Annotated in this window: 104 protein-coding genes, 3 tRNA genes and 3 pseudogenes (1 of these 110 running past the window's edge); 17 read left to right on the plus strand and 93 right to left on the minus strand. The window is 68.0% G+C overall.

All coding sequences use genetic code 11. The features are described 5' to 3' along the window. Positions 1 to 377: 377 nt before the first annotated feature. The 7 genes from rseP to LGR54_RS15440 all read right to left on the minus strand — a co-directional run bounded on the left by rseP (position 378) and on the right by LGR54_RS15440 (position 6952). Positions 378 to 1523 (minus strand): RIP metalloprotease RseP, encoded by a 1146-nt coding sequence (rseP, locus tag LGR54_RS15410; RefSeq protein ID WP_230362890.1) that lies wholly within the window; start codon positions 1521 to 1523, stop codon positions 378 to 380. A 130-nt stretch (positions 1524 to 1653) separates the two neighbouring features. Further along, positions 1654 to 2472: a phosphatidate cytidylyltransferase gene (locus tag LGR54_RS15415; protein WP_230362891.1), complete on the minus strand. Its 819-nt coding sequence runs from the start codon at positions 2470 to 2472 to the stop codon at positions 1654 to 1656. 1 nt (position 2473) lies between these two features. Further along, positions 2474 to 3184, minus strand: a complete 711-nt coding sequence (locus tag LGR54_RS15420) for an isoprenyl transferase (RefSeq protein ID WP_230363196.1) — start codon at positions 3182 to 3184, stop codon at positions 2474 to 2476. Between the two features lie 112 nt (positions 3185 to 3296). After that, a complete protein-coding gene (gene frr, locus LGR54_RS15425; protein ID WP_230362892.1) occupies positions 3297 to 3860 on the minus strand; it encodes a ribosome recycling factor in 564 nt (187 codons plus the stop codon). Between the two features lie 160 nt (positions 3861 to 4020). Beyond that, entirely contained in the window at positions 4021 to 4755 is a 735-nt protein-coding gene (pyrH, locus tag LGR54_RS15430; protein WP_230362893.1) for a UMP kinase, read from the minus strand. 112 nt (positions 4756 to 4867) lie between these two features. Continuing rightward, complete coding sequence (tsf, locus tag LGR54_RS15435; protein ID WP_230362894.1) at positions 4868 to 5791, minus strand: translation elongation factor Ts; 924 nt, start codon at positions 5789 to 5791, stop codon at positions 4868 to 4870. Positions 5792 to 5953: 162 nt separating this feature from the next. Beyond that, positions 5954 to 6952 (minus strand): 30S ribosomal protein S2, encoded by a 999-nt coding sequence (locus tag LGR54_RS15440; RefSeq protein ID WP_230362895.1) that lies wholly within the window; start codon positions 6950 to 6952, stop codon positions 5954 to 5956. Positions 6953 to 7229: 277 nt separating this feature from the next. On the opposite strand from LGR54_RS15440, the gene LGR54_RS25780 reads away from it, so the two are divergent. Further along, positions 7230 to 7361, plus strand: coding sequence for a hypothetical protein (locus tag LGR54_RS25780; RefSeq protein ID WP_255607655.1), 132 nt, complete (start codon positions 7230 to 7232; stop codon positions 7359 to 7361). Between the two features lie 199 nt (positions 7362 to 7560). Here LGR54_RS25780 and dnaE read toward each other — a convergent pair whose 3' ends face one another. The 24 genes from dnaE to LGR54_RS15560 all read right to left on the minus strand — a co-directional run bounded on the left by dnaE (position 7561) and on the right by LGR54_RS15560 (position 33969). After that, positions 7561 to 10995 carry a DNA polymerase III subunit alpha gene (dnaE, locus tag LGR54_RS15445; protein ID WP_230362896.1) on the minus strand — a complete coding sequence of 1145 codons (3435 nt, stop codon included), beginning with the start codon at positions 10993 to 10995 and terminating at the stop codon, positions 7561 to 7563. A gap of 344 nt (positions 10996 to 11339) precedes the next feature. After that, entirely contained in the window at positions 11340 to 11795 is a 456-nt protein-coding gene (locus tag LGR54_RS15450; protein WP_230362897.1) for a hypothetical protein, read from the minus strand. Between the two features lie 86 nt (positions 11796 to 11881). Then, positions 11882 to 12562, minus strand: coding sequence for an ABC transporter ATP-binding protein (locus LGR54_RS15455; protein WP_230362898.1), 681 nt, complete (start codon positions 12560 to 12562; stop codon positions 11882 to 11884). Positions 12563 to 12569: 7 nt separating this feature from the next. Further along, a complete protein-coding gene (locus LGR54_RS15460) occupies positions 12570 to 13793 on the minus strand; it encodes a lipoprotein-releasing ABC transporter permease subunit (RefSeq protein ID WP_230363197.1) in 1224 nt (407 codons plus the stop codon). A gap of 133 nt (positions 13794 to 13926) precedes the next feature. Continuing rightward, a complete protein-coding gene (gene proS / locus LGR54_RS15465; protein WP_230362899.1) occupies positions 13927 to 15249 on the minus strand; it encodes a proline--tRNA ligase in 1323 nt (440 codons plus the stop codon). Between the two features lie 630 nt (positions 15250 to 15879). After that, positions 15880 to 16149, minus strand: coding sequence for a DUF1467 family protein (locus tag LGR54_RS15470; protein ID WP_230362900.1), 270 nt, complete (start codon positions 16147 to 16149; stop codon positions 15880 to 15882). A 3-nt stretch (positions 16150 to 16152) separates the two neighbouring features. Beyond that, complete coding sequence (mce, locus tag LGR54_RS15475) at positions 16153 to 16557, minus strand: methylmalonyl-CoA epimerase (protein WP_230362901.1); 405 nt, start codon at positions 16555 to 16557, stop codon at positions 16153 to 16155. Between the two features lie 40 nt (positions 16558 to 16597). Continuing rightward, a complete protein-coding gene (locus tag LGR54_RS15480) occupies positions 16598 to 18277 on the minus strand; it encodes a ribonuclease J (RefSeq protein WP_230363198.1) in 1680 nt (559 codons plus the stop codon). 29 nt (positions 18278 to 18306) lie between these two features. Further along, complete coding sequence (locus LGR54_RS15485; protein ID WP_230362902.1) at positions 18307 to 19083, minus strand: biotin--[acetyl-CoA-carboxylase] ligase; 777 nt, start codon at positions 19081 to 19083, stop codon at positions 18307 to 18309. 2 nt (positions 19084 to 19085) lie between these two features. Beyond that, positions 19086 to 20516: an NADH-quinone oxidoreductase subunit NuoN gene (gene nuoN, locus LGR54_RS15490; protein ID WP_230362903.1), complete on the minus strand. Its 1431-nt coding sequence runs from the start codon at positions 20514 to 20516 to the stop codon at positions 19086 to 19088. Between the two features lie 45 nt (positions 20517 to 20561). Further along, positions 20562 to 22076, minus strand: a complete 1515-nt coding sequence (locus LGR54_RS15495) for an NADH-quinone oxidoreductase subunit M (protein WP_230362904.1) — start codon at positions 22074 to 22076, stop codon at positions 20562 to 20564. Then, positions 22076 to 24004, minus strand: a complete 1929-nt coding sequence (gene nuoL, locus LGR54_RS15500; protein ID WP_230362905.1) for an NADH-quinone oxidoreductase subunit L — start codon at positions 24002 to 24004, stop codon at positions 22076 to 22078. Before nuoL ends, LGR54_RS15495 begins: the two co-directional genes overlap by 1 nt. 13 nt (positions 24005 to 24017) lie before the next feature. Continuing rightward, a complete protein-coding gene (gene nuoK / locus LGR54_RS15505; RefSeq protein WP_214006477.1) occupies positions 24018 to 24326 on the minus strand; it encodes an NADH-quinone oxidoreductase subunit NuoK in 309 nt (102 codons plus the stop codon). A gap of 3 nt (positions 24327 to 24329) precedes the next feature. After that, positions 24330 to 24935 (minus strand): NADH-quinone oxidoreductase subunit J, encoded by a 606-nt coding sequence (locus tag LGR54_RS15510; RefSeq protein ID WP_214006476.1) that lies wholly within the window; start codon positions 24933 to 24935, stop codon positions 24330 to 24332. 92 nt (positions 24936 to 25027) lie between these two features. After that, the gene (gene nuoI, locus LGR54_RS15515; protein WP_013166662.1) at positions 25028 to 25516 is read right to left on the minus strand and encodes an NADH-quinone oxidoreductase subunit NuoI; all 489 of its coding nucleotides are present in this window, start codon (positions 25514 to 25516) and stop codon (positions 25028 to 25030) included. A 10-nt stretch (positions 25517 to 25526) separates the two neighbouring features. Beyond that, complete coding sequence (locus tag LGR54_RS15520) at positions 25527 to 25790, minus strand: hypothetical protein (protein WP_230362906.1); 264 nt, start codon at positions 25788 to 25790, stop codon at positions 25527 to 25529. A gap of 1 nt (position 25791) precedes the next feature. After that, on the minus strand, positions 25792 to 26838 hold the full coding sequence (gene nuoH / locus LGR54_RS15525; protein WP_214006474.1) for an NADH-quinone oxidoreductase subunit NuoH: 1047 nt from the start codon (positions 26836 to 26838) through the stop codon (positions 25792 to 25794). A 13-nt stretch (positions 26839 to 26851) separates the two neighbouring features. Next, positions 26852 to 28930 carry an NADH-quinone oxidoreductase subunit NuoG gene (gene nuoG, locus LGR54_RS15530; protein WP_230362907.1) on the minus strand — a complete coding sequence of 693 codons (2079 nt, stop codon included), beginning with the start codon at positions 28928 to 28930 and terminating at the stop codon, positions 26852 to 26854. Positions 28931 to 28939: 9 nt separating this feature from the next. Further along, positions 28940 to 30241 (minus strand): NADH-quinone oxidoreductase subunit NuoF, encoded by a 1302-nt coding sequence (gene nuoF / locus LGR54_RS15535; RefSeq protein WP_230362908.1) that lies wholly within the window; start codon positions 30239 to 30241, stop codon positions 28940 to 28942. Between the two features lie 10 nt (positions 30242 to 30251). Beyond that, positions 30252 to 31103, minus strand: a complete 852-nt coding sequence (nuoE, locus tag LGR54_RS15540; RefSeq protein ID WP_230362909.1) for an NADH-quinone oxidoreductase subunit NuoE — start codon at positions 31101 to 31103, stop codon at positions 30252 to 30254. Between the two features lie 36 nt (positions 31104 to 31139). Next, on the minus strand, positions 31140 to 32339 hold the full coding sequence (locus LGR54_RS15545; RefSeq protein WP_230362910.1) for an NADH-quinone oxidoreductase subunit D: 1200 nt from the start codon (positions 32337 to 32339) through the stop codon (positions 31140 to 31142). A gap of 17 nt (positions 32340 to 32356) precedes the next feature. Beyond that, the gene (locus LGR54_RS15550) at positions 32357 to 32971 is read right to left on the minus strand and encodes an NADH-quinone oxidoreductase subunit C (RefSeq protein WP_214006468.1); all 615 of its coding nucleotides are present in this window, start codon (positions 32969 to 32971) and stop codon (positions 32357 to 32359) included. A gap of 60 nt (positions 32972 to 33031) precedes the next feature. Then, positions 33032 to 33613, minus strand: a complete 582-nt coding sequence (locus tag LGR54_RS15555) for an NADH-quinone oxidoreductase subunit B family protein (RefSeq protein WP_214006467.1) — start codon at positions 33611 to 33613, stop codon at positions 33032 to 33034. Next, entirely contained in the window at positions 33604 to 33969 is a 366-nt protein-coding gene (locus tag LGR54_RS15560; protein WP_214006466.1) for an NADH-quinone oxidoreductase subunit A, read from the minus strand. The genes LGR54_RS15555 and LGR54_RS15560 overlap by 10 nt, the downstream gene beginning before the upstream one ends. Positions 33970 to 34376: 407 nt before the next feature. Between LGR54_RS15560 and LGR54_RS15565 the strand changes: the two genes are divergently transcribed. Further along, positions 34377 to 36002: a GMC family oxidoreductase gene (locus tag LGR54_RS15565; protein ID WP_230362911.1), complete on the plus strand. Its 1626-nt coding sequence runs from the start codon at positions 34377 to 34379 to the stop codon at positions 36000 to 36002. Between the two features lie 91 nt (positions 36003 to 36093). Here LGR54_RS15565 and mepA read toward each other — a convergent pair whose 3' ends face one another. Both mepA and LGR54_RS15575 read right to left on the minus strand, forming a co-directional pair. Next, entirely contained in the window at positions 36094 to 37008 is a 915-nt protein-coding gene (mepA, locus tag LGR54_RS15570; protein WP_230362912.1) for a penicillin-insensitive murein endopeptidase, read from the minus strand. A gap of 14 nt (positions 37009 to 37022) precedes the next feature. Next, the gene (locus tag LGR54_RS15575) at positions 37023 to 38060 is read right to left on the minus strand and encodes a L,D-transpeptidase (RefSeq protein ID WP_230362913.1); all 1038 of its coding nucleotides are present in this window, start codon (positions 38058 to 38060) and stop codon (positions 37023 to 37025) included. A gap of 282 nt (positions 38061 to 38342) precedes the next feature. Here LGR54_RS15575 and LGR54_RS15580 point away from each other — a divergent pair, with 282 nt between their 5' ends. Further along, positions 38343 to 39851: an acetyl-CoA hydrolase/transferase family protein gene (locus LGR54_RS15580; RefSeq protein WP_230362914.1), complete on the plus strand. Its 1509-nt coding sequence runs from the start codon at positions 38343 to 38345 to the stop codon at positions 39849 to 39851. A gap of 61 nt (positions 39852 to 39912) precedes the next feature. On the opposite strand, the gene rhmD is transcribed toward LGR54_RS15580, so the two are convergent. The 4 genes from rhmD to LGR54_RS15600 form a co-directional block, all read right to left on the minus strand. Next, positions 39913 to 41100, minus strand: coding sequence for an L-rhamnonate dehydratase (gene rhmD, locus LGR54_RS15585; RefSeq protein WP_214006461.1), 1188 nt, complete (start codon positions 41098 to 41100; stop codon positions 39913 to 39915). Between the two features lie 63 nt (positions 41101 to 41163). Then, the gene (locus LGR54_RS15590; RefSeq protein ID WP_230362915.1) at positions 41164 to 42486 is read right to left on the minus strand and encodes an MFS transporter; all 1323 of its coding nucleotides are present in this window, start codon (positions 42484 to 42486) and stop codon (positions 41164 to 41166) included. A 108-nt stretch (positions 42487 to 42594) separates the two neighbouring features. Beyond that, entirely contained in the window at positions 42595 to 43347 is a 753-nt protein-coding gene (locus LGR54_RS15595) for an SDR family NAD(P)-dependent oxidoreductase (RefSeq protein ID WP_230362916.1), read from the minus strand. Positions 43348 to 43360: 13 nt separating this feature from the next. Then, positions 43361 to 44206, minus strand: coding sequence for a fumarylacetoacetate hydrolase family protein (locus tag LGR54_RS15600; protein ID WP_230362917.1), 846 nt, complete (start codon positions 44204 to 44206; stop codon positions 43361 to 43363). 132 nt (positions 44207 to 44338) lie between these two features. On the opposite strand from LGR54_RS15600, the gene LGR54_RS15605 reads away from it, so the two are divergent. Next, on the plus strand, positions 44339 to 45298 hold the full coding sequence (locus LGR54_RS15605; protein WP_230362918.1) for a LysR family transcriptional regulator: 960 nt from the start codon (positions 44339 to 44341) through the stop codon (positions 45296 to 45298). A 68-nt stretch (positions 45299 to 45366) separates the two neighbouring features. On the opposite strand, the gene LGR54_RS15610 is transcribed toward LGR54_RS15605, so the two are convergent. The 3 genes from LGR54_RS15610 to LGR54_RS15620 form a co-directional block, all read right to left on the minus strand. Beyond that, entirely contained in the window at positions 45367 to 45576 is a 210-nt protein-coding gene (locus LGR54_RS15610; RefSeq protein ID WP_230362919.1) for a hypothetical protein, read from the minus strand. A gap of 176 nt (positions 45577 to 45752) precedes the next feature. After that, positions 45753 to 45829, minus strand: a tRNA-Asp gene (locus LGR54_RS15615). Positions 45830 to 45955: 126 nt separating this feature from the next. Then, positions 45956 to 47089, minus strand: a complete 1134-nt coding sequence (locus LGR54_RS15620; protein ID WP_230362920.1) for an AI-2E family transporter — start codon at positions 47087 to 47089, stop codon at positions 45956 to 45958. Positions 47090 to 47282: 193 nt separating this feature from the next. On the opposite strand from LGR54_RS15620, the gene LGR54_RS15625 reads away from it, so the two are divergent. Further along, on the plus strand, positions 47283 to 48719 hold the full coding sequence (locus LGR54_RS15625) for a mannose-1-phosphate guanylyltransferase/mannose-6-phosphate isomerase (RefSeq protein WP_230362921.1): 1437 nt from the start codon (positions 47283 to 47285) through the stop codon (positions 48717 to 48719). Positions 48720 to 48752: 33 nt separating this feature from the next. Here the strand turns inward: LGR54_RS15625 and LGR54_RS15630 are convergent, their stop codons facing one another. The 5 genes from LGR54_RS15630 to yajC all read right to left on the minus strand — a co-directional run bounded on the left by LGR54_RS15630 (position 48753) and on the right by yajC (position 53220). Further along, positions 48753 to 49628, minus strand: a complete 876-nt coding sequence (locus LGR54_RS15630) for a phytoene/squalene synthase family protein (RefSeq protein WP_230362922.1) — start codon at positions 49626 to 49628, stop codon at positions 48753 to 48755. 11 nt (positions 49629 to 49639) lie between these two features. Further along, a complete protein-coding gene (locus LGR54_RS15635; RefSeq protein ID WP_230362923.1) occupies positions 49640 to 50017 on the minus strand; it encodes an Mth938-like domain-containing protein in 378 nt (125 codons plus the stop codon). A 107-nt stretch (positions 50018 to 50124) separates the two neighbouring features. Continuing rightward, the gene (secF, locus tag LGR54_RS15640) at positions 50125 to 51111 is read right to left on the minus strand and encodes a protein translocase subunit SecF (RefSeq protein ID WP_230362924.1); all 987 of its coding nucleotides are present in this window, start codon (positions 51109 to 51111) and stop codon (positions 50125 to 50127) included. A gap of 17 nt (positions 51112 to 51128) precedes the next feature. Then, complete coding sequence (secD, locus tag LGR54_RS15645) at positions 51129 to 52727, minus strand: protein translocase subunit SecD (protein WP_230362925.1); 1599 nt, start codon at positions 52725 to 52727, stop codon at positions 51129 to 51131. Positions 52728 to 52878: 151 nt separating this feature from the next. Next, positions 52879 to 53220 carry a preprotein translocase subunit YajC gene (gene yajC / locus LGR54_RS15650; protein WP_230362926.1) on the minus strand — a complete coding sequence of 114 codons (342 nt, stop codon included), beginning with the start codon at positions 53218 to 53220 and terminating at the stop codon, positions 52879 to 52881. Positions 53221 to 53417: 197 nt separating this feature from the next. Here yajC and LGR54_RS15655 point away from each other — a divergent pair, with 197 nt between their 5' ends. Then, positions 53418 to 54299 (plus strand): ATP-binding protein, encoded by an 882-nt coding sequence (locus LGR54_RS15655; RefSeq protein ID WP_230362927.1) that lies wholly within the window; start codon positions 53418 to 53420, stop codon positions 54297 to 54299. A 110-nt stretch (positions 54300 to 54409) separates the two neighbouring features. Here the strand turns inward: LGR54_RS15655 and LGR54_RS15660 are convergent, their stop codons facing one another. The 14 genes and pseudogenes from LGR54_RS15660 to LGR54_RS15720 all read right to left on the minus strand — a co-directional run bounded on the left by LGR54_RS15660 (position 54410) and on the right by LGR54_RS15720 (position 69256). Further along, complete coding sequence (locus tag LGR54_RS15660) at positions 54410 to 55687, minus strand: M23 family metallopeptidase (protein WP_230362928.1); 1278 nt, start codon at positions 55685 to 55687, stop codon at positions 54410 to 54412. Between the two features lie 181 nt (positions 55688 to 55868). Further along, positions 55869 to 56534 (minus strand): protein-L-isoaspartate(D-aspartate) O-methyltransferase, encoded by a 666-nt coding sequence (locus LGR54_RS15665; RefSeq protein WP_230362929.1) that lies wholly within the window; start codon positions 56532 to 56534, stop codon positions 55869 to 55871. A 14-nt stretch (positions 56535 to 56548) separates the two neighbouring features. Beyond that, positions 56549 to 57313, minus strand: coding sequence for a 5'/3'-nucleotidase SurE (gene surE / locus LGR54_RS15670; protein ID WP_230362930.1), 765 nt, complete (start codon positions 57311 to 57313; stop codon positions 56549 to 56551). A gap of 117 nt (positions 57314 to 57430) precedes the next feature. Continuing rightward, positions 57431 to 58432 (minus strand): annotated as a pseudogene (gene serS, locus LGR54_RS15675) (serine--tRNA ligase); the annotation flags it as partial. 126 nt (positions 58433 to 58558) lie between these two features. Beyond that, positions 58559 to 58891, minus strand: a pseudogene (locus LGR54_RS26055) (serine--tRNA ligase); the annotation flags it as partial. A 126-nt stretch (positions 58892 to 59017) separates the two neighbouring features. Further along, positions 59018 to 59809: a twin-arginine translocase subunit TatC gene (gene tatC, locus LGR54_RS15680; RefSeq protein ID WP_230362932.1), complete on the minus strand. Its 792-nt coding sequence runs from the start codon at positions 59807 to 59809 to the stop codon at positions 59018 to 59020. A 2-nt stretch (positions 59810 to 59811) separates the two neighbouring features. Beyond that, positions 59812 to 60594, minus strand: a complete 783-nt coding sequence (gene tatB / locus LGR54_RS15685) for a Sec-independent protein translocase protein TatB (protein WP_230362933.1) — start codon at positions 60592 to 60594, stop codon at positions 59812 to 59814. 215 nt (positions 60595 to 60809) lie between these two features. Next, the gene (locus tag LGR54_RS15690) at positions 60810 to 61034 is read right to left on the minus strand and encodes a twin-arginine translocase TatA/TatE family subunit (RefSeq protein WP_230362934.1); all 225 of its coding nucleotides are present in this window, start codon (positions 61032 to 61034) and stop codon (positions 60810 to 60812) included. Between the two features lie 295 nt (positions 61035 to 61329). Further along, positions 61330 to 62031, minus strand: coding sequence for an SMC-Scp complex subunit ScpB (gene scpB / locus LGR54_RS15695; RefSeq protein ID WP_370638211.1), 702 nt, complete (start codon positions 62029 to 62031; stop codon positions 61330 to 61332). After that, complete coding sequence (locus LGR54_RS15700) at positions 62028 to 62834, minus strand: ScpA family protein (RefSeq protein ID WP_230362935.1); 807 nt, start codon at positions 62832 to 62834, stop codon at positions 62028 to 62030. The genes scpB and LGR54_RS15700 overlap by 4 nt, the downstream gene beginning before the upstream one ends. Before the next feature lie 32 nt (positions 62835 to 62866). Continuing rightward, a complete protein-coding gene (gene nagZ / locus LGR54_RS15705; protein ID WP_230362936.1) occupies positions 62867 to 63880 on the minus strand; it encodes a beta-N-acetylhexosaminidase in 1014 nt (337 codons plus the stop codon). A 14-nt stretch (positions 63881 to 63894) separates the two neighbouring features. After that, positions 63895 to 65787, minus strand: a complete 1893-nt coding sequence (locus LGR54_RS15710; RefSeq protein WP_230362937.1) for an SPOR domain-containing protein — start codon at positions 65785 to 65787, stop codon at positions 63895 to 63897. Positions 65788 to 65879: 92 nt separating this feature from the next. After that, the gene (gene argS, locus LGR54_RS15715; protein WP_230362938.1) at positions 65880 to 67646 is read right to left on the minus strand and encodes an arginine--tRNA ligase; all 1767 of its coding nucleotides are present in this window, start codon (positions 67644 to 67646) and stop codon (positions 65880 to 65882) included. A 431-nt stretch (positions 67647 to 68077) separates the two neighbouring features. Further along, positions 68078 to 69256 (minus strand): deoxyguanosinetriphosphate triphosphohydrolase, encoded by a 1179-nt coding sequence (locus tag LGR54_RS15720; RefSeq protein WP_230362939.1) that lies wholly within the window; start codon positions 69254 to 69256, stop codon positions 68078 to 68080. A gap of 94 nt (positions 69257 to 69350) precedes the next feature. Here LGR54_RS15720 and erpA point away from each other — a divergent pair, with 94 nt between their 5' ends. Continuing rightward, positions 69351 to 69716: an iron-sulfur cluster insertion protein ErpA gene (gene erpA / locus LGR54_RS15725; protein WP_230362940.1), complete on the plus strand. Its 366-nt coding sequence runs from the start codon at positions 69351 to 69353 to the stop codon at positions 69714 to 69716. After that, positions 69716 to 70477, plus strand: a complete 762-nt coding sequence (locus tag LGR54_RS15730; protein WP_230362941.1) for a 5'-methylthioadenosine/adenosylhomocysteine nucleosidase — start codon at positions 69716 to 69718, stop codon at positions 70475 to 70477. The genes erpA and LGR54_RS15730 overlap by 1 nt, the downstream gene beginning before the upstream one ends. Positions 70478 to 70552: 75 nt before the next feature. On the opposite strand, the gene LGR54_RS15735 is transcribed toward LGR54_RS15730, so the two are convergent. Both LGR54_RS15735 and LGR54_RS15740 read right to left on the minus strand, forming a co-directional pair. After that, positions 70553 to 70720 (minus strand): hypothetical protein, encoded by a 168-nt coding sequence (locus tag LGR54_RS15735; protein WP_230362942.1) that lies wholly within the window; start codon positions 70718 to 70720, stop codon positions 70553 to 70555. A gap of 88 nt (positions 70721 to 70808) precedes the next feature. Next, positions 70809 to 70994, minus strand: coding sequence for a hypothetical protein (locus LGR54_RS15740; protein WP_230362943.1), 186 nt, complete (start codon positions 70992 to 70994; stop codon positions 70809 to 70811). A gap of 389 nt (positions 70995 to 71383) precedes the next feature. Between LGR54_RS15740 and xth the strand changes: the two genes are divergently transcribed. Beyond that, a complete protein-coding gene (xth, locus tag LGR54_RS15745) occupies positions 71384 to 72178 on the plus strand; it encodes an exodeoxyribonuclease III (protein ID WP_230362944.1) in 795 nt (264 codons plus the stop codon). Positions 72179 to 72210: 32 nt separating this feature from the next. Here the strand turns inward: xth and LGR54_RS15750 are convergent, their stop codons facing one another. Then, positions 72211 to 73035 (minus strand): AraC family transcriptional regulator, encoded by an 825-nt coding sequence (locus LGR54_RS15750; protein ID WP_230362945.1) that lies wholly within the window; start codon positions 73033 to 73035, stop codon positions 72211 to 72213. Positions 73036 to 73129: 94 nt separating this feature from the next. Between LGR54_RS15750 and LGR54_RS15755 the strand changes: the two genes are divergently transcribed. Next, positions 73130 to 73537 carry a DUF2000 family protein gene (locus tag LGR54_RS15755; RefSeq protein WP_230362946.1) on the plus strand — a complete coding sequence of 136 codons (408 nt, stop codon included), beginning with the start codon at positions 73130 to 73132 and terminating at the stop codon, positions 73535 to 73537. A gap of 397 nt (positions 73538 to 73934) precedes the next feature. On the opposite strand, the gene LGR54_RS15760 is transcribed toward LGR54_RS15755, so the two are convergent. Further along, a complete protein-coding gene (locus LGR54_RS15760) occupies positions 73935 to 74768 on the minus strand; it encodes a tetratricopeptide repeat protein (protein WP_230362947.1) in 834 nt (277 codons plus the stop codon). Beyond that, positions 74755 to 76482, minus strand: a complete 1728-nt coding sequence (ilvD, locus tag LGR54_RS15765) for a dihydroxy-acid dehydratase (protein ID WP_230362948.1) — start codon at positions 76480 to 76482, stop codon at positions 74755 to 74757. Before ilvD ends, LGR54_RS15760 begins: the two co-directional genes overlap by 14 nt. 393 nt (positions 76483 to 76875) lie before the next feature. Between ilvD and LGR54_RS15770 the strand changes: the two genes are divergently transcribed. Next, entirely contained in the window at positions 76876 to 77073 is a 198-nt protein-coding gene (locus tag LGR54_RS15770; RefSeq protein ID WP_230362949.1) for a hypothetical protein, read from the plus strand. Between the two features lie 39 nt (positions 77074 to 77112). Here LGR54_RS15770 and LGR54_RS15775 read toward each other — a convergent pair whose 3' ends face one another. From LGR54_RS15775 to LGR54_RS15800, 6 genes are all read right to left on the minus strand, one after another. Continuing rightward, on the minus strand, positions 77113 to 77826 hold the full coding sequence (locus LGR54_RS15775; protein WP_230362950.1) for an MgtC/SapB family protein: 714 nt from the start codon (positions 77824 to 77826) through the stop codon (positions 77113 to 77115). Positions 77827 to 78513: 687 nt separating this feature from the next. Next, the gene (locus tag LGR54_RS15780) at positions 78514 to 81351 is read right to left on the minus strand and encodes a valine--tRNA ligase (RefSeq protein WP_230362951.1); all 2838 of its coding nucleotides are present in this window, start codon (positions 81349 to 81351) and stop codon (positions 78514 to 78516) included. Positions 81352 to 81650: 299 nt separating this feature from the next. Beyond that, positions 81651 to 82451, minus strand: coding sequence for a PopZ family protein (locus tag LGR54_RS15785; RefSeq protein ID WP_230362952.1), 801 nt, complete (start codon positions 82449 to 82451; stop codon positions 81651 to 81653). 268 nt (positions 82452 to 82719) lie between these two features. After that, entirely contained in the window at positions 82720 to 83730 is a 1011-nt protein-coding gene (locus LGR54_RS15790; RefSeq protein WP_230362953.1) for a hypothetical protein, read from the minus strand. A gap of 1223 nt (positions 83731 to 84953) precedes the next feature. After that, a complete protein-coding gene (locus LGR54_RS15795) occupies positions 84954 to 86369 on the minus strand; it encodes a TolC family outer membrane protein (RefSeq protein ID WP_230362954.1) in 1416 nt (471 codons plus the stop codon). A gap of 178 nt (positions 86370 to 86547) precedes the next feature. Then, positions 86548 to 87210 carry a protein-L-isoaspartate O-methyltransferase gene (locus LGR54_RS15800; RefSeq protein ID WP_230362955.1) on the minus strand — a complete coding sequence of 221 codons (663 nt, stop codon included), beginning with the start codon at positions 87208 to 87210 and terminating at the stop codon, positions 86548 to 86550. A 449-nt stretch (positions 87211 to 87659) separates the two neighbouring features. Between LGR54_RS15800 and LGR54_RS15805 the strand changes: the two genes are divergently transcribed. The 4 genes from LGR54_RS15805 (at position 87660) to LGR54_RS15820 (ending at position 90491) form a co-directional block, all read left to right on the plus strand. Beyond that, a tRNA-Cys gene (locus LGR54_RS15805) sits at positions 87660 to 87733 on the plus strand. A gap of 213 nt (positions 87734 to 87946) precedes the next feature. Further along, the gene (locus LGR54_RS15810) at positions 87947 to 89752 is read left to right on the plus strand and encodes an ABC transporter ATP-binding protein (RefSeq protein WP_230362956.1); all 1806 of its coding nucleotides are present in this window, start codon (positions 87947 to 87949) and stop codon (positions 89750 to 89752) included. Between the two features lie 94 nt (positions 89753 to 89846). Continuing rightward, positions 89847 to 89922 (plus strand) — tRNA-Asn (locus tag LGR54_RS15815). Between the two features lie 143 nt (positions 89923 to 90065). Next, positions 90066 to 90491, plus strand: a complete 426-nt coding sequence (locus LGR54_RS15820; RefSeq protein ID WP_230363200.1) for an Arm DNA-binding domain-containing protein — start codon at positions 90066 to 90068, stop codon at positions 90489 to 90491. Between the two features lie 216 nt (positions 90492 to 90707). Here LGR54_RS15820 and LGR54_RS15825 read toward each other — a convergent pair whose 3' ends face one another. From LGR54_RS15825 to LGR54_RS15860, 8 genes are all read right to left on the minus strand, one after another. Further along, the gene (locus LGR54_RS15825; RefSeq protein WP_230362957.1) at positions 90708 to 91376 is read right to left on the minus strand and encodes an NrsF family protein; all 669 of its coding nucleotides are present in this window, start codon (positions 91374 to 91376) and stop codon (positions 90708 to 90710) included. Next, complete coding sequence (locus LGR54_RS15830) at positions 91376 to 92026, minus strand: sigma-70 family RNA polymerase sigma factor (RefSeq protein WP_230362958.1); 651 nt, start codon at positions 92024 to 92026, stop codon at positions 91376 to 91378. Before LGR54_RS15830 ends, LGR54_RS15825 begins: the two co-directional genes overlap by 1 nt. Before the next feature lie 72 nt (positions 92027 to 92098). Further along, complete coding sequence (locus LGR54_RS15835; RefSeq protein ID WP_230362959.1) at positions 92099 to 92611, minus strand: DoxX family protein; 513 nt, start codon at positions 92609 to 92611, stop codon at positions 92099 to 92101. After that, the gene (locus tag LGR54_RS15840) at positions 92608 to 93462 is read right to left on the minus strand and encodes a DUF2063 domain-containing protein (protein ID WP_230362960.1); all 855 of its coding nucleotides are present in this window, start codon (positions 93460 to 93462) and stop codon (positions 92608 to 92610) included. Before LGR54_RS15840 ends, LGR54_RS15835 begins: the two co-directional genes overlap by 4 nt. Beyond that, a complete protein-coding gene (locus LGR54_RS15845; RefSeq protein WP_230362961.1) occupies positions 93459 to 94391 on the minus strand; it encodes a hypothetical protein in 933 nt (310 codons plus the stop codon). Before LGR54_RS15845 ends, LGR54_RS15840 begins: the two co-directional genes overlap by 4 nt. A gap of 74 nt (positions 94392 to 94465) precedes the next feature. Continuing rightward, complete coding sequence (locus LGR54_RS15850) at positions 94466 to 95365, minus strand: DUF692 domain-containing protein (RefSeq protein ID WP_230362962.1); 900 nt, start codon at positions 95363 to 95365, stop codon at positions 94466 to 94468. Between the two features lie 65 nt (positions 95366 to 95430). Next, on the minus strand, positions 95431 to 95763 hold the full coding sequence (locus tag LGR54_RS15855) for a DUF2282 domain-containing protein (protein ID WP_230362963.1): 333 nt from the start codon (positions 95761 to 95763) through the stop codon (positions 95431 to 95433). Between the two features lie 158 nt (positions 95764 to 95921). Then, a complete protein-coding gene (locus tag LGR54_RS15860) occupies positions 95922 to 96206 on the minus strand; it encodes a putative quinol monooxygenase (protein WP_230362964.1) in 285 nt (94 codons plus the stop codon). A 325-nt stretch (positions 96207 to 96531) separates the two neighbouring features. Here LGR54_RS15860 and LGR54_RS15865 point away from each other — a divergent pair, with 325 nt between their 5' ends. Both LGR54_RS15865 and LGR54_RS26060 read left to right on the plus strand, forming a co-directional pair. Next, positions 96532 to 97497 (plus strand): GlxA family transcriptional regulator, encoded by a 966-nt coding sequence (locus LGR54_RS15865; protein ID WP_230362965.1) that lies wholly within the window; start codon positions 96532 to 96534, stop codon positions 97495 to 97497. A 4-nt stretch (positions 97498 to 97501) separates the two neighbouring features. After that, positions 97502 to 97612, plus strand: a pseudogene (locus LGR54_RS26060) (Hint domain-containing protein); the annotation flags it as partial. 150 nt (positions 97613 to 97762) lie between these two features. Here the strand turns inward: LGR54_RS26060 and LGR54_RS15870 are convergent. The 15 genes from LGR54_RS15870 to LGR54_RS15940 all read right to left on the minus strand — a co-directional run. After that, positions 97763 to 98665, minus strand: coding sequence for a CehA/McbA family metallohydrolase (locus LGR54_RS15870; protein WP_230362966.1), 903 nt, complete (start codon positions 98663 to 98665; stop codon positions 97763 to 97765). Positions 98666 to 98698: 33 nt separating this feature from the next. Next, positions 98699 to 99391: an HAD family phosphatase gene (locus LGR54_RS15875; protein ID WP_230362967.1), complete on the minus strand. Its 693-nt coding sequence runs from the start codon at positions 99389 to 99391 to the stop codon at positions 98699 to 98701. Between the two features lie 66 nt (positions 99392 to 99457). Further along, positions 99458 to 100738 (minus strand): ABC transporter substrate-binding protein, encoded by a 1281-nt coding sequence (locus LGR54_RS15880; RefSeq protein ID WP_230362968.1) that lies wholly within the window; start codon positions 100736 to 100738, stop codon positions 99458 to 99460. A 125-nt stretch (positions 100739 to 100863) separates the two neighbouring features. After that, positions 100864 to 101718 carry a carbohydrate ABC transporter permease gene (locus tag LGR54_RS15885; RefSeq protein WP_370638212.1) on the minus strand — a complete coding sequence of 285 codons (855 nt, stop codon included), beginning with the start codon at positions 101716 to 101718 and terminating at the stop codon, positions 100864 to 100866. Then, positions 101718 to 102638, minus strand: a complete 921-nt coding sequence (locus LGR54_RS15890) for a carbohydrate ABC transporter permease (RefSeq protein ID WP_230362969.1) — start codon at positions 102636 to 102638, stop codon at positions 101718 to 101720. Before LGR54_RS15890 ends, LGR54_RS15885 begins: the two co-directional genes overlap by 1 nt. Positions 102639 to 102646: 8 nt before the next feature. After that, positions 102647 to 103849: an ABC transporter ATP-binding protein gene (locus tag LGR54_RS15895; RefSeq protein ID WP_230362970.1), complete on the minus strand. Its 1203-nt coding sequence runs from the start codon at positions 103847 to 103849 to the stop codon at positions 102647 to 102649. Positions 103850 to 103954: 105 nt separating this feature from the next. Beyond that, positions 103955 to 104701, minus strand: a complete 747-nt coding sequence (locus LGR54_RS15900) for a MurR/RpiR family transcriptional regulator (protein WP_230362971.1) — start codon at positions 104699 to 104701, stop codon at positions 103955 to 103957. A 234-nt stretch (positions 104702 to 104935) separates the two neighbouring features. Further along, positions 104936 to 105733: an alpha/beta fold hydrolase gene (locus tag LGR54_RS15905; protein WP_230362972.1), complete on the minus strand. Its 798-nt coding sequence runs from the start codon at positions 105731 to 105733 to the stop codon at positions 104936 to 104938. Positions 105734 to 105742: 9 nt separating this feature from the next. Continuing rightward, the gene (locus tag LGR54_RS15910; protein WP_230362973.1) at positions 105743 to 106792 is read right to left on the minus strand and encodes a proline racemase family protein; all 1050 of its coding nucleotides are present in this window, start codon (positions 106790 to 106792) and stop codon (positions 105743 to 105745) included. Positions 106793 to 106802: 10 nt separating this feature from the next. Next, positions 106803 to 107711 (minus strand): dihydrodipicolinate synthase family protein, encoded by a 909-nt coding sequence (locus LGR54_RS15915; RefSeq protein WP_230362974.1) that lies wholly within the window; start codon positions 107709 to 107711, stop codon positions 106803 to 106805. Between the two features lie 8 nt (positions 107712 to 107719). Further along, positions 107720 to 109495 (minus strand): cobalamin-dependent protein, encoded by a 1776-nt coding sequence (locus LGR54_RS15920; protein ID WP_230362975.1) that lies wholly within the window; start codon positions 109493 to 109495, stop codon positions 107720 to 107722. Between the two features lie 11 nt (positions 109496 to 109506). Beyond that, positions 109507 to 109821 carry an NIPSNAP family protein gene (locus LGR54_RS15925; RefSeq protein ID WP_230362976.1) on the minus strand — a complete coding sequence of 105 codons (315 nt, stop codon included), beginning with the start codon at positions 109819 to 109821 and terminating at the stop codon, positions 109507 to 109509. Positions 109822 to 109839: 18 nt separating this feature from the next. After that, the gene (locus LGR54_RS15930) at positions 109840 to 110841 is read right to left on the minus strand and encodes a 4-hydroxyproline epimerase (protein ID WP_230362977.1); all 1002 of its coding nucleotides are present in this window, start codon (positions 110839 to 110841) and stop codon (positions 109840 to 109842) included. Positions 110842 to 110858: 17 nt separating this feature from the next. Beyond that, positions 110859 to 112085 (minus strand): FAD-binding oxidoreductase, encoded by a 1227-nt coding sequence (locus LGR54_RS15935; protein ID WP_230362978.1) that lies wholly within the window; start codon positions 112083 to 112085, stop codon positions 110859 to 110861. Positions 112086 to 112100: 15 nt separating this feature from the next. Beyond that, positions 112101 to 112115, minus strand: partial view of an aspartate dehydrogenase gene (locus LGR54_RS15940; RefSeq protein ID WP_230362979.1) — the final stretch only. It continues 804 nt past the right edge of the window; the window shows 15 of its 819 coding nt (coding positions 805–819); its start codon lies off the right edge, out of view; it ends in the stop codon at positions 112101 to 112103.

Genomic DNA, 112115 nt, shown 5'->3' on the forward strand with positions numbered 1-112115 from the left:
CGGCGGCGTCCCGAAATACGAACGCACCGTCTCCGCATCTACGCGGCGGTTGCCCTCGACAATGATCGAATTCGCTGTCTGCGCAACGGCGCTAACAGGCGCGACAATGGATCCGGCGACCCCCGCCACGGCCATGAGGGCGACGACGCCCAGGACCGAAGCCATCTTACTAACGAACCGGACACTTACAGCCATTTGGTGCGCAACCTTACCGTTATTCTGAAGTGGCACTGCCCACGCAAGCGCAGACAAGCGCGGTCTTTCACCCAGCGCTCCGCTTGTACAGGCTTTTGCCAAGCCTGCAAACCGAAGCCCCCGCCGCCCAACCGCCTTTTCCCGCCGCCGTGGCACACCGGCAACGCTTGGGCAGAGGGGCGTCAAGATTTTGATATATTGAGAATATCGTTCCACGTCGCAAACAGCATGAGCATCAGCACCAGGGCAAGTCCGATGCGGAAACCGACCTCCTGCGCCCGGTCGCTGAGCGGACGGCCGCGCAACGCTTCGATGGCGTAGAACATCAGATGTCCACCATCGAGCAAGGGTACGGGGAAGAGGTTAAGAAGACCAATCGAAACCGACAGAACCGCCGCCAGCTGCAGAAGCGCGCCGATTCCGAAGGTCGCCACCTGCCCCGACACCTGGGCGATACGAATCGGCCCCCCCAGTTGGTCGGCGGATTCGCGCCCGGTGACCACCCCGCCGAGATAGGAGAAGGTGCGGTCGACGATGAACCACACCTCCTTGCCGGCGAGGCCCACCGCTTCCACCGGACCGAATCGCTGGGTCGTCACATCCCCAGCCCCGGTGGAGCGGGAGATGCCGAGCACGCCGATCCGGTGCACATTGCCGAACGTATCGGTGATCTCGCGGCGATCCGGCGTCGCGGTCAGCACACGGTGTTCGCCGCCGCGGTCGATCTGGACGCTGAGCGGCACGTCGGCGCTGGCGCTGACGATGCGCTGCATGTCGCTGAACGATTCGATGGGCGCGCCGTCGATCGACAGGATCAGATCATGCGGCTGGAAGCCGGCCTTCTCGGCGGCACTGCCGGCCTGGATGGCGTCGACGCGCGGCGTCGCCACCTGCCGCCCCACCGTCATGAACAGGCCGGCGAAGATGACGATGGCGAGGATGAAATTGGCGATCGGGCCGGCGGCGACGATGGCGGCGCGCGCGCCGACCGACTTGTGGAAGAAGCTGACCTTCTTCTCCGCCTCGGTCATATGCGAGAGGCCGTCGCGGTCGGGCGCGGAGGCGGCGTTGTCGTCGCCGAGGAATTTCACATAGCCGCCGAGGGGTATCGCCGACAACTTCCAGCGCGTGCCGTGCCGGTCGTTGAAGCCGACGATCTCCGGCCCGAAGCCGATGGAGAAGGCCACCACCTTCACCCCGGCCCGCCGCGCCACCCAGAAATGGCCGAGCTCATGGAAGAACACCACGATCGTCAGCACGAAGAGGAACGGGACGAGATAGCCCAGCAGCCATTCGGCGCCGCCTCCCATCGACGAGAGCATGTTCATTTCGCTTTCCTCATCTGCACGTCGACCGCGGGCCGGGGCCGGACCGCATGAGACCTTGCTACCATGATGTCGCCGCCAAGTTTGGCAGAGAAACGGCAGCCCGCCACATTTACCGCGCCCCGTCCGGCGCTCACCACACCAGCAGACCGGCGGCCGGCGCCATCGGATGACGCAAGAGGCCGATGCAGCAGGCGAGCACGGCCGCGGCGACCAGCCCGTCCAGTCGATCCATCAACCCGCCATGGCCGGGGATGAGATGGCCGGAATCCTTCACCCCGAACCGGCGCTTCATCGCCGATTCGAACAGATCGCCGGCCTGGCTGCAGACGCTGGCCGCCAGTGCCGCCGGGGCAGCAAGCAGCGCGGAGTCGATGCCGGCGAGCCACACGGTCAGCATGCCCGCGGCTACCGCGAACACCACGCCGCCGATCGAGCCCGACCAGGTCTTGTTGGGACTGATCCGCCGCCACAGCTTAGGCCCGCCGATCAGCCGGCCGCAGAAATAGGCGGCGATGTCGGTGGTCCACACCACGGCCAGCAGCCAGATGATGGCAACGAGCCCATAGCCGGGATCGAGACGCAGCAGCGTCAGCGAGAAGCCCATGACGCCGGCATAGAGCACGCCCGCCAGCGCCCACAGGCGCAGTGCCATCGTCCCCCGCATGACCAGCGCCGACGCCAGCGCCCCGATGGGAAGCGCCAGCGCCAGGACCGAAGGCCCGGCCACCGCGGCGAACAGCGAGACGGCGATGCCGCCGCCGCCCAGCGCGATCAGAACCGGCAGGCGCGGCAGCCGCGCCATCTTGGCCCATTCCCACAGCAGCATCAGGCTGGCGAGGAAACACAAGAGCACGAAGGGGCGCCCGCCCCATGCCGCAGCGGCAATGACCAGCGGCGCCAGCACCAGCGCCGAACCCAGCCGCGGCAGGAAATCCGCACCGATCTTCAATTCAGGAGCGCCCCGGCGCGTCGAGGCCGCCGAACCGGCGTTCGCGGCCGGCGAATTCCTTGAGCGCCTGCTCGAACCAGGCGCGGTCGAAATCCGGCCACAGCACCGGCAAAAACACCAGCTCGGCATAGGCCGCCTGCCAGAGCAGGAAGTTCGACAGCCGCTGCTCGCCGCTGGTCCGGATGAGAAGATCGAGCGGCGGCAGACCCTGCGTATCGAGCGAACCGGCCAGCCGTTCCGGGGTGATCTCCTCCGGCGACAGCCGTCCCGCCGCCACTTCCCGCGCCAGGGCGCGGGCGGCGCGGGCGATCTCGTTCTGCGAGCCGTAATTGAAGGCGACGGCCAGCGTCAGGCCGGTATTGCCGGCGGTCAGGATTTCCGCCTCGCGCAGCATCGCCTGGATCTCGCCATCGCGCGGATGCCCCTCGCCGAGGATGCGCACCCGCACATTGCGGGTGTGGAGATCCTGAAGGTCCCGGCGGATGAACAGCTTCAACAGCCCCATGAGCTCGTCGACCTCGCCCTCGGGGCGGGTCCAGTTCTCGCTGGAGAAGCTGAACACGGTCAGCGCTTCGATGCCGAACTCGATGGCGGCGGCGATGGTACGTCGCACCGCCTCGACACCACGGCGATGGCCCTCAAAGCGCGGTAGGCCGTGCGACGTCGCCCAGCGGCCGTTGCCATCCATGATGATGGCGACGTGCCGCGGCATCGGACCGCCGGGTGCGGCCGCCGGCCGCCCCGCCTCGATCTGTGCATCGTCTGACACGTCGAACTTCGCGATCTTCAAGGAGGCCAACTCCGCGCCGTCGTCCGGCCCGCGCTCAAACCGCCAGGATTTCCTTTTCCTTGGTCGCCAGCACCTGATCGACCTCGGCGATCGACTGGTCGGTGGCCTTCTGCACCTGATCGGACAGACGGGTCTGCTCGTCGGCGCTGATGTCCCCGTCCTTCTCCGCCTTCTTCAGGCTGTCCATGCCGTCGCGGCGCACATGGCGCACCGAGACGCGGCACGCCTCAGCGTATTTGTGCGCGACCTTCACCAGCTCCTGGCGACGGTCCTGGGTGAGCTCGGGAATGCGCACCCGGATCACCTGGCCTTCGGTCTGCGGGTTGAGGCCGAGATTCGAATCGCGGATCGCCTTCTCCACCGCCGACACCATGCCACGGTCCCAGACCTGCACGGAGAGCAGGCGCGGCTCCGGCACGTTCACCGAGGCACACTGGTTCAGCGGCATGTGGGCGCCGTAGGCATCTACCTGGATCGGCTCCAGGAGGCTCGCCGAGGCGCGGCCGGTGCGCAGGCCGCTCAGCTCCTGCTTCAGGACACCGATGGCGCCCTGCATACGGCGCTTGAGATCGGCGATATCGGACGGACCAGTGCTCATAGCGGACCCTCTTCTTGCTAGGCCGGGCCTGCGTGGCGCGGTCCGCTCGACGCGGCACCAGCACCGCGAGCGGCCGGACCCGGCTATATCAAATGGTTTGCCGCGCGAGGCAAGCGCGCAGACGCCTTATTCCATGCCGCAGCGCGGCATCGACGCCCGGTCAGGGCGCCACGGTGGTGGAGCGCCCCCTCCCCCGCACGGCATCCTCGATGGCACCGGGCTGGCGGATGGAGAACACGATGATCGGCAGCTTCGCCTCGCGCGCCAGCGCGAAGGCGGCGGCGTCCATCACCTTCAGATCCTTGGCGAGCGCCTCGTCATGGGTGAGACGCTCATAGCGCACCGCGTCGGGATCGCGCTTGGGATCGGCGGTGTAGACGCCATCGACATTGGTCGCCTTCATCACCGCGTCGCATTCGAGCTCGGCGGCGCGCAGCACGGCGCCGGTGTCGGTGGTGAAATACGGATTGCCGGTGCCACCGGCCAGCACGACGATGCGCCCGCGCGACAAATGGCGCGAGGCGGTCTGGCGGGCATAGGGCTCGCAGATGGTCGGCATCGGGATGGCGGAAAGCGTGCGGGCCGGCGAGCCGGCCTCCTCGATCGCCTTCTCCAGCGCCAGCGCGTTCATCACCGTCGCCAGCATGCCCATATGATCGGCGGTGGCGCGGTCGAGGCCGCGGCCGGCGACGCTGGCGCCGCGCAATATGTTGCCGCCGCCCACCACCACGGCCACCTCGGCACCCGCCTTGTGGGCGTCGGCGAGATCGCGGGCGATGCCCTCGATGGTCGGCCAGTGCAGGCCGAACGCCTCGCTGCCCATCAGGGCTTCACCGGACACCTTCACCAGCACGCGCCGGTAGGACACTTCCTGCGGTTCGCCCGTTTCGGACATGAGGCACCTTTTCATGCTGTGCGCGGCGCCGACACGCCCCGCCTCATACTAAAACACGCCGGGCGCCTCGTGGCGGCCCGGCGTGGTCTTATCAACAAACGCGTGCTGCGTCTCAGGCGCCGGCAGCAGCGGCGACCTCGGCGGCGAAGTCGCTCTCCTGCTTCTCCACGCCCTCGCCAAGAGCGAAGCGCACGAAGCCGGCAACCTTGATCGGCGCGCCTACCTTGCCCTCGCTCTCCTTCACCGCCTGGGCGACGGTCTTGGAGGGCTCGTGGATGAAGGGCTGCTCGACCAGCGTGACTTCCTTGTAGAAGGTCTTCAGGCCGCTCTCGACGATCTTCTCGACGACGTTGTCCGGCTTGCCGGAGGCCTTGGCCTTCTCGGCCAGCACGCCGCGCTCACGGGCAACCACGTCGGCGTCGATGCCGGCCGCGTCGAGCGCCTGCGGGTTGGCGGCGGCGACATGCATGGCGATCTGGCGGCCGAGGGCCGCGAGCTCATCGGCCTTGCCGGTCGATTCGAGCGCGACCAGCACGCCGATCTTGCCGAGGCCTTCGCCCACCGAGCCGTGGATGTAGCTGGCGACAACGCCGGAGCTGACCGACAGCTCCTTGGCGCGGCGCAGATTCATGTGCTCGCCGATGGTGGCCACGGCGCTGGAGATCGCCTCGCTGACGGTGCCGCCGGCCGGATAGGCCGCCGCGCCGATGGCCGCGACGTCGTCGCCGGCGACAAGCGCCACCTGGGCGATGTTGCGCACCAGCGCCTGGAACTGCTCGTTGCGGGCGACGAAGTCGGTCTCGGAGTTCACCTCGACCACCACGCCCTTGGTGCCGGCGAGCGCGAGGCCGATCAGACCTTCGGCGGCGACGCGGCCAGCCTTTTTGGCAGCCTTGGCAAGGCCCTTCTTGCGCAGCCAGTCGATAGCGGCCTCGATGTCGCCCTCGACCTCGCCCAGCGCGTTCTTGCAATCCATCATGCCGGCGCCGGTCTTCTCGCGCAGCTCCTTCACCATGCCCGCGGTGATGTTGGCCATATCCCGTTCCTCATTCCAATCGACACGATTCGCAGGTGTCATCTGCGACGTATCATTCGTGCATGTGTCATTTGACGACACGGCCGGCCGGAGGGTTCCGGGCCGGCCGCGACTTCACGATCCGAGCGACAGCCTATGGCCGCCGCGAGCCTTCCGCGTCGGTCACTCGACCTCGGCGGTCAGCTCCTTGGCCTGGGCGACCCAGCCATCCACGCGACCCGGCAGGCCGACTTCCTCGCCGATGCGGTGGGCGTCGGCAGCGTCGAGACCGGCGATCTGCGAGAAGTGGAAGATGCCGAGATCGGTCAGCTTCTTCTCGATGGCCGGGGAAACGCCGGTCAGCTTCTTCAGGTCGTCGGCCGGGCCGCGCGGGCCGGACAGCGGCTCGAAGGACGACCAGGTGGTCTCGGCCGGCAGATCCTCGATCAGCGGAACCTCGGCGGCGCCGATGTCGACACCGAAATCGCCCTGGGCGCGGCCGATGCCGTCGATGGCGGCGCGGGCGATCAGGTCGCAATACAGGTTGATGGCGCGGCCGGCGTCGTCATTGCCCGGAACCGGATAGGAAATGCCGTCCGGATCGCAGTTGGTGTCGAGAATCGCCGCGACCGGGATACCCAGGCGACGCGCCTCGGCGACCGCGAGGTCTTCCTTGTTGGTGTCGATCACGAAGAGCAGGTCCGGCAGGCCGCCCATGTCGCGGATGCCGCCGAGCGCGCGATCGAGCTTTTCCTTCTCGCGCTGGAGCGTCAGGCGCTCCTTCTTCGTGTAGCCGACGCCCTCGCCGGCGTTGAGCAGCTCTTCGAGCTTCTTCAGACGGGCGATGGAGTGGGAGATGGTCTTCCAGTTGGTCAGCATGCCGCCGAGCCAGCGGGAGTTCACATAATACTGAGCCGAACGCTTGGCGGCATCGGCAACGGCATCGGCCGCCTGGCGCTTGGTGCCGACGAACAGCACGCGGCCACCACGGGCCACGGTGTCGGACACCACCTGCAGCGCGCGGGCCAGCGAGGGCACCGTCTGGGCGAGGTCGATGATGTGGATGTTGTTGCGGGTGCCGAAGATGAACGGGGCCATCTTCGGGTTCCAGCGGTGGGACTGATGCCCAAAGTGCACGCCAGCTTCAAGCAGCTGACGCATGGAGAAATCGGGGATCGCCATAGTCGTGTCTCTTCCGGTTAGCCTCCGCGGACATGGCCGAGCCGGGAATTCGGCGTCGGCACCGGAGCGACGGGGGTCTCGACCATAGGCAGAGAACCCGGCCGCGAGGTCCGCGTGCGGGATGGCGCGGCATATACGCGAGGCGGCGATGTTAAGCAAGAGTGCGGGCCGGATCCCGGGGCGCCGGGACGGGAGCCGAAGGCTACGCTGGCGCGGAACCCGGGGGCGAAGCGCGGAAAGCACGTACACCGCGCGCATCCGGATACCCGGCGCCCCGGTGAACCTCGCCACCATGCACGCCGCCGAAGACACCGGGCGCAGGCGCTATCCGGTTCTGGCCAGCGAGCAGACCACGCACGGAGCCCAGTTCGCCCGCGGCTTCGCGCCCACGGCCGGACCGCGTGGCTGAACGGCGTCGCCCTCGTTGCACCTCACCTGCGCCCCGGAATCACGCCTCAGGATGACCCTCCTGGATGGACCCTGACGCGCGCCCTTATAGCGACCTCTCCCCGATCATCGCCTGTCGCCGCAAGCGGAAAGGTTCGACGTCGCCGGCTCCTCCACTGGCGATGCTCGTCGCAGCGCCGGGCCGCATGCTGCCCGGACGCTCAATGCATCTCCACCGCCACCACGCCGGGCACCGCCTTGATGGCGCCGGCGATCTGCGGCGACAGGCCAAAGCGGCCCGGCAGCTTCACCTCCACCTCGGTCTCGCCGCGCTCGCCAAGCAGCAGCACGACAGCGACCTCGCCATCGCCGCGCCCGCCTCCGAGCGAGGAGAGCCGCGACGCCACGCTTTCCAGCGGCTCCGGCGAGCGCAGAAAGATGCGCAGCGCCTTCTGCATCTTGGAGGCCGCCTCGTCGAGCGGCTCGCAGGTCTGGATACGGGCACGCACGTCCTCGCCCTGCAATTCCGCGGCGACATGCAGCAGCAGCGCCCTCCCCGGCTCGAGGAGATCGCGGAACTGGTTCAGCGATTCGGAGAACAGCACCGCCTCGAACTGGCCGGAAGGATCGGACAGGCCGACAATGCCCATCTTGTTGCCGGTCTTGGTGCGGCGCTCCTGCTTGCTCACCACCGTGGCCGCCAGCCGCCCGGCGGAGGCACCGGCGCGCACCGAGCGGGAGAAGTCGCTCCAGCGCTGCACGCGGAAGCGCTCCAGCGTCTTGCCGTAATCGTCGAGCGGATGGCCCGTGAGGAAGAAGCCGATGGCGTCATATTCCTTCTGCAGCTTCTCCGCCGGCAGCCAGGCCTCGACAGCAGGAATGCGCAGATCCGCCGCCGTCGACGGGCCGCCGAACATGTTGCCCTGGCCGAGCGCCGCCTCGGCGCCGGCGGCGGCGGCGTGGCCCATTACCGCCTCGATCGCCGCCGAGGCGCGGGCGCGGTTCGGCTCCAGCGCATCGAAGGCGCCGGCATTGACCAGGCTCTCCATGGTGCGCTTGTTGAGCGCCTTGGCGTTGATGCGGGCGGCGAAGTCGGCGAGGTCCTTGAACGGCCTATCCCCCCGCGCGTCGACGATGGCGTCCACCGCCTGCACGCCGACGCCCTTGATGGCGGCGAGCGCGTAGAGGATGCGCCCGTCCTTCACCGCGAATTCGCGGCCCGAATGGTTCACCGAGGGCGGCACCACCGTGATGCCGAGCCGCTGGGCATCCTGGCGGAATTCGGCGAGCTTGTCGGTGTTGCCCATGTCGAGCGTCATCGAGGCGGCGAGGAACTCGGTAGCGTAGTTCGCCTTCAGATAGGCGGTCTGGTACGACACCAGCGCATAGGCTGCCGCATGGCTCTTGTTGAAGCCGTAATCGGCGAACTTGGCCAGCAGGTCGAAGATCTCCGACGCCTTGGCCTTCGGCACCTTGTTTTCCACCGCGCCGTCGACGAAGCGCTCGCGCTGCTTATCCATCTCGGCGCGGATCTTCTTGCCCATGGCGCGGCGCAGCAGGTCCGCCTCGCCGAGCGAATAGCCCGACAGCGTCTGGGCGATCTGCATCACCTGTTCCTGGTAGATGATGACGCCGTAGGTCTCCTTGAGGCTGCCCTCCAGGGCGGGATGGGCGTAGACGGCCTGTTCCTGCCCGTTCTTCACTGCGCAATAAACGGGAATGTTGGCCATCGGGCCCGGCCGGTAGAGCGCCACCAGCGCGATGATGTCCTCCAGCCGGTCCGGCTTCATGTCGACCAGCGCCCGCCGCATGCCGGCGCTTTCCACCTGGAACACGCCCACCGTCTCGCCGCGGGTGAGCATGGCGTAGCTTTTCTTGTCGTCGAGCGGGATGGTGGAAAGATCGAGCTCGATGCCGCTCTGGGCCACCAGCCGGACGGCGGTCTGCAAGGTGGTGAGCGTCTTCAGGCCGAGGAAGTCGAACTTCACCAGCCCGGCCTGCTCGATCCACTTCATGTTGTACTGCGTCACCGGCATGTCGGAACGCGGGTCTCGGTACAGCGGCACCAGCTGGGCCAGCGGCCGGTCGCCAATCACGATGCCGGCGGCATGGGTGGAGGCGTGGCGGTTCAGCCCCTCCAGCTTGGTGGCGATGTCGAAGGCGCGCTTCACCACCGGGTTCGCCTCGGCCTCGGCCTGCAGGCGCGGCTCGTCATTGATCGCCTGCTTCAGCGTGACCGGGTTGGCCGGGTTCTGCGGCACCAGCTTGCACAGCTTGTCGACCTGGCCATAGGGCATTTCCAGCACCCGGCCGACGTCGCGCAGCACGCCACGCGCCTGCAGCGTACCGAAGGTGATGATCTGCGCCACCTGGTTGCGGCCGTAGCGCTGCTGCACATAGCGGATCACCTCGTCGCGGCGCTCCTGGCAGAAGTCGATGTCGAAGTCCGGCATCGACACGCGCTCGGGGTTCAGGAAGCGCTCGAACAGCAGGCCGAAGCGCAGCGGGTCGAGATCGGTGATGGTCAGCGAATAGGCGACCAGCGAGCCGGCGCCGGACCCACGCCCCGGCCCCACCGGGATGCCGTGCGCCTTCGCCCATTTGATGAAGTCCGACACGATCAGGAAGTAGCCGGGGAACTTCATCTTCTCGATGATGGACAGCTCGAAGGCGAGCCGGTCCTGATAGTCCTTCTCGGTCAGCCCCGGTGCCGGGCCGTGGACGCCGAGGCGGGCGGCGAGCCCCTCCTCCGCCTGTACGCGCAGTTCCTCGGCCTCATCGCGCTCCATGGTGAAGCGCGGCAGGATCGGCTTCACCGTGCGCGGGCGATAGGCGCAGCGCCGCGCCACCTCGATGGTGTTGGCCAGCGCCTCCGGCAGGTCGGCGAACAACTCCATCATCTCCGCGCGGGTGCGGAAACGGTGCTGGGGGGTGAGCTGGCGGCGCCCATCCTCGGCGACGAGGCGGCCCTCGGCGATGCAGATCAGCGCGTCATGCGCCTCATAGTCGTCCTGCGCGGCAAAGAACGGCTCGTTGGCGGCGACCAGCGGCAGCTCCAGCCGATAGGCGAGCTCGATGAGCGACCGCTCGACCCGGCGCTCCTCGCCGATGCCGTGGCGCTGCACCTCGACATAGAGCCGGTCGCCGAACAGCACCTTCAGCGCTTCCAGCCGCTGCGCCGCCACATCGGGCGCGCCGAGCACCAGCGCCTTGTCGATCGGGCCGGACGGGCCGCCGGTGAGCGCGATCAGCCCGGCATGGTGGGCCTCCAGCCAGTCGGACTTGATGTGCGGGGCGCCGTCGTCGGCGGTGTCGAGATAGGAGCGCGACACCAGCTCCATCAGATGGCCCCAGCCGGTCTCGTCGGCGGCGAGCAGCACGATGCGCGGGCGCTGGGCATGCGCCGCCCCCCTTCCCGCCTGGTCGCCGAAATCGATGGCGAGCGAGCAGCCGACGATAGGCTGGATGCCGGCGCCAGCCATCTTCTCGGAGAATTCCAGCGCGCCGAACAGATTGCCGGTGTCGGTCAGGGCGATGGCGGGCTGGCGGTCCTTCTTCACCAGCTCGGCGAGCTTGCCGACCGGCAGCGCGCCCTCCAGCAGCGAATAGGAGGAATGGACGTGGAGATGCACGAACCCGACATCCGCCTCGGCCATGATCTTCCTCCTGCTCGCGACTCACCAAACTGCATGGTGGGGGATGGCGGCGGGCGACGCCACTCGCGTCCGCGCGAGGACGCCCTCTGTCCCCGCGATCCTCAGACGCCGGTGAACACCCCGGCCCAGATGCCGATCATGGCCACGAACAGGCCGATGGAGGACAGAGCGGCGACTTCCTGGAGCAGGATGCGGATCATGACGTTCTCCCTTGCGACGTGACTGACGCGGAACATATAGAGAACATCGGGGATAAACGGCCTCAGGTCAAGCTTTGTTCTCTTTACGTTCTTGTCGTTGGTTGCGAAAGGACTAACGCGGAGCGTCGAATCGTCGACAACGCCTCAGGCGATACGCGGCGGCCAGGCGAGATCGAGGCGCACGGAGGGGCTGCGCGTGGTCTCGCGCGGGGCGACGATCACCGCGTCGCAGCGCGCCGGCTTGCCGTTCATCGCCGCCATGAAACTGCGCACCTCGCGGCGCGCGATCTCGCCGACCGTCGCCCCTTCCACCACCACATGGATGCGGACATCGCGCGCCCTGGAAGTCTCCGGGACCAGTTCGGCCACGCAGTCATAGCCCGAGGGGGTGGCGGCGAGTTCGGAGAAGCGTCCGAGCTTGGCCCGGTGCGTGTCGGCGGGATGGATCACGTAGTGGTATTCGCCGTCGCCCGCCAGCTGCCGCTCGGCGACCGGCGCGACATGGCGAATGCCGAACAGGCGCAGCACAACGATCAGCAGCACCGCGGCGATCACGGCGGCGGACAGCATCGTCAGATGATCAAGCCACGGCGAGTCCATCCGGTGAGCTCCTCAGGGGGCATCCGAGGCATCTCCCGAAACTATTGCGGCGGACGGCCGCCGCGGCAAGAAAAATTATCAGGCGATCAGGCGAGCTCGACGACGGCACCGTCCTGCAGGGTAACCCGGCGGTGCATGCGAGCGGCGAGATCAAGATTGTGGGTGGCGATCACCGCCGCCAATCCGGTGGCCTCGACGAGCTGCTGCAACGCATGGAACACGTGGTCGGCGGTGTGCGGATCGAGATTGCCGGTCGGCTCGTCGGCCAGCAACACCCGCGGCGCATTGGCCACCGCGCGGGCGATGGCGACGCGCTGCTGCTCACCGCCGGAGAGCTCGCCGGGCCGATGTTCCAGCCGCTTGCCGAGGCCGAGATAGCCCAGCAGCTCCTTGCCGCGCGCCGCCGCCTCGCGCTTGGCGAGACCCCGGATCATCTGCGGCAGCATCACGTTCTCCAGCGCCGAGAATTCCGGCAGCAGGTGGTGGAACTGGTAGACGAAGCCGATATCGGTGCGGCGGATGCGGGTGCGCTCGGCGTCGGGCAGGCCGGCCGTGCCCTGCTCGCCGAGGTAGACCTCGCCGGCATCCTGGTGCTCCAGCAGGCCGGCAATATGCAGCAGCGTCGACTTGCCGGTGCCGGACGGCGCGACCAGCGCCACCGACTGGCCTTCCATCACCACGAAGTCGGCGCCGCGCAGGATTTCCAGCGTGCCCTCGCCCTGGACGTAGCGGCGTTCGATGCTCTCAAGGCGCAGTGCGACAGCCATCTCCGCCTCACTCGTAGCGCAGCGCTTCCACCGGATCGAGGCGCGCGGCGCGCCAGGACGGGTAGAGCGGAGCGAGGAAGGAAAGGATCAGCGCCATGATCACCACCGAGGTGGTCTCGCCGGCATTCATCTCCGCCGGCAGGCGCGACAGGTAGTAGAGCTCCGGCGAGAACAGCTCGGTGGCGGTCAGCCAGGAGATGAACTGGCGGATCTCCTCGACGTTGAGGCACACGACGAGGCCGAGCAGGAAGCCGGCCAGCGTGCCGACCACGCCGATGGCAGCGCCGGTGACGAGGAAGATGCGCATGATCGCCCCGCGCGACGCGCCCATGGTGCGCAATATGCCGATGTCGCGGCCCTTGTCCTTCACCAGCATGTTGAGGCCGGAGACGATGTTGAACGCCGCCACCACCACGATGAGGGTGAGGATGAGGAACATCACGTTCCGCTCCACCTGCAGCGCGTTGAAGAAGGTGGCGTTTCGCTGTCGCCAGTCGACGATGTAGACCGGCCGCTGCGCCGCCTGCTGCACCGCCGCCCGGTATTTCTCCATGGCGTCGGCATTGTCGGTGTAGACCTCGATGGCGGTGACGTCGCCATCCTTGTTGAAATAGGCCTGCGCCTCCGGCAGCGGCATGAACACGAAGGCGCTGTCATATTCCGACATGCCGATCTCGAAGATCGCGGCGATCCGGTAGGCCTTGATGCGCGGGCTGGTTCCCATCGGCGTGACCGAGCCGCGCGGCGACACCAGGGTCATGTTGTCGCCGGCATGCAGCGAGAGCTGGTCGGCGAGGCGCTTGCCGATGGCGATACCCTCGCCGGTGTCGAAGCCCTGCAGCGTGCCCTCGCGGATATTGGAGCCGATCGAGGGCAGCGCCCGCAGATTGGTCTCCGAGATGCCGCGCACCAGCACGCCCGAGGCATTGAAGGCCGAGGAGGCCAGCGCCTGCCCCTCGATCAGCGGCACGGCGAGCTTGATGCCCGGCACGCCGGCAATGCGCATGGCGACGGCCTCGTAGTCGGTCAGCGGGCTGTCGATCGGCTGCACCAGCAGGTGGCCGTTGAGGCCAAGGATCTTCGACAGGAGCTCGGTGCGGAAGCCGTTCATCACCGCCATGACGATGATCAGCGTCGCCACGCCCAGCATGATGCCGAGGAAGGAGAAGCCGGCGATCACCGAGATGAAGCCCTCCTTGCGGCGGGCGCGCAGATAGCGCAGCGACAGCATCCATTCGAAGGCGCTAAACGGACGCGTGCCGGACGGCTCCGCACCCGCCGCCGGGGCGGCCTTGCCGGCCGCGCCGTTACCTGCGCTTTTTCCTGCGGTCTTGACTGCCATCTCGCCTCCGCCGCCTTCCGGCTCAGCCGAGAACGCGGGCGAGTGCAGACTCGACCGACAGGTTCTCGCGCGCGCCATCCGCTCGGCGCTTCAGCTCCACCGTACCGGCGGCAAGCCCCTTGGGCCCGACGATGATCTGCCAGGGCAGGCCGATGAGGTCGGCGGTGGCGAATTTCGAGCCGGGCCGCTCCTCGGTGTCGTCGTAGAGCACGTCGACGCCCTTGGCGGTCAGCGTCGCATAGAGCTGCTCGCAGGCGGCGTCGGTGCCGGCGTCGCCGACCTTCAGGTTGAGGATGCCGACCTGGAACGGCGCGATGGCGTCCGGCCAGATGATGCCGTTCTCGTCATGCGAGGCTTCGATGATCGCCGCCACCAGGCGCGAGGGGCCGATGCCGTAGGAGCCCATATGCACGGGGCGCTCGACGCCGTCCGGTCCGGTGACCTTGGCGCCCATCGGCTCGGAGTATTTGGTGCCGAAATAGAAGATGTGGCCGACCTCGATGCCACGGGCCGAGAGGCGCTTGCCCTCCTCGACCGCCTCGAAGGCGGCGACGTCGTGCTTCTCCTCGGTGGCGGCGTAGAGGCTGGTCCACTGGTCCACCGCCGCCTGCAGCGCCGCCGGGTCGCGGAAATCGATCTCAGCCGGGGGCGGTGCCATCTCGAGATAGTCGGCGTGGCAGAACACCTCGCTCTCGCCGGTGGAGGCGAGGATGATGAATTCGTGGCTGTGATTGCCGCCGATCGGGCCGGTGTCGGCGACCATCGGGATCGCCGTCAGCCCCAGCCGGGCGAAGGTGCGCAGATAGGCGACGAACATGCGGTTATAGGCGATGACCGCGTTCTCGAAGTCGAGATCGATCGAATAGGCGTCCTTCATCAGGAACTCGCGCGAGCGCATGACGCCGAAGCGCGGACGCACCTCGTCGCGGAACTTCCACTGGATGTGGTAGAGATTCAGCGGCAGGTCCTTGTAGGACTTCACATAGGCCCGGACGATTTCGGTGAGCATCTCCTCATTGGTCGGCCCGTAGAGCATGTCGCGCTCGTGCCGATCCTTGATGCGGAGCATCTCCTTGCCGTAGTCGTCATAGCGACCGCTCTCGCGCCAGAGATCGGCCGACTGGATGGTCGGCATCATGATCTCGATGGCGCCGGAGCGGTTCTGCTCCTCGCGGATGACGTTGCAGATCTTGTCCAGCACCTTCTTGCCGAGCGGCAGCCAGGCATAGATGCCGGCGCTCTCCTGCCGGACCATGCCGGCGCGCAGCATCAGCCGGTGCGAGACGATTTCGGCTTCCTTCGGCACTTCGCGCAGGATCGGAAGGAAGTAGCGGGACAGGCGCATCGGACGGGACTTTCGATTCGACCGGCGCGGCTGGCCGGAAAAGTGGTGCCGAGTGAAACCGGATCGGCGACAAAAACACAAGCCCTCGCCCGCCTCTCCGTCCCTCCACGCCCTGTGACGACAGCAATTTGAACGGTTGCCGCGCCTTCGCTGCACTTTTGACTATTGCGCTGCACAAACGATCTATTGCGGCGCAAGGATGACAAGCCGTTCCATTCCGGCCTATGTTGCAATCCTCAAGAAAGGGGACCGCCCGTCCACGCTCTAGCGCGGCGTTCGGCCCGGGTCTCGGGAGGAATGATCGGCAAGAAAGCCCCCTGGCAGATCACCGTAAAACGGGACGGAACCAGGTGCGGGCGGCCATGAGAAAGAGAAGGCGGGATTTTCGGATCCCGCCTCTTTTTTTGTCTGCGTCACAGCTGGTCGCGCGTCACGGGTTTGTCGCGATGACGGTTTTGCCGGGAAACCGCTCCCCTCACCTGCCCCATTCCCGGCACTGTCATGAACGGCCTGGTGGCGACGACGACACTCCGGGGAATCGCGCGGCCTTGAATCCCTCGCCGGCCGACGCGCCGTTCAACAAACCGGCATAGAGGCGGCGCGGCCCCCTCGGCGGTCACCCTGCCCGCGTCAATCGACCTTGAACGGCATCGGGAACATGTCGAGCCGCAGCCGGTGCGTCTCCACCAGGAAGGCGAACAGCCCGACGATCACCGCCGCGATCAGCGTGGTGGCGATGGCCTTGCGCAGCAGCAGCGGGCGCAGCGGCGCGCCCGGCTCGGTGCCGTCCTGCACCACCCCGTCCTCGTGCTGCGAGCGCACGCCAAAGGGCAGCGTCATGAAGATCACCGTCCACCAGACGATGAAGTAGATGGCGATATAGGTGCCGATGCCGAACATGGTTCAGGCCTGTTCCAGTTCGACGAGGGTGCCGTTGAAGTCCTTGGGATGCAGGAACAGCACCGGCTTGCCATGCGCGCCGAGGCGCGGCTCGCCCGTGCCCAGCACCCGCGCGCCCGCGACCGTCAGCCGGTCGCGGGCGGCGAGGATGTCGTCTACCTCGTAGCAGATGTGATGGATGCCGCCATCCGGGTTGCGCTCCAGGAACTTGCCGATCGGCGAGCCCTCGCCTAGCTGGCCCAGCAGCTCGATCTTGGTGTTCGGCAGTTCGATGAACACCGTCGTCACGCCATGTTCGGGCTGGTCAACCGGCGTCGAGACCTTGGCGCCGAGCGTGTCGCGGTAGAGCGCGCTCGCCGCCGCGAGATCCGGCACCGCGATGGCGACATGATTGAGACGGCCGATCATGACACTTCCTCCCCGCCGTCACATGCTCAGGCGGCGACCTTCATACCGTGATCACCAGCACGTGGCAGAGCGGCTTCTTGCCCCAGGCGGCGTTCACCTGCGAGCGCACCGCCCGGGTGAGCGATTCCGCCACCGCGTCCGGGTCGCGCCGGCGCTGCTTGGGCAGGCCGTCGAGGCAGTCCAGCACCGCGTCTTCCACCACCTCGTCGAGCGGCCGCCCGCCGATGCCGGCCTGCGGGATGCCGGTGAGGTCGATCATCGGATCGCCCACCACCTCGCCCTTGCTGGTCATCGCCACCGCCACCGAGACGACGCCGGCGAAGGACAGCCGCCGGCGCTCGGCGATGGCGGAATCCGCGTCGCCGACCAGCACCAGGCCGTCCTTGTACAGCTTGCCGACCGGGATCTCCTCGATCACCTCGGCATCGTGGCTCGGATCCTCGCCGATCAGGCGCACCACGTCGCCGTCGACGATGCGCACCACCTGCTTCGCCCCCATGCGGCGGGCGAGATCGGCATGCTCGGACAGATGCAGCGGCTCGCCATGCACCGGCACTGAGATGCGCGGGCGCAGCCACTGGTACATCTGCTCCAGCTCGCCGCGGCGCGGATGGCCGGAAACGTGCACCAGCGCGTCGCGGTCCGTCGTCACCTTCACGCCCTGAAGCACCAGGGCGTTGATGATGCGGTTCACCTCGCGCTCATTGCCGGGAATGGTCCGCGAGGAGAAGATCACGTGGTCGCCGGCCGACAGCGCGATCTCGGGATGATCGTCGGAGGCAATGCGGGACATCGCCGCGCGCGGCTCGCCCTGGCTGCCGGTCAGGATCGCCACCACCTTGTCGCGCGGCAGGAAGCCATAGGCGTCCACCGAGCGGAACGGCGCCAGGCCGTTCAGCAGCCCCTGCTCGCGCGCCACGGTGATCACCCGCTCCATGGCGCGGCCGACCAGCACCACCTCGCGGCCGACCGAATGCGCCGCTTCCGCCACCGAGCGGATGCGCGCCACGTTCGAGGCGAAGGTGGTCACCGCCACGCGGTTGGGCGAGGCGCGCATGATGTCGGCCAGCACCAGCCCGACATCGGCCTCCGAGGGGGAGACGCCGTCGCGGATGGCGTTGGTGGAATCGCAGATCACCGCCCGCACGCCCTCGTCACCGAGCGCGGTGAAACGGGCGGGATCGGTGACGTTGCCGACCACCGGGGTCGGATCGATCTTCCAGTCGCCGGTATGGACGACGAGGCCGAGCGAGGTGCGGATCGCCAGCGCGTGGCTGTCGGGAATCGAATGCGCGACCGGCACGAACTCGACGTCGAACGGCCCGATCTTCTCGCGGCCGCCAGTCGGCACCACGCGGAACGGGATCTTCGGCGCGCCGGGCTCGCCGAGCCGGCGGGCCTCCGCCAGCGCGGCGGTGAACGGCGTCGTGTAGACCGGGCAGCCGAGGCGCGGCCACAAATCGACCAGCGCCCCGACATGGTCCTCATGGCCATGGGTCAGCACCAGGCCGACGATGCGCTCGCGCTCGGCGTCAAGGAAGGTGATGTCCGGCATGATGATGTCGACACCCGGCACGTCGGGCCCGGCGAAGGAAATGCCGAGATCCACCACCAGCCATTGCCGCTTGTGGCGCGGACCGAACCCGTAGAGCCCGAGATTCATGCCGATTTCGCCGACGCCCCCCAGTGCGGCGAATACCAGCTCGTCCGAAGACTTGATCACTCACTTGCCTTTCTTCACGCCGGCTTTCACCGTGCTTGCCCCGCCGACGACGGAAAGATGTCGCCGGCGCGTATCGTCTCGCGCACCCCGTCCGGGCGCCGCAGAACCAGCGCGCCGGAAAAATCCAGCGCCTCGAATATGCCTTCCGTCTCGCGGCCCTGCAGCCGCACCGTCACCGCCCGCCCGAGGCCGAACGCGCAGCGCAGCCAGGATTCGCGCGTGCGCGGGAAACCCTCGCCGCGATCCCACTGCGCCAGCCGATCCAGCATGGCGGCGTCGAGCGCCGCCAGCAACGAATCCGGCTCGGTCGGGAAGCCGGCGCCGGTCAGGCTCACCGTCGGATACGGCGTGTCCTCGGGGCTGCGGGCGCAGTTGACGCCGAAGCCGATCACCGTCGCGCCGCGTCCGTCCGCCGTCATCGTGCCTTCCAGCAGGATGCCGGCGAGCTTGCCGCCGTCGATCAGCACGTCGTTCGGCCATTTCACGCCGATGCGCAAGGGGTCGATGCCGGTGACGGCGCGCACCGCGTCATAAAGTGCCAAAGCGGCGACGAAGCACAGCTCGGGCTGGCGCACCGGCGGGGCCGGATCGACCAGCAGCAGCGAGGCATAGAGATTGCCCGGCCGCGAGTCCCAGGGACGCCCGCGCCGGCCGCGACCGGCGCTCTGCCGGGCAGCGACGAACCAGCAGGGGGCCAGAACGGAACCGGCGCCGGCACCGGTTGCCCGGGCCAGCGCCTCCTGATTGGTGGAGCCGATCTCGTCGAAGCGGACGACCGGCGTTGCTGGTCGGTCGGCGCCCATCCTCAGAAGAGCGCCCTCGCCGCCACCCCGGCCGCCGCCAGCAGCGGCGCCGGATAGACGAACAGCAGCAGGATGAACAGGCCGGACACCGCCAGCACCGCCTTGAGCTCACCCGGCATCGGCTCGAAGGGAGCGGCCGGCTCGTCGAAATACATCACCTTGACGATGCGCAGATAGTAGAAGGCGCCCACCACGCTCGCCAGCACGCCGACCACCGCGAGCGTGTAGAGCCCGGCCTGGATCGCCGCGAGGAAGACGTAGTACTTGGCGAGGAAGCCCGCGAGCGGCGGGATGCCGGCCAGCGAGAACATCAGCGCCGCCAGCATGAACGCCTTCACCGGGCTGGTGCGGGCGAGGCCGGCGAGCTCGTCGTAATTCTCCACCATGCCGTCCTTGCGGCGCATGGACAGGATGCAGGCGAAGGTGCCGAGCGTCATCGCCATGTACACGGTCATGTAGACCAGCACGCCGCGCACGCCCTCCTCCGTGCCGGCGGCGAGGCCGACCAGCGCGTAGCCCATATGGCCGATGGAGGAATAGGCCATCAGGCGCTTCAGGTTCTTCTGGCCGATGGCGGCGAAGGCGCCGAGCACCATCGAGGCCAGCGAGATGAAGACGACAATCTGCTGCCACTGGTGGGCGACGTTCGGCAGCGCTTCCAGCGAGAAGCGCACGAACACCGCGATGGCCGCCACCTTGGGGGCCGCGCCGAAGAAGGCGGTGACCGGGGTCGGCGCGCCCTCATAGACGTCCGGCGTCCACATGTGGAACGGCACCGCCGACACCTTGAAGGCGAGGCCGGCGAACATGAACACGATGCCGAAGATCAGGCCGAGCGAGGGCTCCTGGGCGGCCGCGGCGATCTTGGCGAAGTTCACCGAGCCGGTGAAGCCGTAGATCAGCGAGGCGCCGTAGAGCAGCATGCCGGAGGACAGCGCGCCGAGCACGAAATACTTCAGGCCCGCCTCGGTGGAACGTACCGAGTCGCGGTTGTTGGCGGCGATGACGTAGAGCGACAGGCTCATCAGCTCGAGGCCCATATAGAGGGCGATGAGGTCCCCGGCCGAGATCAGCATCATCATGCCGAGAGTCGAGAGCAGGATGAGCACGGCGAACTCGAAGCGGCTCTGCTTCTCGATCTTCAGCCAATCCACCGACATGGCGAGCGCGCCGCCGGAGCCCAGCAGCGTCAGCACCTTGAGGAAGCGGCCATAGGCGTCGACCTGGAACGAGCCGCCGAACAGCGCCACCGGCTCGGAGGGGCCGAGCAGCACCAGCACCAGCGCCGCGAACAGGGCGGCGAGCGCCAGGCCGTTCACCGTGTCGACCGACTTGGCTCCGGCGATGGCGCCGAACAGCACCAGGAACAGCGCCGCGAGCGCCAGCAGGATCTCGGGCAGCGCGGGGCCGAGCGCGGCAAGGGAGAAGGTCATCGGGCAGGCTCCGCGAGCATCAGGGGTCGGTTCAAGGCAGCCACCTCAGTACAGCGCCAGGGCGGCGGCCTTGGCCACGCCGGCGGCGACATCGGCGCGGGAGACGATCGCCTGCACGGCGACGTTGCACGCCTCCAGGATCGGCCCGGGCCAGACGCCGAACAGGATGGTGAAGAACAGCAGCGGCACCAGCGAGGCCAGTTCCCGGCGGTTGACGTCGAGAATGTCCTTCAGGCTGTCCTTCTCCAGCGGCCCGAAGATCACGCGCCGGTAGAGCCAGAGCGCATAGGCTGCCGAGAGGATGACGCCGGTGGCCGCGAAGAACGCCACCCAGCTGTTGCGGCCGAACGCCGCCAGCATGGTCAGGAACTCGCCGATGAAGCCGGAGGTGCCGGGCAAGCCGACATTCGCCATGGTGAACACCATGAAGAAGGTCGCGTAGACCGGCATGCGGTGGACGAGGCCGCCATAGGCGGCGATCTCGCGGGTGTGCATGCGGTCATAGACCACGCCGACGCACAGGAAGAGCGCGCCGGAGACGAAGCCGTGGCTCACCATCTGGAACACCGCGCCCTGGATACCCTCCTGGGTCATGGTGAAGATGCCCATGGTGACGAAGCCCATATGCGCCACCGAGGAGTAGGCGATGAGCTTCTTGATGTCCTCCTGCATCAGCGCGACCAGCGAGGTATAGATGATCGCCACCACGGAGAGCGTGTAGACCAGCGGCGCGAAATACAGCGACGCGTCGGGGAACATCGGGATCGAGAAGCGCAGGAAGCCGTAGCCGCCCATCTTCAGGAGGATGCCGGCCAGGATGACCGAGCCGGCGGTCGGCGCCTCGACGTGGGCGTCCGGTAGCCAGGTGTGCACCGGCCACATCGGCATCTTCACCGCGAAGGAGGCGAAGAAGGCCAGCCATAGCCAAGTCTGCATGCCCGCCGGGAAGCCGTGCGTCAGCAGCACGCGGATATCGGTGGTGCCGGCCTGCCAGTACATGGCCATGATGGCCAGCATCATCAGCACCGAGCCGGCGAGCGTGTAGAGGAAGAACTTGAAGGTGGCGTAGATGCGCCGCTTGCCGCCCCAGATGCCGATGATGAGGAACATCGGGATCAGGCCGCCTTCGAAGAAGATGTAGAACTGCAGCAGGTCCAGCGACGAGAAGGTGCCGATCATCAGCGTCTCGAGCGCCAGGAAGCAGATCATGTACTCCTTGACGCGCACATGGATCGACTCCCAGCTCGCCAGGATGCACATCGGCATCAGCAGCGTGGTGAGCAGCACGAAGGGCATGGAGATGCCGTCGACGCCCATGCGATAGGCGGCGATGTCGCCGAGCCAGGGCCGGTTTTCCTGGAACTGGAAGTCGGTGCTCGACGGATCGAAGCCGAACAGCAGCAGCAGCGAGATGAGGAAGGTGACGAGGGTCGCCCACAGCGCGACCCAGCGGGCATTGCGCTGCGCGACCTCGTCGTCGCCGCGGATCATCAGCACGATCAGCAGCGCGCCGACGACCGGCAGGAAGGTGACGACCGAAAGAATGGGCCAGTCGTACATCAGTGCGCGCCCCCGAACATGAACCAGGTGATCAGGGCGGCGACGCCGACCAGCATCACGAACGCATAGTGGTAGAGATAGCCGGTCTGCAGCTGGACGACGCGGTTGGTGACGTCGATCACCCGGGCCGAGATGCCGTTCGGGCCCCAGCCGTCGATGACGCGGCCGTCACCCTGCTTCCACAGGAAGCGGCCGAGCCACATGGTCGGGCGCACGAACAGGAAGTCGTAGAGCTCGTCGATGTACCACTTGTTGAGCAGGAAGCGGTACAGCACGTCGTTCCGCCTCGCGAGCGCCTTCGGCACCGCCGGATTGGCGATGTACATCCAGTAGGCGAACACGAAGCCCAGCACCATCATCACCGTCGGCAGGTACTTCGCCCAGGCGGGGACGTGGTGCATCTCCTCCAGGATCTTGTTGTCCGGCGCCATGAAGATGGCCTCGCGGAAGAAGTGCTCGACGTCGTGGCCGACGAAATAGGGGTAGAACAGGAAGCCCGCGAACAGCGCGCCCGCCGACAGAACCCCGAGCGGGATCATCATCACCAGCGGCGATTCATGCGCGTGCTCGTAATGATGGTGGTCGTGCGGATGACCGTGGAAGGTCATGAAGGCGAGGCGCCAGGAGTAGAACGAGGTCAGCGCCGCCGCCGCCACCGTCGACAGCCAGCCATAGGTTGCCATCGGGTTGTGGCTGACGAAGGCCGCCTCGATGATCGCGTCCTTGGAGTAGTAGCCGGCGGTGAACGGGAATCCGGTCAGCGCCAGCGTGCCGATCAGCATGGCGGCATAGGTGTACGGGATCTTCTTGGCGAGCCCGCCCATGTGCCGCATGTCCTGCTCGTGGTGCATCGCGTGGATGACCGAGCCGGCGCCGAGGAACAGCAGCGCCTTGAAGAAGGCGTGGGTGAACAGGTGGAACACGCCCACCGAATAGGCCCCGGTCCCGAGCGCCACGAACATGTAGCCGAGCTGCGAGCAGGTCGAGTAGGCGATGACGCGCTTAATGTCGTTCTGCACCAGGCCGACCGTCGCCGCGAAGAAGGCGGTGGTGGCGCCGAAGAAGATCACCACGCTGAGCGCGGTCTGCGACAATTCGAAGATCGGCGAGAGACGCGCCACCATGAACACGCCGGCGGTCACCATGGTCGCGGCATGGATCAGCGCCGACACCGGGGTCGGGCCTTCCATCGCGTCCGGCAGCCAGGTGTGCAGGCCGAACTGCGCCGACTTGCCCATGGCGCCGACGAACAGCAAGAGGCAGATGACGGTCGGCGCGTGCCAGTCATGGCCGAGGAAGTGGATGCTCTTGTCGGCGAGCGAGGGCGCCGCCGCGAAGACCTGCTCGAAGCCGACCGAGCCGGTCATCATGAACACGGCGAAGATGCCGAGCGCGAAGCCGAAATCGCCGACGCGGTTGACGATGAACGCCTTCATCGCCGCGGCGCAGGCCGAGGGCTTCTCGTACCAGAAGCCGATCAGCAGGTAGGAGGCGAGGCCCACGCCCTCCCAGCCGAAGAACAGCTGGACGAGGTTGTCCGCCGTCACCAGCATCAGCATGGCGAAGGTGAACAGAGAGAGATAGGCGAAGAAGCGCGGCCGGCTCGGATCCTCGTGCATGTAGCCGATGGAGTAGAGATGCACGAGCGAGGACACCGTGGTGACCACGATGAGCATCATCGCGGTCAGCGTGTCGACGCGCAGCGCCCACTTCACGTCGAGGCCGCCGGACGAGATCCAGGTGAAGAGCTCGACGGTGCCTTGCTGCCCGCCAAAGCCGGTCTGGATGAAGACGATCCAGGACAGCAGGCAGGACAGCAGCAGGAAGCCGGTGGTGATGAGCTCGGAGGCACGCGCGCCGATGGCGCGGCCGAACAGCCCCGCGATCAGGAAGCCTGCGAGCGGGAGGAAGACGATCGCCTGATACATGCTCGGGTCTCCCTCAACCCTTCATCGTGTTGATGTCTTCGACGGCGATCGAACCGCGATTGCGGAAGAACACCACGAGGATGGCGAGGCCGATGGCCGCCTCGGCGGCAGCCACCGTCAGCACGAACAGCGCGAAGATCTGTCCGGTGATATTGCCGAGGAAAACCGAGAAGGCGACGAAGTTGATGTTCACCGAGAGCAGGATCAGCTCGATCGACATCAGGATGACGATCACGTTCTTCCGGTTGAGGAAGATGCCGAGCGTGCCCAGCGTGAACAGGATCGCCGCCACGGTCAGGTAGTGGGGAAGACCGATGACCATGGCTCAGAGCCCCTTGCCCGACGGCACCTTGACGACGTCCATCGCCATTTTCTTGGTGCGCGCATTCTGCACCGGAATGCTCTGGCGCTTGACGTTCGGCTTGTGGCGCAGGGTCAGCACGATGGCGCCGATCATCGCCACCAGCAGGATCATCGCCGCCGCCTGGAAGAAATACACATAGTCGGTGTAAAGCACCCGGCCGATCTGCACCGCGTTGGTGACGTCGGACGGCCCTGCCGCCACCGCGCCGGTGACGCCCTGGCCGAAGGTCCAGGAGCCGAACACCAGCACCAGCTCGGCGAGGAAGACGAGGCCGATCAGCACGCCCACCGGCAGGTATTGCAGGAAGCCCTGGCGCAGCTCGACGAAGTCGACGTCGAGCATCATCACCACGAACAGGAACAGCACCGCCACCGCGCCGACATAGACGACCACCAGCAGCATGGCGAGGTATTCGGCGCCGATCAGGATGAACAGCCCCGCCGCGTTGACGAAGGTGAGGATCAGGAACAGCACCGAATGCACCGGGTTGCGCGAGGCGATGACCATGAAGGCCGACGCCACCGCCACACCGGCGAAGAGATAGAAGAACAGCGCGGCAAGGCTCATGCCCGGCACTCCCTGATATTTCCGGCCGTGCCACCGGCCGCCGCGCGAACGCCCATTCCCGTCACGTCGATCACCTTGTCGTCTCCCGCCGCTCAGCGATACGGCGCATCGAGCGCCATGTTGCGCGCGATCTCGCGTTCCCAGCGGTCGCCATTGGCGAGCAGCTTTGCCTTGTCGTAGTAGAGTTCCTCGCGCGTCTCGGTGGCGAACTCGAAGTTCGGCCCCTCGACGATGGCATCCACCGGGCACGCCTCCTGGCAGAAGCCGCAATAGATGCACTTCACCATGTCGATGTCGTAACGCGTGGTGCGGCGCGTGCCGTCGTTGCGGCGCGGGCCGGCCTCGATGGTGATGGCCTGCGCCGGGCAGATCGCCTCGCACAGCTTGCAGGCGATGCAGCGCTCTTCACCGTTCGGGTAGCGGCGCAGCGCGTGCTCGCCGCGGAAGCGCGGGCTCACCGGCCCCTTCTCGAAGGGATAGTTCAGCGTCGCCTTCGGCTTGAAGAAGTAGCGCATCGCCAGGAAGAACGCCGAGACGAACTCGGTGAGCAGCAGCTGGCGCGCCGCCAGATCCAACCTCATGTCGCTCTCCTCACTCCGCCATCGCCGCGGCGAGCCCAAAGCCCAGCAGCGGCATCGAGACGGCGAACACCCGGATCACCGTCTTCCACCAGGAAATCACGCCCTCAAGCTGATCACGGCTCAGCTTGCGGGCCTCTCGCGAGCCGCGGATCGATGTTTCCATCAGCCGCGGCAGTAGGAACCATTCGAGCAGGCCGATCAGCAGACCGATCAGCGCTCCCATCCAGGCGACGGCTGAGGCTTCGAACAGCCCGGCCAGCGTCCCCTCGCTCATGTCAGCCTCCGGCACCCGGCGCCAGGCCGGTGAAATGCAGCACCGACGCCACCAGCACCACCATCGCCAGCGAGATCGGCAGGAACACCTTCCAGCCCAGGCGCATCAACTGGTCGTAGCGGTAGCGCGGTACCATGGCCTTGACCATGGCGAACATGAAGAAGACCAGCAGCACCTTGAGCAGGAACCACACGATCCCCGGCACCCAGGTGAAGGGCGCGATCGGGAAGGGCGGCAGCCAGCCACCCATGAACAGGATCGTGGTCAGCGCGCACATGGTCATGATCGCCACGTACTCACCCAGCATGAACATCATGTAGGGTGTCGAGCCGTATTCCACCATGAAGCCGGCGACCAGTTCGGATTCCGCCTCGCCGAGATCGAAGGGCGGGCGGTTCGTCTCGGCCAGCGCCGAGATGAAGAAGATCACGAACATCGGGAACAGCGGCAGCCAGTACCAGCCGAACATGCCCAGCGAGCCATTCTGCGCCTCGACGATCGCCGACAGGTTCAGCGATCCCGCGCACATCAGAACGGTGACGATGACGAAGCCGATCGAGACCTCGTAGGACACCATCTGCGCCGCCGCGCGCAGCGCCGACAGGAACGGGTACTTCGAGTTCGACGCCCAGCCGGCCATGATCACGCCGTAGATACCCAGCGACGAGATGGCGAAGATGTAGAGCACGCCGACATTGATGTCCGCGACCACCCAGCCGGCACTGATGGGCATCACCGCCCACGCGGCCAGCGCCAGCATGCAGGTGACGAAGGGCGCCAGCAGAAACAGGCCCTTGTTGGACCCGTCCGGTATCACCGGCTCCTTCAGCACGAACTTGATCAGGTCGGCGAAGGACTGGAACAGGCCGAACGGCCCGACCACGTTGGGGCCGCGGCGCAGCTGCACCGCCGCCCAGATCTTGCGGTCGGCCAGCAGCACATAGGCAACGATGATCAGCAGGCCGACCAGCAGCCCGAGGCTCTGGGCGACGATGATCAGGACGTGGATGAGGGTGTCGAACCAGGTGGTGGTCACGGTCTCGGTCATGCTCCCCTCCCCCTCACTCGGCCGCCGCCGCGAGGCGGTTCTGGGCGAGCGCGGAGCATTCCGCCATCACGGCGGAGGCGCGGGCGATCGGATTGGTGAGGTAGAACGCGGTCACCGCGGCGTGGAACGGCGCACTCGCCGTCTCCCCGCCCTTGGCGCCGAGATCGATGACCGCCTGCGCGTCGGCCGGCTCGACATGGTCGATGCGGGCCAGATGCGGATGGGCGGCATAGAGCGCGGCGCGCAGCTGGCCGAGGCTGTCGAAGGGCAGCTTCTTGCCGAGCACGTCGGAGAGCGCCCGCAGGATCGCCCATTCCTCGCGCGCCTCGCCGGGCGGGAAAGCCGCGCGGTTGGCGATCTGCGCCCGCCCCTCGGTGTTCACATAGGTGCCGGACTTCTCGGTATAGGCGGCGCCCGGCAGGATGACGTCGGCGCGATGGGCGCCGCGGTCACCATGGGTGCCAATATAGACCACGAAGGCCCCCGGAGCGATGTCGATCTCGTCGGCGCCGAGCGCGAAGATCACCTCGGCCCCGCCCGGATTGGTCATCGCCACCGCGTCGAGGCCGCCGGCGCCGGGCACAGCGCCGACATCGAGCGCGCCGACGCGCGAAGCCGCCGTGTGCAGCACGGAGAAGCCGTTCCAGCCGTCCTTCACCGCGCCGACCGCCACCGCGAGCCGCGCAGCGAGCGCCAGCACCGCCGCGCCGTCCGGCCGGGAAAGCGCGCCCTGGCCGACGAGGATCAGCGGGTTCTTGGCGTTCTTCAGCGTCTCGGCGAAGGTGCCGCTGCCGACGAGGTCGGCCAGCGTATCGGTGCCGGCGCCGAGATAGTCATAGCCATAGGTCAGGTCGACCGCCTCGCCGATCAGCCCGATCGGGAAGTTGCCGTGCAGCCAGCGCTTGCGGATCCGGGCATTGAGCACCGAGGCCTCGAGGCGCGGATTGGCGCCGACGATCAGCAGCGCATCGGCCTGCTCGATGCCGGCGATGGTCGCGTTGAACAGGTAGGAGGCGCGGCCGAGCGCTGGGTCGAGCTTGGTCCCGTCCTGACGGCAGTCGATGTTGGCCGAACCGAGCGCGGTCAGCAGCTGCTTCAGCGCGAACACTTCCTCCACCGAGGCGAGGTCGCCGACGAGGCCGCCGATGCGGTTGCCGGCCACGCCCTTCACCTTGGCGGCGATGGCGGCGAAGGCCTCCGGCCAGCCCGCCGGCCGCAGCTTGCCGCCGACGCGCACATAGGGGCGGTCGAGGCGCTGGGTCTTCAGGCCGTCCCAGATGTAGCGGGTCTTGTCGGAGATCCACTCCTCGTTCACGTCCTCGTTGAGACGCGGCAGGATGCGCATCACCTCGCGGCCGCGGGTGTCGACGCGGATATTGGAGCCGACCGCGTCCATCACGTCGATGGATTCGGTCTTCACCAGCTCCCACGGACGGGCGTGGTAGGCATAGGGACGCTGGGTCAGCGCGCCGACCGGGCAGAGGTCGACGACATTGCCCTGCAATTCGGAGGAGAGCGCCGCCTCGAGATAGGTGGTGATCTCCATGTCCTCGCCGCGCCCGATGGCGCCGAGCTCGGACACGCCGGCCACCTCGGTGGTGAAGCGGACGCATCGCGTGCACTGGATGCAGCGCGTCATCGAGGTCTTCACCAGCGGGCCGATATACTTGTCCTCGACCGCGCGCTTGTTCTCGGCGTAGCGGGAGGTGTCCACGCCATAGGCCATGGCCTGGTCCTGCAGGTCGCACTCGCCACCCTGGTCGCAGATCGGGCAGTCCAGCGGGTGGTTGATGAGCAGGAACTCCATCACCCCTTCGCGCGCCTTCTTCACCATCGGGCTCTTGGTGAGCACGACGGGGGGCTCGCCATTCGGGCCCGGGCGCAGGTCGCGCACGCTCATGGCGCAGCTCGCCTGCGGCTTGGGCGGCCCGCCCTTCACCTCGACGAGGCACATGCGGCAATTACCGGCGATGGACAGCCGTTCATGGAAGCAGAAGCGCGGAATTTCGGCGCCCGCCGCCTCGCACGCCTGCAGCAGCGTGTATTCGGCGGGGACTTCGACCTCGATGTCGTCGACGATGAGCTTGGCCATGGTGCTCTCTTACTCCGCCGCTACCGGCACCGGGTCGGAATGGGGGTTCGCCGAATACTGGTCGATCCGCTTCTCGATCTCGGGACGGAAATGCCGGATCAGGCCCTGCACCGGCCACGCGGCGGCGTCGCCAAGCGCGCAGATGGTGTGACCCTCGATCTGGGTGGTGACCTGCAACAGGAGGTCGATCTCGCGCTTCTGGGCGCGGCCCTCCGCCATGCGGTCCATCACCCGCCACATCCAGCCGGTGCCCTCGCGGCAGGGCGTGCACTGGCCGCAGCTCTCGTGCCGGAAGAAGTAGGAGATGCGGGCGATGGCGCGGATGATGTCGGTCTGCTTGTCCATCACCAGCACGCCGGCGGTGCCGAAGGAGGACTTCGCGGCGCGGCAGCCGTCGAAGTCCATGATCAGCTCCTCGCAGTCCGCCGCCGGGATCACCGGGCAGGACGCGCCGCCGGGGATGATGGCGAGCAGGTTGTCCCAGCCGCCGCGCACCCCACCGCCGTGCTTCTCGATAAGCTCCTTGAACGGAATGCCCATAGCCTCTTCGACGATGCAGGGCGTGTTCACATGGCCGGAAATGCCGAACAGCTTGGTGCCGACATTGTTCGCGCGGCCGATGCCGGAGAACCATGCCGGGCCGCGGCGCAGGATGGTCGGCGCCACCGCGATGGATTCGACGTTGTTCACCGTGGTCGGGCAGCCATAGAGGCCGACATTGGCCGGGAATGGCGGCTTCAGGCGCGGCTGGCCCTTCTTGCCTTCCAGGCTCTCGATCAGCGCGGTCTCTTCGCCGCAGATATAGGCGCCGGCGCCATGGTGGACGACGATGTCGAAGTCCCAGCCATGCACGTTGTTCTTGCCGATCAGCTTGGCCTCATAGGCCTGGTCGACCGCCGCCTGGAGACGCTCGCGCTCGAGGATGAACTCGCCGCGCACATAGATATAGGCGGCGTGCGCGCCCATGGCGAAGCCGGCGATCAGGCAGCCCTCGACCAGGTGATGCGGGTCGTGGCGCAGGATCTCGCGGTCCTTGCAGGTGCCGGGCTCGGATTCGTCGGCGTTGACGACGAGGTAATGCGGGCGCCCGTCCGACTGCTTGGGCATGAACGACCACTTCAGGCCGGTCGGGAAGCCCGCCCCGCCACGGCCGCGCAGGCCGGAGGCCTTCATCTGGTCGATGATCCAGTCGCGGCCGGCATCGATGATGGTCCGGGTGCCATCCCACGAGCCGCGTTTCAGCGCGCCCGGCAGGCCCCAGTCCTGATAGCCGTAGATATTGGTGAAGATGCGATCCTTGTCTGCCAGCATGGTTCGCTCCTCAGTTCGGCTTCGGCGCGTCGGGCTTCGCCGGGCCAGTGGAATCGGCGGCGCCGGCGACCTTGACCGCCTCGGCGACCGGCGGCTTCGCCGGGGCCGGGTCGGACTTCGGCGGCGCGGGCGGGGCCGCGGCGGCGGCCGGTTCGGCGGGCTTGGGCTGCGCGGCGGCGGCCTCGCGGGCGGCAATCGCGTCGCGCGCGGCGGCAAGGCCGATACCCGTGCCGACCATCGAGCCGTCATAGAGCTCCGGCGAGGTCAGCACGCGAAGGCCGGTGACCGGCTCCGAGCTCTTGCGGCCGTTCTGCGGGCCGATGGCCGGCTTCTCGCCGCGCTCGAAGGCGTCGATGATGCCCTCGAGGATCTCCGGGGTCAGGTCCTCGAACACCTCGTTCACCACCTGCACCATCGGCGCGTTCACGCAGGCGCCGGCGCACTCGACCTCTTCCCAGGAGAGCGAGCCGCTCGCGTTGAGATGGAAGGGCTCGGGATGGATTTTCTTCTTGCAGACCTTCATCAGGTCGCCGGCGCCCTTCAGCATGCAGGGCGTGGTGCCGCAGACCTGGATATGCGCCTTCTTGCCGACCGGCAGCAGCTGGAACTGCGTGTAGAAGGTGGCGACCTCGTAGACGCGGATCGGCGCCATGCCGAGCATCTCGCCGATATAGCGCATCGCCGGTTCAGATACCCAACCCTCCGCCTGCTCCTGCGCGCGCATGAGCAGCGGGATCACCGCGCTGGCCTGCCGGCCAGCCGGATATTTGGCGATGGTCTTTTCCGCCCAAGCCAGATTCTCCGCCGTAAAGGCGAAGCTCTCGGGCTGCAATTCCTTGGGCGCAAGCCTACGGACCGACATGCCGTACCCTTCCGATCGAACCCCTGAGCCCCGGGCTCAGCGGTCCACTTCCCCGAACACGATATCCAGCGACCCGAGGATCGCCGAAACGTCCGCGAGCATGTAGCCGCGGCACATGAAATCCATCGATTGAAGATGGGCGAAGCCTGGCGCGCGGATCTTGCAGCGATAGGGCTTGTTGGTGCCGTCAGACACCAGATAGACACCGAATTCGCCCTTGGGCGCTTCCACCGCGGCGTAAACTTCGCCGGCCGGGACATGGAAGCCTTCGGTGTAGAGCTTGAAGTGATGGATGAGCGCTTCCATCGAGCGCTTCATCTCGCCGCGCTTGGGCGCGACGATCTTGTTGTCGACCGCCGAGACCGGACCGGTCTCCTTGAGGAGGCGCTGACAGCACTGGCGCATGATGTACGCCGACTGCCGCATCTCCTCCATGCGAATACAGTAGCGATCGTAATTGTCGCAGTTCTTGCCGATCGGAATGTCGAATTCCAGCTCGTCATAGCACTCGTAGGGCTGCGACTTGCGCAGGTCCCACGCCGCGCCGGAGCCCCGCACCATCACGCCGGAGAAGCCCCAGGCGAAGGCGTCCTCCAGCGACACGATGCCGATGTCGACATTGCGCTGCTTGAAGATGCGGTTGTCGGTGAGCAGGCCCTCGAGGTCGTCGCAGACCTTCAGGAACGGATCGATCCAGTCGAGAATGTCCTGCACCAGCTGGCGCGGCAGGTCCTGGTGGACGCCACCGGGACGGAAATAGGCGGCGTGCATCCGGCTTCCCGAGGCGCGCTCGTAGAAGACCATCAGCTTCTCGCGCTCCTCGAAGCCCCACAGCGGCGGGGTGAGCGCGCCGACGTCCATCGCCTGCGTCGTCACATTGAGCATGTGCGACAGGATGCGACCGATCTCGGAATAGAGCACGCGGATCAGCTGGCCGCGCTTGGGCACCGTCACCCCGAGCAGCCGCTCGACGGCGAGGCAGTAGGCATGCTCCTGGTTCATCGGCGCGACATAGTCGAGCCGGTCGAAATAAGGCATCGCCTGGGTAAAGGTCTTGGTCTCGATCAGCTTCTCGGTGCCGCGATGCAGCAGGCCGATATGCGGATCGACACGCTCGACGATCTCGCCGTCCAGCTCCAGCACGAGACGCAAAACGCCATGCGCAGCAGGATGTTGCGGGCCGAAGTTAATCTGGAAGTTACGAACGTTGGCGTCCGGCGTGATGGGAGCATTCATGGTCGTGTCACTCCGCCTCAACCAGCCTTGGGGGCCGAAGCCTTCTCGTCACCCGGGAGCACGTAGTCAGGCCCCTCCCACGGCGACAGGAAGTCGAAATTGCGGAACTCCTGCGCGAGCTTCACCGGCTCGTAGACCACGCGCTTGCGCTCGTCGTCATAGCGCACCTCGACGAAGCCCGTGGTCGGGAAGTCCTTGCGCAGCGGATAGCCGTCGAAGCCGTAATCGGTGAGCAGGCGCCGCAGCTCCGGGTGGCCCGAGAACAGGATGCCGTACATGTCGTAGGCTTCGCGCTCGAACCACAGCGCGCCGGCGAATACCGAAGTTGCCGAGGGCACCGGGGTGGTCTCGTCGGTCTCCGCCTTCACCCGGATACGGGCGTTCAGCGTCGGCGACAGCAGGTGGTAGACTACGTCGAAGCGCTTCTCGCGCTTCGGCCAGTCGACGCCGCAAATGTCGATGAAGCTGACAAACCGGCAGGACGGGTCGTCGCGCAGGAAGGTCAGCACCTTCACCACCTCGGCGCCCGGCACCGTCACGGTGAGCTCGCCATAGGCGACGACAATCTCGTCGATCGCATCCGGCAGCGCCTCGGCGATGTGCGCCCCAAGCTCTCTCAGCGTCTCGTCCATGTCTTACCCGTCTTGCCCGCTCTATGCGCCCGGCGTCGGTCGTTCAGCGTTCGCAGTCGTTTAGCGTTCGATGGTGCCCGTGCGGCGGATCTTCTTCTGCAGCAGCAGCACGCCGTACAGCAGAGCCTCAGCCGTCGGCGGGCAGCCCGGCACGTAGATGTCGACCGGCACGATCCGGTCGCAGCCGCGCACCACCGAGTAGGAGTAGTGGTAGTAGCCCCCGCCATTGGCGCAGCTGCCCATGGAGATGACGTAGCGCGGCTCCGGCATCTGGTCGTAGACCTTGCGCAGGGCCGGGGCCATCTTGTTGGTCAGCGTGCCGGCGACGATCATCACGTCGGACTGGCGTGGCGAGGCGCGGGGCGCGAAGCCGAAGCGCTCCACGTCGTAGCGCGGCATGGAGACCTGCATCATCTCCACCGCGCAGCAGGCGAGGCCGAAGGTCATCCACATGAGCGAGCCGGTGCGCGCCCAGTTGATCAGCTCGTCGGTGGCGGTGACGAGGAAGCCCTTGTCGGCCAGCTCGTTGTTCACCTCGACGAAGAACGGATCGGTCGCGCCGATCGGCCGGCCGGTGTTCGGATCGATGATTCCCTTCGCCGCCGGAGCGACGAGAGGAGTGTTCGCGGCGCTCAATCCCATTCGAGCGCTCCCTTCTTCCATTCGTAGACAAAGCCGATGGTGAGCACGGCCAGGAAAATCATCATCGACCAGAAGCCGAAATTACCGAGTTCCCCGAAGGTGATGGCCCAGGGAAACAGGAAGGCGACCTCGAGATCGAAGATGATGAAGAGGATCGACACCAGGTAGAAACGGACGTCGAACTTCATGCGCGCGTCGTCGAACGCATTGAAGCCACATTCATAAGCCGACATCTTCTCCGGATCGGGTCGAGAGAAGGCGACGATGAAGGGGGCCACCAGCAGGGCGATCCCGATGACGGCCGAAACCCCGATGAAAATGACGACCGGCAGGTAATCCTGCAGCAGGCTGCTCATGGGCCGCATCCTCCCCGGTGCGTGGGCGCCGTTTGGCGCGCAACCTCAGTTGCGAAATATTCAAAGCACAGGGCAGGCTTATCGCACCGCCCCAGAGAGGGCAAGGGCGTCGATGAGCGTTACGTAAGTCGTGGCATACAAAATTCACAGCCGACCCAACGTTCCCAACGGTTTACGCCGCATTGCGGCATCCTGTTGGTTCGTTAGGACAATATCGTGACGCCAGACTTTCGTCTCATACCGCATGGAGAGGCCCGCGATCGCCCCGTGCCGCCCCCGCGACCGCCCCGCCGCGGCCCCCTTCCACCTCCGGTGAGTCTCCCCTGGGCAGTGGCGATCCGGTGCGGAATGCGCCAGAAACGGGGCGCGTCGGAACTTCCGATGCGGTAGCAGGAACAGGTGCCTCCATGACCGACGACACGCCCGCCGACGAGCATTACGACTACATCATCGTCGGGGCCGGCTCGGCCGGCTGCGTGCTCGCCAACCGGCTCTCCGCCGATCCGCGCAGGCGCGTGCTGTTGCTGGAAGCCGGCGGGCGCGACAACTGGATCTGGTTCCACATCCCGGTCGGCTACCTGTTCGCCATCGGCAATCCCCGCGCCGACTGGATGTTCCGCACCGAGCCGGAGCCGGGGCTCAACGGCCGTGCCCTCGCCTATCCACGCGGCAAGGTGATCGGCGGCTGCTCCGCCATCAACGCGATGATCTACATGCGCGGCCAGGCCGGCGACTATGACGGCTGGCGCCAGCTCGGGCTCGCCGGCTGGGGCTGGGACGACGTGCTGCCGATCTTCAAGAGCCACGAGGACCACTATCGCGGCGCCAGCGACATCCACGGCGCCGGCGGCGAGTGGCGCGTCGAATTCCCGCGCCTCACCTGGCCGCTGCTCGACAAGGTGCGCGAGGCGGCGGCGCAGGACGGCATCGCGCCGATCGATGACTACAACACCGGCGACAATGAGGGCTCGGCCTATTTCCAGGTCAACCAGAAGCGCGGCCTGCGCTGGAGCGCCGCGCGAGGGTTCCTCAAGCCCGTTTTGAACCGGCCGAACCTCACCCTGCGCACCGGCTGCCTCACCGAGCGGGTGATTCTCGAGGGCCACCGCGCCGTCGGCATCGCCTACCGGCAGGACGGCGTCGCCCGCACCGCCCGCGCCCATGGCGAGGTCATCCTCTCGGCCGGCGCCATCGGCTCGCCGCAGATCCTCATGCTGTCCAGCATCGGCCCAGGCGCCGAGCTGGCCGGTCACGGCATCGGCGTCGCCCTCGACCGGCCGGGTGTTGGCGCCAACCTTCAGGACCATCTGCAATTGCGGCTGATCTATAAGGTGCATGGCGCCAACACGCTGAACGAGCGCACCCACTCGCTGATCGGCAAGGCGTCGATGGCGCTGGAATACGCCCTGTTCCGACGCGGGCCGCTCACCATGGCGCCGTCGCAGCTCGGCCTGTTCACCCGCTCGCGGCCGGACAAGGAGCGCGCGGACATTGAGTTCCACGTGCAGCCGTTGTCGCTCGGCAAGTTCGGCGAGAAGCTGCACCCCTTCCCCGCCTTCACCATGAGCGTGTGCAATCTGCGCCCAAGCAGCCGTGGCGATGTCCGCCTCACCAGCGCCGACCCGACGGCGCCCCCCGCGATTCGCCCCAACTACCTCGCGACCGAGGAGGACCGGCAGGTGGCGGCGGACAGCCTGCGCGTCGCCCGCCGCATCGTGAAGCGGCCGGCGCTGGCATCGCTCCGCCCGGAGGAGTTCCTGCCCGGCCCCGCGGTCGGCGACGACGAGGACAGCCTGGTGCGCGCCGCCGGCGAGATCGGCACCACCATCTTCCACCCGGTCGGCACCGCCAAGATGGGACTGCCGAGCGACCCGCTCGCGGTGGTCGACGAGCGGCTGCGGGTGTTCGGCATCGAGGGGCTGCGGGTGGTCGACGCCTCGGTGATGCCGACCATCGTCTCCGGCAACACCGCCTCCCCCACCATGATGATCGCCGAAAAGGCAGCGGCGATGATCCGCGCCGACGCGCGCTAGAGCCTGTTGCCGCCGCGAAGGCTGAAAGGCTTTCGCGACGGGAACAGACTTCAGCCTATTGGATCTGGCGCTGGTCGCGGAACGCTACGGCCTACTGCGCCTTCAGCACCGCCGCGCAGGACGGCGGCAGGTCGGCGAGCGTCACCGGCGGCGCCGGCTTGGGCGGCACTTTCGGCGGCTTGGGATGCAGCACGCCGTCGGAGAACCACCAGTCGAGCTTGTCGCAGCCGTCGCCCGGCACCACCGCGTCCTGCGGCCGGCAATCCGGGCTCCCGGCCGGGCAGGAGATGCGCACATGCATGTGGTAGTCGTGCCCCCAATAGGGCCGCACCTTCTGCAGCCAGGAGCGGTCGCCGCGCGCGTCGCGGCACAGTGCCTTCTTGATCGCCGCGTTGACCAGCACCCGCTCCACCCGGTCGTCCTGCGCCGCGGTGCGGATGATGGCGACATGTGCCGGCGTCCACACCTGGGTGTCGACGTCGAGCCGGTCCGGCCGCACGATCATCGTCGCCGACACGTCCTCGCGCTCCTTGGCGGTGAAGACCTTCTTCGGCATCGGGGTCAGCCAGATGTCAGCGTCGAGACCGATCTGGTGCGAGGCATGGCCGGTCGCCATCGGTCCGCCGCGCGGCTGCGCCATGTCGCCGACGAGCAGGCCGGACCAGCCGACCTTGGGCGCCTGGGCGGACAGCCGCTCCAGGAAGGCGATGAGGTCGGGATGGCCCCAGTTGCGGTTGCGCGACAGCCGCATCGCCTGCCAGGTCGGCCCGGTGACCGGCAGCGCCTCGCCCCCGGCGAGGCAGCCGCGCGAATAGAAGCCGATGGCACGCGGCGCCAGCGCGGAGGCCGGCTGCTTCACCGCGCCGAACAACACCTTGGCCGGCGCGGCGCCGGCGGCAGCGGGTTTTGCGGCCGGGGCCGGCGCGTCCTCCTGCGCATGCGACGCGCCGGGAGCGCCGGTAAGCGCCAGCCCGGCGAGCGCGAGAACCGAAAGCAGACGGCGCATTCCGGCCTCCCCGCTCAGCTCATCGCCTGCGACATCACGACGAAGCCCTTGTCGGTCCGCGTCGAGGCATCCGCCGACAGATCGGTCACGAACAGCGTCGAGCCCGGCACCAAAAGCTGGGCGAGTTGCTGGTTGGCCTGCGGCGCCACGGTGATGCGGTCGATGGCGGCGGCCACCTTGCCGGCCCCGGCGCCGTTGCCCTCGAAGCCGAGCGCCGTCCAGGCGACGTCGCCCGCCACCTTCTTCAGCACATAGACGACATTGCCGAGCGGCGTATTGGGATCGCGGATGGTCACCGGCGCGGTGAGCGCCACCGCGCCGTTCTTCAGCACGGTCAGCTGCTTGTCGGCGCCGCTCACCACCATGGAGACGGCGTTCTCCGCCGCCATCTGCGCGGCAGCCGCGACCGCGGCCGGGCTGTCGTCCTTCGGCGCCTCGGTCTTTATCGCGGTGGTCGCGTCGGCCGGCAGCACCAGGCCGGGATGCAGCACGTCGGCCGGCTGCGAATGCGCGTCGGCAATGATCACCGGCGTGCCGAAATGGGTGACGCTGAACAGCAGCTTGGAGAACGCCATCGGCAGGTGCACGCAGCCATGCGAGGACGGGTAGCCGGGCAACCCGCCGGCATGCAGCGCCACGCCCGACCAGGTCAGCCGCTCGGCATAGGGCATCGGCGCGTCGTCATAGAGCGAGGAATGGTGGTCGACATCCTTCTGCAGGATGGTGAACACCCCTACCGGCGTCTCGTGGCCGGCGCGGCCGGTCGAGCAGGTGGAGACGCCGATGCGCACGCCGTTGCGATACACGTAGCAGCGCTGGTCCGGCAGCGAGACGATGATGGCGACGAAGCCCTCGGGCGCCCGCTCGGGATGCCACGCATACTGGCCGGGCTTCATGTCGGCGACCGAGGTCAGGTCGCTCGTCGCGGCGTCGCCGGGGTCGGCGCCCTGCGCGCTAGCGGCCGACGGACGCAGCGGCAACAGGGCGGCAAGGCCGAACAAGCCGATGAGATGGCGCCGGCTCAATGTCGAGCGCGCCCAGCCATTCGTCATGAGCGAATCCCCTTCTTCGGCCCTGTTAAGGATAATCCCCAGGCGACGAGAGGCCAACATACTGAACGACAACGATTAATGTCTCGTTTACGTTAGTGCTTCCGCCCTCGCCGGGTCCCGGCGCCATGCGCTCCGCTCATACCCGGCCGAAGGTCGAACTGGCGCCGGGCGCACGCGGCGGCGAAACATGCCGCGCCGCCTGCGGCGTCCCGCGTGCCTCTCCTGCCGAAGCTCGCCCCCGGACCGCGGATGCCGGCGAACGAGACCGGGAGGAATGACGCCATGCACGAGGACCGCCTGCGCTACGCCCCATTGGCGGACAAGGTGACCAGCGCCGAACAAGCCGCGCAGCTGATCAGGGACGGCATGACGGTGGGCATGAGCGGCTTCACCCGCGCCGGCGAGGCCAAGGCGGTGCCGATGGCGCTCGCCGAGCGCGCCCGCACCGAGCCCTTGAAGATCACGCTGATCACCGGAGCCTCGCTCGGCAACGACCTCGACAAGACGCTGGCCGAGGCGCACGCGCTCTCCCGTCGCATCCCCTTCCAGTCCGATCCGGCGCTGCGCAAGTCGATCAATGCCGGCGAGGTGATGTTCGTCGACCAGCATTTGTCCGAGACGGTGGAGATGCTGCGCACCCGCCAGCTCGGCCCGGTCGACGTCGCGGTGATCGAGGCGGTGGCGATCACCGAGCAGGGCGGCATCGTGCCGACCACCTCGGTCGGCAATTCGGCGAGCTTCGCCATCCTCGCCGAGAAGGTGATCGTCGAGATCAACCTCTCCCAGCCGGTGACGCTGGAGGGGCTGCACGACATCTATATCCCCACCCACCGGCCGCACCGCGAGCCGATCCCGGTGGTGGCGCCGCAGAGCCGCGTCGGCCTGCCCTTCATCCCGGTCGATCCGGCCAAGATCGCCGCCATCGTCTTCACCGAAAAGCTCGACAGCTCGTCGACCGTGCTGCCGCCGGACGCCGAGACCGCTGCCATTTCCGGCCATCTCACCGAATTCTTCCTCAACGAGGTCAGGAAGGGCCGGCTGACCAACCGGCTCCAGCCGTTGCAGGCCGGCATCGGCACCATCGCCAACGCCGTGCTGCACGGCTTCATCGAGACGCCGTTCCACAACCTCACCATGTATTCCGAGGTGCTACAGGACTCGACCTTCGACCTGTTCGACGCCGGCAAGCTCGATTTCGCCTCCGGCTCCTCCATCACCCTGTCGGCGGCCAAGTACCGCGAGGTGCTGCCGAAGCTGCCGCACTACAAGCCGCGGCTGATCCTGCGCCCGCAGGAGATCAGCAACCACCCCGAAGTGGTGCGCCGGCTCGGCATCATCGGCATCAACACCGCGCTGGAGTTCGACATCTACGGCAACGTCAACTCCACCCATGTCGGCGGCACCCACATGATGAACGGTATCGGCGGCTCGGGTGACTTCGCCCGCAACGGCTACATGTCGGTGTTCGTCACCAAATCGATCGCCAAGGGCGGCGCCATCTCCTCGGTGGTGCCGATGGTCAGCCATGTCGACCACAACGAGCACGATGTCGACGTGCTCGTTACCGAGATCGGCCTCGCCGACCTGCGCGGCCTCGCCCCGCGCGAGCGGGCGCGGGCGATCCTCGCCAATTGCGTCCATCCCTCCTATCGCGAGCCGCTGGCCGACTACCATCGCCGGGCGCTGGCGCGCGGCGGCCACACGCCACACGTCATCGAGGAGGCGCTGTCCTGGCACGTCGCGCTGCGCGAGACCGGCCGCATGCCGGCCTCTGCCGACGTGACCGCCTGAACGAAAAATGGCCCGCCTCCAGGGAGAGGCGGGCCACAGTCGCGACCGAGGATCGGGTTCCTCAGCCGTTGATATAGGGACGGTGCAGCTTCACCTCGGGGTTCAGCCGCACGCCGAAGCCCGGCTTGTCGAGCGCGCTCGCCTTCATGCGGCCGTTCACCGGCACCGGCTCGTCGAGCAGCAGCGGGGTGAACATCGGCACCACCTGGTCCGGCACCGGATGCATCATCAGGAACTCGGCGAAGGGCGAGTTCTGGCGGGTGATGACGAAGTGGTAGCTGTAGACCGAGGAGCCATGCGGCACGACCAGCGCCGAATGGGCGTCGGCCAGCGCCGAGATCTTGATCAGCTCGGTCACGCCGCCGCACCAGCCGACATCCGGCTGGATGATGTCGCAGCAGCCCATCTCCAAGAGCAGCTTGAAGCCCCAGCGGGTGGCCTCGTGCTCGCCAGTGGTGACCAGCATGCCCTTCGGCACGTTCTTGCGCAGCTCGGCATAGCCCCAGTAGTCGTCCGGCGACAGAGCCTCCTCGATCCACTTCAGGCCGTATTCGTGGGCCTTGTGGGCGAGCTTGGTCGCGTAGTTGAGGTCGAGGCTCATCCAGCAGTCATACATCAGCCAGAAATCGTCGCCGCAGCGCGAGCGCATGTCGGCGAGCAGCTCGATGTTCTTCTTGAGCCCCTCCTCGCCCTCGGCCGGCACATGGTGCAGCGGCAGCTTGCCGCCGATGAAGCCCATCTGCTTGGCGAGGTCCGGCCGCGCGCCGGTGGCGTAGAACTGCAATTCGTCGCGCACCGGGCCGCCGAGCAGCGCGTGGACGGGTTCCTTGCGCACCTTGGCAAGAAGGTCCCACAGCGCGAGGTCGACGCCGGAGATGGTGTTCAGCACCACGCCCTTGCGGCCGTAATACTGGGTCGAGAAATACATCTGGTCCCAGATCTTCTCGATCTCGGTGACCTGCCGGCCGATCAGGAAGCGCGACAGGTGCTTCTCGACGATGAAGGCGCCGATCTCGCCGGCGGTGGTCACCGCGAAGCCGACCGTGCCGTCGGAGGCCTCGATCTCCACCACCAGCGTGCCGAGCACGTTGATGCCGAAGCTGCGGCGGCTCTCGCGATACTCTGGATACTTGCCCATCGGCGTGCCGATGTGGTCGTCGATCCAGTGATAGCCCTGCTGGTCGTGATAATCCGCGCCGCCGCCGCGGACGGTGAAGGCCCGGACGGCTGTGATGGTCGGCATGGACATGATGTGTCGAGCTCCCGGTAGAAGGAAGCCGCGGCGGCCCTGACGACCGCCGCGGAGAAGAAATCAGCGGCTGGACGCCGGAGCGGTGGTCGTGCGCGCCTCGCGGCCGACGCCGATGGCGGCCAGCGCAAAGACGAGGATGGCGCCGATCAGCGTGGTGCCAGCCAGCAGATAGAGGCCGGCCGAACCCGACTCGAAGGTGGCTTCCGCCCAGTTCTTCACGTTCGGCGCCACGAAGCCGCCGAGCGAGCCGAGCGAGTTGATCAGCGCGATGCCGCCGGCCGCCGCGACGCCGCCGAGATAGCCCGTCGGCAGGGTCCAGAAGATCGGCTGCACCGAGATGAAGCCGGCCGCGGCGAAGCACAGCGCGATCATCGACAGCAGCGGCGAGCCCGAGGCCACCGAGGCGGCGATGCCGGCAGCGCAGACGACAAGGATGCCACCGGCGAACAGGCGCCGCTCGCCGGTCTGGTCGGAGAGGCGCGGCAGGTAGTAGGTGGCGATCATCGCGCACACCCACGGAATGGCGGTGACGATGCCGACCATCAGGCCGACCTTGGTTCCGAGCAGGCCGGCGACCTGGGTCGGCAGGTAGAACACCACGCCGTACACGCTCATCTGGATGATGAAGTAGATCAGCGAGAAGTAGAGCACGCGCCCGCTCTTCAGGGCCGCGAGGGTGCCGCGCGGACCGTGCGACTGCTTCACCGTGTCTTCGGCGCTGAGCGCGTCCTGAAGAACGGTCTTCTCCTGCGCCGTCAGCCACTTGGCATCGGCCGGCTTGTTGTCGAGGTAGAAATACGCCCAGACGCCGACCACGGAGGCGAGCAGGCCCTCGACGAGGAACATCCACTGCCAGCCATGCAGGCCGCCAATGCCCTGGAACTCCAGCAGCAGGCCGGAGAGCGGCGAGCCGAAGATGAAGGCAAGCGGGGCGCCGAAATAGAACAGGCCCATGGCCCGGCCGCGCGCGAAGGACGGGAACCAGTAGGTGAGATACAGGATCACGCCGGGGAAGAAGCCGGCCTCGGCGATGCCGAGCAGCACGCGCAGGATGTAGAAGGTGGTCTCGTTATGGGCGAACATCATCGCCGCCGAGATCAGGCCCCAGGTCACCATGATGCGGGCCATCCAGATCTTGGCGCCGACGCGGTGCATGATGAGGTTGGAGGGCACCTCGAACAGGGCGTAGCCCAGGAAGAAGATCGAGGCGCCGAAGGCGAAGGCCGCGTTGGAGATGCCGGTATCGGCCTGGAAGGCCGCCTTGGCGAAGCCCACATTGGCGCGGTCGAGGAAGGCCAGGATGTACATCAGCAGCAGGAACGGCAGCAGCCGCTTGGTGACCTTGCTGATGGTCGAAAGTAGAGCCGGTGTCTGCGCGACCATGCGGGCGCCCTCCCTTGTTAGCTGGACACATGCCGCCATTGCGTCCGGGGCGAGCCGGCGCCGCGATCTTCTTGTTTTTGGAAGGGTCGCCGGTTGCCCGGCGACGCCTCAGTAGACGGCGCGACCGCCGGAGATGTCGAACACCGAGCCGGTAGAGAAGGCGCAGTCCTCGGAGGACAGCCACGAGATCAGCGCCGCCGCCTCGTCGACCGCCAGGAAGCGGTTCATCGGGATCTTCGACAGCATGAAGTCGATGTGTTCCTGCTTCATCTGGTTGAAGATCTCGGTCTTCGCCGCCGCCGGGGTGATGGCGTTGACGAGGATGTTCGAGGTCGCCAGTTCCTTGCCGAGCGACTTGGTCAGCCCGATCAGCCCGGCCTTCGACGCCGAATAGTGCGAGGCGTTCGGGTTGCCTTCCTTGCCGGCGATGGAGGCGACGTTGACGATGCGCCCCCAGCCGTTCTTGATGATGTGCGGCACCACCGCCTTGCAGGTCAGGAACGGCCCGACGAGGTTGACGTCGATCACCCGGCGCCAGGTCTCGGTGTCGAGCTCCCACAGCTTGCCGTTGCCGCCGGTGATGCCGGCATTGTTGACGAGGATGTCGATCTTGCCGTGCGCGGCGGCCGTCGCCTCGGTGGCGGCGGTGACGGAGGCCTCGTCGGTCAGTTCGACGACATGGGTGGACACCTTGCCGAGCGTGCCCAGCACTGCCGCGGCCTCGTCGAGGCGGGCGGCGTCGATGTCCCACAGCGCGACGGAGGCGCCGGAGGCGAGCATGCGCTCGGCGGTGGCGTAGCCGATGCCGCGGGCGCCGCCGGTGATGATGGCGACGCGGCCGGTGAGGTCGAGCTTGTTCATGTGCCTAAATCCTTCACGCCGCCGGAACGGTGGTCTGCTGCTGCTCGCCGAGGCCGGAAATGGCGAGGCGCATGGTCTGGCCGGCCTTGAGATAGACCGGCGGCTTCTGGCCGAGGCCGACGCCCGGCGGGGTGCCGGTGGAGATGATGTCGCCCGGCTGCAGGCTCATGAACTGGCTGATGTAGGACACGATGGTCGGCACATCGAAGATCATCGTGCGGGTCGAGCCGTTCTGGTAGCGCTTGCCGTCGACTTCCAGCCACATGTCGAGCACGTGCGGGTCGGTGATCTCGTCGGTGGTCACCAGCCACGGGCCGATCGGGCCGAAGGTGTCGCAGCCCTTGCCCTTGTCCCACTGGCCGCCACGCTCGAGCTGGAAGTGGCGCTCGGAGACGTCGTTGATCACGCAATAGCCGGCGACGTGGTCGTAGGCGTCTTCCTTCGACACGTATTTCGCGGTCTTGCCGATGACGATGCCGAGCTCGACCTCCCAGTCGGTCTTTTCCGAGCCGCGGGGGATCTCGACGTCGTCATTGGGGCCGACGATGCTGCTGGTGGTCTTCATGAACAGCACCGGCTCGTCGGGGATCGCCATGCCGGATTCGGCGGCGTGGTCGGTGTAGTTCAGGCCGACACAGATGAACTTGCCCACCTGCCCGACGCAGGCGCCGATGCGGGGATTGCCGTCCACCGCCGGCAGCGTCGACAGGTCGAGCGCGGCGATCTTGGCGAGGCCTTCCGGCAGCAGCGTCGCGCCGCCGATATCGGGCACGATGCCGGAGAGATCGCGCAGCACGCCCTGCGCATCGAGGATGGCGGGACGCTCCGCCCCCGGTTGACCGTAACGGACAAGCTTCATCCCGAACGCTCCTTCCCTGAGTTTCGCCAGCCTTGGGCTGGAGGACCTTCTTGGGGCGGATTCCGTAGCGGCTGCCGTGATAACTTGATAATGAAATCTTCGACTTGACCAATTCCATTAGGTTATCGACAGATGGTGTCCTCCTCCTTCGCCGCGCTGGCGACCCGGCTGCGCTTCCGCCACTTGCGGCTCGTCGACCTGCTGGCGCGCGGCGGCAACCTCCATCGCGTCGCCGCCGAGATGAACATGACGCAGCCGGCGGCCTCGAAGATCCTGCAGGACGCCGAGGCGCTGCTCGGCGTACGGTTGTTCGAGCGCACCCCGCGCGCCATGCTGCCGACCGAGATCGGCGCCTTCGTCGCCGACTACGCCGCGCGCACCCTGCGCGAGGCCGACAGCTTCGCCGACGGGCTGGACAATCTGAAGGCCGGCGGCTTCGGCGCGCTGTCGATCGGCGCCATCATGGCGACCACGCCCGGCCTGCTGCCCAAGGCGATCGCCGAATTGAAGCGTCGGCGGCCGCTGATGACCATCCAGTTGCTCGCCGCCACCTCGGACATCCTGCTCGACGCGCTGGAGCGCAACGAGATTTCCATGGCGCTCGGCCGCTTCACCGATCCGAGCAACGCGCTCGCCTTCGAGCTGGAACCGCTGGCGCATGAGGAATTGTGGATCTTCGTCGCCGCGCAGCACCCGCTCGCCGGCGTCGCCGCGCTCAGCCTCGCCGAAACCGCGCACATGCCGTGGGTGCTGCAGCAGAAGACCAGCCCGATGCGGCAGCTGATCGATCAGGCCTTCGTCGAGGCCGGGGTCGGCACCCTCAACAATCTCGTCGAGACCACCTCGATCTTCGCCACCCTGCATCTGGTGCGCGAGGCCGGCATGATCGCCTGCCTGCCGAAGTCGATCCTGATGGAGGGCGTGGGGCGCGACACCTTCCGGCGGCTCCCGATCACGCTGCCGAACCAGCTCGGCCCGCTCGGCATCATCACCCGGCGCGGCGAGACGCCCTCGGCCAATGTCGCCGATTTCATCGACGTGCTGCACGAGATCGTCGCCCGCGAGCGACAGGAACTGCTCGCCGGGCTCTAGCGCGGGGAACGCTTATGCTCCCCTCAACGGAAAGGCGGCCCCTGCCCGCGCCTTGTCGGCGTCGACCGTCAGCGGCGCAGCCGCTGGTACTCGACGACCCGCACGGCGATGTCCCGCGGTTCCTTGATGGCATCCCTATCCATGACATCGCCCTGGATCTCACGCGCCACCACCGGCCACAGCCGGTCGACCGCCACCTCAAGATCGCCGGCCGCCACGCTGGGCCGCAGATCCGCCGCACATAGCGCCCGTGCTCTGGCTTCGATGTTTGTGCTCATGGTTGGAAACTACCACGGATTGCCGGGGCGATATCCGCGAAAGTACACACAAGCCGGAGAGGATCGGGGCGAAGCCGCGAGGTCATTTCCGGACCCGACGCAGGCCGATATAATCGCTAGGCTTCGCGAGCCTGTCGCTACGGCGGTAAATCATCGATCAAGGGATTGTGCTTGAATGGCGGGAGTGACGGGGCTCGAACCCGCGACCTCCGGCGTGACAGGCCGGCGCTCTAACCAACTGAGCTACACCCCCAACGACCGGGTCGCTGTGTGGACCGCCCGTCGAGTGAGGCGGGTGTTAAGGCAGCGGCGTTGGGGTGTCAAGCGCCCTTGTCGGCGCCCTTCCCCGCGGCCTGTGGACAGCTCCCCACGAAGGCCTTCAGCCGGGCAGCTGCGGCCGCCGCGTCGCCAGCAACGCATCGACCAGCGCCATGGCGGCGATCAGCAATGGCACCGACAGGAAGGTACCGATCGGGCCCCACAGCCAGGTCCACAGCGCCATGGAGAGAAACACCGCGAACGGGTTGAGCGCCACCCGCCGCCCGACGATCAGCGGCGTCAGCAGCTGCCCCTCGATCGAGGTGAGCACCACGAACAGCCCCGCCGGCAGCAATCCCTCGAACGGGCCGGGAAAGCTGACGAGGCCGACCAGCGCCAGCACCAGCGTCATGATCGCCGGGCCGACATAGGGAATATAGTTCAAAACCCCGGCGAGCACGCCCCACATTACCGGCGTCGGCAAGCCCAGCGCCCAAGCCAGCAGCCCGGTCGCCACCCCGAGCCCGGCATTGATGAAGGTGGCGGTGACCAGATAGGTGCCCAGCCGCGCCTCGATCTCGCGGAATACCCGCAACGCGGTCAGCCGCCCGGCGCGCGGGCCGATCGCCCGCACCACCTTGCGCTTGATCTGGATCCGCCCGGCGAGGAAGAACAGCAGCGAGCCGACGAACAGGATGAACGCGCCGAGCGCCGGCGTCACCAGGCCGATGGCGCTCTCCAGCACCCGCGAATCGGAAATGCTCACCGTCATCGGCCGCTCGGCCGCACTGCCGATCGATTCGAGGGATTCGACGAAGAACAGCATGCGCTGCACCGCCGGCCGCAGCGCCGCGAAGCGCTCGCGCAGCGTCTCGCTGATCTCCGGCATCCGCTCGATCCATTCGGCCAGCGGGCCGGCGAGCGCCGTCGCCGCACCGTAGAACGTCGCCACCATGACGATCACGATCAGCACCGCGGTCACCGGCGAGGGAATGCCGCGCCGCGCCAGCGCCTCGATGAACGGACCGATGACGCTGCCGATGATCACCGCCGCGACGATGGGAATGAGCACCGCCCGCGCCACCACCAGCACACCCGCCAGCGCGAGCACCGCCAGCGTGATCGCCGCGAGCTGGGACAGGCGCAGCCACAGCAGGTCCCCCCGCCCGCTCCGCGTCGGCACCGTCGTGTCATGCACGCCGATGCGCGCCGCCTGCCCGGCCTCCTCGACGACCGTGCCCCGCTGGATGTTCACCGCGCCCCGCCTTTCTCACCGCCCCTGCCCGTTGCGGACAACGCGCGGCCGGTGGCCCGGTTCCGACCGGCGCGGCCGGGGTGGCGGCACCACGGCTTGGCCGCCGAACGGAAATCCGGCATGGTGCCGCAGCGTCTCCCGGCGGGAGGCCGCCCACCCGAGCCGGCCTCGTCACTGTCGGAGCACTCTTTGCATGCGGGGCCCGTCTCCGATCGTCCCCGTGATCCTGGCAGGCGGCAGCGGCACGCGGCTGTGGCCGGTCTCGCGCGACAGCCTGCCCAAGCAGTTCCAGGTGCTCACCGGCTCGCACACCCTCTACCAGCAGACGCTGATGCGGGTGTCCGACCGCGCGCTGTTTGCCGCCCCTCTCGTCCTCACCCATGAGGATTTCCGCTTCTTCGCCCGCCGCCAGGCCGCCGAGATCGGCATGGATGTCACGGTGGCGCTGGAGCCGATGCGCCGCGATTCCGGTCCGGCCCTGCTCGCCGCCGCCCTCATCGCCCAGCGCCTGCACGGCGAGGGCTGCCTGGTGCTGGCGCTCGCCTCGGACCATGTGGTTCTCGACGAGCCGCTCTTCCTCGATGCCTGCCGCGCCGGGGCGCAGGCGGCGGCGCAAGGCCGGATCGTCACCTTTGGCATCGCCCCCACCGAGCCGTCGACCGCCTATGGCTATATCCGCCCCGGCGCCCAAATAGGCACCCAAGCCGGGGCCGGCGGTGCCCGGACGGTGGCCGCCTTCGTCGAGAAGCCGGACCTTGCCACCGCCACCCGCTACCTTGCGGAGGGCTATCTGTGGAACTCCGGCAATTTCTGCTTCCCGGCCGCGGTGTTGATCGAGGAGGCGACCCGCTTCGAGCCGAGCATGGTCGCCGCCGTGACCGAGGCGGTGGAGACCGCCGGCGAGGATCTCGGCTTCATCAAGCTCGATGCCCGCGCCTTCGCCGACGCCCCCGCCAAGTCGATCGACTATGCGGTGATGGAGCACACGAGGCGCGCCGCCGTGGTGGAGGGCCGCTTCCGCTGGTCGGATGTCGGCTCGTGGGACGCGCTGCACGAGCTAGCGGAGGGCGACGCGGCCGGCAACGCCACCCGCGGCCCGGTGACCCTGCTCGATTCGCGCAATTCCTATCTCCATTCGGACGGACCGCTCATCGCCGGCATCGGGCTCGACAACCTCTCGGTGGTCGCCACCGAGGATGCGGTGCTGGTGATGCCGATCGACCGCGCCCAGGACGTCAAGGGCCTGGTCGCCCAGCTCAAGAGCGAGCGCCATAACGCCGCCAGCGAGCACCTCAAGGCGCATCGCCCATGGGGCACCTACCAGACCATCTGTCGCGGCGAGCGCTTCCTGGTGAAGAAGATCGTCGTCGAGCCGGGCGGGCGGCTGTCGCTGCAGAAGCACCATCACCGCGCCGAGCACTGGATCGTGGTGAAGGGCACCGCCGAGGTGACGCTGGACGGACGCGTCTTCGAAGTGCGCGAGAACGAATCGACCTATCTGCCGCAAGGCGGCGTGCACCGGCTGGCCAATCCCGGCGAGATCCCGCTGGAGCTGATCGAGGTGCAGACCGGCGCCTATCTCGGCGAGGACGACATCGTCCGCCTGGAGGACGCCTATAACCGCGCCTGAACGGCCTCTCTCCGCCGGAAAGAACCGTCTTCCCTAGCGGACGCCGTTGCCGAAGCCGCGGGAGGCGCGCCACAGCCGCCAGATGCGCCCGGGCACCGAGACGGCCGGCACCCGGGTGAACGGGTCGTGCGCCCGCGCCATGCGGGCGAGGTCGCCCGGCACCAGCGCCAGCGGCAGGAAGGCCGGGTAATTGGCCGGCTCGACGCCGGCCAGCGCGGCCATCGCCTGCTCGTAGTGCCGCCGTGCCAGGTTGCGCAGGTCGGCCAGTGCCGCGATCAACCCCGGCGTCGCCTGCCCCGACACCGCCGCCTCGCGCCCGACGCCATGCGACTTCAGGAGGTCCTGCGGCACGTAGCACTGTCCGCGCCGCGCATGGTGGGGAAAGGCGCGCAGCAGCCCGGTCACCGCATAGGCGACCCCGGCATGGCCGGCGGCATCGGCGAGCGCCCGCTCGCCACCCCCGCCCGGCGCGGCGCCGGTGAGGATCAGCGTGCCCAGCCGGATCAGCGCCGAGGAGGTCTCGCCGGCGTAGCCCTCGAGATCGTTCACCGTCGGCATCGGGTCGTCATAGAGGTCGAAGATACGGGCGTCGATCAGCGCGAAGAAGGTGGGGCGCGGCAGGCTGTGCCGGTTGATGGTGTCGATCAGCGCCGCCGCCACCGGATTGGCCTTCACGTCGCCGCGGGCATCGCCGATCAGCGCGTCGCTCCACCATTGCAGCCGCACCTCGCCGGCGAGCGGATTGGTGATCGCCTCGCGGATGCGCGACACCTCGATATTGAAGGCGTGCAACGCCATCAGCGCCCCGCGCGCCGCCTCCGGCGCGAACAAATTGGCGACGTAGCGGTCACGATCGAGCTCGCGCACCAGCTGCGTGCAATAGCCGATATTGGCATCCGGCGCGTCCACCTCGGCGGCCCTCAGCGCAGCGCCAGCAGGGCCGCCGCCACCGGGCGGCCCTCGTCCAGCAGCACATTATAGGTCGAGGCCGCCGCCCGTGTCGGCATGGCGTCGATGCCGATGCCGACATCGCGCAACCGCCAGCGCAGCGCGTCCGGCACCACCCAGAGTTCCGTGCCGGTGCCGAGGATCAGCATGTCGATGGCGGCGCTTTCGGCGAGCACTGGTGCCAGCGCGGCAACGTCGATCTGGCCCACCGTCGCGATCGGCCAGGCATGGATGCCGCTCGGCAAGGCGAGGATCGAGCCCTCCGAGGCCATGCCGGCGAAATGGAAGAAGCCGGCGCCATAGCCGTCTATGGGCACCTGACGGGGCAGATGGGCGACGGGCGTGGCCATATGGTCGCCTCGATATGTGGGCTCGATATTGTGGGCCCGACAGTCGGAGCCCGGAGTTCGCGGCACCGCGAGCGAAGCGCCGTTCCCGGCGCGCCGCCCGGGTCAGGTCACGAGCGCGCCGGCTTGCCTTCGGGCTTGCCTGCCGGCTTGCCCTCGGCCTTGGCGGCCTTCGCCTCGGCATCCTTCTCCGCCATGGTGCGGGTGGTGACGCCGAGATAGATCAGCAGCGGCGAGGCGATGAAGATCGAGGTGTAGGTGCCGACCAGCACCACGCCGAACATCATCGTCACCGAGAAGGAATGGATCGCCCGCCCGCCGAACAGCACCAGCGACAGCAGCGCCAGCGTGACCGTCACATGGGTGATCACCGAGCGCGACAGCGTCGAGTTGATCGACTGGTTCAGCAATTCGTCGATCGGCATCTTCTTGTAGCGCCGCAGCATTTCGCGGATGCGGTCATAGATGACGATGGTGTCGTTCAGCGAGTAGCCGAGAATGGTCAGCAGCGCCGCCACACTGGTCAGGTCGAAGTCGATCTGGAAGATCGCCATGAACCCGATGGTCAGCACGATGTCGTGGAAGTTGGCGATCGAGGCGCCGAGCGCGAACTGCCACTCGAAGCGGAACCACAGATAGACCAGGATGCAGAACACCGCGGCGATCAGGCCGACGATGCCGTAGCTGAGCAGCTCCTGCGACACGCGCGGGCCGACCACCTCGACGCGGCGGTACTCGACCGCATCGCCGAGCGCGGCACGCACCTTGCCGGCCACCGCCTGCTGGGCCTGTTCGCCGCCCGGCTGCTGGGCGACGCGGATCAGCACCTCGCCGTCGCCCCCGACCTCCTGAATCTGCACCTCGCCGAGCTCCAGCGATTCGAGCTTGGAGCGCACATCGGCGATGTTCAGCGTGTTGTTGGGGTAGCGCACCTCGAGCAGGGTGCCGCCCTTGAAGTCGATGCCGAAATTCAGCCCGACGGTCAGGAACGCGACCAGCGCGACGATCGACAGCAGCGCCGAGATCGGGAAGCTGATGCGCCGGAAGCGCATGAAGTCGAATTTGGTATCGTCCGGGACGATGCGGAGCAGACGCATTTGGGCTGTCGCCTTTCTCAGATCGGCACGCGCTGGGGACGCTTCCAGCGCACCCAGACAGCCGCCATCAGGCGGGTCAGCGTGAAGGCGGTGAACACGGTGGTGATGATGCCGATGCCGAAGGTGATGGCGAAGCCGCGCACCGGGCCGGAACCGATATAGAACAGCACCGCCGCCGCGATGAAGGTGGTGATGTTCGAATCGAGGATGGTCGCCAGCGCGCGCGAGAAGCCGGCATCGATGGCGGAGATCGCCGAGCGGCCCGCCCTCGCCTCTTCGCGGATGCGCTCATAGATCAGCACGTTGGAATCGACCGCGATGCCGACGGTGAGCACCACGCCGGCGATGCCCGGCAAGGTGAGCGTCGCCCCCAGCATGGCGAGCACGCCGAAGATCATGCCGACATTGATCGCCACCGCCACCACGGCGATCACGCCGAACAGGCCGTAGGTGGCGATCATGAACAGGGCGACCGCGATCGCGCCGACGACAGAGGCGATCACGCCGGAGCGGATCGAATCGGCGCCGAGGCCGGGGCCGACCGTGCGCTCCTCCACCACCTGCAGCGGCACCGGCAGCGCGCCGGCGCGCAGCAGGATGGCGAGGTCGTTGGCCTGCTGCACGGTGAAGCTGCCGCTGATCTGGCCGGAGCCGCCGAGGATCGGCTCGCGGATCACCGGTGCGGAGATCACGTGGTTGTCGAGGATGATGGCGAAGGGCTTGCCGACATTCTGCTGCGTCGCCTCGGCGAAGCGGCGGGCGCCGTTGGTGTTGAAGCGGAAGGTCACCACCGGCTCGCGGGTCTGCGGGTCGAAGCTCGGCTGCGCGTCGGTCAGGTCCTCGCCGGCGACCAGCACGCGGTCCTCGATGACATAGGGCTGCGGCGGGTTGTCCTGCGAGGTGAGCACCTGCGTGCCGGCCGGCGGACGGCCCTGCAGCGCCTGCTGCGGGTTCACCGAGGTGTCGACGAGGCGGAAGGTCAGCTGCGCGGTCTGGCCCAGCAGTGCCTTCAGGCGCGAGGGATCCTGCAGGCCGGGCACCTGCACCTGGATGCGGTCGGCGCCCTGGCGCTGGATCGACGGCTCGGTGGTGCCGAGCTGGTCGATACGCTTGCGGATGATCTCGATGGACTGCGACACCGCCTGGATGGTGCGCGCCTGCAGGCCGGCGGCCGAGGGCGCGATGCGGATGGCGTCGCCGTCCTGCGACACGTCGGTGTCGAGCTGGCCGGCGCCGGCCACCACCCCGCCGATCGGCTGGGCGAGTTCGCGCAGCTTGGTCAGCGCGGCGGCGGAATCGTTGGAGTCGCGCAGCCGCACGATCACCGCGTCGCCCTGGATGGCGACAGTGCTGAAGCCGATCTTGGCGTCGCGCAGCAGCCGGCGGGAATCGTCGCGCAGCTGGGTGAGCCGCATTTGGCGCACGTCGTTCTGCTGCACTTCGAGCACGATGTAGGAGCCGCCCTGCAGATCGAGGCCGAGCACGATCTTGCGCTGCAGGAAGCCGGGCAGCTTCTCATAGGCGGACGGCGACAACAGGCTGGGCACCGCCATGAGGCAGATGATCGCGGAAATGACCACGATCGCCAGCGCCTTCCATTTGGAAAAGTAGAGCATGTCGTTCTTTCCGGCCGCCCGCTTCAAGCGCGCCGCTGAAGCCCCTGCCGGTCGGGCTGGCGCGCCCGACCGCGATAAAACGCTACCGATCCTACCGTCGGGAGCATGGTCTCGCCGCGAAAGCTCGTGACCTTCGCGGCGAGGCGGCGCCTCAGGAGGCGCCGTCCTCCTTGGCCGGCTCGCCCTTGGCGCGCACTTCCGAGATCATGCCGCGCAGCTGGCGGATCTTCACGCCTTCGCCGACCAGCAGCTCGATCTCGTTGTCGTCGACCACGCGCGCCACCTTGCCGACGAGGCCGCCGGAGGTCACCACGGTGTCGCCGCGGCGGATGCCCTTCACCAGTTCCTGGTGGGCCTTCACCTTCTTCTGCTGCGGGCGCAGGATGAGGAAATACATGATCACGAAGATCAGCACGAACGGCAGCAGCGACATCAGCATGTCGGTACCGCCACCGACACCGGGCACCTGAGCATAAGCGGGCGTAATGAACATGGTGTTCCTTGTCCGTCGAAAACATGGCGGGCAACAGGCCCGGCGAAGCGGCGCGGACTATACTGACGCGCCTGCCGAATGCAAACGCCGTCAGCGCTCCGTCACGTCACGTCTGCGAAATAGCGTAACCGGCGTTACGGTTGTGCTTGTGTCGCCGCCCGGGGATGGCTATTCCGGCTCCGCCAAGGAGCCTCATCATGACCCAAGTCTCGGACGATCTCGGAGCCGTTCTCGCGCGCATCGCCGATGCGCTCGACCGCCTTGCCCCGCCGGCCGCCGCCGCCATCGACCTCACCGTGGCCGACGCCTATGTCTGGCACGCCGAGGGCCGCCGGCTGGAGCCGGTGCCGCGCGTCAGCCGCGTGGCGATGGAACTCCTGAAGGGCATCGACCGCACCCGCGACCAGCTGGTTGACAACACCAGCCGCTTCGCCCGCGGCCTGCCGGCCAACAACGCGCTTCTGTGGGGCGCGCGCGGCATGGGCAAGAGCTCGCTGGTCAAGGCCGCCCATGCCGAGATCAACGCCGACCTCGCCGCCGACGGGCTGCCGCCGCTGAAGCTGATCGAGATCCACCGCGAGGACATCGAGACGCTGCCGGCGCTGATGAGCCTGATGCGCCCGGCGCCGTTCCGCTTCATCGTGTTCTGCGACGACCTGTCCTTCGATCACGACGACACCTCCTACAAGTCGCTGAAGGCGGTGCTGGAGGGCGGCATCGAGGGCCGGCCGGAGAACGTCATCTTCTACGCCACCTCCAACCGCCGGCACCTGCTGCCGCGTGACATGATGGAGAACGAACGCTCGACCGCCATCAATCCCGGCGAGGCGGTGGAGGAGAAAGTCTCGCTGTCGGACCGCTTCGGCCTGTGGCTCGGCTTCCACAAATGCTCGCAGGACGACTATCTGGCGATGGTGAACGGCTACGCCGCCCGGTTCAAGCTGCCGGTCGACGAGGAGACGCTGCGCCGCGAGTCGCTGGAATGGTCGACCACGCGCGGCGCCCGCTCCGGCCGTACCGCCTGGCAATATGTGCAGGATCTCGCCGGCCGCCTCGGCGTGGCGCTCAACGAGGGCTGAGGCGCACAAACAAAACCGCGCCCTGCCTTGCGGCGGGGCGCGGTTGCGAGGTTGCCGGGTTCGGAAGGACCGGCGGAACCGATGGGCGGGGCGCGAAAGCCCCGCGAGTTTCAGAGCCCCGCGAGATACTGCGACGGGTCGACCGCCTGCGAGCCCCGGCGGATCTCGAAATGCACCTGCGGCGAGTTGACGTTGCCGGTCTGGCCGGCCTTGGCGATCACCTGGCCGCGCTTCACCGTGTCGCCCTTCTTCACGTCGAGCGAGCTGTTGTGGGCGTAGGCGGTGACCCAGCCGTCGGAATGCTTGACCAGCACGAGGTTGCCGTAGCCCTTCAGCTCGCTGCCGGCATAGGCGACGACGCCGTCCTCGGCGGCCTTCACCGAGGTGCCTTCCGGCACCGAGACGTTGATGCCCTCATTGGTCTGGCCGCCCGGCTTGGGTCCGTAGCCCGAGATGATGCGCCCGCGCACCGGCCAGCGGAACTGCACGCCGCTGGCGGTGCGCTCGTCCTCCACAGGCTCGGAAGGCTTCACGGCGGCTATCGTCTGCGCCTTCGTCTCGACGGGCGCGGCGACCGGCGCCGCCGCGACGGCGGCCGGCTTGGTGGCAGCGGTCGGCTTGGTGGCGACGACGGGGGTCGGCGCGGCCAGGACCGGCGTAGCGGCGGCCGTCACCGGGGCGGTGGCCGCCGGCATGGTCATCACCGGCTTGGCGGCGGCGACCGGCGCGGGAGCGACGGCGGCGGGCTTGGCCGCCAGCGTCGCGGCGCTGGCGCCGGGGATCACCACGCTCTGGCCGATGCGCACCTGCGAGCTGGTATCGAGGCCGTTGGCGGCGGCGATCTGTGACACCGGCACATTGTAGCGGCGCGACAGCGAATTCAGCGTCTCGCCGGAGGCGACGACATGGGCAGCGCCGGCGGCGGCCATGGACGGCTTCGCCACGGCGGCGGGGGCGTGCAGCACCGGAGCGGGAGCGGCGGCGACCGGCGCCAGCTGGCGCACCGGCGCGGCGGCCTGCGGCGCCGGGTAGCTGCCATAGAGCGGCTGCTGGGCGGGGGTGACGCTCGCCAGTTGCTGCGGCGCTCCGTAGGACGGCGCGGCGCCATAGGTCTGGGGTTGGGCCTGGGGAGCCCCGTAGCTCGGCTGGGCGGTCTGCTGCGGCGCGCCATAGGGAGCGGCGGAAGCGACCGGCTGCGGTGCGCCGTAGGAGGGCGCCGACATCGGGGCCGACTGCACCTGGCCGGTCGGCGCCGAGGCGACCGAACCGGTATAAGCCGGCGCCTGCTGCGCCGCGAACGGGCTCTGGTTGGGATTCTGGAAGCGGCCGATATCCGAGCTGCACCCCGCCGCGGTTCCGCCGAGCAGCGCCACGAGGGACAGCCTCACCAGCGACCGGGAACCCGGAGTCGACCAGGAATTACGCAAGGAATCACGCATCGTACACCCGCGCATCGCACCCATCACCCGCACGCCAAACACAGGTGCGATTAAAGGCTCGTATAGGTAAACATCGGCTTAAGTCCGCTCACACCGCGATGCACGAAACGGCGAAAGCATGGCGGAATCGCTACAGAATCTCGGCTACACCGGGCAGCAGCGGCACGAAACGCACCCGCCCGAGCTCGCGCCGCTCCAGCCCCTCGGGGGTGGAGACGATCCGCGTCAATATCTGCGTACCGTCGGGATCGCCGAGCGGCGCCACCAGCACCCCGCCATGGTTGAGCTGGGCGAGCAGCGCGGGCGGCACCTCGCGCACCGCCGCGGTGATCATGATGCGGTCATAGGGCGAGGCGGCGAGATAGCCGTAGCGCCCATCCTCGACCACCACGTCGACATTGGTCAGCCCCAGCGCCTTCAGCCGCGCCCGCGCCTCGGCGGCCAGCGTACGGAAGCGCTCCAGCGTGACCACCCGCCCGGCGAGATGAGCGAGCACCGCCGCCTGGTAGCCGCTGCCGGTACCGATCTCCAGCACGCGGTGCTGCGGGCCGGGATCCAGCGCCTCGGTCATCCGCGCCACCAGCGAGGGCTGGCTGATGCTCTGCCCGCATTCGATCGGCAGCGCCTGGTCGCTCCAGGCGAGGTGGCGGAAGGCCGGGGCGATGAACAACTGACGCGGCACCTGCTCCATGGCGCGCAGGATGTTGCGGTCGCGCAGGCCGCGCTGGCGCAGCGAGAGCAGCAGCGCCGCCCGTGCCGTCGCCTCCTTCTCGCCGATGTCGCCGTGGTCCGTCATCGTCGGATTATAGCTCAGCCGTGGAACAGCTGCGCGAGGCGCGTCATCATCGGCTCGTCGGTCATGTCGAGCCGCAGCGGCGTCACCGAGATGCAGCCCTGGTCGAGCGCGTGCAGGTCGGAACCGTTCACCGTCTCGAACACCCGCCGCTCGAAGGCGATCCAGAAATACGGGTTGCCGCGCCCGTCGGCGCGCTCGTCGATGCGCAGCAGCTCCTGGTTGCGCTTGCCCTGCGCCGTGACCCGCACGCCGGCGACCTCTTCCGGCGGCCGGTTGGGGAAGTTGACGTTGATCAGCAGGCCGGGCGGTATCCCTTCCGCCAGCAGCTTGCGGATCACCGCCGGCCCGTGATGCTCGGCCGCCGCATAGGAGGGGGCGTGGCGCGTCGCCAGCCCATAGGCCTGGGAGAGCGCGATGGAGGGGATGCCGAGCACCGTGCCTTCCATGGCGCCGGCCACGGTGCCGGAATAGCCGACATCCTCGGCGACGTTCTGGCCGCGATTGACACCGGACAGCACCAGATCGGGCTTGGCGTCCTTGAGGATATGCCGGACCGCCATGATCACGCAGTCGGTCGGCGTGCCCTTCACCGCGTAGCGCTTCTCTTCCACCTGCCGCAGCCGCAACGGATCGGAGAGCGACAGCGAATGCGACACGCCGGACTGGTCGAATTCCGGCGCCACCACCCACACGTCGTCGGAGAGGGCGCGGGCGATCCGCGCGCAGGCATCGAGCCCGGGAGCGTGGATGCCGTCATCATTGGTCACGAGGATGCGCATGGACTGTCCATTCGTCGTCACGGCGGGAAACGGGATGGCCGACGGAATCGGCCTCCCCTTCCCGATATCACCTGACGGCAGGCTCCGCGATGACGCGGAGCGCCTGATCGGTGCCGATCAGTTCGCCGCGATGCGGGTGCGCCCGCCCATATAGGGCACCAGCGCGTCGGGAACGGTCACCGAGCCGTCCTCGTTCTGGTAGGTCTCGAGGATCGCCACCATGGCACGCCCCACCGCCACACCCGAGCCGTTGAGCGTGTGGACGAAGCGCGGGCCCTTGCTGTCCTTCGGCCGGTAGCGGGCGTTCATCCGCCGCGCCTGGAAGTCGGAGCAGGTCGAGACCGAGGAAATCTCGCGATAGGCGTTCTGGCCCGGCAGCCACACCTCGATGTCGAAGGTGCGCGCCGAGGCAAAGCCCATGTCGCCGGTGCAGAGCGTGACGACCCGGTGATGCAGGCCGAGCTTCTTCAGCACCGCCTGGGCGCAGGCAAGCATGCGCTCCTGCTCCTCCAGCGACTTCTCCGGCGCGGTGATCGCCACCATCTCGACCTTGTTGAACTGGTGCTGGCGGATCATGCCGCGCGTGTCGCGCCCCGCCGCCCCGGCCTCGGCGCGGAAGCAGTTGGTGAGCGCAGTGAAGCGCAGCGGCAGCTCATCCTCGGCAAGGATCGACTGCGCCACCAGATTGGTCAGCGGCACCTCGGCGGTGGGGATGAGCCAGAGGCGATCATGGGGCTCGATCATATCGACGTCCGACGCGACCACCCGCGCCTCCTTGGGCTGCTGGAGGTCGGGCCGGACTTCCTGCAGGGCGGCTCTCACATGGTCCCACTTGTCGTCATCGGACATGAGCGGACCGGCGGCGAACTGATCATCCCGGAACTTCGGCAGCTGCGCGGTGCCGAACATCGCCTCGTCCTTGACGAGCACCGGCGGCGCCACCTCGGTATAGCCGTGCTGTTCGGTGTGGGTGTCGATGAAGAACTGCCCGATGGCGCGCTCCAGCCGCGCCAGCTGGCTCTTCAGCACCACGAAGCGGGCGCCGGACAGCTTGGTGGCCGCCTCGAAGTCCATCCAGCCCAGCGCCTCGCCGATCTCGAAATGCTGCTTCGGCGCGAACCCGTAATTGCGGATCGCCGGCATGGCGAGCGCCGAGCCTTCGATCTCCGCGTGCGGGGCGGGCTCGAACGGCACGTTGTCGTGCTCGTCCTTGCCGAACGGCACCTCGGCCAGCGGCGCGTTGGGGATGGCGGCGAGCGTGTCGTTCAACCTCTTTTCGATATCGCCAATAACCGTCTCTCCGGCACCGGTAATGTCACTTTTGAGCCGGGACACTTGGCTCAACAACTCGGCGGCAAGAGCCTCGTCCTTTGCGGCCTTGGCCGCGCCGATCTGCTTCGAAAGCGAATTTCTCTTTTCTTGCCAAGCCTGAACGTTCGCGATCAAGTTTCGGCGTTCATCGTCAAGCGAAACTAGAGACCCCACCAGAGACCGCGCCTCGGGCTCCGGCGTGCCGCGCCGTACCAATGCGTCGATGAGCCCCTCGGGCTCCTCGCGGATCCACTTGATGTCGTGCATGGAAGTCTCGCTCTCGCGTCTGACGTTCGCCGGCCCGTGCCGGAACGCCCTCGACCTACTCCAATGCGGTGGAGCGCGACAAGCCTGACGCCGCGAAAAGCCGGCTTTACCTGACCCCTGCCGGGATCAGGCCGCCTCGTCCCGCGCTGCCTCAGCCGCCGCGCGCCGCTTCTCGACGATGCGCACCAGGAACACCGAGACCTCGTAGAGCAGCAGGGTCGGGATCGCGAGCGAGAACTGGCTCACCACGTCGGGCGGCGTCAGCACCGCGGCGGCGATGAACACGCCGACGATGGCATAGCGGCGGAACTTCTTCAGCTGGTCGGAGGTCACCACGCCGATCTGCGCCAGCAGGGTGAGGACCACCGGCAGCTGGAAGCAGATCCCGAAGGCGAAGATCAGCGTCATGATCAGCGACAGATATTCGCTGACCTGCGGCAGCAGCGAGATTTCCGCCGAGCCCGGCCCCGCCGCCTGCTGCATGGAGATGAAGTAGCTCATCGCCAGCGGCATCGCGACGAAATAGACGAAGGCGGCGCCGATGAGGAAGCAGATCGGCGTGGCGATCAGATAGGGCCGGAAGGCGCCGCGCTCATGCTTGTAGAGCCCTGGCGCGACGAACATGTAGATCTGCGTCGCCACCACGGGGAAGGAGATGAACGCCGCCCCGAACATGCCGAGCTTGATCTGGGTGAACAGGAATTCCTGCGGCGCCGTGTAGATCAGCTTGACGTTCTGCGAGCCGCCGGCGGCGAACTCGTAGGGCCACAGCAGGATGTTGTAGATCGCCTTGCCGAGCATGAAGCAGGCGAAGAAGGCGATGAAGAAGGCGATCAGCGATTTGATCAGCCGCGCCCGCAGCTCGATCAGGTGCTCGATCAGCGGAGCCTTGGAAGCGTCGATATCGTCCTGGCTCATGCTTAGGCGCCCTTCGCCTTGGAGGCGTCTTCGCCGGCCGGCGGCGCGGATGCGGCGGTCTTGGTCTCGGAAATCTTGGTCTCGGAGATCTTGCTATCGGCTGTCGCCGGCGGATGGTCGAGGTCGGCCACCGCCTCGGCAACCTCGGTCTCGGCGTTCGGCGCGACGGTGACGGGCTTGGCCTCCGGCGCCACCGACGGGCGGTCGAGATCGGCGACCGCCTCCGAAATCTCCGGTTCCGAAACCTCCGGTACCGCCACGACCTTGTCGGCGGACGGCGCGGCCGGCGGCACGGTCTCGCCCGCCGCGACGACAGGTGCCGGCGCAGCCTCGGCGATGGCCTCGGTGGCGCTGCGCACCTCGGTCTCGATGCTCTCGAAAGCGTTCGGCTCCAGCTCGGTCGCCTCCGGCGCCGCCGGTGGCGGGGCCGTCGGATCGGCCGGTGCCGGCAGATCCTTGCGCTCCACCGGCGTCGCGGCGTCCTTCAGCTGCTGCTCGATGTCGTGCAGCGGGTTGGTGGGGATCGACGCCGCCACGCTGTCGCGCACGCTGGACAGGCTGTTCTGCGTGTCGTCGGCGAGGCCGGACAGCGTCTTCTTCACATCCGCGAGATCAGCCTCGCGCAGCGCTTCCTGGAAGGTACCCTGGAACTCGCCGGCCATGCGGCGCAGCTTGCCCACCATGCGTCCGACATTGCGGATCACCCCGGGCAATTCCTTGGGCCCGATCACGACCAGCGCAACCACGCCGATCACCAGCATTTCGGACCAGCCGATATCAAACATGAAAGATGCCGGGGCAGCGCGATGGCTGCCCTCCCCGATCCGATGGTGTGCGATCCACGGCCTTTACGCCCGTGGCAGGTATGCCGATAGCCCGTCCGCCGACGCCCTGTCCGTGCCGAAGCGCTCGCGATCCGAAAATCCGGCGCATCGGTAACGGCTCCGGCCGCGACGGGCGGGCTCTCTCCGGCCGACAGGCCGGAAAGCCGCCCCGTCGGTCAGCCGACCTTGCTGCGCTCGGCCTCGACGTTGTTCTGGTGGTCGAGCGACCGCACCGGCTCGGCCGGCTTCGACGGCGTCTCGTCGTCGTCGGCCATGCCCTTCTTGAACGCCTTGATGCCCTTGGCGGCATCGCCCATCAGCTCGGACAGCTTGCCGCGCCCGAAGAGGAGCAGCACGACAACCAGCACGATGATCCAATGCCAGATGCTCAACGAACCCATATCAGAAACTCCCTGGACCGAAACGCCTGCCCGAAACGCCTGCCTCAAGCGGCTGGAACTCTTGGCGCGCGCGTCGCAACTGAGGCCGGACACTAGAGCATCGCGTCGAAAAGTGGGAACAGCTTTTTCGCGCAGTCCCTGCTCACGTGATGGGCATCGAGCGCGTCGTGTCACGCCGGTCACCCTACCCAAGGTGATCTAAGGTCCGGCGGCGGCGAAAACAAGGACCACGGCATCGGTGAGATGCGTCCGGGGCGAGGCCGCAGCCACAGCCGTGCCCGTCCGCCGCGCAGAACTAGGCCTCGTCCTCGCCCCCGCCGGCCTCGGCGACCTCGTCCATCGGCTCCAGTTCGGGAGCAAAGCCGAAATCCAGTTCCGGCTCCAGCGGGTCCTCGTCGTCGGCGAGCGTCGGCTCGTCGCTCGGCAGCGGCACGGTCAGCCCGGCGGTAACGCGCGCATCGACAAAACCGGCTCCCTTCAGCTCGTCGAGCCCCGGCAGGTCCTGAATCGATTCGAGGCCGAAATGCACCAGGAAGGTCTCGGTGGTGCCGTAGGTCACCGGCCGGCCGGGACTGCGCCGGCGCCCGCGCATGCGCGCCCAGCCGGATTCCAGCAGCACGTCGAGCGTGCCCCTATTGGTGGAGACGCCGCGAATCTCCTCGATCTCCGCCCGCGTCACCGGCTGGTGGTAGGCGATGATCGCCAGCGTCTCCAGCGCTGCGCGCGACAGCCGGCGCGGCTCGGGCTTGTCGCGGGCGAGCAGGAAGCCCAGGTCCGGCGCGGTGCGCAGCATCCACTTACCGGCCACCCGCACCACATTGACGCCGCGCCCGGCATAGTCGGCGGAAAGCCGTGCCAGCAGCGGGCCGACCGCCACCCCTTCCGGCAGCCGCGCCGCCAGCGCCGCCTCGTCCAGCGGTTCGCCGGCGGCGAACAGCATGGCTTCGACGAGGCGCAGATTGAGATCGCGCTCCGGCACGCCGTCGGTTCCGCTCACGGCGCCGTCCCCGGCTCGCGCCCGCGGGGACGGACATAGATCGGCGCAAAGGCCTCGCCCTGCTGCAGGTCGATCAGCCCCTCGCGCACCATTTCCAGCGTGGCGGAGAAGCTGGAGGCGAGCATGGTCGCCCGCATCTTCGGGTCGGCGAACCAGTCGAGCAGCAGGCTGTCGAGCCGCGACCACTCGCCGGCCGGATGCAGCCGGCCGATCATCCGCTCCAGCCGCTCGCGCGCCTCGGCGAGCGGGATGACGTCGCGCGGCGCGAAGCGCACCTGCGACAGCGCCATCTTCTGCCGCTGCGCGCCATAGGCGGCGAGCAAGTCGTACAACGTCGCCTCATAGATCGCCGGCGCCCCACCGATCAGCGGCTCCGGTGCGCCGCGCGCGAACACGTCGTGGCCGATGCGGTCGCGGTTGGCGAGATGGCCGGCGGCGGCGCGGATGCGCTCCAGCCGTTCCAGCCGCGCGGTGAGGTCCTGCGCGAGATCGGCGGCGCTCGGCCCCTCGGCCTTGGGCGGTTCCGGCAGCAGCAGCCGCGATTTCAGGAAGGCGAGCCAGGCCGCCATGACCAGATAGTCGGCGGCCAGTTCCAGCCGCACCCGGCGCGCCTCCTCGACGAAGCGCAGATATTGCTCGGCGAGTTCGAGGATAGAGATACGCGCCAGATCCACCTTCTGGGTGCGCGCCAGCGCCAGCAGCAGGTCCAGCGGCCCCTCGAACCCGTCGACATCGACGACGAGCGTACCCTCGCCCGGCATGCGGGCGTCGTCCGCCTCGAAGGCGAGAGAGCTGGGTTCCATGGCGGGCCGTCGGTCGGTTTCAGGTTCAGCGTTCAGGACGCCGCGATCATACCCGAAAACGCAGCGGATTCCTCGCGCGCCGCGACGGGTGCCGCCGGGCGCCAGCTGAGCGCCGCCGCGCAGCGCCGCGCCGCCTCTCCGGCGAGCAGCGGCGTATGCGAGGCCACCTCGACCATCTCCTCCATGCGGCCATTGCAATGCAAGGCGAGGTCGCAGCCGGCGGCGAAGGAGGCGCGCGCCCGCTCGGCCAGCGAGCCTGACAGCGCGCCCATGGAGAGGTCGTCGCTCATCAGCGCGCCATCGAAGCCGATGAAGCCGCGGATTACCTCGTCGATCACCCGCTTCGAGGTGGTCGCCGGGGCATCAGGGTCGATGGCGGTGTAGACCACATGCGCGGTCATGCCGAGCGGCAGGTCCTTGAGCCGCCGGAATGCCTCGAAATCGGTGGCCTCCAGCTCGGCGCGGGAGGTCTCGACCACCGGCAGGCTCTCATGGCTGTCGGCGCGGGCGCGGCCATGGCCGGGAATATGCTTGAGGACGGGCAGCACGCCGCGCGCGCCCATGCCCTCGGCCACCGCACGGGCGAGCCGCGCCACCTGGGCCGGCTCGGCGCCATAGGCGCGGTCGCCGATGATGCCGTGGCCTTCCGGCAGCCGCAGATCGGCGCAGGGCACGCAATCGACATTGATGCCCAGCGCCGCGAGATCGTCGGCCATGGTGCCGGCATTGGCCCGCGCCGCGCCCTCGGCGGCGGCGTCGCCCGCCTCGGCCAGGGCGGCGAAGGTGCCGGCCGGCGGATAGGCCGGCCAATGCGGCGGACCGAGCCGCTGCACGCGCCCGCCTTCCTGGTCGATCAGCACCGGCGCGTCGGCGCGGCCGACCACAGCGCGGAACTCGGCGACCAGCGCCTTCACCTGCTCGGGCGTCTCGACATTGCGGCGGAACAGGATCAGCCCCCACGGCGCCGCCTCGGCGAAGAAGCGGCGCTCGTCAGGGGTGAGCACGAAGCCGGCGCAGCCGGCGATGAAGGCGCGGGGAGCGGTCATGTTCGGCCCGGCGGTCAGAGACGGGCGACGAAGCAGGAACCGCCCTGCGCCTTCAGCTGCTCGCACAGGTTCACCGCGTCGGCACGGTTGGAGAAGGCGCCGATCTGCGCGCGGTAGGTGGTGCCGCCGGTCGAGGACACGTCGCCGCGCCGCACCGAGGACGGCTTGCCGCCCAGAATGCTGGGATAGCGCGACAGCGCGTTGCGCAGCATCGCCTGCGCGTCCGCCTCGCTCGGCACCGAGCCGATCTGCACCACATAGGCGCCGTTGGCGGCCGGCACCGAATTCGCGGCCGCGTTCAGCGTCTGCGTCGGGGTCTGGGCCGGGGCGGCGGCAACGCGGGTCGGCGGCAGCGGCACGTTCGGCACGATGGACGGCGTGGCGGCCAGCGGCTGCGGATTGGTCGTGACCGGGGCGGCGGTGCCCGCGCTCAGCGCCACCGGCGCGGTGGCCGTTGGCTGTGGCGATTGCGGGGTGGCGGCCACGGCCCGCGACGGCGTCGGGGCGGGATCGCCCTCGACGATGCTGCCGTCGGCGCGCACGGTGAGCGTGCGCACCCGCTTCGGCTCGGTGCCGTTCGGGGCGGTCGCGACCGGGGTGGCGCTCGGCGCCGGGGCGATCACTCGCGGCTGCGGCTGGGCGGCCTGCGACATGTCGACCGGCTGCTCCTCGCTCGACACCACCTTCTCGCTACCGGTGGAGGCGGTACCGCCGACGCGGTCATAGATCAGCTTCTGTCCGTCGGAAACCGCTTCGGTGGTCTGGGTCGGCGCGGGCACCACCTTGTTGGGCGAGGGCTCGGCGCGGATCACCGGCGGCGCGCTGCCGCCAATGGTGCCGCTACTGCCGCCGCCGCGCAGCATGGCGTAGCCGCCGGCGCCGCCGAGCACCAGCACCGCCAGGGCAGCACCGGCCATCAGCAGCCGACGACGGCTGCGGCCGGATCCGGCCTCGGCAGGATGGCCATATTCTTCGTCGACCTCGTGGCCATAGCCCTCCTCCTCGCCGGAGGATCGGCCATAGTCGTAGACGTCGTCGTCCCGGTCGAGGCCGAGATCGAAGGTGGCGTCGCGGTCCACCGGCGCCGGATTGGCGCGGCTCATCCAGCTCGGCGGCGGCGCCGCCTCGCCCTCGAAGGCCGGCTCGGCGCGGGCGGGCGCACGCGGTGCGGGAGACGCCATCGGCGCCGGCGCGGCGGGAGCGCGGGGCTCGACCATCGGCGCCCGAGCGACAGGGGCGGCTTGCGGGGCGACGGGCGCACGCGGAGCCGCCGGGGCAGGAGCCGCCGGGCGCGGCGCGACCGGGCTTGGCGCCTGGGCTTCGGCGCGCAGCGGCTCGGAACGCACGGGCGCGCTACGGACGGGCTCGGCACGCACCGGCGCGGCGGCGGGACGCACCGGCTCGCGCGCATAGGGATCGGTAGGCTGGGGCTGGGGCCGGCGCAGGGCGGGATCGACGGCGGGACGCTCGGCCATCTGGCGCTCGACACGCGGAGCCGGCGCCGCAGGAGCGCCGGCGGCGCGCTGGGCCGATTCGGTATAGACCTCGGCCGCCAGCGCGGCGAAGGAGCCGGGCGCCGGGCGCGACGGCGGCGCGGCGGGCGAAGGCGCCGCCGGGGAAGGCGCGCGCTGCGGCTGCGGGGCCGGCTGCGCCTGCGGACGCGCGGGCGGCGCCGGCCGGGGCTGGGGCTGGGGCGACTGAGACTGGGCCGGCTGAGACTGGGGCTGGGCAGCGGGGCGCGGCTGCTGGCGGGGCAGCTCGCGCATCAGCGCCGCGAACTCGTCCTCCTGCGCCATCATGCGGGCGAGTTCGGCCAGCGGATCGGCGGCGGTGGACCGTCCCTCGGCCGGGCGCGGGGCGGAACCCGGATCGCTCTGCCGATAACGTGAAGTGCCGTCGTTGATCATGTTAACCGGACCTGTTGGCTGCGTGCGAACACCCGCCGGCAGGACCGGAGGCGCACTTTAGGAGAAGCGGAGCGAGACCTTACGCAACGCGCTCACCGCATTTCTTCGGGAGCATCGACCCCGAGGATCGCAAGACCCGAGGCGATGATCAGCGCGACGGCGTGAACAAGCGCCAGCCGCGCATAAGTTGACTTTCGATCATCTTCGATAATGAAGCGTAAATGTGGCGCGTCTTTGCCGCGATTCCACTGCGCGTGCAGGCCGCTGGCGAGGTCGTAGAGATAGAACGCCACCCGGTGCGGCTCGCGCGCCGAGGCCGCCTGCTCGACGAGGCGGGGCCAGGCGGCGATCAGCTTGGCGAGCGCGACCTCGCCCTCGTCGCTCAGCCGCGCCAGCTCTTCGCCGGCGAACGCCGCCGGGTCGGCGGGCAGCTCCGGGAAGGCCGCGCGCGCGTTGCGCAGGATCGACGAGGCCCGCGCATGGGCGTACTGCACGTAGAACACCGGGTTGTCGCGGCTCTGCTCCATCACCTTGGCGAGGTCGAAGTCGAGCACCGCGTCGTTCTTGCGGTGGATCATCATGAAGCGCACCGCGTCGCGCCCGACTTCATCCACCACTTCACGCAATGTCACGAAGGTGCCGGCGCGCTTCGACATCTTCACCGGCTCGCCATTGCGCAAGAGGCGCACCAGCTGGCAGATCTCGACGTCGAGGCTCCCCTCCCCGCCGGTCGCCGCCTTCACCGCCGCCTGCATGCGCTTGATGTAGCCGCCATGGTCGGCGCCCCACACGTCGATCATCGTGCCGAAGCCGCGATCGAACTTGTCCTTGTGATAGGCGATGTCAGCGGCGAAATAGGTGTAGGCGCCGTCCGACTTCACCAGCGGCCGGTCGACGTCGTCGCCGAACTGGGTGGCGCGGAACAGCGTCTGCTCGCGGTCCTCCCAGTCCTCCACCGGCGCGCCCTTGGGCGGCGGCAGGCGGCCGTCATAGACGAGGTCGCGGGCACGCAGATCGTCCAGCAGCCGGTCGATGGTCGACGCATTGCCGCCGTTCCGCGCATGCAGCGTCCGCTCGGAGAAGAACACGTCGTGGCGGATGTTCAGCGCCGCGAGGTCGGCGCGGATCATGTCCATCATCTCGTCGATGGCGACCTTGCGCACCAGCGGCAGCCACTCGTCCTCGCTCTTGTCGAGGAGCGTCTTGCCGTATTTCACCACGAGGTCGCGTCCGACCGGCACCAGATAGTCGCCGGGATACAGCCCCTCGGGAATGGTGATGGTCTCGCCCAGCGCCTCGCGGTAGCGCAGATAGGCCGAGCGGGCGAGCACGTCGACCTGCGCGCCGGCGTCGTTGATGTAGTATTCGCGCGCCACCGCGAAGCCCGCGAAGGCGAGCAGATTGGCGAGCGCGTCGCCGAACACCGCGCCGCGGCAATGGCCGACATGCATCGGCCCGGTCGGGTTGGCGGAAACGTACTCGACGTTCACCGCCCGCGCCGTGCCCATGCCGGAGCGGCCGAAATCGTCGCCCTGCACCAGCGCCGCCGCGATCACCTGCGGCCAGAAGGCCGGCGACAGCGCGATGTTGATGAAGCCCGGCCCGGCGACGTCGACCCGCTCGACGTCTTTCACGGCCCGCAACTTGTCGGCGAGCTTCTCGGCCAGCTCGCGCGGCTTCAGGCCGGCGTCCTTGGAGAGCACCATCGCCGCATTGGTGGCGAGGTCGCCATGGCTGGGGTCGCGCGGGGGCTCGACCACCACGCGTCGCGCATCGATGCCTCCCGGCAGCACACCTTCCGCCGCCAGCGATTCCAGCGCGGCGCGGACATGATCGGCGAAGAGGGCATAGAGGTTCATGGCGGAAAGCTCCGAAACGGCCGGCCCGGATGGGCCGGGAGCCGGCTAGCGCAGATCGGGGGGTAAGTCAAAAAAACTAAGTCAGCGCTTACTTACGGACCCGCTATCCGTTCTCCGTCATCCCCGGCGACCGCTGCCCGATCCGGGATCGCGCGGCAGGTGGAGGGCGATCCTCGCTCTCCGCCGCGCTCCGTCCGGGATGGCAGGCGAAGCCTCGACACAATGGCCCGCGAGGCCCCCCAAGGCGAGCCCTCCTTGCCGCTTCTCGACGCGGAGAGGTGGCCCACCAAGCGGGTCGGCGAGGAGAGACACCGTTGGGAAGCATCGACGCCCCCTCAACCCGCCCTCTCACTATCGGGGTGAGGGTCTCCCCTCCTCGCTTGCGCCTCTCAGGCTACGGCCTCGTTCGAAACGGCGGAGGTTCCCGCCCCTCACGCATTCCCGCCGTCGAACAGCCGCTCATGCTCGGCGAGCGCGTAGCGGTCGGTCTGGCCGGCGATGAAGTCGGCGATGCGCCGCGCCCGCCCGGCCTCGTCGCGCCCGTCCATGCCGGCGCGCCATTCCACCGGCAGGGTGAAATCGTCAGCCATGTAGGCGCCGAACAGGTCGCGCACCACCTGCCCCGCCGCCTCCATCTCCGCCATCACCCGCGGGTGGCGGTACATGCGCGGGAACAGGAAATCCTTGATCGCCCGCTCGCCCGTCGCCCGCTCCGCCGAGAAGCCGACCAGCGCCCGCCCCAGCCGGCGCACCGCGTCGGCGCTGTCCGGCTGCGCGTCCTCGACCCGCCGCCGCGTCTCGCCGACCACGTCCTCGATCAAGAGCGTGATCATCCGCCGGCCGATCTCGTGCACCAGGCGCGAACCCGACAGCCCCGGCCAGTCGGCCGCGATGCCGGCGATCACCTCGCCGACCAGCGGCAGCGCCGCCAGTTCCTCCACCGTGAACATGCCGGCGCGCAGCCCGTCGTCGAGGTCGTGCACGTCATAGGCGATGTCGTCGGCGATGGCGGCGACCTGCGCCTCCGCCGAGGGCCAGCTCCACAGCCACAGATCCTGCTTCTCGACATGCACGGCGATGGCATGCGCCAGCGGCTCGCGCCCCTCGCCGGTCAGCGGCCCGTTATGCTTGACGATGCCCTCCAGCGTCTCCCAGGAGAGGTTCAGCCCGTCGAAGCCGGGGTAGCGGTTCTCCAGCCGCGTCACCACGCGCAGCGACTGCGCATTGTGGTCGAAGCCGCCATAGTCGCGCATGCAGGCGTCGAGCACCCGCTCGCCGGCATGCGCGAAGGGCGGGTGGCCGAGATCGTGCGCCAGCGCCAGCGTCTCGGCGAGGTCCTCGTCGAGACCCAGCGCGCGGGCGATCGAGCGCGCCACCTGCACCACCTCCAGCGTGTGGGTCAGCCGGGTGCGGTAATGGTCGCCCTCATGATAGGTGAAGACCTGCGTCTTGTAGGCCAGCCGGCGAAACGCGCTCGAATGGATGATGCGGTCGGCGTCGCGACGGAAGGCGCTGCGCGAGCCGCTCGCCGGTTCCTCGACGAGGCGGCCACGGCTTTCCTCGGCGCGGGCGGCCCATGGGGCGCGTGGCTCGGCGGCGGCGAGCGCCATGCGCGGGTCTCCTCTGCGCGTTCGCCCCTTTGACTCGGCGGCGTCAGCACTTAACTATCAAGCCAGTCACATTCAACATCCGAAGGCCGCTCCGATGGCTGACGCCTCTCTCGTTCCCTCCTCCGCCGCCGCCATCACCGATGTTGCGGTGACGTCGAGCGCCGCACGCCGCATCGCCGAGATCCTCGCCGGCGAGCCGGCCACCAGCATGCTGCGCGTCAGCGTGGAAGGCGGCGGCTGCTCCGGCTTCCAGTACAAATTCGACATCACCCGCGAGAAGGCCGAGGACGACATCGTCATCGAGAAGGACGGCGCCACGGTCGTGGTCGACCCGGTCTCACTGGAATACATGTCCGGCTCGCAGCTCGACTTTGTCGACGACCTGATCGGCGCCTCGTTCAAGATCAGCAACCCGCACGCCACCGCGTCGTGCGGCTGCGGCACCAGCTTCGCGCTCTGATGAGCCTCGCCGGGGGAAGGCGCGTCGGCGTGCTCTGCGCGCTTGAGCAGGAAGTCGCCTATCTCCTCGACAATATCGAGCATGGCGAGACCCACGAGACGGCGGGGATGGCGTTCCATACCGGCCGGCTCGACGGCGAAGCCGTCGTGCTGGCACGGGCCGGCATGGGCAAGGTCAATGCCGCCATCGCCACCACCCTGCTGATCGAGCGCTTCGGCGCCAGCGCGGTGATGTTCTCCGGCGTTGCCGGCGGGCTCGATCCGGCGCTCGCCATTGGCGACGTGGTGATCGCCGACCACGTCGTCCAGCACGATCACGGCTATGAGGGGCCGGACGGCTTCGTCGCCTACCAGCACGGCCATCAGCCCTTCTTCAACCCGTTCGAGGGGCTCGGCCTCTCGCTCGATCCCGCCCTTGCCGGGCGGATCGGCGCGGCTTTGGCCGATTTCGAGCTCTCCCCGCTCGCCGCCACTGGCGGCGCGGTCCCGCGTATCCATTTCGGCCGCGTGCTCACCGGCGACCAGTTCATCAATAATGAGCAGGTGCGCGAGGCGCTGTTCCGCGAATTGGGTGGCAAGGCCGTCGAGATGGAAGGCGCTGCCATGGCGCAGGCCTGCGCCGCCTTCGGCGTGCCCTGGGTGGTGATCCGCGCCCTGTCCGACCTCGCCGGGCACAAATCGCACTTCGACATCCACCGCTTCCTCGACGAAGTCGCGCGCTCCGGCGCCCTCATCGTGCGGCGGCTGCTGCCGGTGGTGTAGAGCCTGCCCACTGGGCAGGACCTCGCACGACGATCGAGGAGCGTGCTTCGACGAGCCGAGGCCGCCGCGCCGGGCTCAACGTCGGCGGGCCGCCAGCCGCTCGGCTATCGCGCCGCCGAATGCCGGCAGCACGCCGAACAGCAGCAATTGCGGCATGCCGGTTATCGCCAGCCCGGCGGACAGCGCGAAAGCCGCGACCAGCCCCAGCGCCACACCCACCACATAGGTTCCATATCCGCCCATCCGCAGCGCTCCTTTCCCGTGTTCGTCCTCCACACCGCAGTCACCGGAGAATGCCCGTCGATCCCCCGCGGGATGATCGCCGCTCCGTTCAGCCCCGCGACGCCGACCGGCTGCCCCAGAAGAGGCTGGCGCCGGCGAGGGCCACTGCGTAGATCACGACCTGGTAGGGCTGCGTATTGGTCGACGGCGAGAATGTCTCGAACAGCCACCACATCGCGAAGCCGCCGGCCAGCGCGGCGGCGAACACCTTGGCGAATCTCGGCAGCAGCCGCATCGATTGCCTTTCGGAAGGACGGGCGTTGACCATAGGCCCGGCAGGCGCGCCGCCACAAGTCGGCGGACAGTCCCGCGGCCCCTCGGCAGCGGGCGCCGTCCTTACGCATCCCTTATCTCGCCAACGCCTCTTCCGCATCGAAAGTTGACGCGACATTCCCGACATTGGGGCACGGCCGATCCCGGCGAATGGAGCCCTCCATGTTCATGGCCACCTTGCGTTCGGTGCTGGCGCACCTGTTCCACAGCCTCGACCGCCAGCCGGACGACGGCGGCACCCCGGTCCACCATCCCGCGCGCGCCCGCCGGTGAGGGCGCGATTGCACCGCGCCGGCCGAGCCGGCATGCTGGCGCCGATTCAAGACCCGAGACAAAGCGGATATCTCGCGCATGCGCATCGCCACCTGGAACGTCAACTCCGTCCGGCTGCGGCTCGACAACACGCTGGCCTGGCTCGCCGAGCGCCAGCCGGACGTGGTCTGCCTGCAGGAGATCAAGTGCCAGGACGATCAGTTCCCGCGCGAGGCCTTCGAGGCCGCCGGCTACAATGTCGCCGTGCACGGGCAGAAGAGCTACAACGGCGTCGCCGTGCTCTCCCGCCTGCCCTTCGACGAGGTGACGACCGGCCTGCCCGGCGATGGCGACGACGTGCAGTCGCGCTTCATCGAGGTGGTGGTCTCGCGCCCCGGCGGCGGCGTGGTGCGGGTCTGCGGCATCTACCTGCCCAATGGCAACCCGCCCGACGACCCCACGAAATACCCCTACAAGCTCGCCTGGATGGCGCGGCTGAAGGCGCATATCGCCGCCCGTCTGGAGCTTGAGGAGCCGCTCATCGTCGCCGGCGACTACAACGTCATCCCCGAGCCGGAGGATGCCGCCCATCCGGAGATGTGGGTGCGCGATGCGCTGTTCCTGCCCCGCACCCGCGCAGCCTTCCGCGCCATCGAGAATCTCGGCCTCACCGACGCGGTGCGGGCGTCGAGCGACGCGGCGGGGCTGTACACCTTCTGGGACTATCAGGCCGGGGCCTGGCAGAAGAACAACGGCATCCGCATCGACCACCTGCTGCTGTCACCGCAGGCCGCCGACCTCCTCAAGGGCGTCGGCATCGACAAGCATGTGCGCAGCTGGGAGAAGCCCTCCGACCATGTCCCGGTCTGGGCGGATCTCGATATCGCCGCGTAGGGGGCCGCCGTCCGGCAAGGTAACCGGCCCCTTCAGGGGCCCCGCCGCAACTGCCCTCTCGCCGACCCCTCGCCGGCCGTTCCTGTGAGTGCGAGCCATCTTCCCGGCGTCATGCCGAACGCGCTCTTGAAGTGGCGGGTGAAGTGGCTCTGGTCGGCGAAGCCTGACGCACTGGCGGTTTCCGAGAGGCTCAGCCCCTCCCCGATCAGCGCGCGCGCCTTTTCCAGCCGGCGCATGACGAGATAGCGGTGCGGGCTGGTGCCGAGCATCACCCGGAAATGGCGGGCGAGCGCATACCGGTCCAGGCCGCTGATCCGCTCCAGCTCGTCGGAGGAGACCGGCCGGTCGCTGTTGTCGTGCAGGAATTCCCGGCACCTCGTCACCGCACCATGGGCGACGAATCCCCCTTTCGCCCCCTCCGTATCAGCGTGCAGCCAGAGCCGATCCGCGAGCCGGGCGAGAAGATCGTCCCAGGCGAGGTCGGAGGGCTCGCCCTCCAGATCGCCCAGCGCCTCCAGAAGCCCCCGCCGAAGCTCATCGTCCCGCAGGACCGGGCTTGGCACGAAAGGCAGGCGACGACGCCCGCCCGCCGCCTCGATCACCCGCTCGGGCGGCAGATAGAGCATCCGGTAGCGCAGGCCCAGCTCCGTCCCAGCCGCCCCGTCATGCAGTTCGTCGGGGTGGAGGACGATGATCTGGCCCGGCAGGCTGAAACGCGTCTCGCCTCGGTAGCGGAACGTCTGCACGCCCGATAGCGTGACGCCGAGCGCATAGGTATCGTGGCGGTGAGGCGAATAGCCGTTGCCCCGGAAGCGGGCCTCGATCCGCTCGATGCCCCGCGTGGCGGGCGCCTGCACGATGCCGTCGAATCCGCACGAACCTTCAAGACCCGGCTCACGGTTCGACGCTAGGGATGCCCCTCCGATCAAACAGCTCGTGGATGCCTTCCCCATGTTCGATACCAAGGTCACGATTGTGCTGCGAGACGATCTCGCGGCCTGGCAGGAACTGAACGTCACGGCGTTCCTGAGTTGCGGCATCGCCGCTCAGTTTCCCGAGATCATCGGCAAAGCGTACCGTGACGCCGCCGGCCACGTCTACAACCCGCTCTCGATCCAGCCGATGGTGATCATGGCGGCGGATCAGGAGACCCTTCGCACCATCCACAGGCGGTCGCTGGAACGCCAGGTCACCACCTCGCTCTACATCGAGGAGATGTTCGCCACCGGGCACGACGAAGCGAACCGGGCGACCTTTTCCATGTTCGACCCGTCGACCGCCAAGGTGGTTGGAATAGCCCTGCGCGCGGAACGCAAGATCGTCGACAAGATCGCCAAGGGCGCGAAGCTTCACGGCTGATCGGCCGGCGAACCCACCGCCGCGCCGTCCGCCGCGACCGGCGCGGCCCGCCCACCACGCGATGCAGGCGTCCGCAAGCCGGGCGCGGGCGGCATCGGTCCAGCCGGGAGACGGCCCAAGGGGGGGGCGTCCGGAGCGGCACCAAGGCGGCCTGTGGTTCGAAAGGTCGAAGAGCGGCATGTGCGTCCCACCCCGCGCCTCGGGCGATCGGGGGCGCCCCCTGGCCGGCGCCCGGCGCCGATGCGGCCGCCAAGGACCCGGCAGGCCCGGCGCGCCGTCTTCGGCGCGACGACGTCCTTTCGGGTCGCAAAAGGCCGCCGGATTCGCGATGCTCGCGCCCCGGCATACCGCCGGTCAGTCGACAAAATGAAACGGAACTGTAAGTCAGAAGAGGCGCTTACTTCTCGACCTTCATGTATTGCTCGAGATAGACCAGCGCCATGGAGCGCTCATCCGACGTCGCGCCAGCGAACGCGTCGTCATAGAGATCGACCACCCATTTGTCGTTCGGGCCGGCCGCCGCGTCGCGCGCCATCGTCAGCCACATCAGGCCACGCGCCGCCTGGCGGGGAATGCCGTCCTCGCCCTTCACCAAGAGCCCGCCCAGCGCCGCCTGCGCCTGGTACTGGCCCTTATGGGCGGCAAGGCCGAGCCAGCGGGCGGCGAAGCGCAGGTCGCGGTTGACGCCGACGCCGTCGATATACAGCCGCGCCAGGTGGTACTGCGCCTCCGGGTCGCCGAAATACGACGCCGCATAGGCGAACATGTCGCGCGCCCGGTTGGGGTCGCGCCGCACCTTGCTGTTGGGAATGCCGACCAGATAGTAGCTGCCCAGCGCCACGAAGGCGTCGGCGACGAAACGGGCCTGCGGCGTCGACGGGTTGTCGTCCGCATGCATGTTGGCGATCTGGGTGAAGTATTCGAACGCCTTGATGTCGTTGCGCTCGACGCCTTCGCCGTCGGCATACATGCGCCCGAGCTTCCACTGGGCGCCGGCATGGCCCTGGTCGGCGGCATAGCGCAGGGAATCGATGCCCTTCTCGGTCTCGCCCGAGCGCAGCGCCTGGGTGCCGAAGCGCACGGCTTCGTCGAGCGGACGCGGGGCCGACACCGCTCCATTGCCGGAATCGGGGCTGCCGTCGAAGGCATAGGCCCTCGACAACGCCGCCGATAGCGGCATCAGTGCCGTCGCGACGACGGCTATGAGGGCCAGACGGTCAAATATCCGCATAGCATTGTGTCTCGGCTGCGCCGCCGGGATGGGTCACCGCGCCCAGACGGGCGGGTCCCACGGCCTGCGCGAACTTCCAGATGGCCCCCGAGCCGACGGAAGACGGACGCGGCTGCCACTGCGCGCGACGCGCGGCCAGCTCCTCGTCCGAAAGAGCAACCTCCAGCCGTCCCTCGACGGCGTCGATGGTGATGATGTCGCCGTCGCGGATCAGCCCGATCGGCCCGCCCACAGCCGCCTCCGGCCCGACATGGCCGACGCAGAAGCCGCGCGTAGCGCCGGAGAAGCGGCCATCGGTGATCAGCGCCACCTTGTCGCCGGCGCCCTGCCCGTAAAGGGCGGCGGTGGTCGACAGCATCTCGCGCATGCCCGGACCGCCCTTGGGGCCCTCATAGCGGATCACCAGCACCTCGCCGTCCTTGTAGGCGCGCTTGGTGACGGCCTCGAAGCAGGCTTCCTCGCCGTCGAAGCAGCGGGCGGGGCCGGTGAACTTCAGGTTCTTCATGCCCGCCACCTTCACGATGGCGCCGTCCTCGGCGAGGTTGCCGGACAGGCCGACCACGCCGCCGGTGACGGTGATCGGGTCGTTGGCCGGGCGCACCACGTCCTGGTGCGGGTTCCATTTCACCGAGGCGAGGTTCTCGGCGATGGTCCGGCCGGTCACGGTCAGGCAGTCGCCATGCAGGTAGCCATGGTCGAGCAGCGTCTTCATCAGCAGCGGGATGCCGCCGACCTCGAACATGTCCTTGGCGACATAGCGCCCGCCCGGCTTCAGGTCGGCGATATAGGGGGTGCGCTTGAAGATCTCGGCGACGTCGAACAGGTCGAACTTGATGCCGCATTCATGCGCGATGGCCGGCAGATGCAGGCCGGCATTGGTCGAGCCGCCCGAGGCCGCCACCACGGTCGCGGCGTTCTCCAGGGCCTTGCGGGTGACGATGTCGCGCGGGCGGATATTGCGGGCGATGAGCTCCATCACCTGCTCGCCGGCGGCCATGCAGAACTTGTCGCGGATCTCGTAGGGCGCCGGCGCGCCGGCCGAATAGGGCAGCGCGAGGCCGATCGCCTCGGAGACGGTCGCCATGGTGTTGGCGGTGAACTGGGCGCCGCAGGCCCCGGCCGAGGGGCAGGCCACCTGCTCGATCTCGTCGAGGTCCTCGTCGGACATCAGCCCGACCGAATGCTTGCCGACCGCCTCGAACATGTCCTGCACGGTCACCGGCTGGCCGCGGAACGAGCCGGGCAGGATCGAGCCGCCATAGATGAAGATCGACGGCACGTTCAGCCGCACCATCGCCATCATCATGCCGGGCAGCGACTTGTCGCAGCCGGCGAGGCCGACGAGGGCGTCATAGGCATGGCCGCGAATGGTGAGCTCGACCGAGTCGGCGATCACCTCGCGCGAGGCCAGCGACGCCTTCATGCCGTCATGGCCCATGGCGATGCCGTCGGTGACGGTGATGGTGCAGAATTCGCGCGGGGTGCCGGCGGCGCTCGCGACGCCCTTCTTCACCGCCTGCGCCTGGCGCATCAGCGAGATGTTGCAGGGAGCCGCCTCGTTCCAGCACGACGCCACGCCCACCAGCGGCTGGTGAATCTGCTCGCGGGTGAGGCCCATCGCGTAGAGGTAGGAACGGTGCGGCGCGCGCGCCGGCCCTTCCGTCACGTGACGGCTGGGCAGATTCCTTTTATCGATGAGCGTCTTGACGTCCATTTTCGAAGTACTTTCCCGGCAGAAGCGGAATTCTGTGATCCCGCATCCTAGGCACGACTATCCACTGTCTTCGGGTCGGATTTCGTGCCGGTTTGTGGCGGCTTCGCGGCGTCGCGGGTCCCGGTTCCGCTTATGGTTGCGAATGCGTGACACTGTTGCACATCTGTCACGACCGGCGGTAGCATCAAACGCCCTCGCCGCCGCCCCGGCTGTGCTTAGGCTTAAGGCTTTCCTGCCATCCGCCGCCGGTGTCCGGGTGAAGGCCGCCGCCGGAAACCGGGGACGCCGCGTCGCCCGAAAATCGCCCGTCATCAGCCTGTCACCAGCGATGCGGAAGGGAGAGAGGCGTATAATGGCGCCATGACGGTGCCCGGAACGAAATGGGGATCAGACATGTCGAGCGGCAACATCGTGGAACGACTGCGGGCGATGGCGACGAATCTCGACGGCTTCCCCCGCGACAAGATCGAGGACGAGCTGTCCGAGGCCGCCGACGTCATCGAGCGGCTGCGCGCCGAGCTCGACAAGTACCTGCCGCCGGTCGACGCACCCGTCGCCCCGCCACTGTCGCCCCCGGCCCACGGCGGCTGAGTCGGCCTCATTCCCCGGCCAATGGCGGCCGGGCCCGCCTCACTCGCCGGCGCTGCGGAACCAGTGCGCCGAGGAGATGTCGGGCAGACCGCGCAGCTGCGTCACCAGCGCGTCGAGTTCGTCCTTGCGGGCGGTCGTCGAGACCAGCCGTGCGGTGATCTCCACCATCGCGTTGGGCCGCTCCGCCGCCTCGATGTCGGCGGCGGGATAGGCGGCGGCGTCGAGCATCTCGGTCAGCCGCGCCTGCACCGCCGTCGCCTCGACCAGCGGGCCGAGCACGATGACCTCGTAGCTGCCCTCGACCTCCTCGCCCTGTGGCAGCCGCTCCAGCCGGCGCACCAGCGGGCGCAGCAGCGTGTTGCCGGCGAGCACGAACACGGTGAGCGCCACCGACTGGGCGATGAGGTCGGCGCCCGCGCAGGCGCCGACCGCCGCCGAGCACCACAGCGTCGCGGCGGTGTTGAGCCCGCTGACATGCGGGCCGTCCTTCATGATGACGCCGGCGCCGAGGAAGCCGATTCCCGACACCACATAGGCGATCACCCGCACCGCGCCGCCGGCGCCGTCGAGATGCATGGCCATGTCGACGAACTGGCAGGCGCCGATGGCCACCAGCACATTGGTGCGCAGCCCGGCGATGCGCTGGCGGTATTGCCGCTCGGCGCCGATCAGCGTGCCCATCGCGAAGGCGACGACGAGGCTGATCAGCGTGCTGGCGAAGTCGGCGGCCTGGAACGAGGCGATGAACGGCATCAGGGTCTCCATCGCTCCGCGGGGACGACGGCCGCCATCCCCTGTCTCCGTCGCGCATTCGGCACCGGAGGATCGTTCCACCGGCCTGTCCGGCCTCTAGAACCTGCTTGCATGACGGCTCGATGACGCCGAGCCCCGCCCCCGGCCTGCCTCCCCCGACGCCCGCCGCCGACGCGCCGGTCGGTCGCCCGGCAAGGCCACCTGCGCGGCACTCCCGCACCTCGTGGAAACAGCCGCGTCCAGCCGGACGTCCCCTGGCGGCATGGGAAGCGCCGCCGCCGCTCTTCGGGACGACACGCGTCCTCCTGCCAGACCAAGGTGCTGCCGGATCAAGGTGCTGCTAGGTCGAGATCCTGCCAGGCGACGTTCTTCGTGCGCCCCGGCCCGACCGCAGGGCGCCGACAACGCGCCCCTCGGCCGCGGCGCGTCCGGCACGGGCGCGCGCCCTCCCCGGCGCCGAACCCGGCTATTGCCGCCGTTCGGCATGCGAGAGGCCGGAACCGGATGCGCTCGGTCTTGGCGGGAGGGATCGGGCCGGATCCTCGCAGCACCCCAACCCGACGCCCCTCGCCCGCCGGCTCGCGAAGCGGCCGGCAAGCGGAGACGCCGGCGGATTGCGCCGCCCTCGCCTCACTCGCCGGTCACGGCCTTCACCGCCACACCCGGCGGGCACCGCCCGCCAGCGCGTCAGCCCATCCGGCCGAGCCGGCCGAGCGCGTCGCGGATCTTGGCGGCGCGGGCCTGGGCGGCGTCGCGGCGCTCGCGCTGCTCCTCGATCACCTCTTCCTTGGCGCGGGCGATGAAGTCGGGGTTGCCGAGCTTCTTCTCGATCTTGTCGAGCTCGTCCTGCGTCTTGCCCATTTCCTTGCCGAGCCGCGCCACTTCGGCCTCCATGTCGATGATGCCGGCAAGCGGCAGCGCCGCCGTCTCGCCCTGCACCACCACCTGCACCGCGCCGGCCGGCGCCGCGTCGGCGAAGCTCACCTCGGAAAGCCGCGCGAGACGGGTCAGCGCGTCCATCCACACCTCGGTGCGGGTCTGGGTCAGGCTGGAAGCCTCGACCAGCACCAGCGGGATCTGCGCCCCGGCCGGCACGTTCATCTCGGCACGCACCGAGCGGATCTCGGTCACCAGGTCGATCAGCCAGCCGATCTCCTCGGCCGCCGCCGGCGCCTTCAGGCCGGCCAGCTTCGGCCATTGGGTCAGCGCCAGCATGGCCGGGCGCCGCCCGCCCTCGCCGGCGGTGAGCTTCCACAGCTCCTCGGTGAGGAATGGCATGAAGGGGTGCAGCAGCTTGAGGATCTCGTCGAGCACGAAGGCGGTGGTCGCCCGCGTCTCCGCCTGCCAGGGGTTCTCGGCGTTCATGAACACCGGCTTGGCGAGTTCGAGATACCAGTCGCAGAAGATGTTCCACACGAAGCGGTAGGCCGCGCCGGCCGCGTCGTTGAAGCGGTAGGCCTCGATGGCGGCGGTGATCTCCTCGTTGGCGCCCTGCAGCTCGCTGAGGATCCAGCGGTTCACCGCCAGTTCCACCTTCTTCGGGTCGTAGGTCGGCACCCGCGTGCAGCCGTTCATCTCGGCGAAGCGGGCGGCGTTCCACAGCTTGGTCGCGAAGTTGCGGTAGCCCTCGACGCGTGAGGTCGCCAGCTTGATGTCGCGTCCCTGCGCGGCCATCGCGGCGAGGGTGAAGCGCAGCGCGTCGGCGCCATATTCCTCGATCAGCGACAGGGGGTCGATGACGTTGCCCTTGGACTTCGACATCTTGGCGCCCTTCTCGTCGCGGACGAGGGCGTGGATGTAGACGTCCTTGAACGGGATCTCGCCGTCCATGAAGTGAATGCCCATCATCATCATCCGGGCGACCCAGAAGAAGATGATGTCGAAGCCGGTGATCAGCACCGTGGTCGGGTAGAAGCGCTCCACTTCGCGGGTCTGGTCCGGCCAGCCCAGCGTCGAGAACGGCCACAGCGCCGAGGAGAACCAGGTGTCGAGCACGTCCTCGTCGCGGGTGATCAGCGCGCCGGCCTTGTCCGGGTGCTTGGCGTAGTCCTGCGCCTCGGCATCGGTAATGATGCCGGCCTGCACGCAATGGGCGAGCGCGCTCGCGAGAGCCGCCTCCTCGGTCTCCTCGACGAAGACGGTGCCATCCGGCCCGTACCAGGCCGGGATCTGGTGGCCCCACCACAGCTGGCGCGAGATGCACCAGGGCTGGATGTTCTCCAGCCACTCGAAATAGGTCTTCTCCCAGTTCTTCGGGATGAAGCTGGTGCGCCCGTCGCGCACCGCCTTCAGCGCCGGCTGAGCCAGCGTGTGGGCGTCGACATACCACTGGTCGGTGAGCCAGGGCTCGATGACGACGTTGGAGCGGTCGCCATGCGGCACCATGTGGCCGTGCGGCTCGATCTTGTCGAGCAACCCGCGCTCCTCCATCAGGGCGACGATGGCCTTGCGCGCCGCCTCGCGGCTCTGGCCGTGCAGCGCCAGCACCGCCTCAAGGTCGGCGCCGTCGGCGGCCCCTTCCAGGAACTCGGCATTGCCCGACAGGACGAGCCGCGCCTCGGCGTCGAGCACGTTGATCATCGGCACGCCTGCCCGCTTGCCGACCTCGAAGTCGTTGAAGTCGTGTGCCGGGGTGATCTTCACCGCGCCGGTGCCCTTGGTCGGGTCGGAATAGGTGTCGGCGACGATGGGAATGAGACGGCCGACCAGCGGCAGCCGCACCTTGGCGCCGGCGGCGACGAGGCCGAGATAGCGGGTGTCCTCGGGATGCACCGCCACCGCGGTGTCGCCGAGCATGGTCTCCGGCCGGGTCGTCGCGACGACGATGTAGTCGCGCGTCTCGTACTCGGTCGCCTTGCCCGCCTCGTCGAAGGCGATCGGGTGCTCATAGGTCACGCCGCCGGCGAGCGGATAGCGGAAGTGCCAGAGATGGCCCTTCACCTCGACCTGAACCACCTCGAGGTCGGAGATCGCCGACTGGAACTTCGGGTCCCAGTTGACCAGCCGCTTGTCCTTGTAGATCAGCCCCTGCTTGTAGAGCCGCACGAACACCTTCAGGACCGCGCGCGACAGCCCCTCATCCATGGTGAAGCGCTCGCGCGACCAGTCGCAGGAGGCGCCGAGGCGCTTCAGCTGGTTGATGATGGTGCCGCCGGATTCTTCCTTCCACGCCCAGACGCGCTCGACGAAGGCCGCGCGGCCCATGTCGCGGCGGCCGGGCTGCTGGCGCTCGGCGAGCTGGCGCTCGACCACCATCTGGGTGGCGATGCCGGCATGGTCGGTACCGACCTGCCACAGCACGTCCTTGCCGCGCATGCGCTCGAAGCGGCAGAGCACGTCCTGCAGCGTGTTGTTGAGCGCATGCCCCATATGGAGCGAGCCGGTGACGTTAGGCGGCGGGATGACGATGCAGTAGGGCTCGGCCCCTACCCGCTCGGGACGGCCGGCCTTGAAGGCATCGGCGTCGAGCCATGCCTGGTAGATGCGGCCTTCGACGGCGGCGGGATCGAACCTGTTGTCGAGCATGTCGGCTCCGGGGCACCACGGGAAACGGTGCGACAGAAAGCGGAGCGGGCGCCCTAAGTCAATATTCAGCTGGTTATCGGGCAGACGACCGGAAGCTCCCGGAAATTCCCGCGAGAGATTCCGGCGACTTCACCGTGCCGCCCCGGCGGCAAGGCAGGGTGACGCAGGGCCGCGACACCGGGCGATCCCGGGCCATCGATCCGAGCCGCCGGAAACCCGGATGACCGGGAGGCCGGACCCGACGAACGCAGGACCGCGCCGGGCACCCGGACGGACCGGGAAGCCCGTGCCCGCCGGCCTCACTGGCCGTGACGCGCCACGCGCTCGATCTCGGCGCGCACCAGCCGCTCCACCAGCTCCGGCAGGTTCTCGTCCAGCCAGCTGCGCAGCATCGGCCGCAGCGCATCGGTGACCACGTCTTCCATCGAGCGGGTGTTGGAAGCGACGGTGCGGGACAGCGCGCCGAAGGAGCTCGCCACCGATTCGCCGGCGGCGCCGGACACCAGGCGGTTCGGCCGGCTGTCGGCCTCGGCGAGCGCCGCGCGGGCCATCAGCGAGCGCGGCTCCGCACGCGCGGTCTCGACGAACGGCGTGTCCTCGGCGGTGCGGCGCTCGGCGAGCGTGGAATTGAGACGCGACGAAACCACGGCGGGCTTGGCTTGCACCTGCATATCGGCAGTCTCCGGGAAGGCTTTGGGGGCGAGGGATTCGACGGATCGGGTCACGGCGGCCATGACCTGCGCATGCAAACTTCCAGCCAGGCCATCGAGTTCCGCATGCACGGCGCGCTCGACGCTGCTGGAAGGCTCGGCCCGTGCCGGGAGCGGCGCGGGCGCGGCGGCCGGCTCGGCCTCGCGCGGGAGCGGCGGCGCGGCGGCGCGCGGGGCGGCGGGATCGAGGGGAGCCACGGTCTCCTGCGGCTCCACGGCAACTGGCACCGCCTCGTCGGGAACCGGCTGCGGCGTGAGGGCGACGTCCGGCGCGCCCTCGTCTTCCGGGGCTTCCACCACCTCGACGAGGCTGACGGCCCGCGCCGCCTCGCTCTCGCCCGTCACGTCGTCGGAGATGATCCGCCTGATCGAGGCGAGGATCTCATCCATCGACGGCTCGTTCGCCCTCGCACTTACCGACATGCGCTGCATCCGATCCTTGAAACGCGTACTCACACGATCAGCGGATCTGCTGATCCGACGAATCATACCTTAATACTTTGTAAACATGCCACTAGCGCCAATGTCGCGCCAACAAGCCGCCGCCGGCTTGTGGATGACTGGCCGAAACCGCCCCCGTCCCCAGCGGCATCTCGCGCTCATTCCTGCCGGCCACCGGCGGCAAGGCGCCACCCGCGACCGCGCACGGGACCTCCGGTCAGGCGCGATCCCGCCACGCACCCGGTCGGGAAATCCGCTCGCGAAAATAGTTCTGGTCTTCTTCCCCCGCCACCCCGAAGGAGAAGTCGGTAGCCGCCCTCTCTCTCACTAGCACGACCTCCGCGCGACCCTTTAAGTCGGGAAATATGGTGCGGTAGTCGATATCCAAACCGATAAAGACCTTAATATCCTCGTAAGTGACGAATCCACTGCCCATATCGACACCAACAGCCGGAAGCTCAAAAACTATATCAAGTATCTGGCCTGCCCCGATGACTGTCGAGACCTTTTTCTGGGTCCAATTCATTTTAACCCATCCAGATCCCTCCCTAAAAATCGCATTAAACTTGTAGTACTCAATAAATGCCGGCGTACTCCCGCAGTTCCGGAACAAAAAACTTACGCCCATCGGCCTCGAGGGCCGCTGATCGACAACCACATCCTCGAAGACGAGATAGGCGCGCAGCTCCGTCCGGGCCACCTTCTCGCTGAGCTCGACCGCGCGCATGGCCGCCCGGTTCGCCTCCCGGCTGAGCCACAGCGCCACCACCACCGCCACCGTGCCGACCAGCGACAGCACCGCCCCGGCCAGCGCGAAGGCCCCCTGCCACCAGCTGATATCGACCAGTTGCCGGGTCGAGTCCGCCATCGACTGCTGGGCGGCAAGGTCGCTCGCCTCGCGTCGGCGACTCTCCTCGTCGGCGCGCTCGGCCCGCTCGGCATCGGCGAGGTCCTCGACGACCTGAACCCGCAAAGCCGCGCCGTCCCGGACGCCCCGCACCGTGACGCCCGGCTCGGCCGGCGCCGGCATGGAGGTTCCCATGCCGGCACCGGCGGTCGGCCCGGTCGCGGATTCGGCCGCCCGCGCCGGCGAGCCGACCAGCAGCGCGGCGACGGCGGCAGCGGCCATCCGGGCGCGAACGGACATCATGATGCGGGCATCGCCATGGAATCGGCCGTGGAATCGAGTGATGCGGCCACTTTCCGGCGCTCCGCGGGGGAAGGTCAAGGCCGGCGGCGCGGCCTCCTTCCGCCGCCCTTGGCAACGACACCCCCATGTGGCTCGACGTCCGCCGCCCGCATACGGCGACGACGGCGCCCCCGGAGTGCCGCCCCGAACCGCCGCGCCCGAACCATCAACCTGGAACGCCGCCCCCGGGGCGCCATCTGCGGCTCGAAGCTGCGATGCGCCTCGGAAGCGGCGCCCCGGAACGTCATCCGTCCCTCCCTGCCGCGTCCTCTGCGCCCCGCTTTACCGCCCGCCGCTTTCCCGCCGCCGCCTTGCCGAGCCGCCTCGCCTCCCCCACGGGCGGCCCTCCGGCGCGCCCGGCGCGAGCCCCGCTCCGGCCCCTCGCGATCTCGATGGTGGTGGCGCGTCGGGTTGCCGGCGGCGAGCTTCTGGCGCGGCGCGGTGGAGTTGGGCTCCGCCGCCGCCGACGGCACCGGAGATGAGGCACCGCCTTGCCCCGTTCCGCTCTTCCCGGCCCGGCCGGCCCGGCCCGCCTTGTCGGGTCACTTTGCCCAGTCCCGCCGTCCCGCCCTTCCTCACCCGGCCCACCTTCCCGGCTCCCCCCACCGCGCCCTCGCTTCCCCGCGGGCGGCCCTTCGGCGCGCCCGGCGCGAGCCCTGCTCCAGCCCCTCGCGATCTCGATGGTGGCGGCGCGTCGGGTTGCCGGCGGCGAGCTTCGGGCGCGGCGCGGTGGAGTTGGACTCCGCCGCCGCCGACGGCACCGGAGATGAGGCACCGCCTTGCCCCGTTCCGCTCTTCCCGGCCCGGCCGGCCCGGCCCGCCTTGTCGGGTCACTTTGCCCAGTCCCGCCGTCCCGCCCTTCCTCACCCGGCCCACCTTCCCGGCTCCCCCCACCGCGCCCTCGCTTCCCCGCGGGCGGCCCTTCGGCGCGCCCGGCGCGAACCCTGCTCCAGCCCCTCGCGATCTCGATGGTGGCGGCGCGTCGGGTTGCCGGCGGCGAGCTTCGGGCGCGGCGCGGTGGAGTTGGACTCCGCCGCCGATGGCACCGGAGATGAGGCCCCGCCTTGCCCCGTTCCGCTCTTCCCGGCCCGGCCCGCCTTGTCGAGCCCACTTTGCCCGGTCCCGCCGTCCCGCCCTTCCTCACCCGGCCCCACCTTCCCGGCTCGGCCCGCCGTCCCCGTCGCCGCCCGCCAAACGAAAATGCCCGGCACGAGGCCGGGCATTTCCATCGTCGATTGCAGGACGCCGGAACGGCGCCGGCGTCACTGCCCGCCGGGGGTGCGCACGCCGATCCAGGCATCGCGCACCTGGTCGTAATGGATCTTCGGGTTGTAGGTGGCCACCTTCAGCCGCAGCTTGGCGGAGTTGAGGTCGCCGATCGCCGACAGCACCGCATAGGAGGCGACCACCCGGTCGCGCTGGGCGATGACCAGGCTGGCGCGGGCGTTGAACAGCGCCGTCTGCGCGTTCAGCACGTCGAGCGTGGTGCGCTGGCCGACGCGCCACTCCTCGCGCACGCCGCGCAGCGCGATCTCGTTGGCGGCGACCGAGGCCTGCGCCGATTCGATGGCGTCCTTCGACGCCACCAGCGCGCCCCAGTACTGCACGACATTCGCCCGCACCTGGTCGCGGTTCACGTCGACCTCGATGCGCGACTGGCTGAGCAGTTCCTTGCTCTGCCGGATGGTCGCGAACTCGCCGCCGCCCTGGTAGATCGGCACCGAGAGGTTCAGCGTCGCGGCGGCGCTGGTGGCCCGCTCGGCGGTCGAGGACGAGTTGTAGTTGGAGGCCGCCGCGCCGTTCAGGGTCAGCTGCGGCGACAGCGCCGATTCGGCCACCTTCACGTTCGACATCGAGGCGTCGACCGCGAATTCGGCCGCCTTCACCGCCGGATGATGGCCGAGGCCCAGCTGGATCGCGGCGTCGACATTCTTCGGCAGCATCGGGTCGATCGGCCGGCCCGGCGACAGCTTGACCGCCTTCAGCCCCGTCACCTGGAAGAACACCGCCTGCGAGGTGGTCAAGTTGGACTGCGCCTGCGACAGCAGACTCTGGGCGTTGGCGACGGAGGCCTCGGCCTGGGCGACGTCGGTGCGGGTGATCTCGCCGACGGCGAAGCGGTCGCGCGCCGCACGCAGTTCTTCCTGCAGTGCCGCCAGGTTCTGCTTCTGCAGCTCCACCAGCGCCGAGTTCTGCAGCACGTTCATATAGGCGGTCACGCCGTCGAGCAGCACCAGCTGCTCGGTGTTGCGCAGCAATTCGCGCTGGCCCCTCACCTGCGATTCGGCGCCACGCACCGAATTCGCGGTGCGCAGCCCATCATAGATGGTCTGGCTGATGGTGATGCCGAATCCCGAGGGAAACAGCCGGCTGTTGCTGATCGTGTTGCCGTTGTTCAGGAGCGCGGCGGCGCTGCCCGAGGAAACGCGCGTCTCCGACCATTGGGCGCCGATGCTGGCGCTGCCGAACACCTGCGGGCGATAGCCGCCCAGCGCGATCGGCACATATTCGTCGGTGGCGCGGGTGGCGGCACGCTGTGAATTCAACGTCGGGTTGCCGCTATAGGCCGAGACCAGAGCCTGATCGAGCGTCTGAGCTGCGGCCGGAAGCGACGTTCCAATGACGAAAACGGCGATCGCGGACGCGACCAGCCTGCCCCCGGTAGCATCAAGCCACATGCTCAAACCCCTGCACAACGCGCGACTAGAACGGAACCAGCTACCATCGGCTGATTCTCATCTATGTATGACGGACTGTCAGAATAAGAGGAGGAAGAGGAGCTGTGAACCGGGAGTAACGGGCTGGAACCATTTTGCCGGGGGCCGCGGCAGATCAGCCACAGCCCCGCGCAAAGGCTTAGAATACAAAGGCCGGCGCCGCCTCGAAACCCGGCAACGTGGGCACGGCGGCATCGAAGACGATACGTGAGCCGATACCGCCGGGGGTGTTGGTGAACACCGTGGCGCGGCCGGCGCGCCCCCGCCCGATCACCGCAACGAGTCGGCCACCCGGCTTCAGCTGGGAGAGCAGCGCCTTGGGCGCCTCGTCGACCGAACCGTTCAGCAGAATCGCGTCATAGGGCGCCTCGGCCGGCCAGCCGGCGGTCAGCGTTCCCTTTACATAGGCGGCGTTCAGCAGGCCGAGTTCGGTGAGCACGCCGGCCCCCTGGTCGGCCAGCTCGGCATCCTCTTCCAGCGAGACCACCTGGCCGGCGAGCTTGGCCAGCACCGCGGTGGAGTAGCCGGTGGCGGCGCCGACATCGAGCACCAGGTCGCCCTCGCCGATCTCGGCCGCCTGCAGCAGCTTGGCGAGCACCATCGGCTCCATGAGATAGCGGGAGGGCGCGCCCTCCTTCACCAGCAGATCGTCGTCGATATAGGCGAAGTTGCGCAGCGCGGCGGGAACGAAGCGCTCGCGCGGCGTCTCCATCATGGCGGCGACGATCTTGAGATCGGTCACGTCATTTGCCCGTACCTGCGCATCGACCATGGCACGGCGCATCTCAGCGAAATCGATCATTCTGGCGCAATCCCGACTACGTTCCCCGGAAACGCCGCCGAGGTTCCTGCGGGCAAGGCTCCCCACCCTGTTTCCCGCCCTCGCGCGGCCAGTCATGAGTAGTGCGACGCACGCCGGCTTGGCAAGCGTTCTTAAGGCGAGGCGTCTCAAGACAAGGGTTCATAGGTGGAACTCGCGCCCGCGCGCTCCATTACACGACGCCAAAAGAGACCGCCCTCGGCCCCTCCTCCGCCCGATCGTCCACCGGTTGGCGAGGTTGCTCCCATCATACACCTCACCGCACCGCATCGGCCCCGCCCGCCACGCCGGCAGGATCGTTCCCATCGTCCACCGCACTGCACAGCGCCGGGGACGAGCGGCCATCCTCCGTTGCCGTCCGCGAGCGGCTCTGTTATGAGGCGCCTCGGCTGCAAGGCGAACGCCTCTTCGGAGCGCGCTTCGCCGTCTGCGGCCACGTGGCGGAGTGGTTACGCAGCGGACTGCAAATCCGCGTACGGGGGTTCGATTCCCTCCGTGGCCTCCAATAGCGCACGCGCCGCCGAGACGCCGAAAGGCACCGGCGGCGCGTGTTGCGCCCACAACAGGGAGTAGCGGGTGGAAGGCCCGCGAAGCTCGATCGTTTGACAATGCTGGTTGATCGTCGTTGATGAAACCTCGTCGCTGAAGCCGCCCCCGCGGACAGCGTGCGGGGCTATGCGCGTTTCACGCCGGTCGCCCGCTTTAAAGGAACTGCTTGATGGTGCCGACGAAACTGGCCAATGCGTTTCGCAACATGATCAGCCCGGACACCCGGGACACGGTCAAGCGACTGTTCATGAGCGATGGCCGGCGCCACTGGAAGGGCTATGCTCTCTCCTTCCTGTTCATGGGTATCATGGCCGGCACGACCTCCGGCCTCGCCTACATCATGGGCGACGTGATCAACAAGATCTTCGTCCAGCAGAATTCCGCCGCCGTCTGGATCATGTCCGGAATCGTGCTGGCGCTGAGCGTTATCAAGGGCTTCGCGACCTACGGGCAGGCGGTGACGCTGGCGCGCGTCGGCAACCGCATCGTCGCCGACAACCAGAAGCGCGTGCTCGACCGCCTGCTGTCTCAGGATCTGCGCTTCTTCGCTCAGACCCAGACCGCCGAACTGATGATGCGGTTCAACGCCGGCGCCGAGGGCGCGCGCAACGTGCTGAACCTCATCATCACCAGCCTCGGCCGCGACCTGCTCTCGGTGATCGGCCTCACCGCGGTGATGATCATCCAGGACCCGTTCATGGCGGTGATCGGGCTGATCGTCATGCCGATCGCGGTCGGCGGTGTGCGTAGCTTGATCCGCAAGGTGCAGAAGATCTTCACCCGCGAGTTCCACTCGGCGATCCAGATCATGGGGCAGTCGCTGGAGGCCTTCCAGGGCATCCGCACCATCAAGTCCTTCAATCTGGAGCCGAACGTCCAGTTCCGGCTGAACGACCGCATCGACGCGCTGGAGAAGGCGTCGAACCGCATGGTGCGTGCCCAGTCCCAGTCCGGCCCGCTCATGGAGGCGCTGGGCGGCGTCGCCGTCGGCCTCGTCATCATGTATGCCGGCTACAGCGTGCTGCATGGCGGGCGCACCCCCGGCGAGTTCTTCTCGGTGATCACCGCGCTGCTGCTCAGCTACGAGCCGGCCAAGCGGCTCGCCCGGCTGAACATCGACCTCACGGGGCACCTGCTGGCGGCGCGCATGCTGTTCCAGATTCTCGACCTCAAGCCGACGGAGCAGGATCCCCCCGGCACGCCGGAGTTGAAGCTGGCGCCGAATGGCGGCCGCATCGAGTTCGACGACGTCTTCTTCGGCTACCGCCCGGAGGAGCCGGTGCTGAAGGGCCTCAGCTTCGTCGCCGAGGCCGGCAAGACCACGGCGCTGGTCGGCCTGTCGGGCGGCGGCAAGAGCACGGTGATGAACCTCATCGAGCGCTTCTACGACATCACCTCGGGCACCATCGCCGTCGACGGGCAGAAGCTCGAGCACGTCACCCGCCGCTCGGTGCGCGACCAGGTGGCCTTCGTGAGCCAGGACGTGTTCCTGTTCGCGGGCACCGTCTACGACAACATCCTCGCCGGCCGGCTCGACGCCACCCAGGAGGAGGTCGTGGAGGCCGCGCGCGCCGCGCATGCGCACGACTTCATCTCCGGCTTCGCCAACGGCTACGACACGGCGGTGGGCGAGCACGGCGCGCAGCTTTCGGGCGGTCAGCGCCAGCGCATCGCCATCGCCCGCGCCTTCCTCAAGAACGCGCCTATCCTGCTGCTGGACGAAGCCACCGCCGCGCTCGATTCGGAATCCGAAGCCGAGGTGCAGAAGGCGCTGCGCTCGCTGCAGATGCACCGCACGACGCTGGTGATCGCCCATCGCCTGCAGACCGTCGTCAACGCCGACCGCATCTGCGTCATCGAGGACGGGCGCGTGGTGGAAAGCGGCCGGCACGATGAGTTGATCGCCCGCCGCGGCCGCTATTTCGGCTTTCACCAGTTGCAGTTTAACGGCCAGGACGAGCGCCTCAGCGCCTGAAGATATCCACATGCATGCCGGATGCGACTTCACAAACGCATCCGGCGTTGCTATAGGGGCGCCCATGAAGTGACGGCGACGTGGTCGCCTCCTTTCCCTGATAGCTCAGTTGGTAGAGCGTTCGACTGTTAATCGAATGGTCGCAGGTTCGAGTCCTGCTCAGGGAGCCATCACCTTCTTCTCAGGTGATTTCAGTCACTCTCATCCAGCGTCATGAGCGATCGAAATCGCTGGCAAATCCGCCCGCGCAATCTCGCAGGCACGCAATTCGCCTCATCCGATATCGCCGCATCTCACGATTCTGTTGGCCTTGATGTTGGCTCCGGGCCTGTGTTTGCTGGCCTCAGGTGGCAGTGGGGACGGCGATCGTGGACTTATCGGATACGGCGTGCCGAGCCGCGAAGGGGCGAGAGAGCGAATACAAGCTCTCCGCTGGCGGTGGCTCTATCTCCTGGTGAAGCCCAACGGCGCCCGATTGTGGAATCAGGCGTATCGGTTCGCGGGAAAGCATAAGAAGCTCTCCCATGGCCCCCATCCGATTGTGGCGCTCTCCGAAGCGCGGCGCCTTCGTGACGACGCCAAGAGGTCGTTGGCCTCAGGGGTCGATCCCGGAGCCAACAAGAAGGCGGAGAAGGTAGCCGCCGGCAGCATCCGAGAACACCTTCGGCGCCGGCGCCGACGAGCAGATCGAGAGAAGCACCAAGGAAGGTCGGGCAGACGCCACCCTGCAGAAGGCTGACTGGCTTCTCAGGACGATCGCCGCTCCCCTGACCAAGCGCCTATCCCGGACTTCACGCCCGTCGAGCTCTCCTAGACGTCCTGCGCGACGTGGAGGCCCTCTTCTAGGGTGAGAAACCCCGTGATCATCCGCCCGCCTATGCCGGCCGCCACATGGAAAAAACCGACACCCGTCATGCAGGGCGGGTACCGCGGCAGCGGGTTAGTCCACTGGTGCCTATCGAGGCGCTCCATCGTCCCTCACACCTCCCGCCTGCGACATCTTTCGGCTGAAGATCGCCGCACCTCCCAGGAAGAGAACCGCCGTGCCGAGGTTCCATCCCAGGACCATCGCGGTCGCATCGAGTGGGTGGAACATCGAAAGAGCGGTCGCGGTGATGGCCGAGACGGCGAGACTCCCCATCAGGATGACCGATGTCGGCCGCAGCGCCGCCGCATAGCGCAACATCGCCAGCATCAGCAGCGAAAGTGGCAGGCTGGTCAGGACCAGCGTGGCGAGGCAGCCGGAAGCGGCTTCGACCGTGATAGCGCCCGGCGGCACCGGCACCCAGCCGGCGAAGCACTGGTAGCCGATGGTCGACAGCCAGACGATAAGCGGCGGTGCCGGTAGGAGAAGCCATCCGCGCGACCGGTCAGGCAGGCTCACGAAGAAGGTGGCGATGGTCGCCAGGATGCCGGTCAGGAGCGACGAGATCATGTTGATGGCGAACACGGCATCTTGCATGCGCTCGGCAAATTGCGGCCGCACGCCATGGCTGATCGTCATCAGCCCCATGATCACAGCAGCGAGCAGGAGCCAGCCCAGAGCGCGAACCAGCGGCGGGCGAAGGCGTTTCACCGCGGGTGCGTTGGTGGCGAGCGAGCGGATCAGATCGGACGTGTCCATCACCAATCCCTCCGGTCCGAAAGCAGGGACCGCAAATTCCGTAGCGCCCGATGGGTCGCCATTTTCAGCGACGCGATCGACAGTCCCGTCGCCTCGGAGGCTTCCTTCAGGGACATTTCCCTGAGCTTGAGCAGATCGATGGCGGTTCGCTGGATCGGGGGAAGGCCACCGAGAGCCTCCGTCAGCCCATCCTTGTCGAGCGCGTCATCGCGGCTGTCGGACGCGACGATGGTTGCCTCATGTTCGACGGTGAGCGGGGCCTCGCGCAACACCTGCCGGCCTCGCCGACGCAGGCGGTCAATGGCACGGCGATTGGCGATGCCGACCAGCCAGGGACCGAACGGACGTGCGGGATCGTAGGTGTGCCGGATCGTATGAAGGGTCAGCAAGATGTCCTGCACGGTATCTTCGATATCCCAAGGGTCCTTGTGCCATCGCCTGACCAGTGACCTGAGATAGGGCGCGATCTCCTGAAGGAGGCGAAGATAGGCGACATTATCGCCGTCCTGCGCCCGCGCCATGAGAATCGACCAGTCGAGATCGCGGGAGGCCGCGGCCTCCGGTGACCGCGACGCGCTCTTGGCGTCCTCTCCGGTCGCTTCGCCCTCCGTGGCCACCAGCGTCAGGCGCCGCCGCCGGTCATGCTCCATCTCGACACCTCCGCGAGATGGGGCATGCGCGTGCGCCATCGCTCCGGGGCCCGATATGGAGGCCACGGCGCATCATCGCGCCGCCTCTGGCGAATCCAATCGGACGTCACCCTTGGCGATCCAGTGGTCGATGGAGACGACACCGGGACCAATCGCGATGATGCTTAGGGCCAAAGCGGCCCAATACAGGTGGAAATTGGCCCAGCCATCGGGGAACACCAACTGGATCACGCCGGTCATGACCAATAGGCCGAGCGCGGCAAGGCGCGTTCCGAGGCCGACGATGAGCAGAATGGGCAGCACGATCTCGGCGGCCGCCGTCGCCAGCGCCAGCTGATCGGGCGCGGGAAACGCATACTCGCCGCCGAAGACATGCAGCCTGAACTGCTCCTCGAACAGGAATTGCGTTCCCGCCGACAGGGACAGGAAGCCATCCCATCGCGTCAGGCCGGAACGGAGGAAGGGAAGCGCCAGGGCAACGCGCGACACCGGAGGTGCGAGGTGCCGCGCGACAGCTTCCATCTCGAGATATAGGTGACGGACCGTTGAAAACGTTTGGTTCCACACCGTTGGCGACGTGCTCATGCCGCCCCCTCCGAGCGTGCCGGCCGCACGTCGTAGCCGACGATCACGTTTGCCTCGATCATGCCTCGCAGCGCAATCGCGAGATCGAAGCACGGGCTGGCGAACAGCCCTTCCTTCATGGCTTCGACGATCGGCGCCCCCGCCCGCAGTGCTTCCATGAAGGCGGCAGCGCCCGCCGGAAGACGCCGGATCTCGACCTCTGTCTCGGGCCGGGCGACGAGCGCGTCTTCTCCACCCGCATCGAGAGCGACGGTCCCGGCATCGTCGCCCCCCACATTTGCCTGCCAGATGCTCACGATCGGAAAGGCCGACCGGACGATGCGGACGGTGGGGTGGAGCGTCAGTCGCATTGTCAGGACATCGCCCGGCGGCACCTGGCCGAGAGCGGAGGGTGACAGCGGCGAGGCTTCGGCCGCGTGATAGGCCTCCACCCACGCCCGCTCAAGACGCGCGACATCGGGGAGGTAGGCAAGCACGGCGGCGGGCTCGAAGCGGGCGATGAAGGCGGGAAAGCCGGCCCCATAGTCGAGCATGATCGGAGATACCGGGGGCTCCGCCACGACATGGAGGCTTGCCATGGCGGCGAAGAATTCCTCGCCGACCAGGCGACGGGCCACCGGATAGGCCGCCTTCAGCGTCTCGATCAGCCCGACGACGACATTGTTTCGGTAGACCGCGAAGCGCCTCTCGCTGGGCCGCCCGTCGGGACCGACCAGGCCGGCCGGCGCTGGCCTGACCGGATCGAGGATCGCACGAGCGAAGTCAGCCTGTCGGGCGGCGAACCCGTGCATGACGGAAGCCTGCTCGCTGCCTTCAAGAGAAAACACCGGGATGCCGGTCGCCCCGATCATCGATGCCTCTCTCGACCGGGACGCCCGACCACATTGGTCCAGAAGGTTCGGAGGCTGTCGACGCCGCCGGCCGTCGAACTCCACAGGGTCGCGTCGCCGACCAGCAAGGTGCCAGCGAACGCATCCGGTTTCGATTGCAGCAAGGCATCGAAGGTCGCGCGGCCGCCGGCCGTGAAGGGATGGGGCGGAGCCGCGAGATCGATCTTCTGGCGCGCCAGCACGTCGAGCGTCGCGACGGCCCCGGCCATGCGCTCGAAATGCGGCAGATGCGCATGAAGATTGAAGGTGGGAACGCCCGAAAGCAGGTGGAAACGATCGAGAGACACGTCCACGTCGATCGGCGACGGGGTGCCATCCGGCTCGGCGGCGGGACGCAATCCGAACCGGTTTTCGACCGGAATACCCAGACCGGCGAGCAACGAACGTCCGAACCCGCCAAATCCCTGTCGCGGCGGGATGGTCTTATCGCCGTGATGCAGGAAATCCGCAACCTGCCGGGCGACGAACTCCTCATGCGAATCCGGCTCCTCCTCGCCGATGTCGTGATGGGGGCCGACGAACAGCAGGTGATCCGGCACGGAAAGGAAGGAGCGGACGAAATCGACCTCGGCCGGACTTGCCTGCTGCCGGGTTCGCAGGGAATCGAAGCTGATGACGATCAGCGTATCGATGTCTTCGAGCGCTTCCCGCGCCAGCGGCACGAGCCGGCCATCGCCGCCGACGCGCTCGATCTCCACGACCGGATGCCCGGTGATCGCCTCTCCGAGCTTCACGAACGCGGCGAAATTCTGCCTCATGATGTGATCGAGAAAACCGGCGATACCCTGGTCGAAGCGCGACGGATCGCTCAGTTCCTCGAAGCGCGGATACAGCATGCGGCGGCTTTCGAAGAGCGCTGGAAACCGGTTCTCGATGACATCGAGCGGCACTCCAGTCTCTTCCGGCCGGCTCCAGGCATAATAGACGGCAACTCTGCGCGCCGGCATGCGATCTTCCTCCGGGTTCAGTGTGCGTGGTTCAGGGCCGGCGTGCGTCGCCGCCCGCCGTCAATGTCGGCCATGAGGCGTTCCGCACGCTCCGCTTCGGCCTTCAGCACCGGCCAATCGGGCACGTTGGCGTCCCACTCGATCAGGGTCGGGACCGGGCCGATCCGCTCGATGGTGTGGGCGAACAGCCCCCAGACGGTTTCGTCGACCGGGCGATCATGGGCATCGATCAGCAAGGGACGGCCTTCTTCATCGGCATCGGGCGCGAAGCCCGCCAGATGGATCTCCTGCACGTGGGAGAGCGGGTAGGCATCGAGATAGGCGATCGGGTCCCAGTCCTGATTGGTACAGGCGACGTGGACATTGTTGACATCGAGCAGGAGGCAGCACCCGGTCCGGCGCGCGATCTCGGCTATGAAGTCGGTCTCGCCCCATGTGTTCTCGGCGAACGCCAGATAGGTGGACGGATTCTCCAGCAGCATCCGGCGCCCGAGCGCCTCCTGCACCTGATCGACATGCTCGACAACGCGCGCCAGGGTCTCATTCGTGTAGGGCAGAGGAAGCAGGTCGTTCAGGAAACCGGCCTCGTGGCTCGACCAGGCAAGGTGCTCGGAGAACAGCTCCGGCGAATAGCGCTCGACCAACTGCCTCAGGCGGGCCAGATGATCGCTGTCGAGGGGCCGGTCTGCGCCGATAGACAGCCCGACGCCGTGCAGCGACAGCGGATAGCGTTCGCGGATGGCGGACAGGTAGCGATGCGGAGGCCCGCCGGCGCCCATGTAGTTCTCGGCATGGACCTCGAAGAAACCGATATCGGGCGACGTCTCCAGGATCGTCGTGTAGTGCTCGGCCTTCAGACCGACGCCGGCTCGCCTCGGCATGGAGGTCGGGGAAAGCTTCGAAGCCACTTCCGGCATGATGTTCACCTCGGACGACACTGAGGGAAATGGCCGGGCCCTTGCGGACCCGGCCGAGTGGTCGATCAGGCCTTGGGCTTGAGGCTGCCCATGCCGTTCGGCGTGGAGATCGCCGTGCAGGTGCCGGTCGGCACCAGCTTGAAGGCGTTGCCCTGGTAGTCGGTGGTGCTAGTGCCCGCGCAGGTGGTGCCGGCACCGGCGTAGCAGTCGTTCTGCCCCTTGAGCGCGACGCCGAAGCAGGGCTGGACCGCGCCGGACTTCACCTTCACGGTGTTCTCGGCCTGGGTCTTCTTCTGCTGCGCCGTGAACTCCTGCGCATTCGCCGGAACGACGGCGAGAGTACCGAAGGCGGCGGCGAAGGCGCCGGCAACCAGAGTGGACATCAGACGATCGGACATATTGGTTCTCCTGAAAATTGGGCCCGCAAGCCTCTTGCTGCTGGCGAGTGGCGGCGGTTTTCGTCGCGCCTGTAGAGTGGTTCGTCGGGGGATCCTCCGAGGTCACTCTGCTTCGGAGAAATTTTCGGCGGCCACTTGGGATCGCTATCCCGTCTTGCTCAAGCGGCGGGTTTGGAGGCGACCACTGCACTCGGATGCAGTTCCGGTTCGACCGCCAACAGTTCGGGCACGGTGGCGAAGATCTGGCTCGCCGCGCTGCCGGACATGTGGGTGTCGAGGCTTGCCTCGCTGTCGAACAGGTCGACGAGGAAGATCTTGTCGACGTCCGTATGCGATCGCAGCACAAGCCAGAGCGTCGTGCCCGCCTCCGCCTCCACTGCCGGCAGTGCGTCCGCGATCCGCCTGGCGGCCTCCTCACCCAGGCCCGGCCTGGCCTTGAACACGACGACACCTGCTATTCTTGTCATGGATGCAATCCTCTCTGTCGCTTGGACTGCGCGGCTATTGGGCCTCGCCAATGGAGGTTCGCCGCGAGGCCCGCAGAGGTAACGCAGCGACCGGTTTCAGATCCGGATCGCCGTCGCGTTGGCGGAGCCACACCGGCCGGCCAGTTCCGGCGGCATGATGACCGGAGAGATTATCTTTGACGGCATGGGTTTCTCTGCGTTGACCGGATGAGGCTCGGTCAACGGTAACGCAGCCCTCGCTTTGTCGGAGGGTGGCGGACTAGACTATGAAGGAGCAAAAGCCGCCACGAGGCTCCATGCCATGAACATTGTCGTCATCGGCATCGACGGATGCCTTGCGTCCGGCTTTCTCGGCTTCGTCGATGTGCTGTCTCTCGCGAGGGACGTCATCGCCAACCACGCCGGCGAGGTGCCCTTCAAAATCCTGACGGCGAGTGGGGATGGAAGGCCCGTGACGGACGGTCATGGCCGGCGGCTGGAGGTCGATGCCCGCCTCGACGACATCCCGTCCGCTTCCGCCGTTCTCGTGCCGGGACAGGTCCCGCAGGGGCTCAAGCTGCCGGACATGTCGGACTTCAAGCCGGTCGCCGAATGGATCCGCTACCAGCACGCGCGTGGTTCTCTTGCCTGCGGTTCCTGCGGCGGGGTCTATTTGCTCGGCGAGGCAGGTTTGTTGAACGACCGTCGCTGCACCACGACGTGGTGGCTGCACGACGAGTTGAGGCGCCGTTATCCTCGGGCAGACGCGGCTTGGGGCGGTGCGCTCACCGACGATGGCGGTGTCATCACCGCCGGCGGTGCCCTGTCATGGACAGACATATCGCTGCACGTCGTGAGAATCCTCTGCGGATCCGAGGCCGCGCGTATCGCCGCCGACTTCGCCGTGGTGGACACGACGCCATCGAGCCAGGCTGTCTACATCCCGGCCGGTCATCTCGCCGAATCCAACCCGTTCCTGCTGGAGGCCGAGCGCGCCGTCCGACATGTTCGCGGCCGGCGGATAACGACGAGCGAACTGGCGGGACGGTTGGCGCTCTCGGAACGCACGCTGCACAGACGCCTGCAATCCCTCGCCGGTGAAGCGCCGAAGCGTTTCATCGACAGGGTTCGTTTCGAGATGGCGCGGACCATGCTCGACGCAGGATCGATGAGCATCAAGCAGATCGCCCTCGCCACAGGCTTCGAGGACGACAGCAGCTTCAGGAAGAGCTTCAAGCAGTTTGCCCAAATGACGCCGACGGCCTATCGGGCAAGGATCCGAATATAAGAAAATCGGCCTTCTCGCCGGCACGAGGATCGCGATACCGGAAGGCGCGCGAGCCATCGAGACGCTTGAAGCCGGCGACCTCGTCCGCACCCTTGATGGCGCGGCAGACGATCTCCACCACCTTCACCGATCCGATGAAGGAGGTGGAAATCCCGAACCCGATCCGGCGGACTGCGAGAGGAACGGACCCCGACCAGGAAATGCCAAGGTCGAGCGATGGCCGTCGCCCACCGAGCCGTGGGGACAAGCCCGGTTCGGTATCGACCTATTTCCAGATCGGGTTGGACCAGGCGCTGCGGCCGGTGTCGTCGACGACGATGACGCGCAGCCACGGGCTCGCCGCAAGCGGCGCCAGCGAGACGCGGGTGCGGGTGATCGCGATGCCGCTGCTGTGGCTCATCAGATAACCCTGCCCGACGACGAGCACGCGCGAGGCCGGCGAGCACCGCACCTCGACATGGTCGGCGGCGACCTCGATGTCGTCGATGCGCGGGCCCTGCGTCGAGTAGAAGTGCCCCAGCTTGAGCGCGTCGAGAATTGCTTCGGGGCTCCGGTCCGCCGCCTTCAGCTCGACCCAGCCGCCACCGAAATCGGCAGCCTTAAAATGCGCGTCGTCGCAGGCATAGGTGGTCAGGCGGTAGCCTTTGTCGAGCAGGCCGTCGAGCAGATAGGCGCCATACCCCTTGTCGTGCATGACATGGCAGCCGTGATTGTAGATCTCCACCGAGTGGGCGGCGTCGACCAGCGTCTCGGCGTCAGCGAGCGACAGGCTGTACCAGCCGGGATGGGCGATGCCCACGAAGGCACCGGCCGCCCTCGCGCGGCGGGCGAGCGCCGGCCCGTCTTCGTCCGGCGAGGTCGGCGCGAAGTCGAGCGGCAAGCCGACGGCGACGAGGTGCCAGAGCTCGCTCACCTCGGTGCGCGGCGCGTGGATCTCCGCGCCCGGCAGCAGGGTGAACTCCGCGTCGCCGAAGGCGCGCGTATCGGTCACCGGGAAGCCGAACCGCTCCAGGAAGTGATCGGTGATCGACAGGAAGTCGTAGCCGGCGTCGCGGTAGGTGCGGATCACCTCCTCGACCGAGCGCGCGCCGTCCGAGCGGGTGGTGTGCGTGTGGATGTTGCCGCGCAGGAAGCGACCGGGCATGGAAAAGGGAGCGATGCTGCCCATGGCGATGTCTCGTTGCATGAGGGGTGGAAGGGCTCAGGCGCCGGCGGTGGCGGTGGCGGCAAGGCCGGCCGACAGCCCCGGCAGGGCCGCGAGCTGGGAATGATCGGTCAGGATGCGGTAGGCGCCGAGCGCCAGCAGGCGCTGATCATGCCCGGGCAGGATATGGCTTCCGCCACAGAAGCCGATGACGCGCATGCCCGCCGCCCGCGCCGCCGTGACGCCGGTAACGCTGTCTTCGATCACCAGGCACCTGTCGGCCGGCACCCCGCCCATGGCACGGGCGGCGTGCAGGAACAGGTCGGGAGCCGGCTTGCCCCGCGCCACATCATCGGCGCTGAACACCCTCCCCTCCACCAGCGGCGTGAGGCCGGTGGTGGCGAAGGTCCGGCGCAGCCGGTCGTGGCCGCTGTTCGAGGCGACGCAATAGGGGCGATCGAGGCCGAGGAGCAGTTCCGGGACGCCGGCGATCGGCTGTAATCGGGTGGTAAAGGCATCGTCGAGCCGGACGGCGAGGTCCGCCTCGAAATCCGTCGGCAATGCGACACCATGCCGGTCCTCGAGCTTGCGTCGCACCGTCATCGCGTCGTGACCGACGAGGGAGGCGAGCACCTCATCCGTCGACATCGTCAGCCCGATGCTTGAAAGCGTCGCAGACGTCATCTGCGCGGCGAGGATTTCGCTGTCGACGAGGACGCCGTCGCAGTCAAAGATAATGAGATCGATCAAGGCGCTACCCTGCTGAAGGCGCCGCGCGTGGCCTCACGCGCGGCGAAGTCCTGATGGAAACGGCGATCACTTCGGCAGAAGCGCGTTGGTCTCGCTGGTCAGCTTGGCGACGCCGTCTTCCGGGGTGATATCCCCCCGCATCACCTGCCCGATGATGTCGCGCTGGGTGCGCCAGATCTTCACGCCATTGGTGCCGGGATAGCCACCCCACGGCGCCGCGCGGGAAATTTGCTTGATGCTGGTGTACCAGTTCGGGTTCTCGTCATAGAACTTGCCGAGATATTCCGGTGCCAGCGCCGCCTTGTTGGTCGGCATGTAGCCCGAGCCGAGCACGGCGATGGTCTGGCCTTCGGCGCTGGTGGCGAACTTGATGTATTCCCACGCCGCGTCCTGCTTCGCCTTGTCCTTGGACAGGATCATCATCGCGTTGCCACCGGTCGGCACGACGCCCTTGTCGAGGTTCGACACCGGGTAGGTCGACGACATCAGCTTGAAGCGGGTGCCGATCAGATCGGAGAAGCCGCGCGCGCTGTTCGGCGAGGCGAAGATGATGCCGAGCTTGCCGGCGGCGAATTGCTGGCGGGACTGCTCATAGTCGCGCGGCACCATCTTGCCGTCGGTGACAATGCTGCGGGCCAGCTTCAGCGCGGTAAGGCCGGAGCCGTTGTCGAAGGCGACGGTCTTGTTGTCGTCCTTCATGACCGCCTCGCCCTGCTGGAGGATCAGCGAGCGCCACAGCCAATCGTCCGGCCAGGCATGGATGTCGTAGGCCATGCCGTCGACATCGCCGCCGAGCGCCTTGATCCTGGCGCCGAGCGCGACCATGTCCGCCCAGTTGGTCGGGAAATGCTCGGGATCGCTGCCGGCCTGCTTCACCAGATCGGCGTTGTAGAACACGATCGGCGTAGAGGCGTTGAAGCCGATGCCGTACTGCTTGCCGTCCACCTTGCCGAGATTGAGGATCGACGGCTCGTAGTTGGTGCTGACCCAGCCCTCGCCTTCCTTGGCGATGTAGCCGTCCAGGGTGATGACCTGGCCGCGCTTCTGGAGCTGGTGCACGACTTCCGGCAGCAGGTGATAGCCGGAGTGATACACGTCCGGCAGGTTGTTGGTGATCGCCTCGCGCAGCAGCGCCTGGTGCTGCTCGTCATAGCTCGGCAAGGCGTTGCGGAACTTGATGACGATGTCCGGGTGCGCCTTCATGAAGGCGGCGGCGACCTGCTCGTGAAAGACGTTGTGGGCCGGCATGAAATGCTCGACCTCGATGACGATCGGGTCCGCATGGGCGGCGGACGCGCCGAGCCAGGCGGCGGCGCCGATCAGGGCGGCCTGCATAAGGGGCTTCATGGTCATCTCTTTCGGGAGGCGGTTGCGTGGCGGGCGGTGTCGACAGAAAAGGGTGAGAAGGTGTGCGGGCAGGCTACGGGGCCACGATCACGGGCCCCGTCTCGGTCCGCGACGAGGGGCGCGGCTCACTTCACGCCGGTCATGGTCACGCCCTGCACGAAGTGGCGCTGGGCGAACAGGAAGAGCACGGTCAGCGGGGCCGTCAGCAGAGTCGCGGCGGCCATCAGCGTGCCGAAGCTGGAGCCGATATCGGGATCGTTGAAGTACATCATGCCGAGCGGCGGCGGCGCGAGCTCCGGGCTCGTCACCACGACCAGCGGCCAGTAGAGGTCGTTCCAGTGCGCGGTCACCGAGAAGACCGCGAAGGCGGCGATGGCCGGGCCGGCACTCGGCACGACGATCCGCCACAGGATCTCCATCTCGCCCATGCCGTCCAGCCGCGCCGCGTGGATGACGTCGTCGGGAAAGGAGCGGAACACCTGGCGGAACAGGAAGATGGCGAAGACCGACAGGAAGAACGGCAGCATCAGCGCGAAATAGCTGTCGAGCGTGCCGGTGAAGGCCAGCGTCATGTAGAGCGGCAGCGCCGGCACCTGGACCGGGACGCACAGCGCGAACAGCACCAGCGCGAACAGCAGGCCACGGCCGCGGAACTCGTATTTCGCCAGGGCATAGGCGCAGGGAATGGCGGTCAGCAGTTGCACGGCGAGAATGCCGGCGCAGATGACGGCGCCGTTGAGCATGAAGCGCAGCAGCGGCGCCTTGCCGAACGCCGCGCGGAAATTGTCGAGGCCGACGAAGGTCTGCGGCAGCCAGTGGAAGGTCGGCGAGAACACTTCCTGCGACGGCCGGAAGGCGGTCAGCAACATCCAGTAGAACGGAAACAGCATCGCGAAGGCGCATAGCAGCAGGAAAGCATGCATGGCCAGCTGGCCGGGCGTCAGCCCCGACCGGGAGAGCAAGGAACCATGGCGCGCCATCAGTAATGCACCTTCCGTTCGAGCACCTTGGCCTGGATCAGCGACAGCAGCAGGATGATGCCGAGGAAGACGACGGTGATGGCCGAGGCAAGGCCGATGCGCATGTACTGGAAGCCTTCGAGATAATTGACGTAGAGCAGCACATCGCTCGCCCCCTGCGGTCCACCGCGGGTCAGCACGGCGACGGTGTCGAACACCTTGAAGGCTGTTATCGAGGTGGTGATGATGACGAACATGGTGGTCGGCCCGAGCATGGGCAGCGTCACCGTGAAGAAGCGCCCGATCGGCGTGTCGATGCCGTCGACGGCGGCGGCCTCGTAGAGCTCCTGCGGGATCGCGGTGAGGCCGGCGCTGAACAGCACCATGTTGAAGCCGGCCAGCGACCAGACGCCGATGATGGCGAGCGCCGGCATCACCAGCGACGGTTCGCCGAAGAATTCGAGCGCCGGCAGGCCGAGAGTGGTTAGCAGGTGATTGACCGGGCCGATCGTGCCGTGGAGCAGGTATTTCCACACGGTGGCCATGGCGATGAGCGTCGAGGTCACCGGCAGGAAGAACGCGACCTGATAGAAGCCGCGGCCATGCCGGAGACCGTTGACCATCACCGCAAGGGCGAGGCCGATGACCACCGAGGCGGGAACCACCAGCGCGACGTAGTAGAGCGTGTTGAGCAGCGCGCGCCAGAAGCCCGCATCCCTCCACAGCGTGGTGTAGTTGTCGAGGCCGAGGAAGGAAAACTCCAGCGCGCCGAGCTCGTAGTCGGTGAAGCTCATGGCGATCATCACCATGATCGGCAGCAGCAGGGTGCCGAGCAGCAGGATGACCGACGGAACGGCGAACCAATAGGCGACCGCGGGCGAAATCGTGGCGCCGAGGCGTCGCCGGCCGGCAGGGACGCGCGCAGCGGATGACAGGGCCATCGTCATGCTCAGGCGCCCATCAGCGCGCGGCTGGACGTGTAGGTCACGTTACCGGCCGAGGGCTCGTCCCGGAGCGGCATCAGCCGCTTGCCATCGGCGCCGAACATCAGCGCTGCGGTGGCACGCGCACCGAACATCAGGCTGGCCTCCAGCCGGCCGGCCATCCGCAAGGCGTCGAAATCCATGGCGGAGACACGCGCCGTAAAGCTCCGCTGGTCGTCGCCGGCGTGCCGCATGTGCAGCAGCACGTCATGGCCGAGACGCTCGATCCTCTGGAGGCGACCGTCGACGACGATGTCGGACGAACCGTCGCCGATGGCGAGGGTTTCGGGCCGCAGGCCGATGGTCAGCCCGCCGGTCATGCCCACCCGCAGCGGCGTGGCGCGCCCGGCGAGGGTGACATAGCCCCGCGGATCGGCGCGGCCCGGCAGGAGGTTGATCTCCGGGCTTCCGATGAAGCGGGCGACGCGCACGTCGGACGGGTTGGAGTAGATCTCGGCCGGCGGGGCGACCTGAACGATCTCGCCATCCATCATCAGCGCCACGCGACTGGACATGGTCATCGCCTCGACCTGATCGTGCGTGACATAGATGAACGTCGCACCGAGACGCCGGTGCAACTCCGAGAGCTCGCCGCGCATGTGCACACGCAGGCGCGCATCGAGGTTGGACAGCGGCTCGTCCATCAGGAAGACGCGCGGCTGGCGCACCATGGCGCGCGCCAGCGCCACACGCTGGCGCTGGCCACCCGAAAGCTGGGCCGGCCGACGGTCGAGCAGCGCCTCGATTTCCACCTGCGCCGCCACCTGCTTGACGGCCGCGTCGATACCGGCCCGGACGGTTTTCTGTCCCGGCATCAGCGACCCAAGGACTGGCAGGCGCGCCAGGCTGTTCAGCCGCCGGGCCTTCAGCGGCGTGGCGATGTTGTCGTGCACGCTCATATGCGGGTAGAGCGCGTAGCTCTGGAACACCATCGCGACGTCACGCGCCCTGGGAGGCAAGTGGTCGACCGCAGCGCCGTCGATATGGATGGAGCCGCCATCCTGGGGGATCAGCCCGGCGAGGATACGCAACAAGGTGGACTTTCCGCAGCCAGAAGGCCCGACGAGAGTGAGGAACTCACCGGCCGCGACATCCACGGACACGCCCTTCAGCATCCTCGCGGCGCCGAAGCTCTTTTCGATGGACGAAATGGAAACGGTCGCCGTCATGTTCTGCCCCGCCGTGTTCGAGCGGGAACCTGACGGAATTTTATTTCATTCGAATGACAGGGGTGGAGCAAAACTCCACGGCAACGATGCCCGCTTTTCGCGCGATCATCCGGCGGCGATGGCGCCGGCCAGTGCTTCCAGGACGAAAATCTTGGCGGGTACTGCCGCCATTTCCCCACCGGTCGGCGGCGGATCGACGGCGGCGGCCAGCAGCACCGCATCGGCGCTTTGCGTCAGCGGGCTGTTGGCCCGGCTGGTCACCGCCAGCGTGAAGGCGCCGGCCGCCCGGGCGCCGCTGAGGAAACGGATGGTATCCGGCGTCAATCCCAGCTCGGAGATCCCGATCGCCACGCACCCGGCGTCGAACCTCGTCATCACCTCATGGGCGAGTGTCGCATCCTGGAACGCCTGGGCGATGAGGCCGACGCGCATGAGCCGATAGGCCGCCATTTCGGCCACGATGCCCGATACGCCCACCCCGAAGATATCGATGCGCCGACTTTTCTTGAGCTGGGCGGCGACCCGAATCAGCAGGTCGGGATCGAGATGTTGCGCCGTGCTGTTAATGGCGTTGCTGAGCCGACCGGCGAGCGGTGTCAATCCACCGACATTGGACACCCGCTTGAGCCGCACCGTCCGCTGGCTGGCGAGTTCGGCGGTCAGGGCGATCTTGAGGTCACGGTAGCCGGCATAGCCGAGATGCTTGCAGAACCGCACCACGCTGGCATCGCCGGTTTGCGCCAGCACCGCCAGTTCCGCGAGCGAGGAGCGTACGACGCGCTCGGGATTGTCGAGAATATATTTGCCGATGCGCGACAACGCCTCCGGCATGCCGTCGATCGCCTGCCGCATGCGAGGGAGGCTCGGCGCCCCGAATGTTCCGCGCGGGTCTTCTGAAGATGCTTTCAGTGGCATCGAGGCTATCTTGCTGCCGGCTTGGCGATGACGAAACGGGAGTGGGAGCGTGAAGCTTCCCGAAACCGTTGTCCAGAATGGGCGGCAGGATTGCAGGCGTTTCTGACGGGCGCCTGTTGACGCGCCCCCACCGCCGCACGCCGTGAGGCGGCGGGGGGCCATCGGACGCAGCTAGCGGGCGGCGGCCGAGAGGAAGTCGCCAACCTGCCGCGCGAAGGCGTCGGCGCGCGTGCGCGGGTAGAAATGCCCGCCGTCGAGTGCCACGAGTTCCGCACCGGTTATGGCTCCGGCAATGCGCTCGGATTGCCCGAACGGGATCATCTCGTCATCCCGCGCTCCCACGACCAGCGTCGGCGCGGTGATGCGGCCGAGATCGGCCGCCCGGTCATAGGCGAGCAGCATGCGGATGCGCGCAGCGGTCACCGCCAGCGGCGCCAGCGCCTCGCCTGCCCGGCCGACGGCGGCATCAAGTTCGGCTTCATGCGCCGCGATCCAATCGGCATCATAGCCGAGCACATGGGTGAAGGCCTGATAGATGTCCGGGCGGTTGGCTTCCAGCAAGGCGAGCCGCGCCTCGAACAGCGTGCGGAACCGTGCATCCGGGCCGGGCCAGCTCCCCGAAATGACGATCCGTCCGACCCGTTCGGCCGCGTCGAGGGCGAGCGTCTGCACCACGGCGCCGCCGGTGGAATGGCCGACCAGATGGGCGTGCGCGCACCCCTCCCTGTCCATGATCTCCGTGACGTCGCAGGCGATACGCTCGACCGTATAAGGGCCTTCCGGCCGGTCGCTGCGACCGGCCCCCCGGTGGTCGACGAGGATGAGCCGGAAGCGCACCTCCAGCCGTTCGGCGACCGGCCCCCAGAAGCGACCGTCGCCACCAAGCCCGGGAATGAGCACCACGGGCGCGCCGCTGCCGCGCACATCGTAATGCACGCGGCAACCATCGGACGCGGTCATCAGCGGCATGACAGCTCCTCAGATCGGCTGTTCGCCGGTATAGCCCGGCCAGGTGTCGCCGAGCCGGTAGCCGTCCGGGAACGGGTCGGTGGGGTCGAGCACATATTGGTGGAAGGCGGTGATCCAGGCCGGCCCGGTGATGGTCGGCAGCACCGCCGGCACGCCGGCAAGCTCGGTGGTGCCGCGCAGCCGGCCGATGAACTCGGTACCGATCAGCGAGCGATGGGTGAAGCGCTCGCCGACCTGCAACAGGCCGCGCGCGTGCAGCACCGCCAGGCGGGCGCTGGTGCCGGTGCCGCAGGGCGAGCGGTCGTGCCGGCCGGGCGAGACGATGACGGTGTTCTTGGAGGCGAGCCCGTCGGCGGTCCGCTCCAGCGGGCCGGCGAACATCGTCTGGTTGATGGTGTGGATCTCCGGATTCTCCGGGTGCACCGCCGGAATCTGCTCGGCCGCCGCCTTCTTGATGCGCTCGCCGACCTCGACCAGTTCGCCCGCCTCCTTGAGGTCGAGCGAATAGCCGAGGCTCGCCGCGTCGACGATGGCGTAGATCATGCCGCCATAGGCGACATCGACATTGATCGTGCCGAGGCCCGGCACGTCCACCTTGGCATCGAGCGCGAAGACGAAGCCGGGGACGTTGTCGAAGGTGACGTTGACGCATTTGCCATCGCGGCACTCGGCCGAGACCTTCACGAGGCCCGCCGGCGCCTCCATCACCAGATGGGTGACCGGCTCCTGCATCGGGATCATGCCGGTCTCGAGCAGCACGGTGACGGTGCAGATCGTGTTGGTGCCGGACATCGGCACGTAATAGTCCGACTCGATGATGACAAAGCCGGCATCCGCCTCCGGCCGCGTCGGCGGCAGCACGAGGTTCACGCATTGCGAGACGCGCCCGCGCGGCTCGTTCAGCAGGAACCGGCGCAGCTCGTCGCGATGCGCCTGCACATACTGCATCTTCTCGAACATGGTCTTGCCGGGGACGTCGAGCACGCCCCCGGTGATGACCTCGTTGAGCTCGCCGGCCGCATGGGCGCCGACCACGGTGATCATGCGGCTGAAGCGCATCGCTCTCTCCTCACGCCGCGCTGCGCTGCGAGGCGGCAAGCGCCGCCACGGTCGCCTCGATCACGCCAAGCACCCGCTCGCGCTCGGCGCCGACCAGCGGCAGCCGCGGCGCACGCACCCATTCCGGCGCGCCATACACCACCTTCTCGGCGAGCTTGATGTACTGCACCAGCTTCACGTCGGTATCGAGGTGGAAGGCGGGGGTGAGGATGCGGTACAGCGCCCGCGCCTCGTCGAACTTGCCGGCCTTGCACAGGTTGAACAGCCGGACGCATTCCGCCGGCCAGGCATTGGTCATGCCCGACACCCAGCCGGTAACGCCGAGCGCGGCGCTTTCCAGCAGCAGGTCGTCGACGCCGCAGAACACCGAGAAGCGGTCGCCGCACTCATTATAGAGGTCGGTGACGCGGCGGATGTCGCCGGTCTCTTCCTTGATGCAGACGATGTTCTTCACGTCGGCGAGGTCGTTGAGGATCGCCGGGGTGACGTCGACGCCATAGGCGATCGGGTTGTTGTAGATCATGATCGGCAGGCCGCAGCCGGTGCCGAGCGTGCGGTACCAGGCCGCCGTCTCGCGCGGGTCGCTCTTGTAGGCGATGGAGGGGAACGCCATCAGCCCCTCGGCGCCGAGCTTCTCATAGTGGCGGGCCGAGGCGAGTGCATCGGCCATGCCGACATGGGCGAGGCCGGAGAGCAGCGGCACGCGGCCGGCCACGACTTCCTTGGCGGCGAGGATGACGGATTCGCGCTCGGCGGCGGTGAGCGAGGCATTCTCACCCAGCATCGGCAGCACGATGACGCCCGAGACGCCGCTCTTGATCAGCCGGTCGATGCTGGACTGGGTGGCGGCGAGGTCGACGCTCTCGTCCTGCTTCAGCTTGGTGGTGACGGCGGGAAAGACTCCGGTCCAGCGGGTCATGGCGTTTCCTATGGCGTGGGTGAGGCGTTGGCGAGGGTGGCAAGAAGGCTCGTGAGGTCGTCCGGCGTGTCGCAGGGCACGACGTCGATGCGGCGGATATCGTCGCGGACATCGACCGGCAGGCCGGAATTGCTGTCGTCCGGCACCTGGTTGAGCCGGCCGCCGATGCAAACCGGCAGGTCGGCGCCGGCACGGGCGAGCGCCTCCTTGACCTCGCGCGCATAGCGCAGCGCGACGCCGTTATAGGTGCTGATGGCGATCAGGTCGGACTTCGCCGCCAGCGCGGCGGCGACGAGATCGTCGGCATCGACCGAGGTGCCGCCATCGACCACCTCGACGCCGAGATGATCCAGCGTGCGGGCGATGAGGTTCTTGCCGTGCTCATGCACGTCGCTCGACGCCACGCAGGCGACCGGGCGCCAGCCGGCAATGCGGGCGACGGCCTCGGGCGGCACGCGCGCGGCCCAGGCGCGGGCGTCGTGCTCCAGCTCCTCCACCCATTCGGCGAGCGCCACCGAGCGACGGCCGCTCCAGGCGGCGGCATCCGGCTCGCCGGCGCCGAAGGCCGCCTCCAGCCGCTTCGGGCCGATGGCACGCAGCGCGAACATCAGCTCGGCCGCATCGGCAGTATCGATGCCGGCCTCGGCCAGCCCGGCCAGCGTACGCGAGGCGAAGAGCCGTCCGCCCTCCACCAGCCGGTCGGCGAGCGCATCGACGGGGGCGAGGTCGATCAGCCCGGCTGAGGCGCAGGCGTGCTCGGCGAGGCGATGAGCGAACAGCTGCGCGTCGATGATCTCGTCGATGTCGGGGATGCGTTCGTTCTCGGTCACCGGCACCGGATTGATCGCATGGCCCGAATGGGCGCGCGCGAGCGCCCAGATATCGGCCTGCAAATAGCTGGCGAGGCTGGCATAATTGCCGGCCGGCGTGGATTTATAGCTCACCGTGTTGCCGAAGATCATGGTGCCCGGCGTATCCATCACCTTCGCCAGCGCCGCGTGGAACGCCATCCGCACCAGCGGCGCGGTGAAATGGTGGCCGAAGCAGTGCGAGAGCCGCGCGCCGATCAGCGTCTCGACGATGTGCTTTTCGACCAGCACCATGCCGAGCGCCGAGCTCATGTCGGAGAACAGCCCGGCAAAGCCGTCGTCGAGATTGGAATGCACCAGCACCTCCACCGGCTGTGCGGCGATGAGGCCGAGCGCGGTGACGGTGGCATGGGTAGTGGCGACATCGTCGTCCCAGTCCGGCAGGCGGAAGGTGAAATACTGGCCGAGATTGCCGATGGCGGTAGCGCCCGCCGCCAGCGCGCCCTTGGTGTTGTCCAGCGCGCCGGGCAGGCCGAGCATGAAGTCGCCGAAATGCGCCGCCGCCGGAGCGGCATTGGTGATGCGGGCGAAGCTTTCCGCCCCCTCCAGCACGATGCCGGTGCCGCGCCGGCTACCCTTCCTCAGTTCGGGCGGGTAGCCCATCGACATATCGAGGGTGATGCCGAAGCGGTCGACCCGCGCGCCCTGCCGGGCGGCAGCCGCATGCACCTCGGCGATGGCGGTCACGGTGCGCTCGACGCTGCGAAAGCCGATATGGGCGTGCTGCATGATGCGCCCGGCCGCCGCCTCGCGACGCTTGTAGTCCGCCTCGCTGGCGACGCCTTGCGCATCGAGGAAGGCGTTACGGCCAACCGTCCAGTCCCGCGCCAGCGCCCGCCCCTCCGCGACGAGGTCGCGCCCCGGCCGGAGCGTCGGCGGGATCAGCTGGTCGCGGGGCGGGAGGGACGCGGTCACGGTGATCTCCGTCAGCGCATGGGCGAGAGCGGCGTCGGCGCCAATATCCGCGTCTGCTGGCTCTGGATCATGCCCTTGATGGCGGCGAGATAATCCTGCCACGGCCCATGAGCGAGCATCTTCGCCCGGCGCGCCTCGCGGTCGGCCATGCTGTCGTAGCGCCAGAGCGCGACGACATGGTTCAGCTCGCCGATCTCGGTGACGAAATGGCCGACGAATTCACCAAGGAACTGCTTCTGGATGTCGAGGCCGAGCGTCTCGTAGGTCTTGATGAAGTCGCCCATCCGGCCGGGCACGATGTGGTAGTCGCGTTCCTCAAGGATCATGGCTCGCTTCTCCCTGCCTCACGCCAGCTGGAAGCCGAAGGCGAGCGGGTCGCGCTCGTCGACGGTGATGGTGTTGTGGCCGTAGACCCGTGCCCAGCCGCCGATGCTGGGGCGGATAGCTGAGCGCCCGGCGACCTCGGCCGCACTTTCCACCCGGCCGTGGAACAGCGTGCCGATGATGCTCTCATGCACGAACTCGTCGCCGACCTTCAAAAGGCCCTTGGCGACGCGCTGCGCCATGCGCGAGGAGGTACCGGTGCCGCAGGGCGACCGGTCGATGCCCTTGTCGCCGTAGAACACGGCGTTGCGGGCATGCGCCTCGGGGTTCTTCGGCCCGTCCGCCCACATCACATGGCTGACGCCGTTGATGCGCGGATCCTCCGGATGCACCGGCGCCACCGCCTTCTGCACCGCCGCCCGCACGACCGGGCTCCATTTCAGGATGTCCTCGGCGCTCATGCCATCGAGGCCGGTCCAGTTCTTCTGCGGCTCGACGATGGCGTAGTAGTTGCCGCCATAGGAGACATCGACCACCAGTTCGCCGAAGCCGGGAATGTCGACCGTGACGCCTTCGGCATGCAGGTAGCTCGGAATGTTGAACAGCCGCACCTGGTCGACGAAGCGGCCATTGCGGGTGTACTCGACCTCGACCTTGCCGGCCGGCACTTCCAGCGACAGCCGACCTTCGACGCGCGGCACCACGAAGCCCTGCTCCAGCGCCACGGTGACGGTGCCGATGGTGCCATGGCCGCACATGGGCAGGCAGCCGGACACCTCGATGAACAGCACGCCCAGCTCGCAATCCTCCCGCGAGGGCGGATAGAGAATCGAGCCGGACATCACGTCATGGCCGCGCGGCTCGAACATCAGCGCCTTGCGTACCCAGTCATGGTCGCGCAGGAAAATCTGCCGCTTCTCGGCCATCGGCACATTGGGCAGCAGCGGCGCGCCGCCGGCGACCACGCGCACCGGATTGCCGCAAGTGTGGGCGTCGACGCAGAGGAAAGTGTGCGGGTTCATGACGGGCTCGGCGCTCTCTAGTTGAAGCGTTGGATGGCGAACGGCGTGACGTCGACAGAGGTGGGCCGGCCAGCGACCAGTTCGGCGATCAGGCGGCCGGTGGTCGGGCCGAAGGTGAGGCCGGTATGGCCGTGCCCGAAGGCGTAGAAGACATCGTCGCGCGTCGGCGAGCGACCGATCACGGGGAGCGAATCCGCCGTGGTCGGGCGGTGGCCCATCCAGCGCGTGCCGCCCTGTGTGTTCAGCCCCGGCAGGAAGCGCCGGCCGAGCTCCGCCAGCGCGTCGGAGCGCGCATAGTTCGGCGCCACGTCCAGCCCGGCGAACTCCGCCGCGCCGCCGATGCGCAGCCCGGTGGCGATGGGGGTGGCGACGAAGGAACGCTCGGCGAAGATCACCTCGCGGGACAGCGAGACGCCGGGAGACGGCAGCGTGGTATTGTAGCCGCGCTCGCTCTCGATCAGCGCACGGTCGCCGATCGTCCGGGCGAGCCGTCCGGACCAGGCGCCGCCCGCCACCACCAGCCGCTCGAAACCGATGCGGCGGCCATCCTTCGTCAGCACCTCGCGACCGGCGATGCCGGCCGCCTCGCCGGTGACGAAGGTCACGCCGCGCGCCTCAAGATGAACGCGCAGCCGGTCGACGATGCGCTTCGGGTCGGAAACGTTCGACCATTGCGGGGTCATGATCGCGTGACGGATGCTGCTCGCGAGCGCCGGCTCCATCCGCCGCGCCTCCTCGCCGCTCATTTCCTCGCAGACGAGCCCGTGCTGGCGGCGCAGCCTGTGGAAGCGCATATCCGCCTCGAAGCCCTCGCGCGTCTCATAGACCCAGAGCGCTCCGACGCGGTGCAGGTCGCCCGTCAGGTCGAGTTCGGCGAGCAGTGGCAGCAGGTCGTCATAGGTGCGGGCCGACAGCGTGGCGAGCGAGGCGGCGATCGCCTCCACCCGGTCCCAGCGCCCTTCCTTCAGGAACCGCAGCAGCCAGGGCACCAGCTTCGGGAAATGACGGAAGCGCAGCGACAGCGGCCCCAGCGGGTCGAACAGCCAGCCCGGCACCTTCCAGGCGAGGCCGGGCACCGAGGCCGGGATGATCTCGGTGACGCCGATGCCGGCGGCATTGCCGAAGGAGCACTTGTCCCCCGGCGGGTCGCGGTCGAGCACCGAGACTTCGTGCCCTTCCGCGCGCAGCGCATGCGCACAGGAGAGACCGACGATACCGGCGCCGATGACGAGAATGCGCGACATGCCGGGCTGCGTCCTTCAAATGACCAGTGG

This window comes from Ancylobacter sp. Lp-2 (genome assembly GCF_020523795.1).
Taxonomy (GTDB): domain Bacteria; phylum Pseudomonadota; class Alphaproteobacteria; order Rhizobiales; family Xanthobacteraceae; genus Ancylobacter.

What these genes read in the sequence shown, in the direction of transcription:
- rseP (WP_230362890.1), bottom strand. Translation starts at nt 1,523, where the DNA reads ATGAACATGCTCTCGTCGATGGGAGGCGGCGCCGAATGGCTGCTGGGC.
- LGR54_RS15420 (WP_230363196.1), bottom strand. Translation starts at nt 3,184, where the DNA reads ATGCCGCGGCACGTCGCCATCATCATGGATGGCAACGGCCGCTGGGCG.
- frr (WP_230362892.1), bottom strand. Translation starts at nt 3,860, where the DNA reads ATGAGCACTGGTCCGTCCGATATCGCCGATCTCAAGCGCCGTATGCAG.
- pyrH (WP_230362893.1), bottom strand. Translation starts at nt 4,755, where the DNA reads ATGTCCGAAACGGGCGAACCGCAGGAAGTGTCCTACCGGCGCGTGCTG.
- tsf (WP_230362894.1), bottom strand. Translation starts at nt 5,791, where the DNA reads ATGGCCAACATCACCGCGGGCATGGTGAAGGAGCTGCGCGAGAAGACC.
- LGR54_RS15440 (WP_230362895.1), bottom strand. Translation starts at nt 6,952, where the DNA reads ATGGCGATCCCCGATTTCTCCATGCGTCAGCTGCTTGAAGCTGGCGTG.
- dnaE (WP_230362896.1), bottom strand. Translation starts at nt 10,995, where the DNA reads ATGGCCGAGGCGGATGTCGGGTTCGTGCATCTCCACGTCCATTCCTCC.
- LGR54_RS15450 (WP_230362897.1), bottom strand. Translation starts at nt 11,795, where the DNA reads ATGGACTCGCCGTGGCTTGATCATCTGACGATGCTGTCCGCCGCCGTG.
- LGR54_RS15455 (WP_230362898.1), bottom strand. Translation starts at nt 12,562, where the DNA reads ATGGCTGTCGCACTGCGCCTTGAGAGCATCGAACGCCGCTACGTCCAG.
- LGR54_RS15460 (WP_230363197.1), bottom strand. Translation starts at nt 13,793, where the DNA reads ATGCTGTCGCTGCGCTATCTGCGCGCCCGCCGCAAGGAGGGCTTCATC.
- proS (WP_230362899.1), bottom strand. Translation starts at nt 15,249, where the DNA reads ATGCGCCTGTCCCGCTACTTCCTTCCGATCCTGCGCGAAGTGCCGAAG.
- LGR54_RS15470 (WP_230362900.1), bottom strand. Translation starts at nt 16,149, where the DNA reads ATGTTCGGCATCGGCACCTATATCGCCATCTACTTCATCGTCTGGTGG.
- mce (WP_230362901.1), bottom strand. Translation starts at nt 16,557, where the DNA reads ATGATCGGCCGTCTCAATCATGTCGCCATCGCGGTGCCGGATCTCGCG.
- LGR54_RS15485 (WP_230362902.1), bottom strand. Translation starts at nt 19,083, where the DNA reads ATGGGCGCCGACCGACCAGCAACGCCGGTCGTCCGCTTCGACGAGATC.
- nuoN (WP_230362903.1), bottom strand. Translation starts at nt 20,516, where the DNA reads ATGACCTTCTCCCTTGCCGCGCTCGGCCCCGCGCTGCCCGAGATCCTG.
- LGR54_RS15495 (WP_230362904.1), bottom strand. Translation starts at nt 22,076, where the DNA reads ATGTACGACTGGCCCATTCTTTCGGTCGTCACCTTCCTGCCGGTCGTC.
- nuoL (WP_230362905.1), bottom strand. Translation starts at nt 24,004, where the DNA reads ATGTATCAGGCGATCGTCTTCCTCCCGCTCGCAGGCTTCCTGATCGCG.
- nuoK (WP_214006477.1), bottom strand. Translation starts at nt 24,326, where the DNA reads ATGGTCATCGGTCTTCCCCACTACCTGACCGTGGCGGCGATCCTGTTC.
- LGR54_RS15510 (WP_214006476.1), bottom strand. Translation starts at nt 24,935, where the DNA reads ATGAGCCTTGCCGCGCTGTTCTTCTATCTCTTCGCCGGTGTGGCGGTG.
- nuoI (WP_013166662.1), bottom strand. Translation starts at nt 25,516, where the DNA reads ATGAGGTTGGATCTGGCGGCGCGCCAGCTGCTGCTCACCGAGTTCGTC.
- LGR54_RS15520 (WP_230362906.1), bottom strand. Translation starts at nt 25,790, where the DNA reads ATGAGCGAGGGGACGCTGGCCGGGCTGTTCGAAGCCTCAGCCGTCGCC.
- nuoH (WP_214006474.1), bottom strand. Translation starts at nt 26,838, where the DNA reads ATGACCGAGACCGTGACCACCACCTGGTTCGACACCCTCATCCACGTC.
- nuoG (WP_230362907.1), bottom strand. Translation starts at nt 28,930, where the DNA reads ATGGCCAAGCTCATCGTCGACGACATCGAGGTCGAAGTCCCCGCCGAA.
- nuoF (WP_230362908.1), bottom strand. Translation starts at nt 30,241, where the DNA reads ATGCTGGCAGACAAGGATCGCATCTTCACCAATATCTACGGCTATCAG.
- nuoE (WP_230362909.1), bottom strand. Translation starts at nt 31,103, where the DNA reads ATGTCGGTCCGTAGGCTTGCGCCCAAGGAATTGCAGCCCGAGAGCTTC.
- LGR54_RS15545 (WP_230362910.1), bottom strand. Translation starts at nt 32,339, where the DNA reads ATGAATGCTCCCATCACGCCGGACGCCAACGTTCGTAACTTCCAGATT.
- LGR54_RS15550 (WP_214006468.1), bottom strand. Translation starts at nt 32,971, where the DNA reads ATGGACGAGACGCTGAGAGAGCTTGGGGCGCACATCGCCGAGGCGCTG.
- LGR54_RS15555 (WP_214006467.1), bottom strand. Translation starts at nt 33,613, where the DNA reads ATGGGATTGAGCGCCGCGAACACTCCTCTCGTCGCTCCGGCGGCGAAG.
- LGR54_RS15560 (WP_214006466.1), bottom strand. Translation starts at nt 33,969, where the DNA reads ATGAGCAGCCTGCTGCAGGATTACCTGCCGGTCGTCATTTTCATCGGG.
- LGR54_RS15565 (WP_230362911.1), top strand. Translation starts at nt 34,377, where the DNA reads ATGACCGACGACACGCCCGCCGACGAGCATTACGACTACATCATCGTC.
- mepA (WP_230362912.1), bottom strand. Translation starts at nt 37,008, where the DNA reads ATGCGCCGTCTGCTTTCGGTTCTCGCGCTCGCCGGGCTGGCGCTTACC.
- LGR54_RS15575 (WP_230362913.1), bottom strand. Translation starts at nt 38,060, where the DNA reads ATGACGAATGGCTGGGCGCGCTCGACATTGAGCCGGCGCCATCTCATC.
- LGR54_RS15580 (WP_230362914.1), top strand. Translation starts at nt 38,343, where the DNA reads ATGCACGAGGACCGCCTGCGCTACGCCCCATTGGCGGACAAGGTGACC.
- rhmD (WP_214006461.1), bottom strand. Translation starts at nt 41,100, where the DNA reads ATGTCCATGCCGACCATCACAGCCGTCCGGGCCTTCACCGTCCGCGGC.
- LGR54_RS15590 (WP_230362915.1), bottom strand. Translation starts at nt 42,486, where the DNA reads ATGGTCGCGCAGACACCGGCTCTACTTTCGACCATCAGCAAGGTCACC.
- LGR54_RS15595 (WP_230362916.1), bottom strand. Translation starts at nt 43,347, where the DNA reads ATGAACAAGCTCGACCTCACCGGCCGCGTCGCCATCATCACCGGCGGC.
- LGR54_RS15600 (WP_230362917.1), bottom strand. Translation starts at nt 44,206, where the DNA reads ATGAAGCTTGTCCGTTACGGTCAACCGGGGGCGGAGCGTCCCGCCATC.
- LGR54_RS15605 (WP_230362918.1), top strand. Translation starts at nt 44,339, where the DNA reads ATGGTGTCCTCCTCCTTCGCCGCGCTGGCGACCCGGCTGCGCTTCCGC.
- LGR54_RS15610 (WP_230362919.1), bottom strand. Translation starts at nt 45,576, where the DNA reads ATGAGCACAAACATCGAAGCCAGAGCACGGGCGCTATGTGCGGCGGAT.
- LGR54_RS15625 (WP_230362921.1), top strand. Translation starts at nt 47,283, where the DNA reads ATGCGGGGCCCGTCTCCGATCGTCCCCGTGATCCTGGCAGGCGGCAGC.
- LGR54_RS15635 (WP_230362923.1), bottom strand. Translation starts at nt 50,017, where the DNA reads ATGGCCACGCCCGTCGCCCATCTGCCCCGTCAGGTGCCCATAGACGGC.
- secF (WP_230362924.1), bottom strand. Translation starts at nt 51,111, where the DNA reads ATGCGTCTGCTCCGCATCGTCCCGGACGATACCAAATTCGACTTCATG.
- secD (WP_230362925.1), bottom strand. Translation starts at nt 52,727, where the DNA reads ATGCTCTACTTTTCCAAATGGAAGGCGCTGGCGATCGTGGTCATTTCC.
- yajC (WP_230362926.1), bottom strand. Translation starts at nt 53,220, where the DNA reads ATGTTCATTACGCCCGCTTATGCTCAGGTGCCCGGTGTCGGTGGCGGT.
- LGR54_RS15655 (WP_230362927.1), top strand. Translation starts at nt 53,418, where the DNA reads ATGACCCAAGTCTCGGACGATCTCGGAGCCGTTCTCGCGCGCATCGCC.
- LGR54_RS15665 (WP_230362929.1), bottom strand. Translation starts at nt 56,534, where the DNA reads ATGACGGACCACGGCGACATCGGCGAGAAGGAGGCGACGGCACGGGCG.
- surE (WP_230362930.1), bottom strand. Translation starts at nt 57,313, where the DNA reads ATGCGCATCCTCGTGACCAATGATGACGGCATCCACGCTCCCGGGCTC.
- tatC (WP_230362932.1), bottom strand. Translation starts at nt 59,809, where the DNA reads ATGAGCCAGGACGATATCGACGCTTCCAAGGCTCCGCTGATCGAGCAC.
- tatB (WP_230362933.1), bottom strand. Translation starts at nt 60,594, where the DNA reads ATGTTTGATATCGGCTGGTCCGAAATGCTGGTGATCGGCGTGGTTGCG.
- LGR54_RS15690 (WP_230362934.1), bottom strand. Translation starts at nt 61,034, where the DNA reads ATGGGTTCGTTGAGCATCTGGCATTGGATCATCGTGCTGGTTGTCGTG.
- LGR54_RS15700 (WP_230362935.1), bottom strand. Translation starts at nt 62,834, where the DNA reads ATGGAACCCAGCTCTCTCGCCTTCGAGGCGGACGACGCCCGCATGCCG.
- nagZ (WP_230362936.1), bottom strand. Translation starts at nt 63,880, where the DNA reads ATGACCGCTCCCCGCGCCTTCATCGCCGGCTGCGCCGGCTTCGTGCTC.
- LGR54_RS15710 (WP_230362937.1), bottom strand. Translation starts at nt 65,787, where the DNA reads ATGATCAACGACGGCACTTCACGTTATCGGCAGAGCGATCCGGGTTCC.
- argS (WP_230362938.1), bottom strand. Translation starts at nt 67,646, where the DNA reads ATGAACCTCTATGCCCTCTTCGCCGATCATGTCCGCGCCGCGCTGGAA.
- LGR54_RS15720 (WP_230362939.1), bottom strand. Translation starts at nt 69,256, where the DNA reads ATGGCGCTCGCCGCCGCCGAGCCACGCGCCCCATGGGCCGCCCGCGCC.
- erpA (WP_230362940.1), top strand. Translation starts at nt 69,351, where the DNA reads ATGGCTGACGCCTCTCTCGTTCCCTCCTCCGCCGCCGCCATCACCGAT.
- LGR54_RS15730 (WP_230362941.1), top strand. Translation starts at nt 69,716, where the DNA reads ATGAGCCTCGCCGGGGGAAGGCGCGTCGGCGTGCTCTGCGCGCTTGAG.
- LGR54_RS15735 (WP_230362942.1), bottom strand. Translation starts at nt 70,720, where the DNA reads ATGGGCGGATATGGAACCTATGTGGTGGGTGTGGCGCTGGGGCTGGTC.
- LGR54_RS15740 (WP_230362943.1), bottom strand. Translation starts at nt 70,994, where the DNA reads ATGCGGCTGCTGCCGAGATTCGCCAAGGTGTTCGCCGCCGCGCTGGCC.
- xth (WP_230362944.1), top strand. Translation starts at nt 71,384, where the DNA reads ATGCGCATCGCCACCTGGAACGTCAACTCCGTCCGGCTGCGGCTCGAC.
- LGR54_RS15755 (WP_230362946.1), top strand. Translation starts at nt 73,130, where the DNA reads ATGTTCGATACCAAGGTCACGATTGTGCTGCGAGACGATCTCGCGGCC.
- LGR54_RS15760 (WP_230362947.1), bottom strand. Translation starts at nt 74,768, where the DNA reads ATGCGGATATTTGACCGTCTGGCCCTCATAGCCGTCGTCGCGACGGCA.
- ilvD (WP_230362948.1), bottom strand. Translation starts at nt 76,482, where the DNA reads ATGGACGTCAAGACGCTCATCGATAAAAGGAATCTGCCCAGCCGTCAC.
- LGR54_RS15770 (WP_230362949.1), top strand. Translation starts at nt 76,876, where the DNA reads ATGTCGAGCGGCAACATCGTGGAACGACTGCGGGCGATGGCGACGAAT.
- LGR54_RS15775 (WP_230362950.1), bottom strand. Translation starts at nt 77,826, where the DNA reads ATGCCGTTCATCGCCTCGTTCCAGGCCGCCGACTTCGCCAGCACGCTG.
- LGR54_RS15780 (WP_230362951.1), bottom strand. Translation starts at nt 81,351, where the DNA reads ATGCTCGACAACAGGTTCGATCCCGCCGCCGTCGAAGGCCGCATCTAC.
- LGR54_RS15785 (WP_230362952.1), bottom strand. Translation starts at nt 82,451, where the DNA reads ATGGATGAGATCCTCGCCTCGATCAGGCGGATCATCTCCGACGACGTG.
- LGR54_RS15795 (WP_230362954.1), bottom strand. Translation starts at nt 86,369, where the DNA reads ATGTGGCTTGATGCTACCGGGGGCAGGCTGGTCGCGTCCGCGATCGCC.
- LGR54_RS15800 (WP_230362955.1), bottom strand. Translation starts at nt 87,210, where the DNA reads ATGATCGATTTCGCTGAGATGCGCCGTGCCATGGTCGATGCGCAGGTA.
- LGR54_RS15810 (WP_230362956.1), top strand. Translation starts at nt 87,947, where the DNA reads ATGGTGCCGACGAAACTGGCCAATGCGTTTCGCAACATGATCAGCCCG.
- LGR54_RS15820 (WP_230363200.1), top strand. Translation starts at nt 90,066, where the DNA reads ATGTTGGCTCCGGGCCTGTGTTTGCTGGCCTCAGGTGGCAGTGGGGAC.
- LGR54_RS15825 (WP_230362957.1), bottom strand. Translation starts at nt 91,376, where the DNA reads ATGGACACGTCCGATCTGATCCGCTCGCTCGCCACCAACGCACCCGCG.
- LGR54_RS15830 (WP_230362958.1), bottom strand. Translation starts at nt 92,026, where the DNA reads ATGGAGCATGACCGGCGGCGGCGCCTGACGCTGGTGGCCACGGAGGGC.
- LGR54_RS15835 (WP_230362959.1), bottom strand. Translation starts at nt 92,611, where the DNA reads ATGAGCACGTCGCCAACGGTGTGGAACCAAACGTTTTCAACGGTCCGT.
- LGR54_RS15840 (WP_230362960.1), bottom strand. Translation starts at nt 93,462, where the DNA reads ATGATCGGGGCGACCGGCATCCCGGTGTTTTCTCTTGAAGGCAGCGAG.
- LGR54_RS15850 (WP_230362962.1), bottom strand. Translation starts at nt 95,365, where the DNA reads ATGCCGGAAGTGGCTTCGAAGCTTTCCCCGACCTCCATGCCGAGGCGA.
- LGR54_RS15855 (WP_230362963.1), bottom strand. Translation starts at nt 95,763, where the DNA reads ATGTCCGATCGTCTGATGTCCACTCTGGTTGCCGGCGCCTTCGCCGCC.
- LGR54_RS15865 (WP_230362965.1), top strand. Translation starts at nt 96,532, where the DNA reads ATGAACATTGTCGTCATCGGCATCGACGGATGCCTTGCGTCCGGCTTT.
- LGR54_RS15870 (WP_230362966.1), bottom strand. Translation starts at nt 98,665, where the DNA reads ATGGGCAGCATCGCTCCCTTTTCCATGCCCGGTCGCTTCCTGCGCGGC.
- LGR54_RS15880 (WP_230362968.1), bottom strand. Translation starts at nt 100,738, where the DNA reads ATGAAGCCCCTTATGCAGGCCGCCCTGATCGGCGCCGCCGCCTGGCTC.
- LGR54_RS15885 (WP_370638212.1), bottom strand. Translation starts at nt 101,718, where the DNA reads ATGGCGCGCCATGGTTCCTTGCTCTCCCGGTCGGGGCTGACGCCCGGC.
- LGR54_RS15890 (WP_230362969.1), bottom strand. Translation starts at nt 102,638, where the DNA reads ATGGCCCTGTCATCCGCTGCGCGCGTCCCTGCCGGCCGGCGACGCCTC.
- LGR54_RS15895 (WP_230362970.1), bottom strand. Translation starts at nt 103,849, where the DNA reads ATGACGGCGACCGTTTCCATTTCGTCCATCGAAAAGAGCTTCGGCGCC.
- LGR54_RS15900 (WP_230362971.1), bottom strand. Translation starts at nt 104,701, where the DNA reads ATGCGGCAGGCGATCGACGGCATGCCGGAGGCGTTGTCGCGCATCGGC.
- LGR54_RS15905 (WP_230362972.1), bottom strand. Translation starts at nt 105,733, where the DNA reads ATGCCGCTGATGACCGCGTCCGATGGTTGCCGCGTGCATTACGATGTG.
- LGR54_RS15910 (WP_230362973.1), bottom strand. Translation starts at nt 106,792, where the DNA reads ATGCGCTTCAGCCGCATGATCACCGTGGTCGGCGCCCATGCGGCCGGC.
- LGR54_RS15915 (WP_230362974.1), bottom strand. Translation starts at nt 107,711, where the DNA reads ATGACCCGCTGGACCGGAGTCTTTCCCGCCGTCACCACCAAGCTGAAG.
- LGR54_RS15925 (WP_230362976.1), bottom strand. Translation starts at nt 109,821, where the DNA reads ATGATCCTTGAGGAACGCGACTACCACATCGTGCCCGGCCGGATGGGC.
- LGR54_RS15930 (WP_230362977.1), bottom strand. Translation starts at nt 110,841, where the DNA reads ATGAACCCGCACACTTTCCTCTGCGTCGACGCCCACACTTGCGGCAAT.
- LGR54_RS15935 (WP_230362978.1), bottom strand. Translation starts at nt 112,085, where the DNA reads ATGTCGCGCATTCTCGTCATCGGCGCCGGTATCGTCGGTCTCTCCTGT.